Below are 110,526 nucleotides of genomic sequence, written 5' to 3' on the forward strand. Positions count from 1 at the left end.
AGGGTTTTGCATTCCCGGCCCTCAGGCGGGGTCGTGTTGGCGCGCAGCATCTCGGTGATCAATTGGGCAACCGGTTGGTTGTACGACAGCGCGATAGCCGGACGTTGCGTGACCGGGTCGAGCATGATCAGGGCCGGGTCATCTTCTTCTGCAGCGTGTACCCGCATCGAGTAAATCGTTGTCGGATCGAGGGTCGGAGCAACTTCGCCGATCAGCTCGGTGAGCGCTTTGATCAGCGTTGCCTGCGCGCTCGGCTGCTGGGCAAACAAGCCGATCTGCTCGAAGCGGTTACCCAGCATTCGCCCAATCTGTTGGCGTTGCAGTCCGCGTACGTGGCGAGCATCGACGATGCTGGCGAGCAGGCTGATCTGATCGTTATGCAGTACATAGGCGTTGTGGTTGTGCTCCAGGGCCCGGGCAAAAAAGCTGGCTCGGAACTGGCTTCGCGCTTCGCTATCCGGGAGCGAATCGGGATAAGCCGCACGGTCGGCAAAGTCCCGCCAGATGGTCGAGGCCAACTGGTACATGAACTCCAGCATCCACTCGGGACCGATGGTATCCAGGGCGCGGCCCGTGGCCCGGGCCGCGATCAACCGGGTTGCCTTGAGGTTGAGCAGCAGTGGCAGCACGCTGCCGTCGGTCCATTGGCCAATGCTGTCGGGCGCCGTGGCACTCAGGGCGCGGTGAACATCGACGCTCGTCAGGTAGCCCAGCATCTGCCGGGCTTGCATGCTTTCCAGGCTACTGATGGACGGATCACCGAGGTGGGTGAGGTAGGTGCGGATCGTGAGCGGAGTGAAGGGCTCCATAGTGGGCTCCCGTTAAGAGTGAGCTTCACTATCAAAAAAACCGAACCCGGTGATGCGGTACATAGTTATCGCTGGCTAATGTAGTTTTGCGTGGTGTTGCACAGCACTTTGCAGGAGCGAGCCTGCTCGCGATGGTCGCTAACGATGACGCGTATTGCCTGAATACACGCGTAGTCTTTTGCGCACGAACGCCGTGCGTCGCGGTCGTACCCTTCACAGGGCCCAGGCCCAGCGCAACGGGGAGACGTAATGAGCCAGGATGTACTTGCCACTGAAACCAATCGCCGGCAGTTGCAGCAAATCATCGCCGGGCTGTCCGACGGGGTGATTCTGCTGGATGCCGACAAGACCCTGCTGTGGGCCAATGACGCGGCGCTGGCCATGCACGGGGTCGAGCGGATCAGCGACCTGGGGGCCAACGCCCGCGAGTATGCCCGGCGATTCACCCTGCGCTATCGCAACAACCATCCGGTGTTGGTGAAAAACTACCCCATCAGCCGCGTTGCCAATGGTGAGACCTTCAGCGATGTGGTGGTCGAAGTCACGCCGACCGGCGACCCGGAGCGAACCTGGGTGCACCGCATCCGCAGCATGATCCTCACCGATCAGCAGGGTGCGCCGGAATCCCTGGTGTTGATCCTCAGCGATGCCACTGAATGGGCCAGCGCCGAGCAGCGCTTTGAAAAAACCTTCAACGCCAACCCGGCCCCGGCGGTGATCTGCCGCCTCAGCGACCTGCGTTACCTCAAGGTCAATCAGGGTTTCGTGGAAATGACCGGCTACTCACGCGAGCAGATCATTGGCCGTTCGTTGTACGAACTGGACGTGCTGGAGGACGCCGAGCGCCGCGACCTGGCCATCGAGCGCCTGAGCCAGGGCATTACCGTTCCGCAAATGCAGGCCGACCTGCGCCTGCCCGATGGCAGCCGCAAATTGGTAGTGGTGGCCGGGCAGCCGCTGGACCTCAACGAAGAACCGTGCATGCTGTTTTCCTTCGTTGACCTGGAATTGCGCCGCAGGGCCGAAACCGCGCTGCGCCAGAGCGAGGAACGGTTCGCCAAGTCGTTTCGCATGAGTCCGGTGCCGACCCTGATCTGCAGCGCCGAGAGTCTGCAGGTGGTAGACGTCAACGATGCCTTCCTCAACTGCATCGGGTACGCCAGTGAGACGCTGTTGGGCAAGACCATCGATGAGCTTGGCTTCTTCGCCACCCGGGATGCTGCCAGCCAATTGTTTGCTACGTTGAAGAGGCTCGGCAGCGTGGAAAGCGTCGACCTGCAAGTGCGCAAGCAGGACGCGATGCTGATCGACTGCGCGGTCTGGGCCGACACGGTGAGCATCCAGGACCATTCTTGTTATCTGCTGGTGCTGATGGACATCACGGAACGCAAACGCACCGAGCTGGAACTGGTGGCGGCGATCGAGGAGGTGATGCAGGACGCCTCCTGGTTCAGCCAGACCCTGATCGAAAAGCTGGCCAACGCCAAGAGTGCCCATCGCAGCCACCGGCCGAGCGTGGCGTTTACCGAACTTACCGCCCGTGAGCGCGACGTGCTGGGTTTGATCTGCGAAGGCCTGGCTGACAAAGAGATCGCCGCGCGGCTGCAACTGGCGCCCAATACCGTGCGTAATCACGTGGCTACGCTGTACTCCAAACTGGCCGTGCACAGCCGTAGCGAGGCTATTGTCTGGGCCCGTGAACGTGGGTTGTTTGCTGGTGAGCGGCGGCTGAAAAGCCCGAAATAAAGGTGCAAATGCACTAGTTGCGACAGTGCAAATTGAGCTTCTGCAACGGCTCGCCAGTTCATAGGCTGTCAGGGTGCGCATCGTCCATCGGACGTTTGCCGCTTCCTTTCAGCCCAGCCCAATGGACGCCTGCCGTGATGACCCAAGCGCAACTGCGCAGTTACATCGAACAAGCCCTGGCCCCGCTGGCCTGTGACTTCAGCGTGGATGCCGATGGTTGCCTGACGCTGCGAGTGTTCGAAGCGCAAGACGGTCGGGTGCACCTGGTGGTGACCGGGATCAAGCCCGGCCGGCTGACCAGCGCCAGCGACCTGGCGCAAATGCTCGAAGAGCTGCGCTATGAGCTAAGCGCTACCCGCCTGGGGCAGGCCGACAGCGCTTGAACCCGGGTTGGCGGTTGAGGAGCTATCGATCGCTGAACTATCTGAAGTCCTTGCGGCTCTACAGATCAGGCCCTCTGTGGCTTACATTGGGCTGAACTCCTCTTAACCCGACTCGCAGGCCACCTCATGCACACTTTTTTGAGATCTGCTTTTGCGCCATTGCTGTTGCCACTCTGCGCGGTTGCCATCCTCAGTGGCTGCGCCAGCCCACCACCGCCAGTGGTGGTGCAAGCCCCGCCGGTCAAGACCTGCAACACCGCGCAAGATACCCAGGTGCTGGGCCAGGCCCGGGCGGAGGGGGAAGTGACCCGGGTCACTACCACCACCCGTTGCATCACTCAGTAGCCGGCAACAAGCGCTGGCGGCAATCGAGTGTCAGGCGCGCACCGCCCCATTCGCTGACACCGACGTCCAGGCTGAAGCCGTGCAGGTGGACGATGGCGGCGACAATCGACAGGCCCAGGCCGAACCCACCGTTCTGGGCGCTGTCGTCGACCCGGTAGAAGCGCTGGAATACGGCCGTGCGTTTGTCGGCGGGAATGCCGGGGCCGCAATCGTGTACTTCGATCCGGCAACTGCCGGCATTGTCGCTGGCCCGTACCTGCACCTGACCGCCGGCCGGGGTGAACTTGATCGAGTTGCTCAGCAGGTTGGACAAGGCCTCGAACAGCAGCGCCCGGTCGCCGGTCAGCGACGGCAGGCTGGGCGGTGCCTGCAGGCTCAACGTCAACTGGCCTTCTTCGGCGAGGGGCAGGTAGAAGTCGTGCAGTTCCTGCAGCAGCGGTAGCGGGTCGAACAGCAGGAAGCCGGAACGCCGCTGTTGATCCTCCAGCTCGGAAATCCGCAGCAATCCGCGAAAACGCGCCATCAAGGTGTCGGTCTCGGCAATCACCTGATCCAGTTGCGCCGCCTCGGTCGAGCCTTCGGCTGCTTGCTGCTGGATCCGGTACAACTGGGCGCGCAGCCGGGTGAGCGGGGTGCGCAGGTCGTGGGCGATGTTGTCGCACACCCCCTTGACCTCGTTGACCAGGCGTTCGATGCGTTCGAGCATGGCGTTGACGATGGCGGCCAGCATGTCCAGTTCGTCGCGGCGGCTGGACAGCGGCAGGCGGTGGTTGAGGTTGCCGGCGACTATGGCTTCGGCGCTGGCCTGCAGGGCGTGGATGCGGCGCAGGGGGCGGCGGCGCAACAGGTACCAGCCGGCAATGCCGGGAATGATGGTCAGCGATACGCCCCAGAGCAGCGCATGCAGGATGATCCGGTTCACGGCAAACAGTGAACCGTTGTCGCGCGCCAGCACCAGCCAGCGACCATCCAGGGTCGGCGTCGCCACGGCGTCGCAGCTGTCCGGGGGGAGGCGTGGGTCATGGGGGTCGGCGCAGTTGGCGAGTTCATGCACTTTGCCGTCCAGCGGCAGACCCTCGGGGATCTGCTGGATCAGCCCGTGCAGAGGGCGGTGAAAGGCGTCGAACAGGCCGTAGGCATCAACGCCGCGTTGGTCGAAAGTGGTGCTGGCGATCAGCGCTTCATCCAGTTGCTCGCCGTGAAAGCGCGAGAACAGGTGCTGGCGTTGCATGATCGAATGCCGGGACAGGTTATCCAGGTAGCTCGACACCTCGTAGTACATCACGCCCATCAGCAGGCAGCTCCAGACCACGAACAGTGCGCTGTAGAGCGCCAGCAGGCGGCTGCTGGAGGAGCGCCAGCCTTTAGACGGGTTCAGCAATGACATAACCCGAGCCTCGCACGGTGCGGATCAGTGGCAGCAGCCCTGGTGGGTCGACTTTTTTGCGCAGGCGGCCGATGTGGACGTCGATCAGGTTGGTACCGGGGTCGAAGTGGTAACCCCAGACTTCTTCGAAGATCATCATCCGCGAGAGGATCTGCCCGCTGTTGCGCAGCAGGAATTCCAGCAGTTTGTATTCGGTGGGCAAGAGGATCAGCAGTTGCCCGGCGCGGGTGGCTTCGCGGCTGATCAGGTTGAGTTCCAGGTCGGCCACCTGCAGGGTGGTTTCCACGCTCTTGACGGTGTTTTGGCGGCGCAGCAGGACTTCGACCCGGGCGGCCATTTCATCGGTGGCGAAGGGTTTGGTCAGGTAGTCGTCGCCTCCGGCGCGCAGGCCGCGTACACGTTCGTCGACATCGGACAGGGCGCTGATCATCAGGATCGGGGTGGACACACCCATGGTGCGCAGGGTGGTGACGATGGCCAGGCCGTCGAGTTCGGGCAGCATGCGGTCCAGGGTGATCAGGTCGTAGTCGCCGCTGACCGCGCGAGCCAGGCCTTCGCGACCATTGGCTACCCAGTCTACGTCGAGGCCGTGGCTGCTCAGTTCGGCGACGATCTCCCGGGCGGTGACTGCGTCGTCTTCAATGGTCAGGATTCGGGTCATGGGGTTGCCTGAGGGTGGGTGAGTTGCCTGGCGTAGTGTGCCAAGAAATGGGGGTTGGGTTGCTAAATTAAAGTTTATGTAGGGTTGAGGGGCGGGGGGGTTATTGCCTAACGCCCACTGGCAGCAAGAGCTACAAGCGTAATTAGTGCATTAAGCCCGCTCCACTGGGGCGGTTGTTGCAAATTGCATGGGTGGAAAATCGCTGAAGTTTTCAACCGATTGAAATAGAAGAATTTATTCAAAGTTCGTAGCTGGCATGTTGACTGCAATATCAGGTCTGAAGCGTTGCAACAGTCTTCCTCATGCCTGGAGCACTACAACAATGAATAGAACCTCTGATATGTATCCGGCCGATCTGCCAGCGTCGAGTGCGCTGTCGGGGGTGTCCTGGGCGGCGATTTTTGCCGGGGCGGCGGCTGCGGCAGCGCTGTCGCTGATTCTCGTGGTGCTGGGTTTTGGCCTCGGATTTTCGGCGGTGTCGCCGTGGGCCGGGAGCGGGATCAGTGCCAAGGGCCTGGGGATTTCCACTATCGTCTGGCTGGCTTTCACCCAGATTGTTGCCTCCGGGCTCGGTGGCTATATCGCTGGGCGGTTGCGGGTGAAGTGGTCGAACATGCATGGCGATGAGGTGTATTTTCGCGACACGGCCCATGGCTTTCTGGCTTGGGCGGTGGCGACCCTGGTGACCGCGACCCTGGTGGTCGGTTCGGTCAGCAGCATCGTCAGTGGTGGGGTGCAGGCCGGTGCCAGTGTGGCAGGCGGGGCGGCCAGTGCCATGACCATGGCTGCGGGGACCGCTGCCAGCCAGGGCAGCGCGGATGATTACGGCTATTTCGTCGACACCCTGTTTCGTGATGATCGTCCGGCGGCGGTGAGCGACGATGCCGCCCATGCCACCGTGACCCGGATTTTCGTGCAGACCCTCAGCCATGACGGTCAACTGGCGGCGGAGGATCGTACCTACCTGGCCCAACTGGTGGCCCAACGGACCAACCTGACCCAGGCGGATGCCGAGCGGCGGGTCGATGAAGTGTTCGCCAAGGCGCACAAGGCGGTCGAGGATGCCAAGCTGGCGGCCAAGCAAGCAGCCGATACTGCCAGCAAAGTGGCGGCCTGGACCGCGCTGTGGATGTTTGTCGCACTGTTGTGTGGTGCTTTTTTTGCGAGCCTCGCCGCTACCTTTGGCGGTCGTCGCCGGGACGCGGTGGTGTATCTGGAACCGGCCGGCTATATCCCGGTCTCTGCGCCCACTGCCATTCGTTGATTGAGGAGAACTACCATGCGCTCACTCCTGCTGTTTTTCCTTGGCGTGCCAATCCCGATCATTATCCTGATTGCCTTGTTCATGCATTGATCCTGCTACAAGGCTGAACCAACCGCGTCTGCCCCTGGCAGGCGCGGTTTTTTGTGCGCCCGGTATTTGGCAAGGGCAGTCCTGTTTTTGGCCGATGCGGCGCCTACGGCTGGGGGCATCGGCTTGGTATAGTTCGGGCCTTCATTTCTGTGCCAGCAAGGACTACTGCCATGCCCGAATATCAAGCCTTCCGCGTCGAACTGGCGGACAACATCGCCCATGTGCAGATCAACCGTCCGGAAAAGATCAACGCGATGAACGCGGTGTTCTGGACCGAGATCATCGAGATTTTCCAGTGGATCGAAGACACCGACGAGGTGCGCGCGGTGGTGATCAGTGGTGCCGGCAAGCATTTCTCCTCGGGGATCGACCTGATGATGCTGGCCGGGGTGGCTAACGAAATGGGCAAGGACGTGGGTCGCAACGCGCGCCTGCTGCGCCGCAAGATCCTCGCCTTGCAGGCCTCGTTCAATGCGGTCGACAACTGCCGCAAGCCGGTGTTGGCGGCAATCCAGGGGTATTGCCTGGGTGGGGCGATTGACCTGATCAGCGCCTGCGACATGCGCTATGCGGCCGCCGATGCGCAATTCTCGATCAAGGAAATCGACATCGGCATGGCTGCCGACGTCGGTACCCTGCAACGCTTGCCGCGGATCATCGGTGACGGCATGCTGCGTGAACTGGCTTACACTGGACGCACCTTTGGTGCCGAGCAAGCGCGTGAGATTGGCCTGGTCAATCGGCTCTATCCGGACACCGAGAGCCTGCTGGACGGGGTCATGGGCATAGCCCGCGAGATCGCCGCCAAGTCGCCAATCGCTATCGCCGGTACCAAGGCAATGATCAGCTACATGCGTGATCACAGCATCAACGATGGCCTGGAATACATCGCCACCTGGAACGCCGCCATGCTGCAGTCCAACGATCTGCGCGTGGCCATGGCCGCCCATATGAGCAAACAGAAGCCCGAATTTCTGGATTGAGCCCACATGACTTCACGCTGGACCACGGCAGTACTCGACACCGACGTAACCGGCGGCTGGGCAGTAGCCCGCAGCCCCGAAGGCTTTTTGTTCGATGACAATGGCGCGCTGTTCCCCCGGGAATGGCTCAAGCGCCAGGATTTGTCGCTGCTCGCCGAGCATGGCATTGGCCATCTCGACGGCGAGCCGGTGTATCTGCTGGAGTTGCAGGCCGCAGGCGAGGTGCCGGGGTGTGGCTGGAAAGGCTTGCGTGGGTTCATGCTTGAAGGCGATCACACGTTGTACAAGGTACTGGGCTACGCCGCGCAGATCGGCACCTGGGCCCGCGAGCACCGTTTTTGTGGCAACTGCGGCCAGGCCATGGTCCAGGTGCCACGTGAGCGGGCGATGTATTGCCAGCCGTGTGACTTGCGCAGTTACCCGCGGATTTCACCGAGCATGATTGTGCTGATCACCCGCGGCGACGACATCCTTCTGGCGCGTTCGCCGCGGTTTGTCAGCGGGGTCTACAGCACCCTGGCCGGTTTTGCCGAGCCGGGGGAGTCGGCCGAGGACTGCCTGATTCGCGAGGTGCGCGAGGAGGTGCAGATCGAGGTCAGGAACATCCAGTACCTGGGCAGCCAGTGCTGGCCGTTCCCTCATTCGATGATGCTCGGCTTCCATGCCGAGTACGCCGCTGGCGAGATCGTCCCGCAAGCCGACGAGATTGAAGACGCCCAGTGGTTCAACATTCACGCGCTGCCGCCGTTGCCGGCGTCGCGCTCGATTGCCCGCTACCTGATCGACGTCTACGTTGCGCGGCGCTTAGGCCACGCTGAACCAGTGCTGCCAGGCTAGGCGTACGGTCAGGCCCAGCACTACCGCGATGAATACCGGGCGAATGAACTTCGCCCCACCGCTGATGGCGGTGCGCGCCCCAAAAAACGCCCCGACCATCACCGACACGCCCATGCTCAGGCCGATGATCCAGTCCACCTGCCCGGAAAAAATGAACACCGACAGCGCGGCCGCGTTGCTGACGAAGTTCATGCTGCGCGCCACGCCGCTGGCCTTGACCAGGTCGATGGGGTACAGCAGCAGGCTGCTGACAGTCCAGAACGCGCCCGTGCCGGGACCGGCCACGCCGTCGTAGAAGCCTAGGCTGAAGCCCTGGGTCGACTGCCACTTCTTCTTGATCGGCGCGTCGCTGTCCACCGGCGCCTTGGGCGTCCCGCCAAACAGCAGGTACAGGCCACAGGCAAACACGATCACCGGGAGCATTTTGTTCAGCCATTCGGCCGGCAGGTAGTGCGCCACGACCGCACCGGCCAGCGCTCCCACCAGGGTGCCGACAATCGCATGCACCCACTGCCTTGGATGGAACAGCTTGCGCCGGTAGAAGGTGACGCTGGCGATGGCCGAGCCGAAAGTCGCGCTGAGCTTGTTGGTGCCCAGCACCAGGTGCGGGGGCAGGCCGGCGGTGAGCAGGGCCGGGGTGGTCAACAGGCCGCCGCCGCCGGCAATGGCATCGATGAAACCGGCAATGAACGCGACAACGGCCAGAATGGCCAGGGTGGTGAGGTCTACGCTGAGTTCGAAAGGCATGGGGTCGACTTATTCGGTGGGGCAGTGGGATAAGGCCGGCGCCATCTTACCCATAACCTGTGGCGGCCGCGACCGCCACACCACCTGCCGCCAGGTTCAGGCGCTGTTGCGGCGCAACGTCTGGGACGGCGATTCACCGTAACTGCGCTGATAGTCCTGGGAGAAACGCCCCAGATGGAAGAAGTTCCAGTGCATGGCCGTTTCGGTCACGGTCGCCCAGCGCTGGGTCAGCAGGTCGTGTCTGGCGTTAGACAAACGCAGGGTGCGCAAGTACGCCATGGGCGTGGTGCCGAAGGTCTCGACGAAACCCTGGTGCAAGGTGCGGCCGTGGGTTCCCAGGGTTTGCGTGAGCTGCTCCATGCACAGGGCGGTGTGCGCATGGGCGTGCAGGTATTCGATGGCCTGGCTGGCGATTTGTCTGCGCAATGGCGCCTCGCGCGCCGAGTCATGGCGTGGGCTCAGGGCTTGCAGCAAGGAGCTGAGCAAGGTCGCTTCCCATTGCGCGCCGGACACGACGTCAGGTGGATGGCGCTGGTTCAACGAGACGCTGATGGCGTTGACCGCGTTCAGCACCGAGTAATGATCGTGCGCCTGATAGCGCTGGCCCTGGCGCTGCTTGAGCACATCAGTGGTGCCGTACAGTTCGCGGCACTGCTCGTAGTGCTCCAGGGTGGTGGTAACGGTGAACAGCGCTTCGTTGGGCTCGCACAGGTAATGCACCGGTTCGCCGCTGTACAGCACCACCATTTCATTGGGGTACAGCCGCTGGTGGTTCCAGGTCGGGCGGCCCGTGGTGGACTGGGACAGGGCGAAGGTGATGTGCCCGTCGGGAACACAACTGACGGCGCTGATGGAGCACTTGAAATCGAACCGGCTATGGCGCAGGCGAGGGCCGCGCATGTGCTTGAGGCGATGGATGCGCGCGTGTTTCTCGACGGAAGAAAAATCGATGTGCCATTGGTCATTGCCGGTGGACAGTTCGTCCAGGGCAACGGATTCGAGGGTCAATAAAGCAGGGGTTGGAAGGGCGGACATGCTGTACAGGAAGGGCACCTGAAAAAGACTCGGGTTGAGTGGGCCTCGCGGCGTCTGAGTGGCCAGGTCGGGCGAGCATTGCGCGCGCCCGACCGGCGAAACTCAGAACAGTATATAGGCCGACGCCGTGGTCTGGTTCAGATCTAGGTTACCGACCTGTAACACTTCATACTCGGCGCGGATGCCAATGTTGCGCAGCACATCCATCTCGACCCCGGCGCCGTAGGTCAGGTCGACCCCGGTGTCATCGTCGGCAGCGTTGCCATCGGCGTCCCAGGCGTGGGCGCCGACGATGCCGAACAGGCGAATGCGCTCGCCCAGCGGGAAGCCGACGTGGGCGGCGACCTGGGCCGAGTGGCCTTCGAAGTCGAGGTTGTCGTCCTTGAACTTGCCGAGGTCGACAATGGCGCCCTCGAATGCCAGGTAACCATTGGCGCGGTAACCGGCATAGACCTTGTAGCTGTTGTCTTCATCACTCAAGGCGCTGTCGTCGGTTTCGATGCTAGTCACACCGGCGCCCAGGTAAAAGCCCTTGTCATCGGCGAACGCTGGCAGCGCCAGCAACGACAGTAGGGAAACGAAGGCGAATTTTCGAAATGGCATGTGCAGGGTAGTCCTTGTACGGGTTTGTCAGGTGTGAAGTGTTGGGCGGGAAATTGCCCGGCCCCAATCATGGATAAAAGTCATTAATGCTTATTGCCGTCGCCGCGGCTCAGCGCCCCAGGGTCTGCGCTTCGTTGGCAATCGCGAAGTACTTGCGGGCCAGCGCGGCAATGGGCAGCGCGGCTGGCTGATTGCCAGGGGAACTGGCGCAGGCATCGAGCATGATCGCCGAGGCGGGGATGGCGTACCGCTCCAGTACGTCGGCAACAAAGTCCGGGAAATCAGGGTCGAGGATGTCCAATGGGGACAGGGGAAGGCAGATGGAGAAGTCTTTGCAGGCCCACAGGTAGGTGCTGTAGTCCTCGGCAACCTGGCGGACCACGGCGCCTGTCAGTTGCTGCGCTACCTGGGGTGCGATACTGACGCCGCCCCGGGCCCAGCGTGACAGGGCCCTGGCGCCGACCAGGCGGCCCGTGCGCCGATCAGTGATGGGCAGGTAGTTGATTTCAAGCCATCGGTTACTTACACAGCTCGACAAGTCCTGTTGTCTCGCCCACGCCAAATAGTGCGCCATCATGGTTTGACCCTGGTGTATTCAAATCGGCTGTTGCAACCCGTGGCGGTTGTTCACACGTCCACTAGCCAGGCCAGGGTGATTCCGCACAGGTAGGCGAAGGTGCACAGCAGGATCTTTTGTTTGAGTGGCAAGCGATTCAAGCGACGGCTGAGCATGCTGACCTCCTAGGGACAGGGAAATGGAGCAGGGTGGGAATGCCAGGCGCGCAATGGAAATGATTGATTGTCATTTGCCGGGATTTCAGTGGTTCATGCAGCGCAGGCGGTCCATTTCATGGAGGAAGAAACACAGGGTGTTTTCACTGGGCGTCGCCAGCAGGCTGTAGTTGAGCGTGGAGCCTTCCTGGACGACGTACTGGCGACGAAAAAACAGCTCCGGGGTTTTTTCGATGGCAAACAGTTCGCGATCATGGCTCAGTTTGGCGCGCACCACTTGTACCTGGAGGGCGTCATTGCCCGATTGGGTGATGTCGGCAGTCAAGGTGGCATGACGGAACTTGCCGTTGAGGCTTTCGATGGTCGAGTGGGTCATTCGATGCGCGTTCACCGTGAGGTATTCCTCGGTGTTCAATTGGCTCTGGTCATCCAGCCACTGCTGGCTCTGGGTGTGAAAGTTGCTGTTGTTCTCGAACGGCACCGGCGAATAGAGCCAAGCTCCGATACAGCCCAGGTTGATCAGCCCCAGCAACAGCCACTGCACAAGGGTTTTTGTCTGGCGGTTCACAGGGTCACCTCCAGGCATTGCGCAAGCATGCTGGCGAGTGGTTTTTGCTGGGGGTTGAACAGCATATTGCGGGTACTTTGATCGGCGCGAATGCAGGAGATCGAGTAGTTGGAGCGGGACTGGTTGATCCAGACCTGGCCGACCAGGTTCTTCGGCAGGTCTTGCAGTTGTTGCTCGACCGCAGTGTTGAGTGCCCGGGCCGAATCGAGGCTGCTACCCAGGGTATTGATGGTCAACTGCTCACGCTGGGAGCTGGCCACTTCGATGCTCGGCGCCTTGGTCGAGAACGTGTAGTGGGCCAGGGTTGCCAGGCACGTGAGCAGGGTCACGGCACAGGCAATCGATAGCCATCCAATGGGCTGTTTCGGTTCGACAGTAGGCGCTGTATCAGCGGTTGGGGTGGTCACACTGATGGGTTCCAGCTCGACCGGCGCAGGCGTCGGCTGAGCCTGCAAGGTGGTCCCGGCGCTGACATACGCCGGGTTGAAGCGATAGCCACGGCGCGGAATGGTCATCAGGATTTCGTGATCGCGGCTGTCGTTGAGCAAGTTGCGCAGGGAGAACACCACCTGGTTCAAGCTGCCCGAGGCGACCACCCGATCATTCCAGGTGTGCTCGATAATCTGCTCGCGGGACTTGATCACCCCAGGTTCAGCGAGCATCAGATCCAGCAAGCGTGATTCGGCTCGACCCAGGGTGCTGTGTTGAACTTCGCCCAGGGGCGTGGTGATCGATAACCTGGAGTCCTCAGGATTGAACAGGGCCTTCGAGCCGTTTTTCAAGGTGAAAGAATGGCTCATGGTTCGTCCTCTTGGGTGCTCGTGTTCGCGAAGTTCTGCTGGTCAGCCACGGTCTGGCCAACCAGGGGACTGTTGCCAGGTGTCGGATCAGTCGGTGGTGGTTTGTTTGGCGAAGGCCAGGTCAGCGCGCTCGCGCAATTGTTTGGCCCAGGCATCGAGGGCGGGGTAGGTGTCCTCGACCTTGGTGGCGTCCGATGGCGAGATTTGCTTGCCAGTGGTGGCGCTGACGGATTGAGCCAGAAGTTCGCCAGTCTGGGCGTCGCGCATTTCGCTTTCAAAGAAGATGCGCAGGCTTTCATCCCGGGTGCCAGTCAGGTACATGGCGCCGCCGATGACAAACCCGATTGGCAGGTATTCGGGAATCGACAGGTCACGCGGGGTGCGTTCGGTGCCGGTGATGGCGGTGCGCAGCATCAGCGCATGGGGTTCCGGGCGACGGGTTACTTCGTAGCCTGCCGTCAGGAACTGATGCTGCAGCGCCTGGTTCAGGTACTTGAGCATGGCGGTGGTGTCCGCCGGGCTGCGCGAGAGGTCCTTGCCGGTGAAGTAAAAGCGCGGCGGTTCCAGGTAGACCCGTTTCTGGTAGGCCTGGTTTATTTCAAGACCAGGTTTGACCCACATTTCGCTCTTGGGCCATTGCGGGTCCTTGCTCAGCCTTGCGTAGTCGTTGAGGAATCCGGAATGGCGTGTGTCAGCGTCGGGCATTGTCGTACAACCGGTCACGGCGAGGAGCAGGACCACTGGAAGCAGGCGAAAGAGGCGTATCACTGGATTACCCATGGGCTGTGGCGAATGAGCCGCGCATGGTGCAGGGCGCCCGGGGGTGGCGCTATCCGAAAACTGCGAGGCCCGAAAGCGCTACCCCAGGCGGCTCAAGATCAAGCTCTACAGGCCCAGCTCAGACAGCCCGGGATGGTCGTCCGGCCGCCGGCCCAGGGGCCAATGGAACAGACGCTGGTGCTCCTCGATCGGCAGGTCGTTGATGCAGGCATACCGCTTGGCCATCAGGCCCTGTTCATCGAACTCCCAGTTTTCATTGCCGTAGGAGCGGTACCAGTTGCCCGAGTCGTCGTGCCATTCGTAGGCATACCGCACGGCGATGCGGTTATCGCTGAACGCCCAGAGCTCCTTGATCAACCGGTAATCCAGCTCCCGGGCCCATTTGCGGGTGAGGAAAACCCTGGCTTGCTCGCGGTCGTTGATGAACTCGGCGCGGTTGCGCCATTGGGTGTCCAGGGTATAGGCCAGCGACACCCGCTGTGGGTCGCGGGAGTTCCAGCCGTCTTCGGCCAGGCGCACCTTGTGCATGGCCGACTCGCGGGTGAAAGGAGGCAAGGGCGGACGAACTTCGGCAGCAGAGGACATAAAGTGGCTCCGGGCAGTTGGGGTAAAAACAGCAGGTGTCTACGGATTGACGCATTCGAACTGCAACAGCTTGCGCACCATGTCTTGCGCAGTATCAGCGGCACTCTGATCACCCGTCACCAGGGCGACGGTAATGGCGCCATCGATCAGGATCAGCAACTGCCTGGCCAGTGCGTGCGGGTCCTGCACGGCATGGTCGAGACACAGGGTGTGCAGGTAGTCGAGCAGCTTGTCTTTATGCGCTTTGGCGACCTGGCGCACCGGGTCCTGGGGATCGCCGGTCTCGCCACTGGTGTTGATGAATGCGCAGCCGCGAAAGCCTTCGCTGGCGAACCAGGCCTTGAGCACGTCGAACAGCTTGAGCAGGCGCTCGCCAGCAGTCGGGGCCTGGTCCACCTGGCTGGTGAACCAGTGCATCCAGCGCTGATCGCGACGCTGCAGGGCGGCAACGATCAACTCGTCCTTGTTGGCGAAGTAGCGATAGATGCTCTTGCGCGAGACCCCGGCGGTTTTCACCAGCAAGTCCATGCCCGTGGCGGCAATGCCACTTCGGTAGATTAACTTTTCGGTGACGTCGAGGATAATGTCGCGGGTGTCGTTACTAGTGATTGAGTTCATGTGGCAAAGAGTAGAACGATCATTCTCCTTGGTCAATGCTAGATTGGAAATGTCTATTTTTTCGGACATGGTGTAAGCTCGTGGGTTCTTCGGATTCGACCCATTTGCGAGCCCTATGCCGTCGCTTTTCAAACGTTCCCTGCTGCCAAAACTGCGCAGTTTCCCGCTGACCGCCGATGCGGTCACCATCCTTGATGGCGCTGCCGAGTTCCGTCGTTGCCTGCTGGAGCAGATCGCCCAGGCGACCCGGCGCATCTACATTGTCGCGCTGTACCTGCAACAGGATGAGGCCGGCCAGGAGATCCTCGATGCCCTGCACGCCGCCAAAGCCGCACGTCCGGAACTCGATGTGGTGGTTGTGGTGGACTGGCTGCGGGCCCAGCGCGGCCTGATCGGTGCAGGTAAACAGCCGGGCAACTCGGCCTGGTACCAGCAGATGACCCGCGACCACGCCAGCGTAGTACCGGTGTATGGCGTCCCGGTCCAGACCCGCGAATTGTTCGGGGTGTTGCACCTCAAGGGCTTCGTGATCGATGACTGTGTGATCTACAGCGGCGCCAGCCTGAACAACGTTTACTTGCACAAGTTCGACAAGTACCGCTTTGATCGTTATCACCTGCTGCGCAACCGCGCGCTGGCCGACTCCATGCAACACCTGGTGCAACACGGGCTGATCACCTCCAAGGCGGTGCACCGCCTGGACCTGCCGAACCTGCCGAGCACCCGTAGCCTGCGCCACGACATTGGCGATCTGCGCAGCCGCCTCAAGCATGCGGCCTACGACACCGCCGCGGGTGAGGTGGTCAAGGGTGGCCTGTCGGTGAGTCCGCTGCTGGGAGTGGGCAAGAACAACCCGCTGAACCGGGTGATTTGCGAACTGATTGCCAGTGCCCAACAACAACTGACCATTTGCACGCCGTACTTCAACCTGCCCTTGCCGGTCACCCGCGAAATCAACCGGGCCCTGGCCCGTGGGGTGAAAGTCGATATCGTGGTCGGCGACAAGACCGCCAACGACTTCTATATCCCGCCAAGCGAGCCATTCCGGGTCATCGCGGCGCTGCCATACCTCTACGAGATCAGCCTGCGGCGCTTCGCCAAGCGACACCAACGGGTGATCGACAGTGGGCTGTTGAACCTGCACCTGTGGCGTGACGGTGACAACACCTATCACCTCAAGGGCATGTGGGTCGACGAGCGCTACACCCTGTTGACCGGTAACAACCTCAACCCGCGGGCATTTCGCCTGGACCTGGAAAACGCCTTGTTGATCGATGATCCCAAGGCCGAGCTGCAGGAGCCCCGTCGTCGCGAGCTGGCGCAGATTTTCCGCAATACCAGCCGTATCGAGCGTTATCAGCAACTGGAGACGCTGCTGGAGTACCCGCCGGACGTCAGCAAGTTTCTGCGTCGGGTCAGCCGGGTACGGATCGAGCGTCTGCTTTATCGCATCCTCTGAGGCTCAGCGCGGCTTGCGCGACGGCCACACCGCCACCAGCACCAACAGGGCTGCAGCGCAGAGGTAGGGCAGGCGCGGTTCCAGGGCATAGATCAGGGTCCCGGCCAAGGGCCCGATGACCACGCCAAAACCCTGGGCGGCACCGATGCTGCCGGCCGTGGCGCCTTGTTCGCCGGCCTCCACGGCATTGGCGGCCAGGGCGGCGAAGGACGGGAAGATCCAGCCCATGCCCGCCGCAGAGACAAAAAAGCACAACCACAGGCCCCAGGCCGTGTCGGCCAACATGCTGCCGGCATAGCCGCACGCTGCAATCAGCGCGCCGATGCGAATCAGGCGCTGCGGCGACCAATCCAGTTTGCGCACGATCAACTGCGCACAAATCAGCGCCAGGCCGACCATGGTCAGGGCGATGCCGGCGGTTTGCGCCGCTTCGGCCGGGCCCATGCCCAGGCGGTCGATGGCGTAGAAGCCGACAGTGATCTGGGCGATCGACACACAGAGCATGGCCACGAAGGCCACGGCCATTGGCCGGCGCAGGCGTGGGTCGTTGAGGCGTACGCTGCGCGGGGCTTGCTTGAGGTGCAGTTCCTGGCCCTTGAGCTTGAACCGCAGCACCAGGAACGCCAGCAACGGCAGCAGGGCCATGGCGTAGAACGGCAGGCTCAGGCTATAGCGCGACAGCAGGGCAGCAATCGCCGGGCCGATTACCAGGCCACAGGCGTTGGCGGCGCCCAGTGAGGCCATGGCGGGAGCGCGAAGACGGGGTTCGAGGTTGTCGGCGATCAAGGCGTTGCAACCCACCGGAATCGCCGCGTAGAACACGCCAATGATCCCGCGTCCGAGCATGATCCCGATAAACCCCACCAGGGCCGACGGCAGCCATTGCAGGGAGAGGTCGATGAACACGCAGAGCGCCCAGTAGGCGAGGGTGAAACCGCCGACGCCGAGCAACAGGATATGCCGGCGTCCACGGCGGTCGCTGTACTCGCCCCAGGGTCGGGCAAGGATCATCCACAGCACTCCGGACACCGTCACCGCAGCCCCGGCTTGCCAGGTGGCCATGCCCAGCACCCGGGAAATCGGGCCGATCAGCGAAACAAAAGCCATCATCGCCATGGTGCAGGCCATGTTGGCGACCAGTAGCGGGCGCAAGTCAAAAGTACTGTGCGTCAGTGCGGTATCGGCACTGGCGGTGGGCGTGGTCATGGGCAACATCATCCGTGAAAGTCGAGAGCGTGGGTGATGGTAGCCAAATGCTCACGATCCACATAGGTCGGAGTGAAAATCCGTTGCTGTGGTGAAGGCTGATTAGATGTGGAAGCGGGCTCGCCCGCGATGGCGGCCTCTGACTCATCCTGGATCTCGGGAGTACCCCAATCCCCCGTAGCAGCTGTCGAGGACGCAGTCCTCGCAGGTCCTTGCACTTCGGGACAAAAGAAATAAAAAAGCCCCGTCACCAGGACAGGGCTTTTACTTGTAGCGTTTCACTTGAAACTGACAGCTGACCTTAGAACACCACGCCTTGGCTGCGCAGGTAGTCGTCGTAGGTGCCGCTGAAGTCGGTCACGCCGCTTGGGCTCAGCTCGATGATGCGAGTGGCCAGGGACGATACGAATTCACGGTCGTGGCTGACGAAGATCAGCGTGCCCGGGTAGTTCTCCAGCGCCAGGTTCAGCGCTTCGATGGATTCCATGTCCAAGTGGTTGGTCGGTTCGTCCATGACCAGCACGTTTGGCTTTTGCAGGATCAGCTTGCCGAACAGCATGCGACCTTGCTCACCACCGGAGATGACCTTGACCGACTTGAGGATCTCATCGTTGGAGAACAGCATGCGGCCCAGGGTGCCGCGTACCAGTTGCTCGCCACCGGTGGTCCAGCGACCCATCCAGTCGAACAGGTTGGATTCGTCTTCGAAGTCCGACGCATGGTCCTGGGCGTAGTAGCCGATTTCCGCGGCGTCGGTCCATTTCACGCTACCGGCATCCGGGCTCAGCTCGTTGACCAGGGTGCGCAGCAGGGTGGTTTTGCCGATGCCGTTAGGGCCGATGATCGCGACGCGCTCGCCGGCTTCAACCTGGAAGCTGAAGTCCTTGAACAGCGGCTTGCCGTCGAAGCCTTTGGCCATACGCTCGACGATGACCGCCTGGCGGTGCAGCTTTTTGGTCTGCTCGAAACGGATGAACGGGCTGACCCGGCTCGAAGGCTTGACCTCGGCCAGTTGGATCTTGTCGATCGCCTTGGCACGGGAGGTGGCCTGCTTGGCTTTCGAGGCGTTGGCCGAGAAGCGGCTGACGAACGATTGCAGTTCCGAGATCTGCGCTTTCTTCTTGGCGTTGTCCGAGAGCAGTTGCTCGCGGGACTGGGTCGCCACGGTCATGTACTCGTCATAGTTGCCCGGGAACAGGCGCAGCTCGCCGTAGTCCAGGTCAGCCATGTGGGTGCAGACGCTGTTCAGGAAGTGACGGTCGTGAGAGATGATGATCATCAGGCTCGAACGCTGGGTCAGGATGTTTTCCAGCCAGCGAATGGTGTTGATGTCCAGGTGGTTGGTTGGTTCGTCGAGCAGCAGCACTTCCGGATCGGAGAACAGGGCCTGTGCCAGCAGCACGCGCAGTTTCCAGCCTGGCGAGACTTCGCTCATCGGGCCGAAGTGTTGTTCGATGCCAATACCCAGGCCCAGCAGCAGTTCACCCGCGCGGGATTCGGCGGTGTAGCCGTCCATCTCGGCGAACTCGGTTTCCAGCTCGGCAACGGCCATGCCGTCTTCTTCGGTCATTTCCGGCAGCGAGTAGATGCGATCGCGCTCGGCCTTGACCTTCCACAGCTCTTCGTGACCCATGATCACGGTGTCGATCACGCTGAATTCTTCGTAGGCGAACTGGTCCTGGCGCAATTTACCCAGACGCACGTTCGGCTCGAGCATGACCTGGCCGCCGGACGGATCGAGGTCGCCGCCGAGGATTTTCATGAAGGTCGACTTGCCGCAACCGTTGGCGCCGATCAGGCCGTAGCGGTTACCTGCACCAAATTTGACCGAGACGTTCTCGAACAACGGCTTGGCGCCGAACTGCATCGTGATATTTGCTGTGGAGATCAATTACTTTACCTTTCAATAGCTTAGGTTGCGCATTTTGCAGCCGGGAGCAATTTCTGACCCATCTGGAGTATGTTTCGCTGCACTCCAGCCTGAGCGTGAGTTGATCCATCGCGCATAAGTAGACAGCAACATCGGCAGGTGTTGGCCGAGTTGCTGGGAAATGAATGCGGGGTTCATGCCAGACATAACGCATATTGTCGCATAAGTATGACGGCAGTTGTACGGCAGCCGATGAGGCATCACCAATGCCTTCAAGGCCGGCCCCCACTGTCTGTGTCGATCAGATGGCTGCTTGATGGACTCACTGTTGCTCGACAGCGGGAACACGCAGGGAGTGGCCAACACCTTTGCAATCCCTGGTTTTCAGCCATTTGCGCAAGCGCCCGCGTGCATTGTCATAGGGCGATGCGGTGTTAAATTGGATCATTCGCCCCATCGTCCAGCGCTCATACCACGGGCACTCATAGAGGTCGGCGTTGGCGTGACTGCGGATGAAGGACACGATCCGCTGTTTCGCCATGTCGAGTCGCTCGAGCAACTGTGCAAAAGCAATGCCCTCGTAGTCGTGGTAGAACTTCTGCGCCAACTCGCCCAGCTGGTTCCACTTGAAGCCGGTTTCCGGGAAGTCGATAACTTGCCCGCGAGCATCCATTTCCAGCCACTTCAACACCAATTCGTTCCAGCCCACGAGGTAGGCGACGAGGTTGGCAACGCTCATCTGAGTCCCTTTGGCGTGTCCCTCCAGGGTGCATTCGTCGAGCCATTGCGTTGGCACACTGTTGAGGGTGCAGAGAAGTTTTTCATAGTGTGTCTCTATGGCATCCAGCAATTGCTCTTTGTTTTGCGGGACGGCCATGGCTCACCTATATCGTGAAAAAACCTGATCCTACCTCAGCACGGAGGAGGGGCTGTAACCCAATAAGCGCCATATCCGTGTTGAGCCCCGCGACGAAATACCGCAGCCCGGTACCCGCCAATGGGGGGGGACCGTAGGACCTGAACCCTTTGCTTGTACGAGCACGGTCTGACACTGCTAGAATGCGATGCATTCTCATTCATGTATCTCCTATACCGTGCAGTCCACTTCATCGGCAAACCGCCACCCTAACCAGGCCATCGATCAGCTCTACAGCCACCACCACGGCTGGCTGCAACGCTGGCTGCACAAACGCCTGGGCAATGCCGCCGATGCGGGGGACCTGGCCCAGGATACGTTCGTGCGGCTGCTCAGCAGTGCGCCTGGCGAGCCGCTGAACTTCACGACGCCGCGCGCCTATCTGGCAACCATCGCCAATCGCCTTTCCATCAATCTCTACCGCCGTCGCTCACTGGAGCAGGCCTACCTGGCCACCCTGGCGCAAACCCCGGAAGACCTGGCGCCGTCTGCGGAACATCAGGCGCTGGTGCTCGAGGCCCTCGACGAGATCGACCAGGTACTGGCCCTATTGCCTGCCAAAAGCCGGCAGGCGTTCCTGATGGCGCAGTTGGAGGGGTACACGCAGGAAGAGATCGCCAGCCGCCTCAATCTCAGTGTGCGTTCGGTGCAACGCTATCTGGCGCGGGCTTTTGAAGAGTGCATCATGCTCGCCAGCCAGGGCGCGTTGCATGAGTGATACACCCATCGACCGGCGCATTGCCCGGGAAGCGGCGGGCTGGTTCGTGCGCTTGCAGAACAGCGGTGCCGGTGCTGCCGAGCATGCCGCCGGCGCGGAGTGGCGGGCGCGGCACGCTGATCACGAACGCGCCTGGCAACTGGCCGAGCGCTTCAGCGAACGCTCCCAGCAGCTTGCCGGTGATGCCGGACGGACAGCGTTGGAACGCCCGCGCGGCCTGGATCGGCGCCAGACCCTCAAGACCCTGGCGTTGCTGATCGCCGCCGCCCCGCTCGGATTCGCAGTACAGCAACGCCTGCCGTGGCGCGAGTGGCAGGCGGACGAGCGTACCGCCACCGGGGAACAACGCACGCTGCATCTGCCGGATGGCGAACAGATTCGCCTGAACACTGGCAGCGCCGTCGATATCGCCTACGACGAGAGCATTCGTCGTGTGCGCCTGATCAGCGGAGAGATGCTCGTCGAGGTGCCTCGCGAGCATGCCAGGCGGCCATTCATTGTCGATACCGCCGAAGCACAACTCACCTTGCTCGGCAGCCGCTTTGTGGTGCGTCAGTACCCGCACAGCACTTACCTCGCCGCTCTGGAGGGCGTTGTCCTGGTGCGTCCGCGACTGTCACGGGGTGATGACGGCCTGATGCGCCTGACGGCCGGCCGGCAGACCCATGTCACCCCCCTGGCTGCGGAGCCATCACTGGCATTGGCGCAGAATCGTCTGGACTGGATCAGCGGCGTGCTGCGCGTAGAAAAAATGCGCCTCGATGCCTTCATCCGCGAGCTGGATCGCTATCGACCTGGCCTGCTGCGTTGCGATCCAGCGGTCGCCGGACTGCTGATCTCCGGCACCTTCCAGTTGCGTGATACCGACCAGATTCTTCATGCACTGAGCCAGACTCTGCCGGTGAGCGTCCACTACCGCACGCCCTACTGGGTCACTCTCACGGCCCGCGCGTAAAGTTAATAAGAATCATTGTCGTGTTTTCTTCAGGTCGCGTGTCCCTTCTGTAACCACATCAATTTTACAGGGCTGGGACGAACACATGGCGACGAAGCAGGGCATGCAACCATTGGCGCGGGCAGTACACGCTGCCGCACTGGGTCTGATCATTGCGGGCGGCAGCCTGGCCACCGCATCGCTGCAGGCCGCCGAGCAAGGCGCGCAGCATAAGCGTGCCTATCAGGTGCCAGCCGGCAACCTGAGCAGTTCGCTCGCCGAGTTCGCCAGCCAGGCGGATATCACCCTGCCCATCGAACCGGGCCTGGTGGAGGGGTTGCGCAGCCCTGGCCTGAATGCCGCCACCAGCGTGGAAGGCGGCCTGCAGCAACTGTTGCAGGGTACCGGCCTGCAAGCTTCACCGCAGGGTAGCGGGCTGTACCTGCTGACACCGCAGGACACCGGCACCAGTCTGGAACTGGGCGCTACCAGCATTACCGGACAGCACCTGGCGGCGACCACTGAGAATAGCGGTTCCTATACCACCGGGGTTATGCAGACTGCCACCAAGCTGCCCCTGACCTTGCGCGAAACACCGCAGACGGTCAGCGTGGTCACGCGCAAGCGTATGGACGACAAGGCCATGACCAGCATCAGCGATGTCGCCCAAAGCGCACCGGGGGTTTTTCTGAACAACTCCGGCGGGGCGGGGCGGCCGACATTCAGCGCTCGCGGTTTCGACATCGACAACATCATGTACGACGGTTTTCCCACCAGCTTCCTGACCTACCTGCCCAGTGGAGAGGCCAACCTGGCCATGTATGACCGGGTCGAAATCGTGCGCGGCGCCACCGGGCTGGCCCAGGGCGCCGGCAATCCTGCTGGCGCCATTAACCTGATACGCAAGCGCCCGACCCATCAATTCCAGGGCACGCTCACCGGCAGTGCCGGGAGTTGGGACGATTACGCCGGCACCCTGGATGTCGGCGGCCCGCTCAATGACAACGGTACCCTGCGTGCCCGTACCGTGATCTCGCGCGAGGATGCCAAAAGCTTCCGCGACTCGGTGGAAAGTGATGCGGATCTGTACTACGGCGTGGTCGACGCCGACCTGAGTGAAAGCACCACCCTGACATTCGGTGGCTACCGGCAGAAGAACTACACCAACTACATCTGGGGCGGGCTGCCGATGGCCCGTGGTGGCGGTCATCTCGGGCTGCCACGTGACACCTTCCTCGGTAATGACTGGGAATATTCGGACAATCGCACTACCGGCTATTTCGCCACTCTTGAGCAAGGCTTGGCCAACGACTGGACATTACGCCTGGCAGCCATGCAATCGAAGACCGACACCGACGTGCTGGCCTCCTCAGTATGGGAATACGATCGCCACTACCTATGGACCGAAGCCATGGAGCAGAAGGAAACCGGCTACGACCTGGCGCTGAGCGGCCCTTTCCAGTTGCTCGGTCAAGAACATGACCTGAGCCTGGGCGTAAGCAAGCGCAAGCTGGATTATCGTTCCGGTAAGGCCTGGAGCGATTTCATCGACGCAGGCAGCGATCTTTTCGAGTGGGACCCACGGGGTCATGACAAGCCGGATTACGTCAGGGGGCCTGATGGCCTTCCCGAGACCACCACCCAGGACAGCTTCTATGCCAGTACCCGCCTGCGTTTGAGCGAGCCACTGTCGCTGATTCTCGGTGGCCGTCTGGACTGGTACGAATTCGATGACAGCGCAAACAGTCAAAGCAACTACAAGGTCACTCGCAACCTGACCCGCTATGCCGGCCTGGTCTACGATCTCAACGCCAATCACTCGGTCTATGTCAGCTACACCGATATCTTCAAACCGCAAAGCGAAAAAGGCATAGGCGGCAACGTGATCGAGCCCGTAGTGGGTGAGAACTACGAAGTGGGCATCAAGGGCGAGTACTTTGATGGCGCGCTGAATACCAACATGGCAGTGTTCCAGATCGATCAGAAGAATCGCGCCCAGGAGTTGCCTGATATCAAAGGTTGCGGTTCAGGCGCCGCCAGTGCCTGCTATGAGGCCGCTGGCCTGGTGCGCAGCAAGGGCATTGACCTGGAAATCCAGGGTGCCCTGACCGACAACTGGCAATTGGCTGGCGGTTACACCTACACCCAGACCCAATACGTCAACGACGCCAACGCAGCCAAAGAAGGCGAAGACTTCGACCGCAAGAAACCGCGTCAGCTGTTCAAGCTGGCCACGATCTACACCCTGCCCGATGAGCTGCAGCGCTGGCGCATTGGTGGTGATGTCTATCAGCAGAGCCGCATACGCACTTCGGGGGGGACCGGTGCCAGCGCATGGAAAAACCAGCAGGGCTCCTACACCGTGGTCGGTCTGGTGGGAGGCTACCAGGCCACCGAGCAACTGGATCTGCAGCTCAACGTCAACAACCTGTTCGACCGCACCTACTACAGCAGCGTGGCCAATGGTGGCTATAGCCCGTACGACATCTACGGCGACCCACGCAATGTGAAGCTGACCGCCCGCTATAGCTTCTAAGAAGCTGTTAGAACCCCCAGATCCATCAAGCTACACGTGCTGCCCAGCGGCATACTGCTGGGCCACACATCCACCTCAAGGAACGAGCCAATGATCACCCCACCTGAGCAGTTGCCGTTTTTGCCCGGGGCCTTGCGCAACTGATAACGCACGCGCAACTGCAGGTTTTCCCCGACGCGGGTCATGACTTAGGCTTTACCCACTCACTTGCAGTGGCCGGGTTGATCGATAAGCACCTGGATTGCGCACAGCTCCATAAGCAACCGGCAAATTAAGAATCCTCCTAAAGAACTGTTCAGTGCGCAGCCCTAAGCTGTGCTCATTCGCCCGGTAAGGGTTTACAGGCTCAAGGTTGGAGCCAGGGAACGGGCGAATACCGTCAACTGAGCTGGAAGGTATTTCCATGAAGCGTCGAGTCGCCCCCGCTGCGTGTTTGCTTGCCTCGTTCCTAATGGTCAGCCTGGGTGGGTGCATGAGTGATAAAGAGGCGCTGGCTACCAGTAAAGAGTCGGCCCTCCTGACCGCGACCAAACGCGCGCAGTACGAAATCAATTGTGAAAACGTCACTTCGGCGGTGATCACCAGCAAGATCAGCTTTATTCCCTATTCCAGTCAACGCACGGAGTACACCATCGGTGTGCGCGGTTGCGGCAAACAAGTCATCTACATCACCCATTGCCTGGAGGCGGGCAGTTGCAGTGCGATCAGCGACAACGCCTCTATTTTGCAAGAGCAGGAGGGTTGAGCGGGGCGTTGCGTCGGCGTTGATCCAGCAGGTGGACCATCAGGCAGGCATAGAGGGTCACCAGGATAAACAGCCCCATGCGGATCGCGAATGCGGTGTAGACGTCCTTGCCGGCGGCGCTGTCTTGTACCGATTGACCGAGCAGGATGATCATGGTCACCAGGGTGTTTAGCCAGAAGCCCGGGCTTTGTGCGGTCGGGCGCAGGCGGTAGAGCTTGCGCGCCACCAGCAAGGTGAACAGCAGGGTCCACAGGAAAAACATCCAAAGGTGGACAAACAGGCTCAGTCCACACCAGAACAATATCGCCAGCAGGCCGCCGAGCAGGGTCGAGCCGATCAGTTCGCGCCCGGCGTGGCGGGTTCCGGTGGTGGAGCTCTGTTGCCCCAGGCTGACGGCCTTGAGGACGATCGGCAAGTAGCTGGCCGGGTCAAGCAGCACCAGGACAAAAGTCGGCAGCACGATCAACGTGGCGCGCAGCGCGACCCGGGTAATCTCTGCTGGGCTGAGGGCCGGGGCCGGCGGGGGGGAGGGCGCGTTACCAGGGTCGGGAAACAGCCAGTGGCTCACGCCTACCGACAGCATCGCGAGGAACAGGCCCTTGCCCAGTGCCTCGATCACCGTCACCGCCAGGCCGAAGTCGGCGACGCCGGCAGCGGAGATCAGGGTCAGGCCGATAATCAGAAAGGTCACCACCAGGCCATTGGCGCCACGCAAACCCATGCGAAACACCACAAACAGCGCCAACGCGATCAGCAGTACGCCGCTGGCCGGGTAGTAGCGCAGCATGGGGATCAGCAGCAGGCCGATACCGGTGGTGAACAGGGCGACCAGGATCAGGCCCAGGCCGGCCTTGAACGACAGCGGTTGGTTGAGTGACACCAGCAGCATCAGGGCCAGCACCGGTGCCATGAAGGGAATCGGCAGCGCCAGGCCGAAGCTGACCGTCAGGCACAGCGCCGTACCGCAGGCCAGGCGCAGCGCGCGCTGGGCCTGTGGCGAGCGCTCAGTAGGCATAGGACAGCCAGCTCATCAGCCCAAGGAACAAGCGGCCAAGGGGATTGAGGGGGTTGCCAGCGGTGGGGAACGCCATGACTTCCGCCTGGCCACCGGCGCGTATTCCACGGCCGTCGCGCAGGCTGGCCAGGGACTCGGCGGAAAACTCGATGATCACCGGGAAACGTTGCGCCGGGCGTAGCCAATCGCGGCTGTTCTGCACAGTAGGCAGGGCGCCGGGGGAGGTCGGTTGGCCGACGCTGACGCCGTAGCCGACGCTGCGCACGTGGCCGCTGAAAACCTCGCCGGGCAGGGCGTCGAGGACGATGGATACCTCGGTGTCGGTCTTGACCAGGCCGAGGTTGTTCTCGGTCATGTCGGCACTGATCCAGACATCGTGGATGGCGATCAGGGTCATGACCGGGGTACCGGTAGCCGCAAACTGCCCGGTGTCGGTACGCAAGTCGGTGATCAGGCCCGCCGAGCGTGCATGCACCTGGGTATTGGCCAGGTCCAGTTCGGCTTTCGACAGCGCGGTGGCGGCGCTGCGCAACAAGGCGTTGTCCTGCTCGCTGCCGCCTTCCTGCTCACGAGCGCGCTGGACTTCGGCGCGGGCGGCCGCTACCTGGCTGACCGCCTGGGCGTGGTTGGCGCGGGAGACTTCCAGCAAGCGCACGGAAATGGTCCCGCGGTCTTCCCGGTACAAACCTTCCAGGCGCTGGTTGTCCTGACGGGTCTTGAGCTCGTTGGCCTGGGCCGCGCGCAGGTTGGCTTGCGCTGCGGCAATCCCGGCGGTGCTGGCGCCGATCTGCCGGCGGGTCGACTCAAGGTCGGCACGGGCCCGGTCGACGGCGATCTGGTAGGGCTGCGGATCGACTTCGAACAGCACGTCCCCGGCCTTGACGTCCTGGTTGTTGCGCACATTGACCTTGATCACCCGACCCGCTACCTCGGACGCCACCGGGATGACAAAGGCGCCCACGCGCGCCTGCTGGGTGTAGGGCGTGAAGCGGTCCGCCAGCAGGTACCAGGCCAGGCTCAGGACGATGAGCAGCACAACCCACTTGAGGCTTTTGTTCACCGGTTCGGCGGCAGGTTCGGGGGCCTTGGCGGCGGGCGGCGGGACGTCACTCATCGTTGATCACCTTGGGGAGCGGGAGCCGGGACTGGGGCGGGTGGCGGGCTGGCGGGTTCCTGCAGCAGGTCGCCCCAGTCGGTGCGTTGTTCCATTTGCTGGCGCGTAGCTGCATCGATTTTCGCCTGGGCGCTGTACCAGCCACCTCCCAGGGCCCGGTACAGGGCAATCAGGTTGCTGACGGCGGTGCTGCGGCTGAGCAGGTAATTGTCCTGTTGCGCCAGCAGCGCGCTCTGCGCATCGAGGACCCGCTGGAAGTCCGAGTAGCCCTCGCGGTATTGGGCGTTGGCCAGCACCAGCGAACGTTCGGCGGCAAATGCCGCCTCGCGCAGGATGCGCTCGCGCTCCAGGGCCTTGGTCAATCCGGTGGCGGCATCGTCGGCTTCGCGCGCCGCCTGGCGGACCTTGTCGCGGTAGGCTTCGATCAGTTGCTGCAAGCGAGCATCCTGCACCCGCACGTTGTTGTGGATCTGCCCGTAATCGAAGATGTTCCAGCGCAAGCTGGGGCCACCGACCAGGTCCAGGTTATTGGAGGTGCCGCCCAGAGAATTGGCTGACCAGACGATGCTGCCCAGCAGGCTCAGGGACGGATACAGGTCGGATTCGGCCACACCGATCAGTGCCGACTGCGCCGCGACATTCAGCTCCGCGGCCCGCACGTCGGGGCGGCGCAGCAGCAGTTCGGCGGGCACGTCCTGCAGCACGGCGCGGTCCACCAGCGGTATCAGGCCAGTATTCAGGCTCAGTTGCGGCAGCGCCCCCGGCGGTTGCCCGATCAATACGGCCAGGGCGTTGCGGGTGCGTGCCGCCTGATCTTCCAGGCTGGGAATGTTGCTCAGGGTTCCCAGGTACTGGGTCTTGGCTTGTTGCACGTCAAGCTCGGCGGTCTGGCCGCTGTTGAAGAGCTTTTCGGTGATCTCGAAACTGCGCTTCTGCTGGGTGCTGTTTTCCCGTGCCACGCGTAGCCGTGCTTCGGTGGTGCGCAGGGCGAAGTAGGTATCGGCGACCTGGGCGCGCAGCAGCACCAGGACATCCTCATAGTTGGCCTGGGCGGCGAAGTAGCTGGCATCCGAGGACTCGATGGCGCGACTGAAACGGCCCCAGAAGTCCAACTCCCAGCCGACATCGAAGCCAGCACTGTACTGCCAGAAGTTACTGCTCTGCGGGTTTTTGCCGCCGGCCTGGCTACGGTTCACGTAGAGGCTGTCGGCGCTGGCCTGCTGCACTTGCGGATAGAGCCCGGCTTGCGCGATGCCCAGTTGCGCGCGGGCCTCCATGACCCGCAAGCCGGCGATCTGCAGGCTTGAGTTGTGGGCATCGGCAGCGGCAATCAAGCGGTCGAGCAGCGGGTCGTTGAACACCCGCCACCACTGGCGCAGGTCCGGATTGTCGCCGCGTTGGCTGGCCTGTTCGAGGGCGGCGCTGTTCCACTGCCGTGTCCAGGGCTGCGCCGGACTCTGGAAGTCGGGGCCCAGGCGCACGCAGCCGCCGAGACCGAGCAGCGCAACCAGCAACAGGTGCCCTGGATGGCAGGATTTAAGCATGCAGTGCACCCGCCCGTGTCAGGACTGCCCCAGTTTGTCGGGTCGGGAAGCGGCTGGCTGGTCCTGTACCCATTGCCAGAACAACTGGTAGGCCACGGCCAGGACCACTGGGCCAATGAACAGGCCGATGATGCCGTTGGTGACCATGCCGCCCAGGGCGCCGATCAGCACCACTGGCATGGGCACGTCGACGCCGCGCCCCAGTAGCAGGGGCTTGAGCACGTTATCCACCAGGCCGGCGATGAATACATAGATGGAGAAGATGATGGTGGCGGTCGTCGCCCCTTGGCTGGCCAGCACGAAGATGATCACCGGCAACGTGATCAGCGTGGCCGGTAGTTGCATGATGCCCAGCAGTAGCACCGCCAGGGCCAGCAGGCCGGCAGCAGGTACGCCCATCAGGACGAACCCGGCACCCACCAGCAGCATTTGAATGAAGGCAATGCCGATCACGCCCAGGGCTACCGCGCGAATGGTCGCGGTGCACAACTCGGTGATGGATGGGCCACGGTCCGGGCCGCAGATCCGCGAAACGATATGCACCGCGCTGCGGCTGCCGCTTTCACCGTAGGCCATGAAGATCCCGGCGATGATCAGGGCAAAGATGAAGATCAGGAAACCCGCACCGGCGCCGGCCAACTTGCTCAGCAGGGCGAGGCTGAAGTGCTTGATCTCGGGGATGTACTTTTGCACCAGCACCGGCAGGTCGGTGACGGCCTGCATCCACAGGCCATGGAGTTTTTCGCCCACCAGTGGCCAGGTGGCTACCGAATCAGGCGGAACCGGGATATGCACGGTGTCGGCCCGGACAATGGCCATGGCGCTTTCCACCGAGCTGACGATTGAGGTGCCCAGCAGATAGACCGGCACCAACAGGATCGCCACGGCGATCAGCACCATCACGGTCGCGGTGTGCCCGCCACTGGTGCCCAGCTTGCGGCTGAGTTTGCCGTGCAACGGGTACAGGGTGATCGCCAGAATCACCGACCACAGCATCAAGTCCAGGAACGGGCTGAAAATGCGAAAGCAGAACATCAGGAGGACCGCGAGCAGCCCCGCACGTATCAGCACATCAAGCATATCCCGGGAGAAGGATTTCTCGGTCACAGGGGTGGGTAGCATGGAGAGCCTCCGGGGGCGGACAGCAACGGCATGAGAAGGGTAAATCCAGCATAGACGCTCAATTGGAAATGATAGGGATGTCGAATCGATGATTTTCATCCACCAGCACACCGCCGGAGCAGCCGGGGGGGCGGCAGTGGAGCCCTGGCGCGCAGCTAATACCAATCAATAATGCTCATTAATCTGCTTGGGCAGCCTGACGGTGTCGGTGTGGGCACCGCCAGGACGGGTCGCCGTGCCTCAAGGCTGCTGGAGCAGATGCTGCGCGAGGGCGGCGAAGGCCGGCAGGGTCACCGGGTCATTGGCGGCATTGCCCGCCACCGGGTGCGAGGCGAAACGGGCGATGACCATCTGCGCCTGCGGATCGATGTACAGGCTTTGCCCGTGAACGCCGCGGGCCATGAAGGCGCCGTTTGGGTTGTGGCTGACCCACCACATGTTGCGGTAGCTCCAGCCCTGCAGCAGGCCATAACCGGCCTTGGCGAAGGCGGCCTTGTCGCCACCGCCACGGATCTCGTCGACGACCGCCTTGGGCACGATCTGCTCGCCGTTGGCTTGCCCGTCATTGCGCAACATTTCCGCGACCCGGGCCATGTCCCGCAACCCGGCGTTGAAACCGCCACCGGCAAAGGGCGTGCCGATGCTGTCCACGCTGAAATAGGCGTCCTGTTCCATGCCCAGGCGACTCCAGATGCGTTGCGAGAGGAGTTGGGCGACGTTTTGCCCGGTGGCCCGGGCGATCACCCAGCCCAGTACGTCGGTGTTGACAGTTTTGTAGGCAAAGGCCTCGCCGTGACGGCCCTGGGCTTGCACGCTTTGCAAAAACTCATAGTAGCTGCGTGGTCCACGGTAATCCTTGGGCTTGGGCAGGGGGTTGCCGGCATTGGCATGGGCCCAGATTTGTGCGTCGGGGTTGGCATAGTCTTCGCTGTACTCAAGGCCAGTGGTCATGTCCAGCACCTGGCGCAGCGTCGCATCGCCAAAGGCCGAGCTCGCCAGTTCCGGCACGTAGTGGTCGACGCGCTGTGCCGGGTCGAGCTTGCCTTCGGCGACCAGGGTTGCCCCCAGGATGCCGACCAGGGATTTGCTCACCGACATGGCCGCGTGCTGGCCTTGGGGCGTCAGTACGCCAAAGTAGCGTTCATACACCACCTTGCCGCGATGCAGCACGACAATCCCGTCGGTGTAGGTGGCGGCCAGCGATTGCGACCAGGTAAGAGACTGGTTGTCCGTGGTGTTGAATGACAGGGCGTCGATGGCGTTGTCGGGTGCCTGAGCCAGCACCGATGGCGCTGCCAGGCCGCGCGAGACGTTCAGTGTCGGCATCAACTGGCGGAAGTTGGAGAAGCTCCAGCGCAGCGCCGGAAATTGGTAGTAGCTGCCATCGGCGAACCGAATGATGCGCGCAGGTGGCGGTGGCGAACCGACCATCCAGCCGAGCTTTATCGGGTCGCTGGCAGCGGCATCGGGGTAATCAATGGCGTAGGCGGACGCGCTGGTCAGGGCGCTGAACACGCCGGCGAACAGCGAAAGAGCGGTCAAGCGCGCAGCTGGCTTCATTAGGTGGATCTTCCATGAACAGGGGGCAGGTAACTGGAGATTTTGCCTGAGTGGCCAGGGTGCCGGGTTGTCGGCAGTACATCCAGCCTAAAGTTTTTCACATTTGTTGGTTTTCCCTAGGTTACAAACTGTGACTAAAATGCGCGCCAATGGTCAGGTGCTGGCGTTGTGCTCAGCCCCTGCCATAGATGCCCGATGTTGCGTTAAGCCAGGTCCCGTGGCGCGCAGCGTGTATTTTTTCTGACCTGTGATTATTTTTCGTGAAGCTGATCATTGTTTCCCTCTACCTGCTCTCCATCGCGTACGTACACCTGCGCGGTCGCGTCCGGCACAAGCTGGGTCGCCAGTTAAGCGATCATTCGAGCTTCCTGGCGCCGATCAACTGCTTCCTCTACCTGTTTTCCAAACTGCCGAACCGACCGTACCTGGACCCCCGTGACTTCCCCGACCTGAGCCCGTTGCAGGCTCACTGGCAGGAAATTCGCGCAGAAGGCCAGAACCTGCTGCGGGCGGGGGAAATCAAACGCTCGGACCAGTACAACGACGTGGGTTTCAACTCGTTCTTCAAGACCGGCTGGAAGCGTTTCTACCTGAAGTGGTACGGCGAAAGCCATCCTTCGGCGACCAAGCTGTGCCCGCGCACCACCGAGCTGGTCCAGAGCATCGGCTCGATCAAGGCAGCCATGTTTGCCGAGTTGCCACCGGGTTCAAAACTGGTGCGTCACCGTGACCCCTACGCCGGCTCCTATCGTTATCACCTGGGCCTGGACACTCCCAATGACCCCGGTTGCTACATCGAGGTCGACGGCGAGCGCTATCACTGGCGCGATGGCGAGGCGGTGATGTTTGACGAGACCTATATCCACTACGCCGAAAACACCACCCAGGAGAATCGCATCATCCTGTTCTGCGACGTCGAGCGGCCGTTGAAGTACCGCTGGGCAGCTGCGTTCAATGCCTGGTTCAGTCGCACCGTGATGTCCGCCGCCGGCGCGCCCAACGATGCCGGCGATAAAACCGGCGGGATCAACCGCGCGTTCGCCAGGCTGTACAAGATCCGTCTGCGCGGCAAGGAACTGAAGAAGCGCAATCGCAAGCTCTACTACCTGGAAAAGTGGGCGATCTTCGGCGGCCTGCTGGCCGTGATCCTCTGGATCTAGGGTTTTTTCGCCCCCAGGCGTTGCCACATCTTTGCGCTCAGGCGCTGGCGATGAGTGAGGTCGGCCCAAGGGTCGGCCTTGAGTGCGCGTAAGCGCTCGCCAAGGTTGGCCACCGTCCATTGCTGGGCGCTGCGTAACCCCGGCAGTTCATCGCGGCGCACCGGCACCGACACCGGCAGGCCCTCCCGGGCCCGCACCGAGTAGGGCGCGACTGTGCTGGCCCCGCGCGCATTGCGCAGGTAGTCGATGAAGATTTTGCCGATGCGATTCTGCGGTCCCATTTTGGCGCTGAAGCGCTCCGGCAGCTCGCTCGCCATGAACTGGGCGATGGCTTTGGCGAAGGCCTTGACCCGGTCCCAGCTTTCCGTGCGGGCCAGCGGCACGATCAGGTGCATGCCCTTGCCGCCACTGGTTTTCAGGTACGCCTCCAGGCCCAGTTCATCGAGCACCGACAGGGTCAGTTGGGTGGCCTCCAGCATGCTTTTCCAGGGCAGCGCCGGGTCGGGGTCGAGGTCGAGCACGAACTGGTCCGGCGTCTCGATGTGATCGGCGGTGGCCCCCCAGGTATGCAGCTCGATCGCGCCCATCTGCACTGCGCCCACCAGGGCCTCGACACTGTCGATGGCCATCAGCCGTGCATGTCCAGGGTCCAGTCCGGGAGCCAGGTGGCGGATGTTGGGGATCGTCAATCGCTCGGCGTGTTTCTGGAAGAACTGCTCGCCGCCTACACCTTCCGGCGCCCTCAGTAACGATACCGGGCGCTGCCGTAGATGAGGCAGGATCCAGTCGCCGATACCTGCGTAGAACTGCGCCAATTGCAGCTTTTGCGTGCCGCTGGCCTTATCGATCACCCGTTCGGGATGGCTGACCCGAACCCCCGCCAACACCTCGTTTTTCTTGCTCTTTTCTGGCACCGGGGCGCTGACGGGCTGGGCTTGTTCGCGGCTGATCTGGCTGGCCGGTTTGTCGCTGCGCAAGGCGATAAAGGCGCCCTGGCGGATCAGGCCGGCGCGGGTCCACTCGGCGAACTGGACTTCGCACACCAGCTGCGGTTTGATCCAGTGCACGCCACGAGCCTGGGCGCTGCTCAGCGTATTGGCCAAGGGTGAGGTGTCGCGGGCCAGGCCCGACATCCGTTGGTGCAGGTGGTCCAGGGTCTGCTGGTCGAAACCGCTCCCCACGCGGCCGGCATAGACCAGTTCGCCAGCGTCATGCACCGCGAGCAACAAGGCACCAAAACCACTGCGCGAGCCTTGCGGTTGGGTGTAGCCGACGATGACGAATTCCTGGCGTCGCCGGCATTTGAGCTTGATCCAGTCAGCGCTGCGCCGGCTTTGATAAGGGCTGCCGAGCCGCTTGCCGATCAGTCCTTCGAGGGACAGGGCACAGGCGCTGGCGAGGATGTCCTGTTGCTTGGCGACAAACGCCTCGGAAAAACGCAGCAGCTGGCCGCGGTGGCGCGCCAGGGCCTTTTTCAAGGCGGCGCGACGCTGTTCGAGCGGCAACTGGCGTTGATCGCTACCCTGTAGAAACGGTGCATCGAACAGGAAATAGACCATCTCCAGGGTCCGCCCGAGTTCAAAAGCGTTTTGCAGCGCCTGAAAGTCCGGTAGACCCTGGTCGTCGAGCACCACCATCTCGCCATCCAGCCAACTGCCGTCGAGCTTGAGTGCGGCCAGTGCCTTGGCCTGGCGGGGCAGGCGAGCGGTCCAGTCGTGGCCGTTGCGGGTGATCAGGCGCACCTCGCCGTCGGCGATCCGCGCCAGGATGCGGTAGCCGTCGAATTTGATTTCATACTGCCAATCGCCGCTTGGGGCCTGGTCCACCAGGGTCGCCAGTTGCGGGGTGAGGTGGGCGGGCAGCGCCTGGATGGCTGGGGCGGATTTGCCGGCTTTTATCGGGTTTTTTCTCGACGGTTTTTTAACCGCGATGCGTGCCTCGCTCAGCACGCTGTCGGGCTGTTGCGTGAGCACGTCATAGTCGGCACTGGCGCGGGCCTGGGCATCGCGCTCCTTGATCAGCAACCATTGTTCCTTGTCACTGCTGCCGCGCAGGCGGGTTTTCACCAGGGTCCAGTCGCCCGCGAGCTTCTCGCCGATCAGGGTGAACTTGAGTTTGCCGGCTTGGTACGCCGCTTCCGGATCATCGTGGGGCTGCCACACGCCGTGGTCCCAGACGATCACCTCGCCAGCACCGTACTGCCCGGGGGGAATGGTGCCCTCGAAGCTGGCGTAATCCAGAGGATGGTCCTCGACATGCACCGCCAGGCGTTTCTGGCTCGGGTCCAGGCTTGGGCCCTTGGGCACTGCCCAGCTTTTCAGGGTGCCGGCCAGTTCCAGGCGAAAGTCGTAGTGAAGGTTGCGCGCGGCATGTTTCTGGATCACGAAGCGCAAGGCTGCAACGGCTTTTTTACCGGGCTTGCGCGCGGACGCTTCTGGCGGCTCGGAAGTCATCGCGAAGTTGCGTTTACGCGTGTATTCACTGACGGCCTTGGTCATTGGCACGATCCCTGGCGATCAATCGCCGGCAGCCTTACGCGGTTTTTTCGCTGGAGCGGCTTTGCGCGCGGTTTTTTTTGTGGGCGTGGCGGCAGACTTGCCACCCAGGCTGCGTTTGAGCAGCTCGGTCAAGTCGATGACGTCGGCGGACTTGCGCGGTTCGGCACCAGGCACGCTTTCGACGTCCTCGATCTTGCCGGCCCGGGCCTTTTTCTCCACCAGGGCCATGATCTTGTCCTCAAAGCTGTCGCGGTAGTCGGCCGGTTGCCAATCGCCGCTCATGTCTTCGACCAGGCGCTTGGCCATGTCCCGTTCGCCCTTGGCCAGGGTCGGGGCGGTGACGTCGCTGCCCAGGGCCAGTTCGTCCAGGCTGCGGACCTCGGCAGGCCAGCGCAGCATCACCAGCACCAGGGCCGAATCCAGCGGCATCAAGGCGGCCAGGTGCTGGCGGGTATGCAGCACCACGTGGGTCAGGGCGACCTTGCGGGTGTTGGCCAGGGTCTCGCGCAGCAGGGCGTAGACCTTGCCACCGCGTTTGTCGGGGGCCAGGAAGTACGGCGTGTCAATGTTCTGCAGGGGAATCTGCTCGGCATCGACGAAGGAAAAGATGTCGATGGTCTGGGTCGAGGTGGGGTGAGCGGAACGGATTTCTTCCTCGCTGAGCACCACATAACGACCTTTTTCGTAGAGCACGCCTTTGACGATGTGCTCCTTGGTCACCTCCTTGCCAGTGACCTTGTTGACCCGCTTGTAGCCGACCGGGTCCATGCTGCGGTTGTCCAGCCAGTCGAAATCCACCCCTTGGGAGGCCGTGGCCGAGACCAGGGACACCGGGATGTGGACCAGCCCGAAACTGATTGCGCCTTTCCAGATTGCCCGTGCCATCGCCGTTGCCTCGCGCTGTGATGATCAGGTGACCTGCGCGGGTTGGCGAAAGTTTCCGGCGGGTGCCCGGTGGAGCGCGGTAGCAGGCAGCCCTGCAACATCTTGTCTGGGAGTATTTCCTTCACAGCGGCGAACCCTGGGCGTAGCGTGGTATCGAAGACCTTATCGGCATGACAGTGGAGGACCTCCATCATGAGCAGGTATGTGTTGGCTGTAACGCTGCTGGCGTCGACCTTGCTGGGATCGATGGCGCAGGCGCAGGACGATCCGGACCGGATTGCCGCACTCGCAGGGCCAGGCCTGGTGGTTGCGCAGAATCTGCCGGGCGCCAGCAACAACAATCCCTACAACAACCCGATTCGCCGGGCCAACCCCAACAGCATGCAGGGCACCCGACCGGCAGCGCCGGTAATTCGCGCGCCCAACACCGTGCCAGTGCCACGCCCACCGACCCTGGATAACGGCGGCATTGGCAACGGTTATCCGCGCCCTAATGCCACCCCCGGAACAGTCAGGCCCTATGTCTCACCCGCCCCCCCTCCCAGAGACCCGGACACCAGCAACCGCTGAGGGCCCAGGGGGTAACGATCAGCAATAAAGGAAGTGTGCATGTCAGGTAAAACTCTTTTGGCGACCCTGTTGGGCAGCGCCCTGATGATCGCGCTGCCGGTGTCGGCGGCGTCCAGCCAACAGTTGCCGAGCGAGCTGGGCAGCCTGACGGTGACCCAGCTCACCGAAGGCCTGGAACACCCCTGGGCCCTGGCGTTTCTTCCCGACCAGCAAGGTATGCTGGTGACCGAACGGCCGGGCAACCTGCGTATCGTCGACCTCGAGGGCAAGCGCTCGGCGCCATTGAGCGGGGTGCCCAGTGTCTGGTCCAAGGGCCAGGGCGGCCTGCTTGACGTGGCGCTGTCACCGCAGTTCAAGAGTGACCGCCTGGTGTACCTGTCCTACGCTGAAGGCGGTGGTGCCGGGGATAAGGCCGGCACGGCGGTCGGTCGTGGCCGCTTGTCCAGGGACCTCAGGGCACTGGAGGATTTCCAGGTGATCTTCCGCCAGGAGCCCAAGCTGTCCACCAGCAACCATTTCGGCTCGCGCCTGGTGTTTGACCGTGACGGCTATCTATTCATCACCCTGGGCGAGAACAACGTGCGCGAAACGGCGCAGGACCTCGATAAGCTGCAAGGCAAAGTGGTGAGGATCTATCCGGACGGCCAGGTCCCCAAGGACAATCCCTTTGTCGGCCAAGCCGGGGTACGCCCGCAAATCTGGTCCTACGGCCAGCGCAATCCGCAAGGTGCAGCCCTCAACCCCTGGAGCGGTGAGCTATGGGAGAACGAGCACGGACCCAAGGGCGGCGATGAGCTGAACATCATCTCGCGCGGTAAAAACTACGGTTGGCCCTATGCGACCCACGGTATCAACTACTCCGGTCTGCCAATCCCCGAAGCTCGCGGCCAGACCGCCGAAGGGACAGTCGGTCCGCATCACGTCTGGCAGCAGTCACCGGGCATCAGCGGCATGGCGTTCTACGACAGCGACCGGTTCAAGGCTTGGCAGCACAGTGTATTCATCGGCGCGCTGGCGACCCAGGAACTGATTCGCCTGCAGCTCGATGGTGACAAGGTGGTGCATGAGGAGCGTTTATTGGGTGAGCTCAAGGCGCGGATCCGCGATGTACGCCAGGGGCCGGATGGCTACCTCTATGTGCTGACGGACGACCGGAACGGTGCGCTCTACAAGATCGGCCTGCAAACCGGGGATTGACTTGCTGGCGCCCCGAGGCTAATTTCCGGGCATGACTTTCACCGTATCGCGCCGCCAGCCAAGCATTATTATTACCGCCATTGCGAATTTGGCGGGCTAGCTGACGGCTGCACCCAACCCGCCCTTGAGGCGGGTTTTGTTTTTCTGTCTCCAGGGCCTGACGTACTCCAGGAGACATCAATGGACACTCCCACCGCCGGCCAGCCGCTACTGGCGCACTATGTGAAGAAGATCCTCGCCGCACCGGTCTATCAACTGGCGGTGCGTACGCCGCTGCAGGCAGCGCCCGCGTTGTCCCAGCGGCTGGACAACCAGATCCTGCTCAAGCGCGAAGACCTGCAGCCGACCTTTTCATTCAAGATTCGCGGCGCCTACAACAAGCTGGCCCACCTGAGTGAGGCACAGAAAGCCCGCGGCGTGATCACCGCGTCCGCCGGCAACCACGCCCAGGGTGTGGCGTTGGCCGCACGGGAGTTGGGGATCGACGCCTGTATCGTCATGCCCGAGTCGACGCCGGAGTTGAAGGTGGTCGGCGTGCGTAGCCGTGGCGCGCAGGCCCTGCTGCACGGTGCCAGTTTCCCGTTTGCCCTGGAGCATGCCTTGCAACTGGCGCGCGACAGCGCTCGCACCTTCGTCTCGCCGTTCGACGACCCGGATGTGATTGCCGGGCAGGGCACCGTGGCCATGGAAATCCTGCGCCAGCATCCGGGGCGCCTGGATGCGATCTTCGTTCCGGTCGGTGGGGGCGGGCTGATCGCGGGCATCGCCGCCTACGTCAAATACCTGCGGCCGACTATCCGTATCATCGGCGTCGAGTCCGAGCATTCGGCCTGTCTGCAGGCGGCGATGGCGGCGGGGGAACCGGTGATGTTGCCGAGCGTGGGGAGTTTCGCCGATGGGGTCGCCGTGGCACAGATCGGCGCCCACGGTTTTGCCATATGCCGCGACTACGTGGATCAGGTGCTCACCGTCAGTAACGATGAGTTGTGCGCCGCGATCAAGGATATCTACGACGATAGCCGCTCGATCACCGAGCCTTCTGGAGCCTTGGCCGTGGCGGGAATCAAGCAGTATGTGGCACGCAACGCGATCCAGGGGCAGACGTTGGTGGCCATCGACTCAGGCGCCAACATCAACTTCGACAGCTTGCGCCATGTCGCCGAGCGCGCCGCCTTGTGGAGCGCGTCGGCTTGAGCTTGGGTCGGCAGGGTTATTGCTGGACGGCTTTCTCGACCTTGTCGGACGCCGACCAGATGCGGTAGCGCACTTCGATGTCCTTGGGTACGTAGAGCACGATGGGCAGCTTGCTGTTGTAACGCAGCATGAAGCCATCTCCGACCACGGGCACGAAGGCTTCCGTGCGCTTGTCATCAGGGCACGCCATCAGGGTGCTCATGGGGCCGATGACTTTGTCCATCCGGTAGAACGGATAGCCCCAGCCTTCGAGGTTCTTTTCTTCGAGAATGCCGCCCAGGCGTGGGTTGTTGCAATCCACGGCCAGGGTCTTGCCGGCGAGGATCTCGACCTGGTAGTTGTTTTCAGCGGTCAGCGGGGCGAGGTTAATGACCTGCCGGGTAAAACCCTTGTCCGCCTTCGGAAAGGGCGCGACGTCTTCGAGTTTTGTGGCCAAGGCCTGGGTCGACAGACCGGCCAGCAGCACGGCCATGACGCTTAAGTGAGAAGAGCGCATGATGCCTCCTTGCATAGGGTGGATTCGGTGAACGGGAGCATTCTTACCGTGCCGCTCGCCTAATGCAAACCGCAATGGTGGAGCTGGCAAATTGCAGGACGATTTACCGCCAATCTTGCGTTTTGCATGAGCCCAAATGTTGATGCTTGACCTAAGCTGCTGATTGGCCTACGAACTGCTGCGAGCGGTTTTAGGCATGTTTAATGCTCCATTCTTGTGAAGGAATATGAAGAGCATCATGTAAAAATAAATCTCGGGCTGCGTCCTGGCAGAAACCGGGAACCATCGCAAAGGAAAGAACCGGCCCGGCCGGCAGTGGTTGACCAAACAAACATCACTCGGTCGATAAAAAGGAGAGCCTGCTTATGTTTCTGTCTGCCCTGGAACTGCGCAATATCATTGAAAGCAGTTTTTTGCCAAAACGCTGCCAATGCACGCTGTCACCGGACTTGTCGATGACCATCAAGATCTTCGGTGATCACCAAACTGATCAGGTCGACCTGGTGGTGACCGGGATCGACGCCAGCACCCTCAATGGTTGCCGCGAAATCAACGAGCTGATTGCCGAGTTGCGCCATGACCTGGCATACAAACCTGGCACTCATGCGATCGAGCCGAAACTGCGGGCATTCTAAGCCCACGCTCGAAAAGTTCGACCCCAGATGCCCTGGGCCTGGTCTTGCAGCCAGGCCCGGGGCATTTCAGCCCTTGGTTCAGTTCTGATAGCTACAGGCGTCCGAGAGCTTCTGGTAGCTGATGTTCTCCTGTTTGTCCTGGTTGTCGATGAACGTCATCTGCGCAGTGACCACTTTGCATTCCTCGGTGCTGGGTTCGGTCATCGAGATCACGTGTTTCACGTGCAGCTCCATGCCGTAGTGATAGGGCACGGGTAGCGCGGTGTTGGTGTTGTCGGCCAGCGCCAGGCCGGTGGCCCCGGTGCAGGCGAGGGAAGTGGCAAGCAGGAGGATTCGCAGGTTCATGGATAGTCTCCACAGCGGGCTTGAAGTCGGCGCGGCATTTCGGATGCCGGCCCTGCCGCGTGGGGCGTCAGAGAGCTCTGCGCGAACGCGGTCCAGTCACTGTTGGACCACAGGATTAACCGGAGGTTAAGTCGATTTGCGCTGATTTTTCGCCGGCGGATTTCCGACTAAAGTCGCCTGCCGAGCAAACAAGCCTTATGCCATCATTGGCGATCACCCGTTATTACTTCCCCCTGCATTCCCGAGCCTTGTCCGGCATGGGGTGCGCGTTATTTGTGTTGCTTGATTGACCCGTCGCACAGATGCACTGCTGGAGCTTTTTTCATGCGTCCCCCGTATTCCCTCATCACACCGCGCCCGGCTCTGGGCCTCGGCGTCCTGGCCCTGTGCGCAGGTTTTAGCACTGGCGCTCAGGCCAGTGGTTTCATCGACGACAGTCGCGCCAGCGTCGAGTCGCGTACGGTGTATTTCAACCGCGATTTTCGCGATGGCCACAGCAGCAACCCGCAAGGTGCTTCCAAGCGCGAAGAATCCGCCCAGGGTTTTATCCTCAACCTGCAGTCGGGTTACACCGAAGGCACCGTGGGTTTTGGCCTGGATGCGCTGGGCATGCTCGGGCTCAAGCTTGACTCCAGTGCCGACAGCAGCAACAGCGGCCTACTGCCGTCCTCCGGCAGCAACCCCCGTGGTTCGGAAGACCAATACGCCAAGCTCGGCCTGACGGCCAAGATGCGCATCTCGCGCAGTGTATTGAAGTACGGCTCCTTGTTGCCGGATCTGCCGCTGCTCAAATACAACGACGGGCGCCTGCTGCCGACCCAGTTCAATGGCGCCTTGCTGACGTCCAGGGAACTCAAGGACCTGACCTTCACCGCCGCCCGCCTGGACCAGTACACCGCCCGGGATTCCACCGACCAGCAAGACATCCGCGTGCACTGCAAGAACAAGCGCTACGCGTGCAATATCAGCGCCGATCACTTCGACCTGTATGGCCTGGACTATAAATTCAACGAGCGCTTGAGTGCGCAGTACCAGTACGCGGAGCTCGATGAGATCTACCGTCAGCACTTCGTTGGCTTGCTCGGTAACCAACCCATGGGCCCAGGGCTGCTCAAGGCTGACCTGCGTTTGCTCAGCAGCGCCGACACCGGCGCCGCGCGCGCCGGCAACATCGATAACCGCGCCTTGAGCGGGATGCTCGGCTATGCCATCAGCGGCCACACCTTCAGTGCCGGCTGGCAGCGGATGATCGGCGACACCTCGATGCCCTACCTGGATGGCAGCAATCCTTATCTGGTCAACTACGTCCAGGTCAACGACTTCGCCGCGGCCCAGGAGCGCTCCTGGCAGGTACGCTACGACTATGACTTCAAGGCGTTGGGCATCAATGGCTTGAGCTTTCTGACCCGTTACGTCAGCGGTGACCAGATCAAGGTGGCGGGCAGCGAGCAAGAGGGCAAGGAATGGGAGCGCGACAGCGAGCTCAAGTACGTGATCCAGGGCGGCACGTTCAAGGACCTGAGCCTGCGCCTGCGCAGCGCGACCTACCGTACCAACTACGAGGCGGTCGCCAGGGATGTAGATGAAACGCGGTTGATCCTCAGCTACAACTTTTCAGTGTTATAGGACCATGGGCAACACCGCCCCTGTTGGAGCGGGTACCCGCTTGCGGCTTGCTCGCGATGGACGTCAACGATAACGCGCAGATCCAGGATGAACGCAGCGTTCTTGAGACCATCGCGGGCAAGCCGCAAGATCCGACCAAGGTCAACGACTACTTTTTACGTGCCTTGTACATGTTGGCTTCCCGGCAGTACTCGACCAGCAAGGTTTCGTCGATAAAGTCGACATTGATAATGCTGCACTTGAGCAGCCATTCACCGTTGGGGGTGGGGCTGAACCATTCATTCAGTTCATCGGTGATCTTATTGACCCTTACGAAAGCGTTGTTAGCCCCGAATAACGGGTCAATAAGGGAAATGCCCGACGCATCGAACCAGATATAACTGGTTGCTGACAGCGACCACGGCAGCGAACCGTCTGGCGGATTGTCGAGTGTGCGGGCGATGTGTTGTTTCAGCTCACTGGGAGAAGTCAGGTCCTTGCCGCTCCAGCGGTGCTGGATCTTCGGCCAGAATACCCGTGCGTCGAATTCGGGGTGCCCCGAAGCGGCAATCACCACCCGCTGTGTGCGGCTAATGGCTTTCAGTTCAGCCAATGTCAGGTTGCGGTTGGCATAAGGGATCAGGCGCTCGCCCAGGCGACTGTTGATCGCATCGTTGAACTCCTTGAAAGCAAAACCGTTACCTTGGCTGCCCTCGGTTTGATGCACGTCGAGCAGGATGAATTCGTCGGGGTTTTTATCGAGGAAAAAATCCAGGGCCTTCACCAGATCGCTGAGCGGGCTGCCGGTTGCGGGGCCGTGAAAGGCCTCGAACTGATAAATATCTGTTCTTCTGGAGTTGGAGAAAACCCTCAGGTCCAGTGCCCGTGCACCGCTATTGAGCTGTTGGATATAAGGGCCGTTCTGGCACATGGTGTGGGAGGCTAGCACGCTATTGATTATGTTGTTGTCGGCGCTATACAAATCCATTCCCGAGTTGTGAGCTCCTGGCCAAACCAGTTGGTTAAGGGTCAAGCCGTCCATGCTCGGGGTCTTGCTCATCCATTCATGCCGGAATGAGATTTTTGCTGTGTGGGTGATATTCATATCTACACTTCCTTGAGTAGTCATGATTCCGTCCTGTCGCACCAGGCTATTTAAGGACGGCTGATGAAGTTGCACTGTGGGTCAACAACGTTTCCACTCTTCATATATGCACGCCGGGCCGCTTGGTGGGTGCAGTCTGTCATGTGTAATTTGCCAATGAGCGAAATGAGAAGAGGGAAGTTCCTAAACTAGGCTCAAGTTGCAGTGCTCGGTAGTTGCAGATTTCGCTAAGGGCCGTGGGAATTGGAGGAGGTCGTGCAGGAACAAGGCAGCGTGCCGAAACAACCTGCAGCCCGGCACTGCCCCTGGCCAGATTACCGCTTACGCGTTGTTGCGGTTCTTTTCTTCAATCCACTGCGACATGTACTGGGTGCTCTTGTGTTGGTGATGACGCAACATGCCGCCAATAAAGTTGGCCTGGCGTAACTCAAGCAGATGTTCGCGGCAATGTTCCAGGCGTGCGATCAGCGCCGGGCCATGCACGCTTTGCCGGTAACGGGCCTGCAGCAGCTTCACACCGGCATCCTGGGCCTGGTTCCAGAGGTGTTCATCCTGGTACAGGCGCACGGCGGCTGCGGCAATGGCCGTGGCACTTTGGCCAATCGCCCCGGCCCAGGGCATGTCCCCGGCCATGCCTTCGGCGCCGATGGGAGTGGTGACGTTGGGCGTGCCGCAGAGCATCGCGTCGACAATCTTGCCCTTGATCCCGGCTCCGAAACGCAGGGGCGCCAGGCAAATACGCGCGGCCGTCATCACCTGCAACGCATCTTCTGCCCAGTTCATGATGTGAAACCCCTGCGCCGGGTTGTGCAAGGCGCTCGCCTTGGGCGGCGTGTAGGCACCATAGATGTGCAGTTGCGCGCCAGGCAGTTGTTGGCGGATCAGCGGCCAGACGGCATTTTTCATCCAGAGCACGGCGTCCCAGTTCGGCGCGTGGCGGAAATTGCCGATGCTAAGAAAATGCGCACGGTCGGCGTACGGAGCCAGCGCCTGTGCCGTGGGTTCGAGCATCAGTGGACACCAATGCAGGGCACTGGGTGGCAGGCTGAAGTGCTCGACCAGCAAGCGGATCTCCACCTCGGAGATCATCAGGTTGAGGTCGCAGCGAAACAGTGCGGCAATTTCCCGCCGAGCCAGATCGGTGTCGGCCATCGCGGTGAACTCCTGGGCCAGCGTCTGGCCGAACAGCGCGGTGCCGTCATCGTGGTCGTCGCTGGCCTTGAGATGGTCCTTGAGCCGCTGGTGGCGAGCATGGCGCAGGCTTTGCAAATCTGAAGTCTCCAGGACCCGCAAAGCGTTAGGGCAGTGTTTTTCCACGCGCCAGCCAAACTGTTCTTCCATCATGAACTGGTCGAACAGCACGATATCCGGGGCCAGCTCACTGACGAAAGCATCAAAGCTGCTGCTGTTGAGCTCGATGCTGCACTCTGCGATACCCATGGCCGTCAGGTCGGCCTTGTGCTCGCCGGGGCCTGCCGGGCTGCTGAAGGTAATGTCCCAGCCCTGTTCCAGGAATGTCTCGAGAATCTGCATCACGTGCCCACTGGCGGCGGATGAGCGGGGTTCGGGCCAGACGTAACCAATAACCAGGACTTTGGTTGCGCGGGACTGACTCATGAGCGGTATTTCCTTGAAGCGGCAGGGGGGAGGGCGCGAACGGCGTTATTAAACCACAGGGCGGTCAGCCAGCAGGCCCTTGACCTTGTCGCGCAACTGATCGATGGAGAAGGGCTTGCCGATCACGTGCATCCCGACAGGCACTTCCAGGCTTTCGGCATAACCGCTGGCAAACAGGATCGGCAGGCTCGGGCGCAGCGCGCGCGCGCGTGCAGCCAGCTCCCGGCCATCCATTTGCGGCAGGCCCACATCGGTCATCAGCAGGTCAATGAGCGTATCGCGGTTTTCCAGCAGGACCAGGGCCGCGGTGCCGCTGTCCGCCTCCAGCACCTTGAATTGCAGTTCTTCCAGCACATCAACGATCAGCATGCGCACGATGGCGTCGTCTTCGACTACGAGGATGGTGGCAGTGGTGCTGGACATAGTGACTGTTCTCGAAAAGGGCGTGGGGTGACCGGTGTCGCAAATTGGCCGGCTTTTTCATCAGTAATCAGCCGGCCCCGACAAGTTCCCGGCGGGCTGAAAAAACCCTCAGGGTACGGGCCTCGACAGGATAACCCCGGTGCTGGGGAGATTGCAGCGCAATGCAGGAAAATGCTGGCTAAGCTGTCAGAAAAATGGATCCCAGACGCGATTTTGGGGCAAACTCCTTCATTTATGCCCGTCCACCAAGGCCCGCAAATGATCACTTCGTCGTCCGTTGATGAGCAAAGTTTCCGCAAACTCCTGAGCCGCAACATCGGCTTGCCGTTGGGGGTGGGCGTGCTCAGCGTGGTGTTTTTCGTCTCTCTGATCACCTACCTGATGTCGACCATCCAGTGGGTGGAGCATACCGATCGGGTGATCAACAACGCCAACGAAGCGGTCAAGCTCACGGTCGACCTGGAAACCGGCATGCGCGGCTACCTGCTGACCGGTGACGAACATTTTCTCGACCCTTACGAGACAGCCCGGCCGCGTATTGTAGTGGCCCTGCAAACCCTGCAGGAACTGACCGCGGACAACCCGGTCCAGGTCGACCGGTTGCACCGCCTGCAAGCCATGCAGGAAGAGTGGAACACCTACGCCCAGAGCATGATCGAGCTACAGCGCAGCAGCGGCGACTACCGTTCTGCCGTGCGCGCCGGTCGCGGCAAGCGCCTGACCGACGAGATCCGCAAACAGTACGAAGACGTCATCGAGATGGAGCAACAGTTGCGCACCACGCGCAATGAAGAGGTGCGTCGCACCACGCTCTGGAGCATTACGCTGTACGTCCTGTTCGTGGTTGGCATCAGCGCTTTGCTGGCATACATTGGGCGCCGCGACTTGCTCAGCCTCTCGCGTAGCTACAGCACCAACCTGGCGGCCCAACAAACCAGCGCCCGGCGCCTGGAACAACAGGCCTGGTTGCGCAACGGCCAGACTGAACTGGCCGAACAAGTGCTGGGCCAGCTGTCATTGAACCTGCTGGGGCGCAATATCCTGCAGTTTTGTGCGCAATACCTGGGCAGCGCAGTCGCGGCGGTCTACGTCAAGGAGGATCATGGCGGCCTCAATCGCGTGGCAACCTATGGTTTTTCCCGCGAGCAGGAAGCCGTTGACCAGCAGATCTATAACGGCGAGGGCATCGCCGGCCAGGCCGTACTGCAGGGCCGCCTGATTCGCCTGGACGAGGTGCCGGCCGACTATTTCAAAGTCAGCTCCGGGCTTGGCGACGGGGTGCCGCGCAGTGTGCTGGTGGTGCCTACCAGCGACGACGGCCGGGTCAACGGGGTGATCGAGCTGGGTTTCCTGCGGGCCCTGGACGAGCGTGACATCGAGTTGCTCGAGTTGATTGCCGGCAACATCGGCACCTCGATCGAAGCGGCCCGTTATCGCCAGCGCTTGCAGGAAGTGCTGGCCGAGACCCAGCAACTCAACGAAGAGCTGCAGGTCCAGCAGGAAGAACTCAAGACCGCCAACGAAGAGCTGGAAGAACAGTCGCGGATTCTCAAGGAGTCCCAGGCCCACCTGGAAACCCAGCAGGTGGAACTTGAGCAGACCAACGAGCAGCTCGCCGAGCAGGCCCAAACCCTGGCCGAACAGCGCGACGCCATGGACCTGAAAAACACCGAACTCAATCAGGCGCAGGTCCAGCTCGAGGACCGTGCCCAGGAGCTGCAGCGCTCCAGCAAGTACAAGTCCGAATTCCTCGCCAACATGTCCCACGAATTGCGCACGCCGCTCAACAGTTCGTTGATCCTCGCCAAGTTGCTGGCGGAAAACCCCCAGGACAACCTCAGCGCCGAACAGGTCAAGTTCGCCGAGTCGATCTACTCCGCCGGCAATGACCTGTTGAACCTGATCAACGACATCCTCGACATCTCCAAGGTCGAGGCCGGCAAGCTCGAGATACGCCCGGAGAACACCAGTGTCGCGCGCCTGGTGGACGGCCTGCGCGGCATGTTCGAGCCGCTGGCGGTGGACAAACACCTGGCGTTCAACGTCCACCTGGACTCGGACGCTCCGACGCTGCTGTTCACCGACCGCCAGCGTGTGGAGCAGGTGCTGAAGAACCTGTTGTCGAACGCGATCAAATTCACCGAGCAGGGCGAAGTCAGCCTCAATGTCAGTCTGCAGCCAGGGGGCGCAATAGCCTTTGCCGTGCGCGACTCGGGGATCGGCATCGCCAGCGATCAGCACAGCAGTATTTTCGAAGCGTTCCGCCAGGCCGATGGCACCACCAACCGGCGCTACGGTGGCACCGGGCTGGGGCTGTCGATCTCCCGCGACCTGGCAGCGTTGCTCGGCGGCTCGATCACCGTCAGCAGCGAACCGGGGCAGGGCAGCCTGTTTACCTTGCTGTTGCCCGAGCAGTACGTCGAGCGTGACGAGAACAGCGTCCAACTGCCGCCACCGGCGTCGGTCGCCTTTGTCCCGGCGGTGCCGGTGGCACGTCCGGCCGCGATCATCGAGGCGCAGATCCCGCGCTTTGCCGATGACCGCGCCAATGCGCCGTTCAGCACCCGCTGCATCCTGGTGGTGGAGGATGAGGTCAACTTTGCGCATATCCTCTACGACCTGGCGCATGAACTGGGTTATCAGTGCCTGGTGGCCCATGGTGCCGATGAAGGTTACGACCTGGCCAGCGAGTTCCTGCCCGACGCGATCCTGCTGGACATGCGCCTGCCGGACCATTCCGGGCTGACCGTGCTGCAGCGCCTCAAGGAACACGCCGAAACCCGCCACATACCGGTGCATGTGATTTCGGTCGAAGACCGGGTCGAGGCTGCGATGCACATGGGCGCCGTGGGCTATGCGGTCAAGCCGACCACGCGCGAGGAACTCAAGGACGTGTTCGCCCGCCTGGAGGCCAAGCTGACGCAGAAGGTCAAGCGCGTGCTGCTGGTGGAAGACGATGACCTGCAGCGCGACAGTATCGCCCGGCTGATCGGCGACGATGACATCGAAATTACCGCCGTGGGCTTGGCCCAGGAAGCGCTGGACCTGCTGCGCAACAACATCTATGACTGCATGATCATCGACCTCAAGCTGCCCGACATGCTCGGCAATGACCTGCTCAAGCGCATGTCCACCGAAGACATCTGCTCGTTCCCGCCGGTGATCGTCTACACCGGGCGCAACCTGACCCGCGATGAAGAGGCAGACCTGCGCAAGTATTCGCGGTCGATCATCATCAAGGGCGCGCGCTCGCCGGAGCGGCTGCTGGATGAAGTGACATTATTTCTGCACAAAGTCGAATCGCGGTTGTCCCATGAGCGGCAAACGATGCTCAAGACCGCGCGCAGTCGCGACAAGGTCTTCGAAGGGCGCAAGGTGCTGTTGGTGGACGACGACGTGCGCAACATCTTCGCCCTCACCAGCGCCCTGGAGCACAAAGGCGCAATCGTGGTCATTGGCCGTAATGGCCGTGAAGCGATCGACAAACTCAATGAAGTCGAGGACATCGACCTGGTACTGATGGACGTGATGATGCCGGAAATGGACGGCTTCCAGGCCACCGTGGAAATTCGCAAGGATCCGCGCTGGCGCAAGCTGCCGATCATCGCCGTCACGGCCAAGGCCATGAAGGACGATCAGGAGCGCTGCCTGCAGGCGGGCGCCAACGATTACCTGGCCAAGCCCATCGACCTGGATCGCCTGTTCTCGTTGATTCGCGTGTGGTTACCGAAGATGGAAAGAATTTAGTGGAGCGCAATACTGAAATCGAACTGCGGCTGCTGATCGAAGCGATCTACCTCAAGTACAGCTACGATTTTCGTGACTACTCGGGCGCCTCGATCAAGCGCCGGGTCAATCACGCCCTGCACCAGTTCGAATGCAAGACCATTTCGGCGTTGCAGGAGCGAGTCCTGCACGATCCGGCGGCGTTCATGCAATTGCTGCAGTTGCTGACCATTCCGGTCAGCGAGATGTTTCGCGACCCGGCGCACTTCCTGGCGATTCGTCAGGAAGTGGTGCCCCTGCTGCGCACCTATCCGTCGATCAAGATCTGGATTGCCGGCTGCAGCACGGGCGAGGAGGTCTACTCGATGGCGATCCTGCTGCGCGAAGAAGGCCTGCTGGAGCGCACGATCATCTACGCCACCGACATCAATCCGCGCTCCCTGGAAAAGGCCAAGCAGGGGATCTTTTCCCTGGAGAACATCCGCGCCTATACCCGCAACTACCAGCAGGCCGGCGGGCAGAGTTCATTCGCTGACTACTACACTGCTGCCTACGATTACGCGATTTTCGACAAGAGCCTGCGTGACAACGTGACCTTTGCCGATCACAGCCTGGCAACCGATAGCGTGTTCTCAGAAACTCAATTAATTTCGTGTCGTAACGTATTGATTTACTTTAATAAAAAGTTGCAGGATCGCGCCTTCGGATTGTTTCATGAGTCGCTCTGTCACCGCGGTTTCCTGGTGCTGGGCAGTAAGGAAACCCTCGACTTTTCGAGCTACAGCAAACAGTTCGAGCCCCTGGTCAAACAAGAACGGATCTACCGTAAAACATGAAAACCGGCTTGTTGAGCAACGCTCCAGCCTCGCGGGTCGAGGCCATCGTCATTGGCGCTTCCGCCGGTGGCGTGGAGGCGTTGTTGAGTATTTTCGGCAAGCTGGGGTCGGGTTTTGCCTTGCCGATCATTGTCGTCCTGCACCTGCCGGAGCAACGGCGCAGCCAGTTGGTTGAGGTCATTGCGCGGCGGGTGGCGATGCCGGTGGTCGAGGCGCTCGACAAGGCCGTGATCGAGGCCGGCACCCTGTACCTGGCTGCACCCGGTTATCACCTGTCGGTGGAGCAGGATCGCAGCTTGTCCCTGAGCCTGGAGGAGCGCCTGCACTATTCGCGGCCAGCGATCGACTACCTGTTCGAATCCGCTGCCGACGCCTATGGCCCGGCCTTGCTGGCGGTGCTGTTGACCGGCGCCAACCAGGATGGCGCGCGGGGCCTGGCGCACGTCAAGCGCCTGGGCGGGTTGACCGTGGTCCAGGACCCGGCCGAAGCCCAGGTGGCGACCATGCCCGACGCGGCGCTGGCCCTGCAGCAACCCGATCACATACTCACCTTGCACGGCATCGGCCGTCTGCTTGTCGAGCTGGAAGGAACCTCATGCTAAGTACTATCCAGGCCAAATTGCTGATCGTCGACGATCTGCCGGAGAACCTGCTGGCCCTTGAAGCGCTGATCAAGCGCGAAGATCGCGCGGTGTACAAGGCACTGTCGGCCGATGAAGCGCTGTCGCTGCTGCTGCAGCACGAGTTCGCTCTGGCCATTCTCGACGTGCAGATGCCGGGCATGAATGGCTTCGAGCTGGCAGAACTGATGCGCGGTACGGAAAAGACCAAGAACATTCCGATCGTGTTTGTCAGCGCCGCCGGGCGCGAAATGAACTATGCCTTCAAGGGCTACGAAAGCGGCGCGGTGGACTTCCTGCATAAACCCCTGGATATCCACGCGGTGAAGAGCAAGGTCAACGTGTTCGTCGACCTGTTCCGGCAACGCAAGGCAATGAAGCTGCAGGTCGAAGCCCTGGAGCAAAGCCGCCGCGAGCAGGAAGCCTTGCTCAAGCAGTTGCAGACCACCCAGGGCGAACTGGAGCAGGCAGTACGCATGCGCGACGACTTCATGTCGATCGTCGCGCATGAGGTGCGCACGCCGTTGAACGGGCTGATCCTGGAAACCCAGTTGCGCAAGATGCACCTGGCCCGCGACAACGCCGCAGCCTTTACCCTGGACAAGATGCACGCGATGGTCGACCGCGATGAGCGGCAGATCAAAAGCCTGATTCGGCTGATCGAAGACATGCTCGATGTGTCGCGGATTCGCACGGGCAAGCTCTCCATCCGGCCCAGCCACTTCGACCTGTCACAACGGGTGGCTAACCTGCTGCAGAACTTTGCGCCGCAGGTGGAGGCCGCCGAGTGTTCCATCAGCTTCATTGCCGAGCATCCGGTAGAGGGGCACTGGGACGAATTCCGCATTGAGCAGGTGATTTCCAACCTGCTGACCAACGCCTTGCGGTATGGCGGCAAAGGCCTGATCGAAGTCCGTGTGTACAGCCAGGACGGCCAGGCCCGGGTTGAAGTACGCGACCGAGGAATCGGCATCAGTGAAGAGAACCAGCAGCGGATATTCCAGCAGTTCGAACGGGTTTCGGCCAAGACCGTAGTGGCGGGCCTGGGCCTTGGGCTGTTCATTTCCGAGCAGATAATCGCCGCCCATGGAGGTTCGATCAGCGTCGAGAGCCGGATCAACGAGGGCGCAATGTTCCGGGTTTGCCTGCCGCTCTAGTAAAACAGGCAAAATAAACGCAACCTCTGCAGCGATGCAGGGTCGTAATAGCAGCTATTGACCGAACAAAGGCTTCCCATGAGTGAAGATGCACAAGACGTCGTATTGATCGTCGAAGATGATCCTTCGATCCTGATGGTGCTTGCCGCCTACCTGTCAGGCGAGGGCTATCGGGTGTTGCAGGCGGTGGACGGCGAGGAAGCGTTCGCGATCCTGGCCAGCAAACCCCACCTGGACATGATGATCACCGACTTTCGCCTGCCCGGAGGCATTTCCGGAGTGCAGATTGCCGAGCCGGCAGTCAAGTTGCGCCCTGAGCTCAAGGTGATTTTCATCAGCGGCTACCCGCAGGAAATCCGCGAGTCCGGCAGCCCCATCGCGCAAAAGGCGCCGATCCTGGCCAAGCCGTTCGACCTCGACGTGCTGCAGGAACTGATGCAGGAAATGCTTTCCTGATCCACCCGCAACCCCCGCATTCCAAAACCAGATGAGCGTCCTGCGGCCGCTGACGCAGCCTCGCGGGCTCGGCAGCTGCCTCAGGTGCGGATCATCTCGCGGACTTTGGCGGTCAGCAGGTCGAAGGTGAATGGCTTGGTGATCATTTGCATGCCCGGGTCGAGAAAGCCGCCGCGCACCGCGGCATGCTCGGCGTAGCCGGTAATGAATAGCACCTTGAGGTCGGGCCGGTATTGCCGGCCGATTTCCGCCAGTTGCCGGCCGTTCATGCCAGGTAGCCCGACGTCGCTGATCAGCAGGTCGATGCGCTGTTCGGAATCGAGGATCGGCACCGCGCTGTCGGCGTCCCCGGCTTCGACGAAGGCATACCCCAACTCGCTCAATACCGCACTGACCAGCACCCGCACCGCCGGATCGTCCTCGACAATCAGCACGGTTTCCCCGGCCTTTGCCCCCGGTGCGTGGGGCACCTGGGGCGGTTGACTTTGCGTGAGGTCGCCACGAAAGCGCGGCAGGTAGAGGTTCACCGTGGTCCCGCTGCCCACTGCACTCTGGATGGTCACGTGGCCACGGGACTGCTTGCTGAAGCCATAGATCATCGACAGCCCCAGGCCAGTGCCCTGGCCGATCGGCTTGGTGGTGAAAAACGGGTCGAAAGCCCGGCTGATGGTGGCCTGGGGCATGCCACAGCCACTGTCGATCACACTCAACACCACATAATCGCCGGCTTGCAGGTTGCCATGGGCTTGGGTGAACTCGGTGTCCAGATGCTGATTGAAGGTCTTGACCGCCAGGGTGCCGCCGTCGGGCATGGCGTCGCGCGCATTCAGGACCAGGTTGAGCAGGGCGCTTTCCAGCTGATTGGGGTCGGCCTCGGCCACCCACAGCGGATCCTGCAGTTGCATGTTCAACTGAATGCTTTCATTGATGCTGCGCTGCAGCAGCTCTCCCATCGAGCGCACCAGGGTGTTCATTTCCACCGGCTTGGAATCCAGCGACTGGCGTCGGGAAAACGCCAGCAGGCGATGGGTCAGGCCAGCGGCACGGTTGGCGGAGGTCACGCCCAGGTCGATCAGCCCGTCCAGGTCATCGGTGCAACCGCGCGCCAGGCGCCGGCGCAGCAATTCCAGGCTGCCAATGATGCCGGTCAGCATGTTGTTGAAGTCATGGGCGATACCGCCCGTGAGCTGGCCGACCGCTTCCATTTTCTGCGATTGACGCAGGGCCTCTTCATTGTGCCGCAGTTGGGTGGTGCGTTCCTCGACCTGTTGCTCGAGGGTTTCCAGGGTGTTCTTCAGTCGCAGCTCGCTCTGGTACAAATCCACCAGGCGGTCGCGGGCTTCATACTGCCGGCGGCGCCCGCGCAGCGCCGTGGATACCAGGCTGATCAGGGTCACCGGGTGAAACGGGCGCTCGAGGAAGGTCACGTTGCCCAACTGGGCGCCAAAGCGCGACGCTGGATTCTGCTCGGCGCCGCCATGGTGGGTGAGGAGCACGATGGGCAAGTCCGACCAGGCCGGTTGTTGCTCGATAAACCGCAGCAACGGCTCCAGGTCCGCGCCCAGCAGGGCCTCGGAGGAAATCAGCAGCAGGCCCGCACCGTGTTCCAACTGCTCGCACAGCACGCCCAGCCCCTGGGTGATCACGCCGGCGTAACCGGCCTCGTTAAGCAGGGTCAGGGCGATCTGGCTATCGCGTCCCAACGGCGCAAGAATCAATGCGCGCTCGGACACTGCCTTGAGCGCGATCAATGGTTTTCGTCCACAAGTAACGGTGTGTTGGCGCCCAGGTAAGTGGGCACACCGCGCAACACGCCTTGAAAGGCGTCCAGAGGCTCACCAATAGTCATGCCGGTGCTGCCGATACGGTATTCGCGAATGGTCGATTCATGGCTGCCCGTGCGTTTCTTGATGATCGAAATGGCCCGGCGCACTTTGCCCAGGGCCTCGAAGTAACGCAGCAGAATCACCGTGTCGGCCAGGTAAGTAATATCCACCGGCGCCTGCATGTCACCCACCAGCCCGTGTTGGGCCACGGTCATGAAGGTCGCGGCGCCCTGGCGATTGAGGTACAGCAGCAACTCGTGCATGTGCAGCACCAGGGCGTTTTCCTCGGGCATGGCGGCCTGGTAGCCGTTGATGCTGTCGATCACCACGGTCTTGATCCCGCGTTCGTCGACGCAACGGCGCACCCGGTGCGAGAACTCGCCTGGGGACAGTTCGGCCGCGTCCACCTGTTCGATCAGCAGGTTGCCGGAGTCTTGCAGGGCTTGCAGGTCGATGCCCATGTTCTTCATGCGTTCGAACAGCAGGCCCAGCTCTTCATCGAAGATGAACAGCGCGGCCTTTTCGCCCCGTGCCACGGCTGCGGCGGCGAAGATCATCGAGATCAGCGATTTGCCGGTACCGGCCGGACCGAGGATCAGGGTGCTGGACCCGGTCTCGATGCCACCGCCGAGCAGGGCGTCCATTTCCTTGATGCCGCTGGTCAACTGCTGGCGGATATACCGCCCGCGATGTTCGGCAGCCACCAGCCGGGGGAACACGTGCACGCCATCGGCCATGATGGTGAAGTCATGAAAGCCGCCGCGATACTTCTGGCCCCGGTACTTGACCACCCGGATGCGCCGGCGTTCGGCGCCATAGTTGGGGGTCAGTTCTTCCAGGCGAATCACCCCGTGGGCCACGCTGTGCACGGTTTTGTCGAGGGATTCGGTGGTCAGGTCGTCGAGCAGCAGCACGGTGGCGTCGTAGCGCACGAAGTAGTGCTTGATCGCCAGGATCTGCCGCCGATAGCGCAGCGAACTCTGGGCCAGCAGGCGGATTTCCGAAAGACTGTCGAGCACCACCCGGGTCGGCTTGACCCGTTCTACCACCTCGAAAATCTGCTTGGTGGCTTCGCCCAACTCCAGGTCCGAGGAATACAGCAGGCTCTGCTGGTGCTCGCCATTGAGCAGGCTCTCTGGCGGCGTCAGCTCGAAGATGTGGATGTTCTCATCCAGTTCCCAGCCGTGGGACTTGGCGCCTTGGCGCAATTCGCGTTCGGTTTCCGACAGGGTGATGTACAGCGAGCGTTCACCGGCGCGGGCGCCGGCCATCAGAAAATGCAGGGCCACCGTAGTCTTGCCTGTGCCGGGTTCTCCTTCCAGCAGAAACACATGACCGCGGGACAGGCCACCGGCGAGGATGTCATCCAGGCCTTCAATGCCGGTGGCGGCTTTTTCACTGTTCAACTCGTTGGATGTAGACAAAAAATGCCCTCTCATGACTAGGGGAAGCGAGGCAGCGGCCGATACTGGCGAAATGGCTGCCTGTTCACTGGACCCCGGGACGAGCCAAACGGTTCAACGCAATCTGATCATAGACCCTGCTGCAGCGCCGGATCGTCCGGATTCATCTGCTCCAACTGCGCCAGCAGCACCTGGACATTCTGCAACTGGCCGCTTTCCTTCCAGTAGTTGATCAGCAGTACCCGCGCCTTGCGATCGGCCGGGTGGCGCTGGACGATTTCCTGCAACTGCTTCTGCGCCGCTTCCAGCTCGTGCTCGCTGTGCAGGGTGGTCGCCAGGTCATAGCGGTAGTGCTTGTTGTTCGGCTCCAGCTCCACCGCCCTGGACAACCCCAGCAGGGCGAACTCGCTTTGCCCGTGGTGCAACAGCCACAAACCCAGGGCGTGTTGCAGGTACGCCGAGTCAGGTTGCGCCTTGAGCTGGCGGGCCAGCAGTTGCTGGGCCGCTTCGCTCTGGCCTTGTTTGTCGAGGACCTCGATCTGCATCACCAGCGCAGGCAGGTTGCCCGGGTCCAGGGCCAGGGTCTGCTCCAAGGCTTGCTGCGCCTGCTTGAGTTCGGCGTTGTGCAGGTGCAGGCGCGCCAGTTGGTACTGGGTGTGGGCGGTAACTGGCTGGCTTTGCAGTGCCTGCTCGTACTCATCGATGACTTGCTGCAGCGGACCGAAGTACAGCCCCAGGTCATCGGGCGACAAACCGAGCAACGCCTCGGCGGCGGCAAATCGCACCGCTTGCTCGCTGTCCTCCAGCAGTGGCCCGAGCAACAAGCTGCGCTGGCCGCTGGGCACCAGCCCGACGATGCTGTCGATCGCCGCCTCGCGCACCGCCACCGAAGGGTGGTGCAGGTCGGCATCGGCCAGCTTCAGGGCTTGGGGGCTGGGGTAGTTGGGCAGTTCGGCATGCAGCCACAGGCGGCGCTTGTCGGAGATGTCCGGGCGGGCCAATTGCTGGTACAGCACACGCGCCGCGCCGGGCTTGCCATTGCGCGCCTGGTCCAGGGCTTCGCTGTAGCCGCGCTTGATCGCCTCCGGCACCTGCGGCGTGACACTGCGCAGGGACAGCCAGGTGATGGCGATGGCAACGACAACCAGTAGGCTGATGATCAGGTAGCGACGAGGCTTGGACATGCGCGGATCCGGAAGCTGACAACGAGTGCAGGGGTGCCAGCTTCGGTCAGCGCAGGCCCTGAGTCAAACCCGCGCCTAGTTTAAAACGTAGTCGACCGGCTCCAGGGCCGGGGGCAGTTCGTCGTGGCCGAGGGCGGCCAGGACTTCACGCTCGATCAGGCGCAGCAGGGCATTGCACGGCAGATCGTTCTCATCGAAGCCGAACGGATCTTCGAGGTCGTCGCCGATTTCGTCCAGGCCAAAAAAGGTGTAGCTGACGATGGCCGTGAACACCGGCGTCAGCCAGCCCAGCGGTTCGGCCATGGCGAAGGGCAGGAGGATGCAGAACAGGTAGATGGTCCGATGCAGCAGCAGGGTATAGGGGAAGGGCAGGGGCGTGCTTTTGATCCGCTCGCAAGCGGCCTGTACCTGGCTCAGGCTGACCAGCCGGGTTTCCAACTGGGTATAGCGCCATTCGCTGATCCGGCCCAGCTCGGCCAGGCGTGAGCAACGGGCGCCGACGTGTTGCAGCAGGCGATCGCTTAGATTCGGATGGCGCAGGTCGGCCTCGACATCGGCCCATGGCCTGATTGCCGCAGCCTCGTCTTCGACCCGCAGCCGGGCAATCAGGCCATGGGCGAAACCGCAGAGTTCGCGCAGCAGCGGTTCCCGTTCACCTGGGTCCTTGAGCACCTGGGTTTCGCGGATCAGCGAACGCAGCTCGATGATCAACTGGCCCAATTGCTTGCGGCCTTCCCACCAGCGGTCATAACAGGCGTTGTTGCGAAAGCTCATGAAAATCGACAGCGACAGCCCTAGCAGGGTGAAAGGCGTGGCATTGACCTTGGAGAAGTACGTGGGGTGCCAGGTTTCCACCAGCACAATGACCGATGCCAGCAGCGTCACCAGCAGGCTGCGCAAGGCGATGCGCTTGGCAATCGAACCCTTGAGGGAGAACAGGATGCCGATCAGGTTGGGTTTGGGACGGACAATCATCAGTGGGGTCTTCAGCCGTTTTCGTGCTGTGGCAGCGGTTGAAGGCTAGAGGCCTGGAGGCAGCCTGTCCAATTGCTCTGGCTGACGGGGTGATCGATGCTGTCTATGGCTTTGACTTGGCTGATCGATCTACGCCATGTGCCGCGTCCAGATCCTTGTGGGAGCGGGCTTGCCCGCGATGGACGCCAACGATGACGCGCGGCTCCTGCATAAACGCGGCGCTCTCAGGTTTTTCGCGCGTAGGCTCGCTTCCACAGGACGGCGTTCGGCCTGTGGGAGCGGGCGCCCGCTTGCGGCTTGTCCGCGATGGGCATAGGTTTCTACACAGCTGTGGTGCGATGTTGCACCAGGGTTTTGGATTAGACCGAGTACATATCCATTTCTTCGGTAACGGCCTCCTATGGTTCCGCCTGACGGCGGCTCACTTTTGAACAGCCCAAAAGTAAGCAAAAGGCTCTTACCCCACCACTTGGCACCTCGCTTAGGCTCGGTGTGCCCTCACTCCGGCTTGAATCCGTGGGCCGCCGCCACGCGCCATCCATGGCGCGGGGCGGCTAAACCGGCGTCCTGCCGGGTTACCCACGGCTTCAAGCCTGCGTTCGGCCAGCGTGGTTAACGGGGCTCCCAGGATCAAAAGCAAAGCGAGGCGGCCTAAAAGCCGACCTGATCGCTAGGGCACGCGCGGTGTAGCTTCTACTTCCCAAGAGGCTGACGAAGTCAGCCATCTTTTGATCTGGCTCTGGCTCTGGCTCTGGCTCTGGCTCTGGCTCTGGCTCTGGCTCTGGCTCTGGCTCTGGCTTTTGATCCTGGGTGCCCCGTTAACCACGCTGGCCGGAGTCCGATATTGATTTGGGGGGTAAACCGGCAGGACGCCGGTTTAGCCGCACTGGGCCAGGGAGGGCCCATTGCGGCGGCCCCCCAAATCAATGTCGGAGTACGGGCATGCCGAGCCTAAGCGAGGCACCGAGTGGTGGGGAAAGAGCCTTTTGCTTACTTTTGGGCTGTTCAAAAGTGAGCCGCCGTCAGGCGGAACCATAGGACGCCGTTACCGAAGAAATGGATATGTACTCCGCCTAATCCAACCCCCCAGAGGCCGCCACAAAGTTGTGTAGATACCTATGCCGCGATGAGGCCGGCCCAGTCCCACAGGTTTGGTGGCCATACGCAAAATTTGCCGGCAGCCAGATTCACTGTGGGAGATAGCCCGCTCACGAAAACGGCCCAAAGCCTCGCGCAGTGTTTGATTCAACCAATCCCCAGGCCAAAAAAAGCCCCGCGACCGAATGAGACGCGGGGCTAAAAATTGGTTGGTTGCGGCCAACCAAAGGAGCACGTTTAAGCTTAGTTGCTGGCGACGGTTTGTGGTTGCCAACCGCCACCCAGGGCTTTGTAAATCGCCACGATGCCACGGTACAGGTCGACTTCGGCCTGGGCCTGGGTGTCTTCGGCAGCCAGGCGTTCGCGTTGGGCGTCCAGCAGCACCAGGAAATCGACGGTGCCTTCGCGGTAGCGAATTTCTGCAAGGTCAGCGGCGGCCCGGCTCGATTCGCTCTGGCGAATCAGCGAAATCAGCCGCTGCTGGCGTTTGCCATAGTCAGAGAAGGCGTTTTCCGACTCTTCCAGGGCCAGCAACACTTGCTGCTCGTAGCTGGCCAGGGCGCCGTCGGCATTGGCATCGGCGGCACGCAAACGCGCGCGCACGCTGCCCAGGTCAAAGGCCGCCCAGGTGATGCTGGGGCCTAACGCCCAGGCATTGGCGGCCGATGAGCCGATCTGCGAGCCGCGTCCGGCGGTAAAGCCCAGGAAGCCACTGAGGCTGACCCGCGGGAACAGGTCGGCCTTGGCCACGCCGATGCGCGCGGTGGCGGCCGCCAGCTTGCGTTCGGCGCTCTGGATGTCCGGCCGGCGTTGCAACAGTTCGCCCGGATCGCCTATCGGCAAGGCCTTGGCAATGGCCGGCAGGCTGGCCGGGCTGAGGTCGACGCTGAGTTTGTCCGGGCGCTCGCCGAGCAAGGTCGCGATGCGGTTGCGCTGACGGATCTGCACTTCCTGCAATTGCGGCACGCTGGCTTCCACGGACGCGAGGCGGGCATCGGCGCGCACCACGTCCAATTGATCACCGACACCGGCATCACGCAGGGTCACGGTGATCTTGCTCGACTCCTGCTGGTTCGCCAGGTTGGCCAGGGCAATTTTCTCGCGCAGTTGAGCACCCCGTAGCTGGCCGTAGGCATCCACCAACTCGGCAATCAGGGTGACTTGCAGTTGGTACAGGTCGGCCGCGGCTACCTGGGTGTCGGCGTCGGCCGCTTCCAGATTGCGCTGGATACGTCCGAACAGGTCGATTTCCCAGGCCATGTCCAGGCCCAGGTCATAACGCTCGCTGCTGACCCGGTCGGTGGTCTGGCCGGGGATCTGCCCCTTGGCCAGGTCACTGCTGACGCGGCTGGTCACGACTGGCATGGCGTCATTGCTGACGTCATCGCGAAACGCCCGGGCGGCCCGCAGGCGGTCGAACGCCACCCGCAGATCGCGGTTGCCCTGCAGCGAGGTGTTGACCAACTGGTTGAGGATCGGGTCCTCGAACTGCTGCCACCAGATGCCTTCGAAGCGGGCCCGGTCGAAGTTCTTCTGACCCTTTGCGCCATCGGTGGCGGCCGTGATGTTGGCCGCCTCCGTCGCCGGGGTCTTATAGTCCGGGCCGACGGCGCAGGCACTCAGGGCCAGCACCAGCAAGCTCGGCAGGAAGACTTTCAGGCTCATGGTTGTGCCTCCAGTGGCAGGGCCTTGGCCGCTTTGCGAGCTTCGCCGCGCTCGACATAGCGGCGGATCAATACGTAGAACACCGGCGTCAGCAACAGGCCGAAGAAGGTCACCCCGAGCATCCCGGAGAACACCGCGACGCCCATGGCGTGACGCATTTCGGCACCGGCACCGCTGGAGAAGACCAGGGGCACCACGCCCATGATGAAGGCGAAGGAGGTCATGAGGATCGGCCGCAGACGCAGGCGGCAGGCTTCGAGCACCGCGCTGAGTGCGTCCATGCCTTCCTCTTGCTTGTCCTTGGCGAACTCGACGATCAGGATCGCGTTCTTACATGCCAGGCCCACCAGTACGATCAAACCGATCTGGGTGAAGATGTTGTTGTCGCCACCGGACAGGATCACCCCGGTAATGGCCGACAGCAGGGTCATCGGCACGATCAGGATCACCGCCAGGGGTAGGCTCCAGCTCTCGTATTGCGCCGCCAGCACCAGGAACGCCAGCAGCACACACAGCGGGAACACGAACAACGCAGTGTTGCCAGAAAGAATCTGCTGGTAGGTCAGGTCGGTCCACTCGTAGGTCATGCCGTTGGGCAGTTCTTCCTTGAGCAGTTTTTCGATCGCTTGTTCGGCCTGGCCGGAGCTGTAGCCGGGGGCTGCGGCACCGTTGATTTCAGCGGTGATGAAGCCGTTGTAGTGCATCACACGGTCCGGCCCCGAGGTGTCGCTGACCTTGATGAAGGTCGCCAGCGGGATCATCTCGCCTTTGTTGTTGCGCACTTTCAGCTGGCCGATCTGGTCCGGTTCGAGGCGGAACTGTTGCTCGGCCTGGACGTTGACTTGATAGGTGCGACCGAAGCGGTTGAAGTCGTTGGCATACAGCGAACCCAGGTAGATCTGCAGGGTGTCGAAGATGTCACTGACGGCCACGCCATGGGTCTTGGCTTTTTCCCGGTCGATGGCGGCATCGACCTGGGGCACGTTCACTGTGTAGCTGGTGAACAGGCCAGCCAGTTCCGGCACGTTATGGCTCTTGTTGATGATGTTCATGGTTTCTTTGTACAGCTCGTCGTAACCCAGGTTGCCGCGGTCCTCGATCTGCAGGCGGAACCCGCCGATGGTGCCCAGGCCCTGTACCGGCGGCGGTGGGAAGATCGCCATGTAGGCTTCCTGGATGTCGGCGTATTGGCCATTCAACGCGCCGGCAATCGCCCCGGCCGACTGGCTCGGGTCCTTGCGTTCATCGAAGGGCTTGAGGGTGACGAACACGATCCCGGCGTTGGGGCTGTTGGTGAAACCGTTGATCGACAGGCCCGGGAAGGCCACCGCGGCTTCCACGCCCGGCTGCTTGAGCGCCATGTCGGACATGCGCTTGATCACTTCTTCGGTGCGGTCCAGGCTCGCCGCATCCGGCAACTGGGCGAAGGCCACCAGGTACTGCTTGTCCTGGGCCGGGACAAAACCGGTAGGGGTGTTGGAGAAGCCGAAGAAGGTCAGCACCATCAGCCCGGCGTACAGGACCAGGGCAATCCCGCTGCTGCGGATAACCCGGGTCACGGTGCCGACATAACCATGACTGGCGCGGTCGAAGAAGCGGTTGAACGGACGGAACAACCAGCCACCAAACAACCTGTCCAGGACCCGTGAGAAGCGGTCCTTCGGCGCGTCATGACTCTTGAGCAGCACGGCAGCCAGCGCTGGCGACAGGGTCAGCGAGTTGAACGCCGAGATCACGGTCGAGATGGCAATGGTCAGGGCGAACTGTTTATAGAACTGCCCAGTCAAGCCGGAGATGAACGCGGCCGGGATAAACACCGCACACAGCACCAGCGCCGTGGCAATGATCGGGCCGGTCACTTCGCGCATGGCGCGCTTGGTGGCTTCCACCGGTGTCAGCCCCAGGCCAATGTTACGTTCGACGTTTTCCACCACCACGATGGCGTCGTCGACCACGATACCGATGGCCAGCACCAGGCCGAACAGCGACAGCGCGTTGAGGGAGAAGCCGAACAGGTGCATCACGGCAAATGTGCCGATCAGCGAGACCGGTACTGCCACCAGCGGAATGATCGAGGCGCGCCAGGTCTGCAGGAACAGGATCACCACCAGTACTACCAGGATCAGTGCTTCGAACAGGGTGTGCACCACCGCTTCGATGGAGCCACGGACGAAGATCGTCGGGTCATAGACGATGCTGAAGTCCATGCCTTCAGGGAAGTTCTTCTTCAGCTCCGCCATTTTCTCGCGAACCTGGTTGGAGATTTCGATGGCGTTGGAGCCCGGACGCTGGAAGATCGGGATCGCCACCGCCGGGTCGTTGTTCAGCAGCGAGCGCAGGGCGTATTGGCTGGACCCCAGCTCGATTCGGGCGATGTCCTTCAGACGGGTGATTTCACCGTCGTCGCCAGCGCGAATGATGATGTTCTCGAACTCTTCCTCGCTGACCAGGCGGCCCTGGGTATTGACCGAGAGCTGGAACGCGGTGGCATTCGGTGCGGGCGGCGCACCCAGGGCACCGGCGGCCACCTGGCGGTTCTGTTCGCGAATCGCGGTGACCACGTCGGTCGCGGTCAGGTTGCGCGAAGCGGTCTTGTTCGGATCAAGCCAGACCCGCAGCGAGTAGTCGCCCATGCCGAACAGCTGCACGTCACCGACACCGCCCAGGCGCGCCAGCTCATCCTTGATGTTGAGCAGGGCGTAGTTGGACAGGTAGAGCATGTCGTAGCGTTTGTCCGGCGAGGTCAGGTGCACGACCATGGTCAGGTCGGGCGAGGCCTTGTCCACCGTGATGCCGATCCGGGTCACTTCTTCCGGCAGCTTGGGCTCGGTACGGGTGACGCGGTTCTGCACCTGCACCTGGGCGTTGTCCAGGTCGGTGCCCAGGGCAAAGGTGATGGTCAGGGTGATCTTGCCGTCGGCGGTGGACTGCGAGGACATGTACAGCATGTTCTCGACGCCAGTGATGGCTTGTTCCAGCGGGGCTGCGACGGTTTCACCGATGACCTTGGGGTTGGCGCCGGGGAAGTTGGCGCGCACCACCACGGTCGGCGGTACCACTTCCGGGTATTCGCTGATCGGCAACTGGAACAGCGAGATGCTGCCGGCGATCAGGATCAGCAGCGACAGCACGGCGGCGAAGATCGGCCGTGAAATGAAGAACTGGGAAAAATTCATTGGAGTCTGTATCCCTTAACCGCGTGGAGTCGCAGCAGCGAGCTTCACAGCCGTACCCGGCGCACCCTTGGCAGGCGCGACTTGGGGCAGGTTGCTGGCTTCAAGCGCCTGGCGTTGTTGGGCGAGGGCGGCGAGGGTTGCCTGGCTGGCCATCTGCACCACTTCAGGGGTGACCGGCGAGCCTGGGCGCACCCGTTGCAAACCCTTGACGATGATCGTGTCGTCCTTGTTCAGGCCACTGCGCACGATGCGCAGGCCTTCGATCTTCGGCCCCAGCTCGACGGCGCGGTACACCGACTTGTCGCCGTCCATCACCAGTACGAACTTCTTGCCCAGGTCGGTTCCCACCGCTTCGTCGGTGATCAGCACCGCCGAGTAGGTGCCACTGCCCACCAGCTTCAGGCGTGCGTAGAGGCCGGGGGTGTATTCGCCCTTGCTGTTGTCGAACACCGCACGACCACGAATGGTGCCGGTCTTGGGGTTGACCTGGTTGTCCATGAAGTTCATCTGGCCCTGGTGCGGGTTGCCGTCTTCGTTGGACAGGCCCAGGTACACCGGAGTGGTCTGGCCACGCTGACCCTGGCGAGCCAGCTGGCTGTACTTGAGGAACACTCGCTCGTCGGCGTCGAAGTAGGCGTAGACCTTGTCGGTGGAAACCACGCTGGTCAGCGGCGTGACATCGGCGGTCACCAGGTTGCCGGCGGTGATTTCGGCACGGCTGACGCGGCCACTGATGGGCGCGGTAACACGGGTGAAGCTCAGGTTCAGTCGGGCCAGGTCCAGTTGCGCCTGGATCGCGCCCACTGCGGCGCGGGCTTCCTGGGCGGCACTGGTGCGCGAGTCGGCGAGCTCCGCCGAGATCGCGTTGCTGGTGCGCAGGCGCTCGCCGCGCTGGGCTTCGTTTTCGCTGCGGGTGGCATTGGCACGGCCTTGGGCAACCAAGGCTTCGAGGCGGCGGACCTCAGCCTGGAACGGACGCGGATCGATCTGGAACAGCAGGTCGCCTTTTTTCACCAGGGCGCCTTCGGTGAAAGCCACTTCATCGATCTGGCCAGATACGCGCGGGCGGATTTCCACGGTTTCCGGCGCTTCCAGGCGCCCGGTGAATTCGTCCCACTCGTTGACCGGTTGTTCCAGCACCTTGGCCACGCTGACTTTGGCGGCGGGCATGGTGGCGGCCGAGTCCGGGGTCTTGCCGCAGGCGCTCATCACCAGCACGGCGAGGGCGGCCAGGGGCAAGCGCAAATGTTTAAGAGACTGTTCCATGGATAGATCCGCCAATGTATTGAGATGGGCGGATGATGCTCGGCGAGTCTCTATCTCACGAATCGAATGAAGCAAAGGTAACTATCATTCGGAATGATATAAGCCTCGGGGCAGCCCTCTAGCCTAAGGCTTTTGTTAGGTTGCTATCAATATCATTGATGGCGCCACAGCCCTCAAACCCCGCCCCTGGCCAGCCCCCTGAAAGCAGTAAACGCTCTAATCCGGGCATCTTAGACCAATGAATAAGCTCTCATGAGTGTTATTCCGAACACCATGTGTGATATTTTGCGCGCCGTTCAAGGTTTTACTGCATGCAGTGCTTTGATGACGAACGCTGCGTGGATTCTGCAATAACTATAAATAGCGAGAATTGTTCATGAGCAAGACCCCTTACGCCGTGGCCGACGAGCCACACGAGGCGAGCCATGCCGAGTCTTCCGGGCTGGAAGTCAAACGCCTGACCTTCGTCGAGGCGGTGGCAATGATTGTCGGCACCAACATCGGCGCCGGCGTGCTGTCGATGGCCTACGCCAGCCGCAAGGCCGGCTACATGCCGTTGCTGTTCTGGCTGGCGGTCGCCGGCATCTTCACCACCATCTCCATGCTGTATGTCTCGGAAACCGCCTTGCGCACCCGCCGTCACCACCAATTGAGTGGCCTGGCCCAGCGCTACGTCGGCTCCTTCGGGGCCTGGGCGATTTTCCTCTCGGTAGCGGTCAACAGCATCGGCGCGCTCGTGGCCTACATGAGCGGCAGCGGCAAGGTGCTCAGCGAGTTTTTCGGGATCAGCCCGGCACTCGGCAGCCTGCTGTTCTTCCTGCCTGCAGCGCTGGTGCTGTACCTGGGCCTGAAGGCCATCGGCAAGGGTGAGAAGTTCATCAGCATCGGCATGCTCAGCATGACCCTGGTGCTGGTCATTGCCACGCTGGTCCACGACAACACCCGGTTTGCCAACCTGCTGGAAGGCGATTGGGTCTACATGATCCCGGTGTTCAACATTGCCGTGTTCTGTTTCTCGGCCCAGTACGTGGTCCCGGAAATGGCGCGTGGTTTCAGCCACGCACCCAAGCGCCTGCCGCTGGCGGTGATCACCGGGATGCTGATTACCTTTATTTTGCTGGCGATGGTGCCGATGTCGGTGATCGCCCTGACCGGTCTGGAAAACCAGAGTGAAGTCGCGACCCTGGCCTGGGGCCAGGCGCTGGGGCAGTGGGCGTTCTACACCGCCAACACCTTTGCCCTGTGCGCGATGATGACGTCCTACTGGGGCCTGGGTGGCAGCTTCCTGACCAACATCTTCGACAAGTTCCAGAGCCTGGGTTCGGAGAGCAACCCCAAGACCCGCCTGATGGTCTTGGCCATTGTCTGCGTGCCGCCGTTTATCCTGGCCTACAGCGGCATGGTCGGCTTCGTCAGCGCCTTGTACTTTGCCGGGGTTTTCAGCGGGGTGATCCTGTCGATCATGCCGATCCTGATGCTACGCTCGGCACGCAAGAACGGCGACATCGTCCCGGCCTGGCAATGCGGCTGGATTGCCCATCCGCTGATCCAGGTCACGGTGGTGGTGCTGTACCTGATCAGCATGGCCTACGCCATCTGCGCGGCACTGGGTTGGTTGCCTGCCAGCTGGTAGGGTTTTGCGGCTACGCCAGTTGAGATAAAAAACGCCCCGACCTGTCGGGGCGTTGTTGTTTTTGCGCGAGACACATCAGTAGCCGCTGTCGAGCAGCGCGAGGCTGCGTCAACGGCCGCAGGACGTTCATTGGAATTGGCAATACCGCTAGAGGGCTTTTTCCCGGCAATGCAGCAGGGCTTCGCGGATCATTGCGCTGACCAGGGGCGCGGACACGCCGAGGTCCCTGGCGATGTCCTTCTGCTTCATGCCATGGATCCGGCACATCTCGAATACGTAGCGGGTGCGCTCGGGAAGGTCGGCCAGTGCGCCGCATACCCGCTCCAGCAGTTGCTGGTCGGAAACCAGGGCTTCCGGAGTCTCGGCGTGGTGCGCAGGCGCCTCGTTGCTATCGCTGTCCTGGCATATCAGGCGTTCCTCGAACTGGCGGCGACGGTAATGGTCGATCGACAGGTTGCGCACGACGCGGGTGAGGTAGGACGCCTGGGACCGGATCTGCTCGTTGTCACCCGCATCGTCGACCTTCATGAAGGCTTCATGAACGATGTCTTCGGCGTGACTGCGGCACCCGGTGATCCGGGCTGCGAGACCGATCAGGCGTGAACGCTGGTCATAAAACACCTCAAGCAAGGGGGAACCATTTCTGGCTGCATCGATTTTTTGCATGAGGCACCTGATGAATTCTTGGTAGTACGCCAGCGAGGGTGAAAAATCTAATACTATTAAGAACTATTTGCAACAACTCCCTAAATCAATCTCCACCTGGTTATGATCCAAGGCCGCAAAAGCACCGTCTGAAGTTATTTCTCTGTCATTCGTCGATCTAGGAAACCGCGAGACAGGGCGTCATGCCCCTCGCATTGACTCCACAGATCGAGGAATTGCAAATGGCTTTCGACCGCGAAGATGCAACGTTCAAAGTACTGGTCAACGCAGAGGAGCAGTATTCGCTGTGGCCCGACTACAAGGCAGTGCCTGCGGGCTGGCGTGAGGCGGGGAAAAGCGGTCTGAAGCAAGACTGCCTGGACTACATCGAGTCGGTCTGGACCGACATGCGCCCCCTCAGCCTGCGTCAGCACATGGACGGGCAGGCCGGCCGGTGAGCGTTTTGCTGACCCTGTTCTGCCTGCCCTATGCGGGCGCCAGTGCTATGAGCTATGCACGCTGGCGTCGTAGCGCACCGGCCTGGCTGGACATTCGTCCGCTCGAGCTGCCGGGGCGGGGCAGTCGTGCCGGCGAGCCGCTGGCGAGCGACCTGGTCGACCTGGCCGCGCAACTGGCCCGCGAGCTGCGCGGTGAAACCTATCGGCATTACGCGCTGTTCGGCCACAGCATGGGCTCGCTGCTGGCGTTCGAACTGGCCTGTGCCCTGCGTGCGCAGGGCTTGCCGGCGCCTCGTGCATTGCTGGTGTCTGGCGGCTCGGCCCCCGCGCACCGCGACTACCTGCGCTTTCGCCAACCCCTGGGCGATGAGCAACTGATGGCCGAGTTGGCCTCCCTGCAAGGCACGCCTATCGAGGCCCTGCAAGACCCCGAACTGATGCGTCTGGCGCTGCCTGTGCTGCGTGCCGACTTCCTGCTGTGCGGCCGCTATCGCTATCAGCCGACGGCGCCCCTGCAGTGTCCGGTGCATGTGCTGGCCGGCACTGAGGATCGTGCCAGCCAGGCGCAACTGCTGGCCTGGCGCGAGCATGCCGGTGCAGGTTTCAGTCTCGAACTGTTCGCCGGTGGTCACTTCTTCATCCAGGAGCAGGAGCGGGCGGTGCTCGACCACCTGATTGCCTGCCTGGCGGCCACGTTGCCTGGCGCTGCCGCTGTGCGCCCTGACTCTCACTTTCTTTGCAAAGGTGCGACATGACAGTCCTCCATACGTCTCTGGTTGACGCGCTGAGCGCGCACGCGGTGCGGCGCGGTGACAAGCCGGCGGTGCATTTTCTCCTCGACGGCGAAGCGCAGCGCCTGACGCTGACCTATGCCGAGCTCGACCGCCGGGCCCGTGAGCTGGCGGCAGTGCTGTCACGCCATGCCGGCGTCGGTGAGCGGGCGCTGTTGCTGATGCAGAGCGGTCCGAGCTATGTGGTGTCGTTCTACGCCTGCCTGTACGCAGGCATCATCGCCGTGCCGGCATTGCCGCCCGAGTCGTTGCGCCAGTACGAACTGAGCCGGGTGCGCTCGATCCTCGACGATGCCCAGCCAAGCCTGGTGCTGACCGAGGAGCATCTGCGCGAGTCGCTGGTACAGGCCTTCGCCCAGAGGTTGCCGACCACCCTGTCGGTCGACGCGCTGGATGCATCGACACTGCAGGGCAGCGCCAACTGGCCGGTGCGGCAACCGGCCAACGAGGACATTGCCTTCCTGCAATACACCTCCGGCTCCACCGCGACCCCCAAGGGCGTGGAAGTCAGCCACGGCAACCTGGTCGCGAACGAACAGATGATGCTCGGTTGCTTCGACCTGCGTGAAGACGACACCTTCGTCAGTTGGCTGCCGCTGTACCACGACATGGGGCTGATCGGCTGTCTGTTGCTCTCGGTCTATCGGGGCGCGAGCCTGGTCCTGATGTCGCCGCGGCACTTCGTCGAGCGGCCTGCGCGTTGGCTCGAAGCGATCAGTGACTATCGCGCGAGCCACAGCGGTGCCCCGGACTTTGCCTTCCGCCTGGCCGCCGAGCGGGTCAATCAAAGCGTGCTGGCCAAGCTCGACCTGAGCTGCCTGCGCGTGCTGTTTTCCGGTTCCGAGCCGGTGCGCCAGGACAGCCTGCAAGCCTTCGCCCAGCACTTCGCGCCTTGCGGGTTCAAGCCGGCGGCGTTCTTGCCGTGCTATGGGCTGGCCGAGGCCACCCTGTTCGTCGCCGGTACCACCGCTGCGGAGCACTTCGTCAGTGCCAGTTTCGACAGCCATGCGCTGGGCGAACACCGCGCCGAACCGGGGCAGGGCAGCTTGCTGGTCAGCAGCGGCATCCTGCACGAAGGGCTGCAGGTGATGCTGGTGGATCCGCACACCGGCGACATCCAGCCGGACAGCCATATCGGCGAGATCTGGACCAGTGGCGACAGCGTCGCTCGTGGCTACTGGCGCAACCCGCAGGCGAGCGCGCGGACATTTGTCAGCCGCGAAGGGCGCACGTGGCTGCGGACCGGCGACCTGGGTTTCCTGCGCGGCAACCGCTTGTTCATCACCGGGCGCCTCAAGGACATGATCATTGTCCGTGGCCAGAATATTTACCCGCAGGACCTTGAGCGCGCCGTCGAATACAACGTCGAAGGCGCGCGCAAGGGCCGGGTCACGGCATTCGTGGTCGAGCAGGCTGACGGCGAGGGTATCGGGATCGCGGTCGAGATCGGTCGCACCACCCAACGCAAGATCAGCGCTGCACAACTGTGTGCGCAGATCGACCGAGTCGTGGCGGAGGTTTGTCAGCAGACGCCGGTATGGATTGCCTTGCTCAACCCCGGCGAACTGCCCAAGACCTCCAGCGGCAAACTGCAACGCTCCGCCTGCCGGCAGATGCTCGAACGCGCGGAGCTGGACTGCTTCCACCTGCGGCGCAACGACCAGCCGCTGGTGCGCGAGGGCCAGGCCTTGGTTGACGATCAGCAGCGACTGGTCGCGGCGGTCTGGGCCGAGGTGCTGGGACAAGATGAGATTTTTTGCGACGACAACTTCTTTGCCCTGGGCGGCAACTCCATTGCTGCCGCGCAGATTGTCGGACGCCTGCGTGAGCGCCTGGGGGTGAACCTGGCGCTGGCGAGCGTGTTCGACCACCCCGAGCTGGCTGGCTTTGCAACATCTCTGGCCGAGGCCGTTGCCGGCCACACCCAGCCTGTCCTGAGCCCCAGCGTGACTGACGAACTGCTGCCGTCCTTTGCCCAGGAGCGCTTGTGGTTCGCCTGGCAGTTGGACCCCCGCAGCTCGGTGTACAACGTGCCGCTGGCGCTGCACCTGCGTGGCCCGCTGGACGTCGATGCGCTACGTGCTGCGTTCGGCGCGCTGCAGCAGCGCCATGGGGTGTTGCGCACCACCTTTGCTGCGCAGGGCGAGGGTGTGCGCCTGCTGCTGCAGGAGACCCTGGCGCTGGAATTTGCCATTGAGGATCTGTCCGAGCTGTCGCCCGAGCAGCGTCTGGCCCAAGCTCGCCAGCGCGCCGCCGCGCATGCCCGGCAACCGTTCGACCTGAGCACCGGGCCCCTGCAGCGGGTGTGCGTGCTGCGTCTGGATCAGCGCGAGCACGTGCTGTTGCTGACCACCCATCACATCGCGGTGGATGGCTGGTCAATGCGCAACCTGGTGGATGAACTGGAAGTGCTCTACACCGCCCGGTTGGCCGGCATCGACGCGCAACTGCCAGCGTTGACCGTGGGCTATGGCGACTTTGCCCGCTGGCAGCGCCAGCTGTTGGCCGGTCCCGAGCATGCCCGGCAGTTGGCTTACTGGCATCAAGCGTTGGCCGGCGAGCATAGCTGGCTGGAGCTGCACGGGCAGCGGCCCCGCAACAAGCAGGCGATGGCCGTCGGCGAACACTTCACCTTCAGTGCCGTGCAGACCAGCGCCTTGCGTGACTTCGCCAGGGCACGCGCAGTCACGCCGTTCATGCTGCTGCTGGGGGCGTTCGCGGTCAGCCTGCGCGAGCAGAGCGGCCAGTTGCGTATCCGCCTGGGCAGCGACATCGCCAACCGCAGTCATCCGGCCACAGAGCCGTTGGTAGGGTTTTTCATCAATCAGTTGGTGCTGCAGGTTGATCTGGACCTGGCCGCCAGCACCGATGCCCTGCTGGAGCAGTGCCGGGGCGTAGTGCTGGGCGCCGCAGGGCACCAGGATTTGCCCTTCGAGCAACTGGTGGAAGCGCTGCGCCCGCCGCGTCGGGCCGGTCGCTCGCCGTTCTTCAGCATCAAGCTCAATTACCAGGAAGGCGAGCCACCGCTGCCGCGTCTGCGCGATGTGCGCGTGCAAGGGTTCGACGCCGGCCAACAGGCTGCCGAGCTGGACCTGATCCTCGGTTTCTACAGCAGTGCCAGCCGCCTCGAAGCGCGTTTCGAAATGCCCGAAGGGCTGTTCCAGCCTGGTGAAATTTCCCAGCTGTTCGCGCAGATCCGAGCCGTACTGCACTGCTGGCTGGGCAAGGCTGCGTTGACCCAGGCCGACCTGCTGGAAGCGGCCGCCCAGGTGCGGCGCGAAGCACGGGCGGTGGATAGCCAGCAGCGCCAGACCCTGCTCGCCAGCCAGCGCCCGATGCGCCGGCGCGCAGCGCAGCCGTCCACTCAACCGCACAGTGTCCAGGAGCAATGATGAGCGAGGTTAAAGTCACCGCACTGCCGACCATGGGTCGGGCACGCAGAAGCATCACCGCCAGCCAGGAGGAGCGGGTGGTGTTCACGCCCCTGCTCGAAGGGCACACGCTGCCACTGCTGTGTCGGCCACGGTTCGCCGGCACCGACCTGGGGGAATGGCTGGGGCAGCACCGCGAGCTGATCGAGGCGCGACTGCTGGAACACGGCGCGATCCTCCTGCGCGGATTTGATGTGGATGGCATCGATGGCTTCGACCGCTGCGTCCAGGCGATCTCCGGCGGGGCGCTCGAGTACCTGTTCCGGGCCTCGCCACGGACCCAGGTGACCCGCCAGTTCAATATCTACAGCTCCACCGATTATCCGAGCAATGAACGGATTTTCCCCCACAACGAGCATTCCTATTCGCCGGTGTTTCCGCTGCACCTGTACTTCTATTGCGACCTGCCGTCGCTGACCGGTGGCGAAACCCCCTTGGGCGATACCCGCGCATTGTTACAACGCATCGACCCGGCCGTGCGCGAGGAATTCCGCCAGCGCCGGATCATGTACGTGCGCAACTACGGCGACGGTATGGGCCTGCCCTGGCAGACCGTGTTCCAGAGCGAGGACCGGGCGGAAGTCGAGGCGTATTGCGCGCGCATCGGTATCGAACCGCAGTGGAAGAGCGGCAACCGCCTGCGCACCCGCCAGGTGGGGCCAGCCATCGTCCGCCACCCGCGCAGCGGCGAAGAGCTGTGGTTCAACCATGGCACGTTCTTCAACGCCCTGACCCTGCCGGAAACCCTGCGCGCGGCATTGATCACCGAGTTCGCCCCCGACGATCTGCCGCAGAACACCTTCTTTGGCGACGGCGCAGTGATCCCCGACGCAACCATCCGCCACCTGCAACAGGCTTACCGCGACGTGATGGTCGAATTCCCCTGGCACCAAGGCGACGTGGTCCTGCTGGACAACATGCTGTCGCTGCACGCCCGTAATGCATTCACTGGCCCGCGCAAGATTCTCACCGCGATGGCAATTGCGCAGAAAAGCGCCGACCTGGCACTCGATTGAGGTTCCCCTACATGCAACTGCCTGCTCACCCAGAAGCTTTCCCTCTTTGCGCACAGCAAGGCGCCGTGCTCAGCCGCCAGGACCGTCTCGGTCGGCCGTTGAACGCCTTGGTCCGCGTGTCTATCGCCGGCGTTTGCCAGCCGTCACGGCTGCAGGCCGTGCTCGATGAGCTGCAACAGCGCCACGAAGTCCTGCGGACTCGCTACCTGCGCATCGACGGCTTGCGCCGCCCGGTGCAGGCGGTGGCGCAGGAGGTTCGGTCGCCGTTGTATCCGGCGCTGGCGGGGGAAGCCGGCGAGGTGGTGCGCCGTGCCCTGGAGCAGGTGGCGTTCGCCGCCGTGGTGCAAGAGGCCAGTGATGCCAATGGCTTCGTGGTGGTGCTTGGCGCGTCCCTGGCCAGCGTCGATGCCCAGGCCTTGCAGCAATTGGCCGAGGAGCTGCGACAAGGCTACAGCAGCCACTTGCCGGCCGCCGATGAGGAGGCCCTGCAGTACATTGACTACGCCACCTGGCAAGGTGAACTGGTGGCTGCCGACCTCGGTGCGCAAGGCGCGAGCTATTGGCGCGGGGTGCAACAGACAGCGTTGCCACGCGGGCCGTTGCCGTTCGAACGAGACGTGCAGGCCAGCCGGGTCGAGCAGTTGCGGGTGCCTGCAGACGAATTGCTGCAGGCCTTGGACCAGCGCGCCGCAGCGCTGGGGATGCCGGCCGACGACCTGCTGTTGTGCCTCTGGGGTGGTTTCCTGTGTCGCTTGACCGAGCAGCCACAGGTAAACCTGACGGTGACCCTGGAGGGGCGCAACGAGCAGGTGCAAGGAATCCTCGGCCGCTTCGAGCGTCGCCTGCCAATCAACCTGGTATATGCCGCCGATGCCAGCCTGGCGCGTACGCTGGAGGATCTGCGTGGGCGCCTGGACGAGGCCCGCTCGTGGCTGGAATGCCTGGATGAAGGTGCCGTGGCCGGGCTCGACAGCGACGGCGGCTTTGGCTTCAGCGCTGAGTGTCGGCAGGTGGCGGGTGTCGAGGTCGAGCTCGATGCCTATGAATTGCCATTGCTGAGCCTGGGCCGGGAAGGCCGGATGCTGCGCCTGGAACATGCCGCCGAGCGCTTCGAACCCGCAGTGGCGGCGCTGTGGCTGGAGCAGTTCGGAGTCTTTGCCGGTTATGCGCTGACCGATCTCGAGCAGCGCCTGGCCCAGGTCAGCCTGCTGGGCGCCGCGGAGCGGGCGCGCATCGCCGCCTTCGAACTGGGCCCGGACATGCCCCTGGCATCGCCGGGGCTGTTGCATCGACTGTTCGAGGCGCAAGTTGTCCGCAAGCACAACCAACTGGCGGTGCGCCAAGGCGAGCAGACACTCGATTACGCCACGCTGGAGCAGCGTGCCAACCAACTCGCCCATGCCTTGCAGGCCGTGGGCGTGGGGCGTGAGCGGATCGTCGGGGTCTACGCACGGCGTTCGCTGTCCGCCCTGGTGGCGATGCTGGGGATTCTCAAGGCCGGTGGCACCTATCTGCCGCTGGACCCGGACTACCCGGCCGAGCGCCTGAGTTTCATGCTCGCCGATGCCGGCGCGTCGTGCCTGCTGAGCCTGGACCCCCTCGACAGCGAACTGCGCCTGCCAGCCGGGCTGGCGGTGCTGTCCCTGGCATCGGACTCGGCCATCTGGCAGGGGCCGGATGCACCTGTGGCGGTGACGGTGAGCGGTGATGACCTGGCTTATGTCATCTATACCTCTGGCTCCACCGGCACGCCCAAGGGCGTTGCCGTCAGCCATGCCAACGCCCTGGCCTCGACCCTGGCGCGGTTCGTCCACTACCAGGCTGCGGTGGAGTCGTTCCTCTTGCTCTCGTCGTTGTCGTTCGACAGTTCCGTCGCTGGGCTTTTCTGGACCCTGGGCCAGGGTGGCTGCCTGCACCTGCCCACACCCGCGCAAGCCAAGGACCCCCGCGCCATAGCGCAACTGCTGGGTGAACAGCGGATTTCCCACTACCTGGCATTGCCCGGCCTGCACGGCGAAGTGCTGGAACACCTCGGCGAGCAGCGCCTGCGCGTGGTGGTGGTCGCCGGCGAGGCGTGCACGCCGGCCTTGGTCGCGCGGCATTACCAGCGACTGCCCGACACCCTGTTGAGCAACGAGTACGGGCCGACCGAAGGCAGCGTCTGGTGCAGCGCCTGGAACGCCGACCTGGGGCCGGTGACCATCGGCCGCCCGGCACCGGGAATGCGCATGCTGCTGCTGGACGCCCAGCTGGAGCCGGTGCCGATCGGCCAGATTGGCCAGCTGTATGTCGCAGGGCCGGGGGTCACCCGTGGCTACCTGGATCGCCCGGCACTGACCGCTGAACGCTACCCGACGCTCGCCGATGGCAGTCGGGGCTACTGCACCGGCGACCTGGCGCGCTGGCGCACCGACGGCCAGTTGGAGTTCCTCGGGCGAATCGACGCCCAGGTGAAGATTCGCGGGTTCCGCATCGAGCCCGGCGAAGTGGAAGCCGTGTTGGCGGGTTGTGCAGGGGTCAGCGAGGCGGCGGTGGTGGTTCGTGAAACGGCCAGTGGCGCGCAATTGCTGGCGTTTGTCGTGGCCCGCGCACAGGGCGCCGAGGAACCGCTTGCCGAGCGCCTGTTGGCCCAACTGGCACAGCGGCTGCCGGCGCACCTGATTCCGAGCGCTGTGCACCAACTGGAACGCCTGCCGTTGATGCCCAACGGCAAGGTAGACCGCCGCGCGCTGTCGGCCGAAGCGGTCGTCGAGCAGGCCTACCAGGCACCGCAGACTGAACTGCAACGCATCCTCGCCGGTGTCTGGCAGGACGCGCTGGGGGTTGAGCGGGTCGGCCTGCAAGACAACTTCTTCGCCCTCGGCGGTCACTCGCTGCTGGCCACCCGCTTGCGCGCGCGCCTGGCGGAACAACTGGGCATCGAACTGCCGTTACGGCTGTTCTTCGAGGGCGAAACCCTCGAGCGTTTCAGCGCCAAGGTCGCCCAATTGCAACAAGCCCCCGGCAATGACCTGGATGCGCTGGAAAATCTGTTTGCCGAAGTGGAGGCACCATGACTGTCGCCGATCGTTTGCTCGCCCTGGCCCGGCGCTTCGCCGAACTCGACCCGGCCGCGCGTCGCCAGCTGGGTGAGAAGCTCAAGTCCCAGGGCATGAGCATTGAAAGCCTGCCGATTCCACCGCGCCCGGACAATGCTTCAGCACTGGCGGCGTCCTATGCGCAGCGTCGCTTGTGGACTCTTTGGCAACTGGACCGGGAGTCGGCCGCCTATAACCAGGCAGGCGTGCTGCACCTGCAAGGTGAGCTGGACGAGGCGGCATTGCAGGCGGCGCTCCACAGCCTGGTCGCCCGCCATGAAATCCTGCGTACCCGCTTTGCCGAGGTCGACGGCCAGCTGTCGCAAGTGATCCAGGCCCCCGTAGCGCAGGCCTGGCCAGTCCTCGATCTGCGCGCCATGGCCGATCCTGATGCGGCCCTGGCCACGGCTTTGCAAGACGCTGCCGGGCAAGCGTTTGACCTCTATCAAGGGCCGTTGCTGCAGTTCACCCTGGTACGTTTGGGCGAGCAGCGTCACGCCTTGTTGCTGGCGTTGCACCACATCATTTCCGATGGCTGGTCGATGCAGATCCTGCTCGGCGAACTCGCGCAGGGCTATGCCGCCTACCTGCAGGGGCAGGCCCCGCAGTTGGCGGATTTGCCAGTGCAATATGCCGACTACGCGCTGTGGCAACGCAATTGGCTGGAAGCCGGCGAGGGCGAGCGCCAACTGGCCTATTGGCGCCAGACCCTGGGCGAGCGTCCGCCGATCCTCGAACTGCCGGCCGATCATGCGCGACCGGCGCAAATGAGCTTTCGCGGCGCGAGCCTGGGCTTTGAACTGGAACCGGCACTGAGCACGCGCCTCAAGGCGCTGGCCGCTGCCAGTGGTTGCAGCGTGTTCATGCTGTTGCTGGCCGCCTTCAAGGTCCTGCTGCACCGTTATACGGCGCAACAGGAACTGCTGGTGGGGGTACCGGTGGCCAACCGTCAGCGCCAGGAAGTCCAGGGGCTGATCGGCTTTTTCGTCAATACCCAGGTGTTGCGCAGCGAACTGCAGCCGCGCCTGGCGTTCCGCTCCGTGCTCGACGCGGTCCGGCAGACGGTCATCGCCGCCCAGGACTGCCAGGACCTGCCGTTCGAGGAACTGGTGGACGCCCTCGGTGTAGAGCGCAGCCTGAGCCGCAACCCGCTGTTCCAGGTGATGTTCAATCACGAGCAGCGCAGCACTGCCGAACTCTCCGGCATGCCCGGCTTGCACGCCCGTCTGCAGGTGGCTACGCCGCAGATGGCCAAGTTCGACCTCAGCCTCGATACCGAGGAAGACGCCAATGGCGTGCTCAGTGGTGCCTTCACCTATGCCACCGACCTGTTCGATGCCGCGCGGATCGAGCGCATGCGCGGGCATTTCCTGCGTCTGTTGCACGACTGCGCCGAGCGTCCTGACGCGGCGATCGGCGACCTGACGCTGCTTGACGCCGATGAGCGCCAGCAGGTGCTGGATGGCTGGAACGCCACCGCGGTCGATTACGCTCAGCCGCAATGCCTGCAGGTGTTGCTGCAGGCGCAGGCGCTCGCTACACCCGAGGCTACGGCGCTGATCGTCGGCGATCGGCAACTTAGCTACGGCGAACTCAACGCTGCCGCCAACCGCCTGGCGCATTACCTGCGCTCGCGCGGCGTCGGCCCGGAGCATTTGGTCGGGGTGTTCGCCGAGCGTTCGCTGGAGATGGTGGTCGGCCTGCTCGCCGTGCTCAAGGCCGGCGCTGCCTACTTGCCGCTGGAGCCGGACCAGCCTGACCAGCGCCTCGCCTACATGCTTGAGGACAGCGGCGCCACACTGCTGCTGACCCAGGAGCATCTGCTGGCGCGCCTGCCAGCCAGCGATCGCCAGGTGCTGTGTCTGGACCGCGATGCTGCGCTATTTTCCGAGTACCCGGTGGATGACCCGGACCTGCTCAATCACCCCGACCAGATCGCCTATAGCATCTACACCTCCGGCACCACCGGCCGGCCAAAAGGGGCGGGCAACAGTCACGCCGCGCTGTGCAACCGCCTGCAATGGATGCAGGCCACTTTTGCCCTCGATCAGCACGACCGGGTGCTGCAAAAGACGCCGTTTGGTTTCGACGTATCGGTGTGGGAGTTCTTCTGGCCGCTGATGACCGGCGCGACCCTGGTCATGGCCGCTCCCGGCGCCCATCGCGATCCGGCCGAGCTCAAGGCGATCATCGCCGGGCAGGGCATCAGCGTCCTGCACTTCGTGCCGTCCATGCTGCAAGCCTACCTGGCCTCTGAGTCCCTGGCCGACTGTCCGCGCTTGCGCCTGGTGATGTGCAGCGGCGAAGCCTTGCCCGTGGATCTGCAGCAGCGCTTCCTGGCGCAGAGCAGCGCCGGCCTGCACAACCTTTATGGCCCCACCGAGGCGGCCATCGACGTCAGCCATTGGGCTTGCCATGACACCCCGGGCCTGCACAGCGTGCCTATTGGCCGGCCGATCGCCAACCTGCGCCTGTACGTGCTCGATGGGCAATTGTTGCCGGTGGCCAAAGGTGTGCCGGGCGAGCTGTACATCGGCGGTGTTGGCCTGGCTCGGGGTTACCTGGGACGTCCCGGGCTGACTGCCGAGCGTTTTATCGCCGATCCGTTCGGCCAGGGCAGCCGGCTGTACCGTACCGGTGACCTGGCGCGCTGGCGTGACGATGGGGCGATCGAATACCTGGGACGTATCGACCACCAGGTAAAAATCCGTGGCTTGCGCATCGAGTTGGGGGAGATCCAGGCGCGGCTGCTGGAACACCCAGCGGTCAGCGAAGCGGTGGTGGTAGTGGCGCAAGCGACAGCCGGCAGCAAGCAATTGCTCGGCTATGTGGTCGCGGCTGCCGACGACGGCCTGGCAGACGCCCTGCGTCTGCGCTTGGGTGAAGCACTGCCGGAGTACATGGTGCCGGCGCAGATCATCGTGTTGGCGCAGATGCCCTTGAGCGCCAACGGCAAGCTCGACCGCAAGGCCTTGCCGGAGCCGGTGCGCAAGGTCCGCACCCTGGACGCGCCACAAGGGCCGGTGGAGCAGGCGCTGGCGACGATCTGGAGCCAGTTGCTGGGTGTCGATGAGATCGACGCCCAGGATAATTTTTTCGAACTCGGTGGCGACTCCATCATCGCCATCCAGGTCGCCAGCCGCGCCCGGTTGGCCGGCTGGCAGGTCGGTCCGCGGGATCTGTTTCGCCACCAGACCCTGCGCCAACTGGCACAGGTGGCCACGGCCCTGGGCCAGCAACGCGAAGGGGCTGCACGCCCGGAGCCGGGCGTTATCGCCCTGACGCCAGTACAGCAAAGGTTCTTCGCCACGCCCATGGTCCAGCGTCAGCATTGGAACCAGTCGTTGTTGCTGACCGTGGCAACGCCGCTGGCGGTGGCGCAACTGGAACAGGCGCTCACTACCCTGGTTGCTCATCACGATGCCTTGAACCTGCGTTGGCATCAGGAGCCCGCGGGCACCTGGCATGGCGCCTACGCGGCGCCCACCGGGGTCGAGGTCTGGAGCCGCGAGGCGGCGGATGCCGACGCCCTGGCGCTGCTCGTCAACCAGGCGCAACGCAGCCTGGACCTGGCGCACGGCCCACTGTTGCGGGCCGTGTTGATCGACCTGCAAGGCGCTGGCCAACGCCTGTTCCTGGCGATTCATCACCTGGTCGTGGACGGCGTTTCCTGGCGCATCCTGCTCGAAGACCTGCAGCAATTGCTGGCCGATAGCACTGCGGCGTTGCCGCGGCGCAGCCATGCCTTCGGTGAGTGGACGGGTTTTCTGGCGCAGCGCGCGCAGCACAGCGAGGTGCTGGCGCAAATGCCCTGGTGGCTGGCGCAACTGGGCGAAGTTCCGGCCAGCTTCCCGGGGGCGCGCCACGCTGGCCCGGCCGCGGTCAGTGAGGCCGTGACGCTGGCCTTGGAGTTGGACCAGACCCAGACCCGCCAACTGCTGCGCGATGCCCCGGCGGCCTATCGCACCCAGGTCAACGACCTGCTGCTGTGTGCCCTGGCCCGGGCCTGGTGGCGCTGGAGCGAACAGGGCGAACTGTTGGTAGAGCTGGAAAGCCATGGCCGCGAGGAACATCTGGCTAACCTGGACCTGAGTCGGACCGTCGGCTGGTTCACTTCTACCTATCCTGTGCGGCTCCAGGCCGGCGCTGACCTGGGCCAATCGCTCAAGGCCACCAAGGAACAACTGCGTCGGGTGCCGGACGGCGGCCTGGGCTTCGGCCTGCTGCAACAGTTGGCACCCGCGCAGGTGCGGGCGCAGTTGGCGGCGCGGCCGGTGCCGCGTATCACCTTCAACTATCTGGGCCAGTTCGATACCAGCTTTGACGCTGGCCTGCTGCGCCGTGCGACGGAGCCTTGCGCAGACAGCCTGGACCCGGCGGCGCCGTTGTCCAATTGGCTGTCGATCGACGGCGGGGTGAACGACGGTCGCCTGCAGTTGGCCTGGACCTTCAGCCCACAGCAACTCGACGCGCCGCGGCTGGCCGAACTGGTGGCACTGTATGAGGCCGAACTGTTGGCGCTGGTCGCCCATTGCCTGACGCCCGGCGTCGGCGGTGCGACGCCGTCGGACTTCCCCTTGGCGACCCTTGACCAAGCGCAACTGGATGCCCTGGAGCTGCCGCTGAGCCAGGTTGAAGACCTCTACCCGCTGTCGCCGATGCAGCACGGCATGCTGTTCCACAGCCTGTATCAACCGGGCGATGGCAGCTACATCAACCAGGTGCGCATGGATGCCGAAGGCCTCGATCCCGAGCGTCTGCGTGCCGCCTGGCAAGCGTCCCTGGACAGCCATGGCGTGCTGCGCAGTGGATTTGTCAGTCCGGCGGGCGGGGTGCCGTTGCAGGTCATCATGGGTGCTGTCGCGCTGGACTGGAGCGAAGCCGAGGCGGGCGATATCGAAGCCCTCGCCGAGGCCGAACGCCGTCCCTTCGACCTGCTGCGTCCACCCTTGATGCGGCTGCTGCTGGTGCAGACCGGCACCGACCGGCATCACTTGATCTGGACCTGCCATCACTTGCTGCTCGACGGTTGGAGCCAGGCCCAGTTGTTCGCCGAGGTGATGCAGCGCTATGCCGGGCAAGCGCTGCCGCCCCCTGTGGGGCGCTATCGTGACTATATTGCCTGGTTGGCCGGCAACCCTGCGGCCGCCAGCGAGCGCTTCTGGCGCGAGCAGTTGGCGCCGCTGCAGTCGCCCACCTCGCTGGCGGCGGCTATTGCCCTGGAAAATCCCGGGCAAGGCACCGCCGAGCATCGCTCGCAGCTGTCCAGCGCGACCAGCGAGCGGCTGCGCCAATTCGCCCGCCAGCGCAAGGTCACCCTCAGCAGTCTGCTGCAGGCTGCCTGGCTGTTGCTGCTGCAGCGCTACACCGGCCAGGCGTGCGTGGCCTTCGGCGCCACCGTCGCCGGGCGTCCGGCCGAGTTGCCGGGGATCGAGCAGCAACTGGGGCTGTTCATCAATACCTTGCCGGTGGTTGCCAGCCCGCACCCACAGCTCACCGTCGGCCAATGGCTGGACCAGGTCCAGGCTCTGGGCCTGGCGGTGCGCGAGCATGAACACTCGGCGCTGTATGACATTCAACGCTGGGCCGGGCAGGGCGGGCAGAGCCTGTTCGAGCAGATCCTGGTGTTCGAGAACTATCCGCTCGACAGCGCGTTGTTGAGTGGCCAGGGCGATGGCCCGCGGTTCTCCAATCTGCTCAGCCGCGAGCAGGGCAATTACCCACTGATGCTGCTGGTCAACCAGGGCGACTCGTTGGCGTTCTGCTACAGCTATGACCGTGCCCGCTTCGATAGCGCGGCGATCGAGCGCCTCGACGGCCATCTGCAGCAGCTGTTGCTGGCGATCAGCGAGGACGCCAGCCTGCGTTTGGGGCAACTGCCGTTGTTGGGCACCAGCGAACGGGCAGCGGTATTGGCTGCCGGCGCTGCCCACGACCACGGGGTAACCTATTTTGACCTGGTGCAACAATTCGAGCGCCAGGCCGCCCGTGTGCCGCAGGCGATTGCGCTGCGCCAGGCGCAACTGTGCCTGAGCTACGCCGAACTGAATCGCCAGGCCAACCGCTTGGCCCATCGCCTGCAAGCTGCGGGGGTGGGGCCGGATGTGTTGGTGGGCGTGTGCCTGGAACGCGGGCCACAGCTCCTGGTGGCCTTGCTGGCCGTGCTCAAGGCCGGCGGCGCCTACGTGCCGCTGGACCCTGAGTTCCCGGCCGAACGGCTGCGGCACATGCTCGATGACAGCGGCGCTGCGCTGTTGCTCAGCGAGACCGCGTTGCAGCCCGCGCTGCAGGCGCTGGGCACGGTCGCCGAGTGCTGGTGGCTGGACCAACTGGACGAGCCAGGCCGCGACAGCAACCCAACGCCGTTGGCCGGCGGCGAGCATTTGGCCTATGTGATCTACACCTCCGGTTCCACCGGCAAACCCAAGGGCGTGGCCGTGCGCCGTGCCGGGCTGGGCAACTTCCTGGCGAGCATGGCCCAGGCGCCGGGGCTGGAGCAGAACGGTCGATTGCTGGCCCTGACCTCGCTGTCGTTCGACATCGCGGTCCTGGAGCTGTATTTGCCGCTGGTCAGTGGCGCCGGCGTGGTGTTGGTGGATCGCGACACCGCCCGTGATCCTGAGCGCCTGTGGGCGCAGATCGAACAACAGCAAGTGACCGCGATCCAGGCCACGCCTTCGACCTGGCGCATGCTCGCCGAGCATCCGAGCCTGCCGGCCCTGGCCGGCCGCCAGGTGCTGTGCGGTGGCGAAGCCTTGCCGGCCGATCTGGCGCGCAGCCTGAGCGCGGTCGCCGGTGGTTTGTGGAACCTGTATGGCCCGACCGAGACCACGGTGTGGTCGGCGCGTTACCGGCTGGACGCCGAACACCCGCAAGTGTTGCTCGGCGAAGCCCTGGCCAACACCGCGCTGCACGTCCTCGATGATGACCTTGAGCCGTTGCCGCCAGGCGTGGCCGGCGAGCTGTACATCGGCGGCGAAGGCCTGGCGCGGGGTTACCACGCCCGGCCGGCACTCACGGCCGAGCGTTTTGTCGCCGACCCGTTTGGCGACGGCGCGCGGCTGTACCGCACTGGTGACCTGGTGCGCCGCCGTGCCGATGGTGCGCTGGAATACCTGGGCCGGATCGACCAGCAGGTGAAGATCCGTGGGTTCCGCATCGAGCTGGGCGAAATCGAAGCCTGCCTGCTGGCCGAGCCGGGGGTGCGCGAAGCGGCGGTAGTCGCGCGGCACAACCAGTTGATCGGTTACGTGGTGGCCGAACCCGACGACGCGCTGTTGGGTCGCTTGCGTGAACGCCTGCAAGCACAACTCCCGGACTATATGGTGCCGGCGCGGTTGATGCGTCTGGAGCGTATGCCGCAGACACCGAACCGCAAGCTCGATCGCAAGGCCTTGCCGGAGCCGGAGCTGGAAACCCGCGTGCATGTACCGCCGCAAGGCCCGGTAGAAACCCTGCTGGCCGCGATCTGGCAAAGCGTGCTGAACGTGCCTCAGGTCAGTGCCGAGGACAACTTCTTCGAACTGGGCGGCGACTCGATCGTCTCGGTGCAAGTGGTGGCGCGGGCCCGTGAAGCCGGCCTGACGCTGACCCCGCGTGACCTGTTCGAGCAACAGACGGTACGCCGCCTGGCCTTGGTCGCCGGGCATCTGCTACCGCAGGCGGCACCACCGCTCGCCGGTGGCACTGGTCTGGGTTGGCTGGATGACGCCGCCTGGGCGCGGTTGCCGGTCAGCCGCGCGGCACTGGCAGATGCCTACCCCCTGTCGCCGATGCAGCAAGGCTTGCTGTTCCATGGCCTGAGCGACACCACCGCCGGCGTCTACGTCAACCAACTGGCATTCGACGTCGATGACCTCGATCCCCAGCGCTTGCGCCAGGCCTGGCAACAACTGATCGCGCGCCATCCGATCCTGCGCACCGCCTTTGCCTGGGATGGCCTGGATCAGCCCCTGCAACTGGTTTACCAGCAGGTCCCAGAGGCCTGGGAAGAGCACGACTGGCGTGGCCGCGATGTTAGCCCAGAGGCCCTGGCGGAGTTCGCCGAGCAGCAGCGTGGCGTGGCATTCAGCTTTGACGTGCCCGTGTTGCAGCGGGTCCAGGTATTGCGCCTGGACGCCAACCGGTCCCGCCTGGTGTGGACGTACCACCATCTGCTGCTCGATGGCTGGAGCAGTGCGCGAATGATCGAGCAATGGCTGGGTCTGTATGTCGGTGAAGACACTGGCGCCCAGGCCGGCCGTTATGGCGACTACATCGACTGGCTGCAGCGCCAGGATCCGCTGCGTGGCGAAGCATTCTGGAAGGCCCGCACCGCGACACTCGATGCGCCGACCTTGCTCGCCGGGACCGCGCCCTTGTCGTCGGCAACGGCCTCGCAACACCTGCTGGAGTTCAATCTGGAGGTCCAGGCGACCGACCGCCTGAAGGATTTTGCCCGCCGCCAGCGGGTCACCCTCAATACCCTGGTGCAAGCGGCCTGGCTGCTGCTCCTGCAACGCCACAGTGGCCAGCGCGTGGTGTGCTGCGGGGTCACGCTGTCGGGGCGTCCGGCCGATCTGGCCGGCAGTGCCGAGATGCTTGGGCTGTTTATCAATACCTTGCCGCTGATCGCCGAGCCGCTGGTCCAGCAGCCGTTGGCTGACTGGCTCTTGCAGTTGCAGGGCGAGACTTTGCAGTTGCAAGAGCAGGCACAGGTGCCGTTGTACGAGGTGCAGCGCTGGGCGGGCAGTGCCGGCCAGTCACTGTTCGACAGCTTGCTGGTGTTCGAGAACTACCCGGTGGACGCAGCCCTGCGCAGTCGTGCAATCCAGCGGCTAGGCATCGCTGGGGTGCACCAGCGCGAGTCCAGCCACTATCCGCTGACCCTCACGGTCAACCCGGGTGAGCAACTGCAAGTGGCCTTCGCGGCCCGTAGCGAGGCATTCAGCGAGGAATTCCTGGCACAACTGGCGGGGCACCTGGGTGAGTTGCTGCGCGCGTTGCCGGGGGATCCACAGCGCTGCCTCGGCGAGCTGGCGATGCTTACGGCACAAGCCCGTGAGCGGGCCATCGACCGCGCTCGGCAAACCCCGGCGCTGGCGCTGGGGCTGAGCCTGCCGACGCTGTTCGCCGAGCAAGCGCGGCGCACGCCGTCTTTGCCGGCGGTCAGCGACGCCGCGGAAACGCTCGACTATGCCAGCCTCGATCAGGCCTCCACGCGCCTGGCCCAGCACCTGCTGGCCCATGGTGTGGGGCCGGCGACGTTGGTCGGGGTGTGCCTGGAGCGTCGGGCCCAGTTGCTGGTGACCTTGCTCGCCGTGCTCAAGGCCGGCGCTGCCTACGTGCCGCTGGACCCGGAGTTCCCGGCTGAGCGCCTGCGCCACATGCTCGATGACAGTCAGGCGCGCTGGGTGTTGACCGACAGTGCGTTGCTCGACCAACTGCCGCCAGCCACCCCCGGCCAGCAGCGCTGGTGCCTCGACCAACTGGACTTGCCGGCTGCCGAGCCGACCTCACAAGGTCTGCCGAGCATCGACCCGCAGCAACTGGCCTACATCATCTATACCTCGGGCTCCACCGGGCTGCCCAAGGGTGTCGCCGTACACCACGGGGCACTGGCCAACTTCCTGTCGAGCATGGCCCAGGCACCGGGCCTGGCAATCGGCGAAAAGGTCCTGGCGCTGACTTCACTGTCCTTTGATATCGCGGCGCTGGAGCTTTACCTGCCACTGGTGTCGGGCGCTAGCGTGGTGATGGCCGATCGGCTGCTGGCCCGCGACGCCGGCCGCTTGCTGCAGTACATCGCCGACCAGGGCGTCGGCTGCGTGCAAGCCACGCCGTCGACTTGGCGGATGCTCAGTGAGCATCCGCAGTTCAGCGCCCTCAATGGGGTGCGCGCGTTGTGCGGCGGCGAGGCCTTGGCCAGCGATCTGGCGGCACGCCTGCAGACTGTGGTCGGTGAGTTGTGGAACCTCTATGGCCCGACCGAGACCACCATCTGGTCGGCGCGCATGCGCCTGGACCGTGATGCACCGCAAGTGCTGCTCGGTGAAGCCATCGCCGGCACCGCCTTGCATGTTCTCGACGAAAGCCTGGAGCCGGCGGCCGAAGGCGTGGCCGGTGAGCTGTACATCGGTGGCGTCGGCCTGGCCCGTGGGTATCACCGCCGTCCGGGCCTGACGGCCGAGCGTTTCATCGCCGCGCCCTTCGGCGCTGCTGGCGAGCGTTTGTACCGCACGGGCGACCTGGTGCGCTGGCGCGGCGCGGCGCTGGAGTACCTCGGGCGGATCGACCAGCAGGTGAAGATCCGCGGCTACCGCATCGAACTCGGTGAGATCGAAGCCTGCCTGCGCCGCTTCCAGGGCGTGCGCGAAGCCGCTGTGGTGGCGCGTCCCGGACCTGCCGGGAGCGTGCTGGTGGGCTACGTCGAAGCGGATGCGGCGCCTGGGCTGGCGGCACTGCTCAAGCAGCAACTGCAAGCGGCACTGCCGGATTACATGGTGCCGGCGCAGATCGTGGTGCTGGCGCGGATGCCGCATACCCCCAATGGCAAGCTCGATCGCAAAGCGTTGCCGGCGCCTGACTGGCAGGCACGCCAGCATGTCGAGCCGCGCACGGCGCAGGAGCGTCAGTTGGCGGCGATCTGGTGTGAGCTGCTGGGCCTGGAGCGCGTGGGCATCGACGACGATTTCTTCGAACTCGGCGGGCATTCGTTGCTCTTGACCCGCCTGGTGTCGCGGATCCGCGAGACCTTTGGCCTCGATCTACCGATTCATACGCTGTTCGACTACCCCAGCGTCGGCGCCCTTGCCGCACAGCTGGAACATGCACCTGCCGTCGCTGACGACGGGTTGCAGCTGGATTTCATGAATGATTTGCTGGAAGAACTGGAGCAGGCCGAATGAGTAGTGTCCTAGACCCCAAGGTAGCGGCGCAGGACCGTGAGTTTCAGGCCATCAGTGCGCGCCTGGCACAACTGCCGCAGGACAAGCAGCAACTGTTTCTCGCCAAACTGGCCGCCGCGGGCGTCAACCTGCGGCGTCTGCCGGTACCGGGCCTGGCGCGTGACGGCGCCCTGGCTCTGTCTGCCGCGCAGAGCCGGCAATGGTTCATCTGGAAACTCGATCCCCAGGCGCCGACCTACAACCTGCACCGCGCCGTGCGCCTGACCGGCAAGGTCAACCAGGAAGCTATCGGCAATGCATTGCGCGAGATCCTCGCGCGGCATGAAAACCTGCGCAGCCGTTTCCATGAGGTGGACGGCCAGCCGCACCTGTTGATCGAACCCAAGGTCGAACTGGACGTGGTTTACCAGGACCTCGCCGAGCTTGCAGCGCCAGCGCGTCAGGCGCGGGTCGACGAGCTGCACATGGCTTGCGCCATTACCCCTTATGACCTGGCCAACGGACCGTTGCTGCGCGTGACCTTGCTGCGCCTGGCGGCCGATGAGCATCTGCTGTTGCTGGGGGTGCACCACATCGTCGCCGATGGCTGGTCGATGAACCTGCTGGTGGACGAGTTCACCCGTGGCTACAACGCCCATAACCGTGGCGTGGCCACTGAGTTGCCGGTGCTGACGGCACAGTACGCCGACTGCGCCGCATGGCAACGCAAGTTGCTGGCAGCGGGCGAGGGCGAGCGCCAGCTGGAATATTGGCTGCAACGCCTGGCCGGTGAGGCGCCGTCCCTGGAGCTGCCGTTCGACCACCAGCGTCCGGCGCGGCCCAGCGGCCAGGGCGCAGTGCTGTGCTTCGAGATCGAGCCGGCACTGGCCGGGCGCCTGCGCAAGGTGGCCCAGGCCCGTGGGGCGACGCTGTTCATGTTGCTGCTGGCGGCGTTCAAGGTGCAGTTGTATCGCTACAGCGGGCAGGGCGACCTGCGCGTCGGCGTGCCGATTGCGGGCCGGGGCAACAGTGAAAGCGAGCGCCTGATCGGCTTCTTCGTCAACACCCTGGTGATGCGCACCGCGCTGGATGGGCGTGAGTCCTTTGAAACCCTGTTGGCGCGTGTGCGCCAGGGCGCGCTGGCCGATCAGGCCAATCAGGACCTGCCATTCGAGCAATTGGTCGAGGCGCTGGCGCCGCAGCGCAGCCTCAGTCACAACCCGCTGTTCCAGGTGATCTATAACCACCAGTGGTACGACAGTGCGGCCCTGCAGACCCTGGACGGGGTGGTCATGCAATCGTTGCCGCCGGTCATGCGCGCGGTGGATTGCGATCTGGCGCTGGACACTGCCGAGGACTCCAACGGCCGCCTGTTGTGTGAACTGAGTTACGCCACCGATCTGTTCAGCGCGCCGCGTATCGAGCGCTGGCGCCGGCACTTCGAGGCGCTGCTGGAGCAGATTGCCGACCACCCGCAAGCGCGCCTGTGCGATTTCGATTTGCACGAGCCGGCGGCCTGGCAGCAGTTGTTAGCCTGGAACGCGCTGCCTGCCAGCATCCAGGACGAGCAACGGGTAGACCTGCGGATCGCCGAATGGGCGATGCGTACCCCAGACGCCCCCGCCGTGCGTTGCGGCGAGCAGGTCCTGAGCTTTGCCGAGCTTGAGCGCGAGGCCAATCAACTGGCCTGCTACCTGCACGCCCGTGGTGTCGGGCCCGAGTGCCGGGTCGGTGTCGGCCTGCCACGTTCGCCACGGTTGCTGGTGGCGCTGCTGGCGGTGCTCAAGACCGGGGCGGCCTATGTGCCGCTCGACCTGGACTACCCGCAGGAGCGCCTGGTGTACCAGATCCGCGACGCCGGCCTGGCCTGGTTGCTGGGCGACAGCCGCGACCCACGCCGGGCGCCGCTGCCCGAAGGGGTCGAGCGCCTGGACCTGGACCTGTTGGACCTGACGCGCGAGCCTGACCTGGCGCCGCCGGTCACTACCCATGGGCACAACCTGGCGTATCTGATCTACACCTCCGGTTCCACCGGTTTGCCCAAGGGGGTAGCGGTGGCCCATGGTCCGTTGGCCATGCATTGCCGGACCATCGGCGCGCGCTACGAAATGACCCCGGCCGACCGTGAATTACACTTCATGTCGTTCGCCTTCGACGGTGCCCACGAGCGCTGGCTGACGGCCCTGACCCACGGTGCCAGCCTGGTGCTGCGCGACGATAGCCTGTGGACGCCGGAGCAGACCTACCAGGCCATGGGCCGTTACGGGGTGACCGTCGCGGCCTTCCCGCCAGCCTACCTGCAGCAGATTGCCGAACACGCCGAGGGCCGCGATGACGTGCCTGCGGTACGGGTCTACTGCTTTGGCGGGGACGCGGTCCCCCACGCCAGTTTCGAGCAAGTGCGCCAGGCCTTGCGCCCGGCGTGGATCATCAACGGCTACGGGCCGACCGAGACCGTGGTCACGCCTCTGATCTGGAAGGCCGGCCCGGCCGATCACTGCCAGGCCGGTTACGCGCCGATCGGCGACCGCGTCGGCGCACGCAGTGCCTGGGTCCTGGACGCTGACCTGAACCCAGTGTCGACAGGCGTGTGTGGCGAGCTTTACCTGGGTGGCGAAGGCCTGGCCCGGGGCTATTTCCAGCGTCCGGGGCTGACTGCCGAACGCTTCGTCGCCGACCCGTTCGGCGCGCCGGGCGCACGCCTGTATCGCACCGGCGACCTGGTGCGCCAGCGTGCCGACGGGATCCTCGATTACCTGGGCCGGGTCGACCATCAGATCAAGGTCCGTGGCTTTCGCATTGAGCCGGGGGAGATTGAAGCGCGCCTGCGTGCCGACGCCCGGGTGCGCGAGGCGCTGGTGGTGGCGCGCGAAACCCTCACCGGCAAGCAACTGGTGGCTTATGTAGCGGCTGACGATGAGCAGTTGGGCGCTGAACTGCGAGCGTCGCTGCGTGAACAACTGCCGGACTACATGGTGCCGGCGCGGATCATGGTGATGCCGCAGTTGCCGCGCAACGCCAACGGCAAGCTGGACCGCAATCAACTGCCCGAGCCGGTGTGGCAGGCAGACAGCGAAGGCTACCAGGCCCCGGAGGGCGAACACGAGCAACTGCTGGCGCAGATCTGGAGCGAAGTGCTCGGCCTGCCGCAAGTCGGCGCGCTCGATCATTTCTTCGAGCTAGGCGGCCATTCGCTGCTGGCGGTGCAAGTGGTGGCGCGCCTGAAGAAACGCCTGGGCCTGGAAGTGCCGGTGCGCCAGCTATTCGATACGCCGCGCTTGCGCGACCTGGCGGTGACCTTGGCCCAGCCCGCCAACGCCAGCGCCGCGCCGTCGTTGCACGCGTTGACGCATACCGACGGCGCACCGCTGTCGTTCAATCAGCAGCGCCTGTGGTTCCTGTGGAAACTGGCCCCCGAGAGTGCGGCCTACAACATTGCGGGTGGCCTGCGTTTACGCGGCACGCTGCGGGTGACCGCGCTGCAGGTGGCATTCGAGCAACTGCAGGCGCGCCATTCGGCGCTGCGCACGGTGTTCGAGGACGATGGCGAGCGGGTGTGCCAGCGGGTCATCGACGACCTGCCAGTGGCGTTCAGCGAAGTCAGCCTGCAACACCTGGCGGCCGATGAGCGCGAAAGCCAGTTGGCCCTGCGCATGGCCGAGGAGGCGAGCTACGGCTTCGACCTGGCCGCTGGCCCGTTGATGCGGGTGTGCCTGGTGCGCCTGGCGGCAGAGGAACACGTGTTGCTGCTGACCCTGCACCACATCATTGCCGACGGTGCCTCGGTGAAACTGCTGCTGGAAGAATTTGCCAGCTGTTACCGCGCCCAGTGCGCCGGCGCGGTCCCACAGTTGCCAGGGTTGACCATCCAGTACGCCGACTTCGCCGTGTGGCAGCGGCAATGGCTGGACAGCGGCGAGTGCGCGCGACAGTTGGCGCACTGGTCGCGGCACCTGGGCCGCGAGCATCCGCTGCTTGAACTGCCCCTGGACCACCCACGTCCGGCGCAGCAGAGCTTTCGCGGCGACAGCTGCGAATTCGCCGTGCCGGCGGCACTGGCGCAGCAACTGCAGCGCCTGGCGCTGGAGCAGGGCAGTTCGCTGTTCATGCTGTTGCTGGCAGCTTTCGGCGTGTTGCTGATGCGCTACAGCGGTCAGCGCGACCTGCGGATCGGCGTGCCGATTGGCGGCCGTCAGCAAGAGGAAACCGAGGGCCTGGTGGGCTTCTTCGTCAACACCCAGGTATTGCGCCTGCAGATCGACGGCCAAGCCTCGTTCAGCCGTCTGCTGAGCCAGACCCGCGACGACGTGCTGGACGCCCAGGCCCACCAGGACCTGCCGTTCGAACAACTGGTCGAGGCCTTGCAGCCGCAACGCAGCCTCAGCCACAACCCGCTGTTCCAGGTGCTGTTCAACCACGACCGGGTCGACAGCCTGGCCAGCCTGGCGCTGCCGGGGCTGACGGTCGAGGCGCTGGCCGGCGCCCGACGCAGCACCCAGTTCGACCTGGTGCTGGACACCCGCGAGTGCGCCGACGGTCAATTGCTCGGTAGCTTCGGCTATGCCAGCGACTTGTTCGAGCGTGCCACGGTGACACGCCTTGGCGGGCACTTCCTGCGCTTGCTGCAGGCGATCGCCCAGGCGCCAGAAGAGGCGGTGGAGCGCCTGCCGTTGCTCGCCTTCGAGGAGCGCGAGCAACTGCTGCAAGGCTGGAACGCCACCGAGCGCGACTACCGCCAGGTGCCGATGCTGCCGCAACTGATTAGTCACCAGGCCGAAAAAACTCCCCACGCCTGTGCGCTGGTCTACGGCGAGCGCCAGTTCACTTATGCCGAGCTTGAGACACGGGCCAACCGCCTGGCCCACTGGCTGCGCAGCCAAGGGGTGGGTTGTGATGTGCGGGTCGGGGTGTTCGCCGAGCGCTCGGCAGAACTGGCCATCGCTTTGCTGGCGATCGTCAAGGCGGGCGGCGCCTATCTGCCGCTCGATCCGGACTACCCGGCCGATCGCCTGGCCTTCATGCTCGAGGACAGCCACGTGCCGTTGTTGCTCACCCAGCAGGCGCTGCTCGAGCGCTTGCCGGCGTGCAACGCGCCGGTGTGGTGCCTGGACCGCGACTGGGCCCAGACCGACGACCAGCCCGAGCACGCGCCCGTCATCGAGTACCCGCCGCAAAGCCTGGCCTACTGCATCTACACCTCCGGCTCCACGGGCCGGCCGAAAGGCGTGGGCAACCATCACGCGGGCCTGCTCAATCGCCTGCAATGGATGCAGGACGAATATCGCCTGGATGGCGATGATCGGGTCCTGCAAAAAACCCCTTTCAGTTTCGACGTGTCGGTGTGGGAGTTCTTCTGGCCGTGGCTGGCCGGCGCCACACTGGTGCTCGCCGAGCCTGGCGCGCACCGTGATCCGGCGCGCCTGCGCGAGGTGATCGTCGAACAGCGCATCAGCACGCTGCACTTCGTGCCGTCGATGCTCCAGGCGTTCGTTGCCGCCGGCGAGCTGGCGGCCTGTAGCGGGTTGCGCCAGGTGATGTGCAGTGGCGAGGCGCTGCCCCATGAGTTGCAGCAGCAATTCCAGGCGCAGCATCAGGCGGCGCTGCACAACCTTTATGGGCCGACCGAAGCGGCCATCGATGTCAGCTACTGGCATTGCGTCGACGAGCCGGGCCGGCACAGCGTGCCCATCGGCCGGCCGATCGCCAACACCCGCTTGATGATTCTCGACAGCCAGTTGCAGCCGGTGCCGGTGGGTGTCGCGGGCGAGCTGTACATCGCCGGCGCCAACCTGGCGCGGGGTTACCTGGGCCGGGCGGGGCTGACGGCTGAGCGGTTTGTCGCCGATCCGTTTGGCTCTGGGGGCGAGCGCATGTACCGCACCGGCGACCTGGCGCGTTGGCGACCGGACGGGGTGATCGACTATGTCGGCCGGATCGACCATCAGGTCAAGCTGCGCGGCCTGCGTATCGAGCTGGGCGAGATCGAGGCGCGACTGCTCGAGCATGGCGTGGTGCGCGAGGCGGTCGTGGTGGCCTGGCAGGGCGACGCGGGGGCGCAGTTGGTCGGTTATGTCACGCCTGACAGCCCGCAAGCCGACCCCCAAGGGTTGCTGGACGCGTTGCGCGAGCATCTGCGTGAGCACCTGCCGGACTACATGGTGCCGGCCCAGTTGCTGTACCTGGAGGTCATGCCGCTGAGCCCCAATGGCAAGCTTGACCGCAAGGCGCTGCCCGCGCCGCAATGGCAAGCACGCAGCTACCAGGCCCCGCAAGGTGAGCGCGAAACGCTGCTGGCGGCGATCTGGCAAGCGGTGCTGGGGGTGCAGCAGGTTGGCCGCGACGACGATTTCTTCGAGATCGGCGGTCATTCGCTGCTGGCGGTGCGGATCATTTCGAAAATCCGTGAAGTGTTCGCCATCGAGTTGCCCCTGCGTTCGCTGTTCGATACGCCGAACGTCGCAGGGCTGGCCTTGGCCCTTGAGCGGAGCCGCAGCACCTCGGCCGATGGCCCGCGGCGTCGGCAACGCCCGGACCGTGCGCCGTTGTCGTTTGCCCAGCAACGCATGTGGTTCCTCTGGCAACTGGACCCCGCCAGCGACGCCTACAACATGCCGGTAGCCCTGGAACTGGTGGGCGCGCTGGACCGGTTGGCCCTGGAACGCGCCTTCAGTGGCTTGCTCGAGCGCCACGAAGCGCTGCGCACCTGCTTCCCGAGCGAGGGCGGCGAGGTCTACCAGCAGGTGCTGCCGGCAAGCGGCTTCAGCCTGTCGTTCAGCGACCTGCGTGCCGCCGCCGATCCCCAGGCTGAGGCGGCAGCCTTGCGCGCGCAGCAGGCCCACGCCGGGTTCGACCTGGTCCAAGGCCCCTTGCTGCGCGGCCAGTTGCTGCGTTTGGGCGAGCAGCAGCACCACGTGCTGTTGACCTTGCACCATATGGTGGGTGATGGCTGGTCGATGGAGATCCTGGTCCGCGAACTGGGCCAGCTGTATGCCGCCGAGTGTGCGGGGGCTGACGCGGCGTTGGCAGTCTTGCCGATCCAGTACATCGACTATGCCCTGTGGCAGCGCGACTGGCTGGCCGGCGGGGAGGGCAAGCGTCAGCTCGACTACTGGCAGGCGCAGTTGCAGGACGCGCCGCGCATCCTCGAGTTGCCGGCCGATCACCCGCGTCCGGCGCAGCAGAGCAATCGTGGCGCGAGTGTCAGCGTCAGCCTGCCGGAGACGCTGGCGGCCAATCTGCTGCGTCAGGCGCAGGCCCATCACGTGACGCCATTCATGCTGTTGCTGGCAGCCTTCAATGTGCTGCTGCAACGCTTGAGCCGCCAGGATGACCTGTGTGTCGGGGTGCCGGTGGCCAACCGCTTGCGCGGCGAGTGCGAAGGCCTGATCGGCCTGTTCGTCAACACCCAGGTGCTGCGCACCCGCATCGATAGCGCGCAGCCGTTCAGCGCCCTGGTGCTGCAGGTACGCGACAGCGTGCTGGCGGCCCAGGCGCATCAGGACTTGCCATTCGAGCAACTGGTGGAAGCGCTGCAACCGCAACGCAGCCTCAGCCACAACCCGCTGTTCCAGGTGCTGTTCAGCCTGCAGCGGCACGACGTGGCGCTGCGCGATCAGTTGCCCGGGCTGCAGTTGTCGAGCCTGCCGGGCGAACGACGCACTGCGCAGGTTGATCTGGGGCTGTTTGTCGATCAGCGTGGCGAACAGCAGTTTGATTGCACCTTCAATTACGCCAGCGATCTGTTCGAGCGCGCCAGCATCGAGCGCCTGGCCGGGCATTTCCTGCAACTGCTTGAAGCCCTGCTGGCCGAGCCTGCCCGGGCACTGGGGCGGGCGCCACTGCTGGCTGCCAGCGAACGCTCGGCGGTACTCGCCGCCGGTGCTGCCCACGACCACGGGGTAACCGATTTTGACCTGGTGCAACAATTCCAGCGCCAGGCCGCCCGTGTGCCGCAGGCGATTGCGCTGCGCCAGGCAGATCTGTGCCTGAGCTACGCCGAACTGAATCGCCAGGCCAACCGCTTGGCTCACCGCCTGCAAGCCGCGGGGGTGGGGCCGGATGTGTTGGTGGGCGTGTGCCTGGAACGCGGGCCACAGCTCCTGGTGGCCTTGCTGGCCGTGCTCAAGGCCGGCGGCGCCTACGTGCCGCTGGACCCTGAGTTCCCGGCCGAACGGCTGCGGCACATGCTCGATGACAGCGGCGCTGCGCTGTTGCTCAGCGAGACCTCGTTGCAGCCCGCGCTGCAGGCGCTGGGCACGGTCGCCGAGTGCTGGTGGCTGGATCAACTGGAGGAGCAAAGCCGCGACAGCAACCCAGCACCATTGGCCGGCGGCGAGCATTTGGCCTATGTGATCTACACCTCCGGTTCCACCGGCAAACCCAAGGGCGTGGCCGTGCGCCGTGCCGGGCTGGGCAACTTCCTGGCGAGCATGGCCCAGGCGCCGGGGCTGGAGCAGAACGGTCGATTGCTGGCCCTGACCTCGCTGTCGTTCGACATCGCGGTACTGGAGCTGTATTTGCCGCTGGTCAGTGGCGCCAGCGTAGTGCTGGTGGACCGCGACACCGCCCGTGATCCTGAGCGCCTGTGGGCGCAGATCGAACAACAGCAAGTGACCGCGATCCAGGCCACGCCTTCGACCTGGCGCATGCTCGCCGAACACCCAAGCCTGCCGGCCCTGGCCGGCCGCCAGGTGCTGTGCGGTGGCGAAGCCTTGCCGGCCGATCTGGCGCGCAGCCTGAGCGCGGTCGCCGGTGGTTTGTGGAACCTGTATGGCCCGACCGAGACCACGGTGTGGTCGGCGCGTTACCGGCTGGACGCCGAACACCCGCAAGTGTTGCTCGGCGAAGCCCTGGCCAACACCGCGCTGCACGTCCTCGATGATGACCTTGAGCCGTTGCCGCCAGGCGTGGCCGGCGAGTTGTACATCGGCGGCGAAGGCCTGGCACGGGGTTACCACGCCCGGCCGGCACTCACGGCCGAGCGTTTTGTCGCCGACCCGTTTGGCGACGGCGCGCGGCTGTATCGCACTGGCGACCTGGTGCGCCGCCGCGCCGATGGTGCGCTGGAATACCTGGGCCGGATCGACCAGCAGGTGAAGATCCGTGGGTTCCGCATCGAGCTGGGCGAAATCGAAGCCTGCCTGCTGGCAGAGCCCGGAGTGCGCGAAGCGGCGGTAGTCGCGCGGCACAACCAGTTGATTGGTTATGTGGTGGCCGAGCCCGACGACGCGCTGTTGGGCCGCTTGCGCGAACGCCTGCAAGCACAACTGCCGGACTATATGGTGCCGGCGCGGTTGATGCGCCTGGAGCGCATGCCGCAGACGCCGAACCGCAAGCTCGATCGCAAGGCCTTGCCGGAGCCGGAGCTGGAAACCCGCGCGCATGTGCCGACGCAAGGCGCGGTAGAAACCCTGCTGGCCGCGATCTGGCAAAGCGTGCTGAACGTGCCTCAGGTCAGTGCCGAGGACAACTTCTTCGAACTGGGCGGCGACTCGATCGTCTCGGTGCAAGTGGTGGCGCGGGCCCGTGAAGCCGGCCTGGCGCTGACCCCGCGTGACCTGTTCCTGCACCAGAGCGTGCGGGCGCTCGCCGCCCAGGCGCGGCCATTGGAGGAGGTCGCGTCGCGCGCTGTGGTACGCATCGATCTCAGTGCTCTCAGCGCGCAAGCCCTGGACGCGCTGCCGGTGGGGCTGGAGGCGATTGAAGACATCGTGCCGCTGTCGCCGATGCAGCAGGGCATGTTGTTCCATGCCCTGGACACCGGCAGCGAGCTGTATGTGAACCAGCTCGACGTGGTGATCGACGGCCTGGATGCACCGCGCTTCATTGCCGCCTGGGACGAGGTCAGCGGGCGTCATGACAGCCTGCGTGGCAGCTTTGTCTGGCAGGGTTTTACCGATGCCATGCAAGTGATCCATCACGCCGTGACGTTGCCGGTGGAGCAATTGGACTGGCGTGCATTCACGCCCACCGAGGAACAGGCCCAGGCCGTGGCCCGTGAGCAGCGCGAACGGCCGTTCGACCTGAGCCAGGCGCCACTGCAACGGCTGTTGCTGGTGCAACTGGGGCCACGGCGCTATCGCCTGGTCTGGACCTATCACCACCTGCTGCTCGATGGTTGGAGCCTGTCGCTGCTGATCGGCCAGGTCCTGCGTCGCTATCTCGGCCAGCCACTGCCGGAACCGGGCCGCTACCGCGACTACATCGACTGGTTGCAAACCCGCGACCCGCTGGTCAGCGAGCGCTTCTGGCGCGAGCGCCTGCAGCCGCTGGAAGAACCGACCTTCCTCGCCCAGGCACTGACCGGCAAACGCAGCGAACGTGGTCACCAGGCGATCTACAGCCACCTGGACAGCGTGCGCACCGGGCGCCTGAAGGATTTTGCCCGCAGCCAGCGGGTCACCCTCAATACCCTGGTGCAAGCCGCCTGGCTCCTGCTTCTGCAGCGTTATACCGGCCAGCGTTGCGTGGCATTCGGTGCCACAGTCTCGGGCCGGCCTGCGCAATTGCCCGGTTCCCAAGACACCCTGGGGCTGTTCATCAATACCCTGCCGATCGTCCAGGCGCCGCTGCCCGAGCAGCGCTTGGGCGACTGGTTGCAGGAGCTGCAGGCCTACAACCTGGCGGCGCGCGAACACGAGCACACACCCTTGAGCCAGGTTCAGCGCTGGGCCGGGCGCGGTGGCCAGGCGCTGTTCGACAGCATCGTGGTGTTCGAGAATCAGCCGGTCGACCGTCTGCTCAGTGAATGGGACGATGGCGAGCTGCAGTTCGAGACGGTGCGCGGCCATGGCGTGACCAACTTCGCCATGGACCTGATGGTCACCCTCGGCGACGCGCTCGAGATCGAGTACATGTTCCTGCGCGAGCACTTCGACCTGAGCCAGGTGGAGGGCATTCGCGGTCACCTCGAGCAACTGCTCGAGGGCTTCTGCGCCAGTGCCGACACAGCGCTCGGTGAGCTGGGCATGCTCGGCGAAGTCGAGTTGCGCGCCCGGGCCCAGGCCAACCACCTGGCGCAGCGGCGCAGCTTGCCGTCGGTCACCCAGGGCATCACGGAATGGGCGCGGCGCAGCCCGCACTGGGATGCGGTGCTCTGCGGTGAACAACGCCTGACGTTCGCTGAACTGGAGTCGCGCTCCAATCGCCTGGCGCAGTTCCTGCGGGCCCAGGGGGCAGGGCCGGAAACCGTGGTCGGCGTGGCCTTGCCACGCTCGGTGGACTGGCCGGTGGCGCTGCTGGCAGTGCTCAAGTGCGGCGCCGCCTACCTGCCGCTGGACACCGCTCATCCGGCCAAGCGCCTGGCCTTCATCATGGGCGATTCGGGCATGCGCCTGTTGGTCACTCATTCCAGCCTCGCCGGGCAACTGCCGGTACAGCAGGGTGTGATTCCCTTCGCACTGGACCGCCTGGCGCTGGAAGGGCTGGACGATCAAGCGCCGGTAGTGGACCTGCATCCCGACAGCCTGGCCTACCTGATCTACACCTCCGGTTCCACCGGACAGCCGAAGGCGGTGGCGGTGGCCCACGGGCCGCTGGCCATGCACTGCGAAGCGATCGGTGAGCGCTATGGCATGAGCCCGGCGGACCGTGAGCTGCACTTCATGTCATTTGCTTTCGACGGTGCCCATGAGCGCTGGCTGGTGCCGCTGCTGTTCGGCGCCAGCCTGCTGGTGCGTGACGATGAGCTGTGGACCCCGGAACAGACCCTGGCGGCCATGACCGCACACGGCGTCACGGTGGCCGCGTTCCCGCCGGTTTACCTGCAAGCGCTGGCCAGCCAGGCCGAGGCCGCAGGCAAGGCACCACCCGTGCGGGTGTATTGCTTTGGTGGCGATGCGGTGCCTGAGGCCGCGTTCGAACGTGCCCGCGCGGCACTACGCCCGCAAGCGATCATCAATGGCTACGGACCGACCGAGACCGTCATCACGCCGCTGTTGTGGAAGGCCGAAGGGTCGACCACCTGTGGTGCGGCCTATGCGCCGATTGGCCAGCGGGTCGGCGCGCGCACCTTGCATGTACTGGATGCCGACCTCAACCCGGTTCCCGAAGGGGTGGCCGGCGAGTTGTACATCGGCGGCGAAGGCCTGGCGCGTGGTTACCACCAGCGCTCGGGGCTGACGGCCGATCGCTTTGTGGCCGATCCGTTCAGCGTCGGCGGCCGCCTGTATCGCTCTGGCGACCTGGTGCGCCGCCGTGCTGACGGCACCTTCGATTACCTGGGACGGCTCGACCATCAGGTCAAGGTTCGCGGTTTCCGTATCGAGCTGGGTGAGATCGAAGCGCGCTTGCGTGAGCAGCCGGATGTGCACAGCGCAGTGGTGGTCGCCCGCGACAGCCAGACCGGCAAGCAACTGGTCGCCTACGTGGCGGCGGTGGCTGCCGAGGGCCTGGGCGAATCATTGCGCCAGCGCCTGTGCGAGCGGCTGCCGGACTACATGGTGCCGGCTCACGTGGTGGTGCTCGAGGCGTTGCCACTCAACCCTAACGGCAAGGTCGATCGCCTGGCCTTGCCGGCGCCGCAGATCAGCCTGGATAGCCGCTTCGTCGCCCCGCAGACCGCTGAGCAACGAGCCCTGGCGCAGATTTGGCAAGAGGTGTTGGGTGTGGAACGGGTGGGGCTCGCCGATAACTTCTTCGAGCTCGGTGGCGACTCGATCCTCAGCCTGCAGGTGGTGTCGCGGGCTCGCAACCATCCGCAGTTGCAACGGGAGATCCGCCTGCGCGACCTGATGCGCAAGCCGACCATCGCCGAACTGCTGGCGGTCGTCGACGCGCCGACGGCGGGCGCGATCACCGCGGAGCTGGCCTTGCCCGAGGGTGAACTGTTCAACCTGCTGCCGATCCAGCAGTGGTTGTTCGACGTGCCGATGGATCAGCGCCAGCACTTTAACCAGGCGCTGCTGTTGGACGTGCTGCAACCGCTGCAGACCGAGGCCCTCAAGCAGGCGGTGCAACAGCTGCTGGTGCGTCACGAGGCGCTGCGGTTGCGCTTCGTCCAGGGGCCGGGTGGCTGGGCGCAACGTTACGCCAGCCTTGAGGAGGTCGAGCAAGTTCCGGTGCTCTGGCAACAAGACCTCGCCGACAGCCAAGCCATGGCAGCGGCGATCCAACTGGCCCAGCGCAGCCTCGACTTGACCAACGGCCCGCTGCTGCGGGTGCTGCATGCACGGCTGGCAGAGGGCGGCGAGCGCCTGCTGCTGGTGGTTCATCACTTGGCAGTGGACGGGGTGTCCTGGCCAGTCCTGCTCGAGGACCTGCTGGCGACGTACCAGGCCGCATGCGCCGGGTGCGCGCCTGAGTTGGCGTTGCCTGGCAGTCGCTACCGTGACTGGGCGCAGCGCATGCAGGCGCGGGCGCGCAGCCCTGAAGGCGAGGCTGAGCTGGATTACTGGAAGCACCAGTTGGGCGCGGATACGCCGCCGAGCCTGCCGGTCGATAACCCGCGTGGGCGCAATCTGGTGGGCACTTCGGCCGAGGTCCGGTTCACGCTTGATCAGCCGCGTAGCCAATTGCTGCTCAAGGCTGTGCCGGCGGCCCTGCAGGCACAGATCAATGATCTGTTGCTGAGCGCGCTGTCGCGTGCCGTGTGCCGCTGGAGTCAGCACGATTCGGCGTTGATCCAGCTCGAAGGTCACGGCCGCGAGGACCTGTTCGATGAACTCGACCTCAGCCGCACCGTGGGCTGGTTCACCAGCATGTTCCCGGTGCACCTGCACCCGGGCAACGGCGAGGTGGCCGAGTCGGTCCGGGCGGTGCGCGAGCAATTGGCGCAACTGCCGGAGCGCGGCCTGGGCTTTGGTGTCCTGCGTTACCTGGGGCGTACCGAAGTGCGCGAGGCCCTGGCGCAACTGCCGCAGCCGCGCATCACCTTCAACTACCTCGGGCAACTCGACCAGGCGAGCAGCCCACAGTCGTTGTTCGGCGCCGCGCCAGAAAGCCTGGGCGACTTCCACAGCCCGTCGGCGCCGTTGGCCAACTGGCTGGAAATCATTGGCCAGGTGCATGACGGCCGCTTGGGAATGCGCTGCATCTATAGCGCCAAGCGCTACCGCCCGCAAACCGTGCAACGGCTGCTGGACACTTTCCAGGCCGAGCTGCACAGCCTGATCGATCAATGCGCGGGGCTCGAATGAGCCGCGCGACCCCCTTTCAAGGATATTCATCCATGTCATTGCATCCTGAACTGAGCGCTTTCCTCGACCTGGTGGAGGAGGGGCGGCTGGCCGGCCGTCCACCGCTGCATGCCTTGTCGGCGGAATTGGCCCGCGACACCTTCGAGCAGGCTTCCGCTGGGCTGGTTTGGGCTTGGCCCCAGACCCAGCAAGTGGCACGCCGCGAGTTGACGGTTCGTACCCGCGACGGCGCCAGCCTGGCGCTGCGCCTTTATCTGCCCGAGGTCGCTGGCGCGCAGCCGTGGCCGGTGCTGTTGTACTTGCACGGTGGCGGTTATGTGGTGGGCAGCCTGGATTCCCATGAGGGTATCTGCGCAGAGCTTGCCTGGCGCACGCCTTGTGCGGTGCTCGCGGTGGATTATCGGCGGGCCCCGGAGCACCGTTTCCCCACCGCGCTGTTCGATGCCGAGGATGCCTTGTTGTGGCTGGTGGCCGAGGGCGCCGAGCATGGCCTGGACGTGACCCGGCTGGCGGTTGGCGGTGACAGCGCCGGCGCGACTCTGGCCACCGTGCTGGCAATCCAGGCGGCGCAGGCACCGCAGCAATGGCCGCCGATTCGCCTGCAGCTGCTGTGCTATCCCACTACCGATGCTTCGCGCCGTACGGTGTCCAGCGAGCTGTTCGACGAAGGTTACTTGCTGGAGAGCGCGACGCTGGAGTGGTTCTACAGCCACTACCAGCGCACCCCGGCCGATCGCTTGGACTGGCGCTTTTCGCCACTCCTGTGTGAGCACTTGCAGGGCGCGGCCCCGGCGTTCGTCGGGCTGGCCCAGTACGACCCGTTGCACGATGAAGGCCAGGCCTACGCCGAACGCTTGCAACAGGCGGGGGTGACGGTGACCTGCCGCTCCTACGCCGCGACCCACGACCTGCTGCGGATGGGCGCGGTCATGCCGGGTGTGGATCAGGTCTACGCAGAGTTGGCGAGCCATCTGGCCCAGGCATTGGCGAACTGAGGACAAGACGGCCGGGCGCCAAGCGCCCGGCAGGGGAGGGTCAGCCCGCGAGCAGCGGGCCGAAGTCGTCGCGCTCAAGCACCATCAGTGCCGCGCGTTTGTGTGGGAAGTCGAACTCCTTGTGCTTGCGAAAGCCGACCGAGGTCATGTAGCCGATCATCTTGTCGTTGTCGGCCCGAGGCTCGGCCACCACGCGCTGGGTGCGCGATTCGTCGAGCAGCAGCCAACTGACCAGCGAGCGCAGCCAGCAATCGACCTTGGCCGGGCCGCGATGATGCTCCTCGCCCACCAGCATATGGATGCCGCGGTCGAATTCAGCTGCCGGGTAGAACGGCGCGATGCGGTCATGGGCAGCCCAGTAGACCTCGTAATAGGCAAAGGGCTGGTCATTCAGGCAGCCGATGACGCTGAAGATGTGCGGGGTGTCGCTGATCTTCTGCAGGTATTCACGGTGCTCGTCGAGCGTGCCTTGCTCCTGCCAGAAGTGCGCGACGCGCGGGTTGTTCTGCCAGCGGTTGAACAGCGTCAGGTCCTGCTCGATGTCCAACGTGCGCAAGGACATCCACAGCCCCAGTTGCTCGTCGTAGCGACGGTAGAGCTCGCCTTGGGGTTTGCTGGCGATAGCGGCGGTCAGCGCTCCGGTGGTCATGTTCATCCAGGCAGCTCCATTCAGGCGGACGCCGACAGGGCAGTGTCGAGCAATTGCAGGTGCTCGTGCTCGCAAGACTCGGCCATCTCCAGCAACGCCTCGGAGATCTCCCAGGCGCGTGCCGGCAGGACCGACAGCAGGGTATCGCTGAGGCCATGGTTGGCCTCCGAGAAACCCTGGACGAATACGCCGGCCTTGAGGTTCGGCGTGGCGCGCACGCGGTAGCTGCGCTCGACGTCGAAGTCGCCCAGGTAGTCGGCCAGCGGTGCCAGCAGGGTCTTGTGCGAGGTGCGTTCGTAACCGGTAGCGAGGATCACGGCATCGTAGTGCTGGACTTCTTCCTGGCCCGTGGCGACATCGCGCAGGTGCAGGCGCACTCCGTGTTCGCCGGACGTGGCGCTCTGCACCTGTGTCCGGCAGCGGAAGGCATGGCGCTCACGCTTGGAGACTTTCTGGCGATAGAGAATGGCGTAGATCTGTTCGATCAAGTTCAGGTCCACCACCGAATAGTTGGTGTTGTGGAATTCGCTGATCAGCCGCTCGCGCTCGGACTCGGGCTGGTCGAAGAACAGGTGGGTGTTTTCCGGGGCGAAGATCTGGTTGACGAAGGGGCTGTCGTCGGCCGGCTTGAGCACTTCGCTGCGCAGGATCAGGTCAACCTTGACGTTCGGGTAGCTGTCGTTGAGGTCGATGAACGCCTCGGCCGCGCTCTGCCCGCCGCCGACCACGGCAATGCGCATTGGCTCACCACGGGCGCAGCGTTGCTGGGTGATGCGGCTCAGATACCGCGAGTGGTGGAACACCCGGTCGTCGTCGCGCAGGTCCCGGAACACCGCCGGAATGCGTGGCGTGCCACCGGTGCCGACCACTACCGAGCGGGTGCGTCGGCGATGTTCGCGGCCCTGGCTGTCGACCGAGACCACGTCCAGCAGTTCGACGCTGCCATCCATGCCAATCACCGGCTCGACCCGGTCGACGCGGTTGCCGTAGGCACACTGCTCGCGGAAATGCCCGGCGACCCAACGCAGGTAGTCGCTGTATTCCATGCGGCAAGGATAGAACGTGCCCAGGTTGATGAAGTCGATCAGGCGGCCGTGCTGTTGCAGGTAATTGACGAAGCTGTGGCGGCTGGTGGGGTTGCGCAGGGTCACCAGGTCCTTGAGGAAGGAGATCTGCAATTCGCTCTGGCTGACCAGGGTATCGCCGTGCCAGTGATAGTCAGTCTGCCGGTCGAGGAACAGGCTGTTGGCTCGGCGACCCGCCGTTTCGGCCTGTTCCTCGAGGGCGATGGCCAAGGCCAGGTTGGAAGGGCCGAAGCCGACGCCGATGACGTCGAAGGGCTTGTTGCTGGACTGTCGCTGGGACATTCGCGAATCCTCCTTTGAAGTGGTGCCCTGAGCGAGCGGCCATGTGCAGGCCGTGTCAGAGGCGTTCATGAGAGTTGACGAATGAACCGACAGCTTCTTCAGAAGTGGTCGAAGGAGCGCGTAGGCAAATGAACGATTTAGAGTGAAACCAACCAAAAACCAAGTGGATGGAGTAAGCTTGGCGAAATTCTTCCGCTGTCTACCACCATGCCCAACCCCTCTGTTCCCCAGCAATCCCCGAGCGAAATGGCCGCCGACTGGTGCGTGCGTTTGCATTTCGAGGATTGCACCGACGCGGACCGTGCCGAGTTCCTGCGTTGGTACGATGCCGACCCGGAACACGCTGCGGAGTACCTGAAGATGTGCCGGGTGTGGCAGGTCAGCGAGCAGTTGCCACCGCGGGCGCAAGCGCCGCTTGAGGCTCGTTCGCGGCGCCGCCGCGCGCCGTTGCTGGCCCGCGCCGCGGTGCTGGCGTTGGCCGTGGGAGCTGCATGGGCGGGCGGTTGGTCGGGTGGCATGTTGCCGGGCAGTGTGCGCTACTTCATGGCCGAGCAAGCGCGACGCCAGGTTCAGCTCCCCGATAACAGTCAGGTGGAACTCAATCAGCGCACCGGCATGCTGTACCTGGGCTTTCGTGATCGGCGCCAGGTGTTGCTGCGTGACGGCGAGGCCTATTTCGATGTGCAACGCGACGTCGACAAGCCGTTCTTGATCAGTACCGACAACGCCAGCGTGCGGGTCACCGGAACGCACTTCAATATCTGGACCGCACCGGCGCAGACCACCGTCAGCGTGAGCGAAGGCACGGTACTGGTGTCGCGTGGCGAGGACGGCGACGGCCGCAACCAGGGCACCGAACTGACTGCCGGTTTGCAGGCCGTGGTGAGCCAGGGGCGCATGCTCCAGCTCAAGCGCATCGACCCCGCGCGCTCGATGGCCTGGCGCAACGGCAAGCTGATGTTGGACGACATCAGCCTGCGCGACGCCATCGTACAGATCAACCGTTACCTCAAGGTGCCCCTGCAACTGGAAGGCAACGAAGTCGGCGAGCTGCGTTTCGGCGGCATCTACGACACCAGCGACCTGGGCCAGTTGATCAGCGCGCTGCCACGGGTGCTTCCGGTAAAACTGCGTCGTGGCGATGACGTGATCCTGATTTCGTCCCGCTGACCTGCGTCTCGGCAGTTATTTACAGCTAATTTGCTGAACAAACCCCACTCTCATTCGTCGATCAGGCATGCCCCTTAACACGCCCTCATTCCGGCCGTCTGCGGACGGGACGATGACGGGCGTCAAGCCTGGAAGCCGAGACAATGAGTGCACCTGCACGAAGTACCTTGCATGAATTGACGCAGGTTTTGCGTCCCTTCTGGCCGTTGCTGCTGGTTTCGACCGTGCTGGGCATTCTCGGCGGCTTGAGCATCACTGGCCTGCTGGCGACCATCAACCACGCCCTGCACGCCGAAGGCGGCGCCAGTCGCGGGGTGTTGCTGGGTTTCGCCGGGCTGTGCCTGATGGCGCTACTCGGCTCGGTGATCTCGGACATCGGCACCAACTACGTTGGCCAGCATGTGATCGCGCGGCTGCGCAAGACCTTGGGCCTGAAGATCCTCAGCGCGCCGATCGATCAACTGGAACGCTACCGCAGCCACCGGCTGATTCCGGTGCTGACCCACGATGTCGACACCATCAGTGACTTTGCTTTCGCCTTCGCGCCGCTCGCGGTGTCGTTCAGCGTCACCCTTGGCTGCCTGGTGTACCTGGTGCAGTTGTCGCCAGGGATGTTCCTCACCACCACCCTGGCGATTCTGCTGGGCTCGGTTGCCCAGTATTACGCCCGGGCTCGTGGCATCAAGGGCTTCTTCGAGGCCCGTGACCTGGAAGACGATCTGCAAAAGCACTACCGCTCCATCGCCGAGGGCGCCAAGGAACTGCGCATCAACCGTCCGCGCCGCCAGCGCCTGCTCAAGGACAGCATCGAAGGCACTGCCGACAGTATCTGCCGCAAGCAAGTCAACGCGATCAACCAGTTTGTGGTGGCCAAGGGGGTCGGCTCCACGCTGTTCTTCATCGTGATTGGCGTGGCCCTGGGGTTCCAGGCCATGTGGCCGAGTACCAGCACCGCGACCCTGAGCGGCTTCATCCTGGTGCTGCTGTACATGAAAGGGCCGCTGGAGCATCTGCTCGGTACGCTGCCCAATATCAGCCGTGCGCAAGTGGCGTTCCGCCGGGTGGCCGAACTTTCCGAGCAGTTCGCCTCACCCGAGCCGCACTTGCAGGAGGCAAACGACAAACCGCTGCCTGAGCAAATCCACAGCATCGAACTGCGTGACGTGCATTACCGTTATCCGAGCGAAGAGGGCGCCAGCGGTTTTGCCATCGGCCCGGTCAACCTGTCGATCCGCAAGGGCGAGATTGTGTTCATCGTCGGCGAGAACGGTGGTGGCAAGACCACCCTGATCAAGCTGTTGCTGGGCTTGTACGTACCCCAGAGCGGCAGCCTGCTGCTCGACGGCAAACCGGTCGACGCCACCCAGCTCGACGATTACCGCCAACTGTTCACCACCGTGCTGTCGGACTTCTTCCTGTTCGAGGACCTCGTCCAGCAGGGCGCCGATGTGCCGCCAGAGGCGATGGTGTACCTGGAACGCCTGGAGATCGCCCACAAGGTACGCATCGAAGACGGGCGTTTTTCCACCCTCGATCTGTCGACCGGCCAACGCAAGCGCCTGGCGCTGCTGCAAGCGTGGACCGAGCATCGCCCGGTGCTGGTGTTCGACGAGTGGGCAGCGGACCAGGACCCGACCTTCCGCCGCATCTTCTACACCGAGTTGCTGCCAGACCTGCAGCGCCTGGGCAAGACCATCGTGGTGATCTCCCACGACGACCGCTATTTCGATGCCGCCGACAGCCTGTTGCGCATCGACAACGGCCGTCTGGTGCAGCACCACGCCAGCGCTGTCGAGGCCGGCTGAGGTGAACCTGACCCTGGCCCAGCGCTTGCCGCCGGACCTGCAGCCGCTCGCGGCGCGGATGCGTGTGGTGCCCGGCAGTGAGGCGCCCGCGCTGAGCCGCTGGTTGCAACCGGACATGCTGGCGCCGGTGTTGGCGCGTTATGCCCGGCATTGGCCACAGGCCGATCCGCGAGCAGTTGCATCGCAATGGCACCAGCAGCTCTGCGCGCTGATCCTGCCACCGCTGCTGCTGGCGCGCCTGCTGTATGCCGAGCCTGTAAGCCTGGACCCGCAGCAGTTGCGTATCTGCGTGAATGAACAGGGCGAACCTGACGAACTGCATGTCCCGGCGTCAGGGCCGGCGCTACTCCACGAGGGCAATGGCGCACGCCAGCTGGACGCGTTCGATGAGCAACTGCTGCAGCCTTTCGTCAACCGTTTTGCCGCCCATACCGGGCTGTCGCCGCGCCTGCTGTGGGGCAACGTGGCGCTGTGTATCGACTGGGTCATGGAGGTGGCCCAGGGCTGTGTGCCAACCCGCGCGCTAGGGGAAGCGCGGGCGCATTTTTGCAGCAGCCACCAGGGGCAGGGCAGCCAGGCCTTGCGCAGTGCCTTGCGTCGCGACGCCGCTGGAGCGGTCAAGCGCCGGGTCTGCTGTCTGCGTGAGCGCCTGGGGTTCGAGCGGTGTGCGGCCTGCCCCCTGGCCACACGCCAAGCCCCATCCAATATGCCAACAAAACTATAAATCCATAGGGAACATCATGAGCGTTCATCCACTGAATCAACCGGCACAGCGCCTGCGTCGCTGCATCGCCGCCGCTACTCTCGGGCTTGCCATGGCGGTGGCGGTCCCGGCGCTGGCCGAGCCTGTGCAGATCAACATCCCGGCCAAGTCGCTGTCCTCGGCCTTGTACGAGCTGGGCAACCAGGCGAAATTGCAAATCATCTACAATCAGGACACCGTCTCCGGCCTGCGCAGCCGCAGTGTATCCGGGCAGATGGAACCTGAAGAGGCGCTGCGCCAGTTGATCCAGGGGACCGGCATCGCCTATCGGATCGAAGGCAATCATGTGACCTTGCAAGGCAGCTCCGACGATGCGGCGCTGACCCTGCCGGTCAGCAGTGTGGTCGGCCAGGCGTACAGCTCGGTGAGCGCCGATGACGGCTATGTGGCCAAGCGCGCTTCGGCGGGGACCAAGACTGACACGCCGATCATCGAGACGCCGTACTCGGTGTCGGTGGTGACCCGTGAGCAGATCGAAGCTCAGCAACCCAAGACGGTCTCCCAGGCCCTGCGCTACACGCCGGGGATCAACGCCGAACTGGCCGGCCCGCAGTTCGTCACCGACCAGTTGACCATCCGTGGCTTCCAGCAAGGCACCGGGCGCATGCTGCGCGATGGCACCCGCACCTTCCTGCCCGACTTCCTTGGCTGGGACGCCCCCGAACCCTATGGCCTGGAGCGGATCGAAGTCCTGCGCGGTGCCAGCTCGGTGCTCTACGGTGCTTCCGACCCCGGTGGCCAGATCAATCTGGTGAGCAAACGCCCGACCACCGAACCGTTGCGACAAGTGCAGTTGCAGATGGGCAACCACGACTACCAACAGACCGCCTTCGACCTCGGCGATGCGCTGGATGAGGAGGGGGTGTGGAGCTATCGCCTGACCGGCCTGTTCCGCGAAGCCGATGCCCAGGCCGACCACATCACCAACCGTCGCGAGTACCTGGCACCGGCCATCAGCTTTCGTCCCAACGACGATACCGAGCTGACCGTGCTGGGCGAGTACCAGAAGCAGACGGGCAACTTCGCCAACCCATTGCCCGCCCAGGGCACGGTGTTTCGCGACCCGCGTGGCCGCCTGGATCGCGATACCTACGTCGGCGACAGCGCCTACGATTACATGACCAACGAGAAGACGTCGTTGGGCTACGTGTTCGAACACGACCTGAACGAGATCTGGACCCTGCGCCAGAACGTGCGTTACAGCGACTACCGCCAGTCCAGCTCCGAGATTGCCTTGTACGGCCCGGCGGGCGACGTCTACTCGCGCTACAACGACCAGCGCAAGGGCGACGGCCGGCTGTTCACCATGGACAACCAGGTCCAGGCCAACTTTGCCACGGGGCCGGTGGAGCACACCTTGCTCACCGGGGTCGACTACAACAACGGCAAGTTCAACCAGGACCAGTCGCTGGACTTCATCCTGCAGCCGTTCGACGTGTTTAATCCGGTCTATGGTAAACCGCTGACCCTGGTCCCGTTCAGTGCCTCCAGCTATGAGCAGAAACTGTCGCAGACCGGCGTGTACCTGCAGGATCAGTTGAAGATCGACAAGTGGGTGTTCCTGCTCGGTGGTCGCTACGACTGGGCCAGCAACCAGAAGGACGACCGCGCTCCGCAGACCCAGAAGGATGAGAAGTTCAGTGGTCGTGCGGGCCTGGTCTACCTGTTCGACAATGGCTTTGCACCGTACGCCAGCTACAGCGAGTCGTTCTTGCCAGTAATGGGCATGACGCTGGACAACTCGCAGCTCGACCCGGAAATCGGCAAGCAGTACGAAGTCGGCCTGAAGTATGAGCCGCCAGGCAGCAACAGCCTGTACACCGTCGCGGTGTTCGACCTGACCAAGCAGAATGCCACCGAGTACGTCAGCGGCTTCGCACGCCAGGAAGGCGAAGTTCGCTCCCAGGGTGTCGAGTTGGAAGCCAAGACCGAGATTACCCAAGGCTTCAATCTGATCGGCAGCTACACCTGGAACGATGTCGAGGTCACCAAGTCCGACGTCGGCAATAAAGGCAATACACCGTTCCGGGTGCCGGAGCACATGGCGTCGATCTGGGGCGACTATATCGTCCAGGGCGGCACGTTCGAAGGGCTGCGCCTGGGCGGCGGTGCCCGCTACGTGGGCAGCACCTTCGGCGACTCGGCGAACAGCTTCAAGGTCGACAGCTACACCGTGGTCGACGCCTTGGTCGCCTACCAACTGGGCAAGGTCGATGCCTCGCTCGACGGTATGGAAGTCTCGCTCAACGCCTCGAACCTGTTCGATAAAGAATACGTGGCAGGCTGCTACAGCAACGTTGGCTGCCAGTACGGCCAGCAGCGGACCGTGTATGGCACGATGAGCTACAACTGGTAAGTCTCTTGGGACTGGGCCGTGCTTGATTGCACGGCCGTAACTTGTTACTTGAGCCCAAGGCAAAAACGCTAACGTCTCAAAGCCCCCCTTGGACATTCGCCGTGGCGGCCTCTGGGCCTCTGGGGTGTTGGATTAGACCGAGTACATATCCATTTCTTCCGTAACGGCCTCCTATGGTTCCGCTTTTACAGCGGCTCACTTTTGGACAGCGCAAAAGTAAGCAAAACGCTCTTACCCCACCACTCGGTGCCTCGCTTAGGCTCGGCATGCCCGTACTCCGACATTGATTTGGGGTGCCGCCGCAATGGGCCATCCCTGGCCCAGTGCGGCTAAACCGGCGTCCTGCCGGTTTACCCCCCAAATCAATATCGAAGTACGGCCAGCGTGGTTAACGGGGCGCCCAGGATCAAAAGCCAGAGCCAGAGCCAGAGCCAGAGCCAGATCAAAAGATGGCCGACTTCGTCAGCGTCTTAGGAAGTAGAAGCGACACCGCGCATGCCCCAACGATCAGGTCGGCTTTTAGGCCGCCTCGCTTTGTTT

General features: G+C 63.4%; 69 protein-coding genes and 4 pseudogenes (1 of these 73 cut by a window edge). 36 read left to right on the top strand and 37 right to left on the bottom strand.

The window, feature by feature from the left end; genetic code table 11:
- Positions 1–809 carry the 5' portion of a hypothetical protein gene (locus ACM6IP_RS25665; protein ID WP_414862580.1) on the bottom strand. It extends 3,832 nt beyond the left edge of the window, so 809 of the gene's 4,641 nt are visible here — the first part of the coding sequence; the start codon lies at positions 807–809; the stop codon falls past the left edge of the window.
- A 249-nt stretch (positions 810–1,058) separates the two neighbouring features.
- Between ACM6IP_RS25665 and ACM6IP_RS25670 the strand changes: the two genes are divergently transcribed.
- The 3 genes from ACM6IP_RS25670 to ACM6IP_RS25680 all read left to right on the top strand — a co-directional run bounded on the left by ACM6IP_RS25670 (position 1,059) and on the right by ACM6IP_RS25680 (position 3,283).
- On the top strand, positions 1,059–2,555 hold the full coding sequence (locus ACM6IP_RS25670) for a PAS domain S-box protein (protein ID WP_414862581.1): 1,497 nt from the start codon (positions 1,059–1,061) through the stop codon (positions 2,553–2,555).
- 137 nt (positions 2,556–2,692) lie between these two features.
- Positions 2,693–2,938 (top strand): DUF1652 domain-containing protein, encoded by a 246-nt coding sequence (locus ACM6IP_RS25675; RefSeq protein WP_095168388.1) that lies wholly within the window; start codon positions 2,693–2,695, stop codon positions 2,936–2,938.
- A gap of 126 nt (positions 2,939–3,064) precedes the next feature.
- Complete coding sequence (locus tag ACM6IP_RS25680; RefSeq protein ID WP_143501188.1) at positions 3,065–3,283, top strand: hypothetical protein; 219 nt, start codon at positions 3,065–3,067, stop codon at positions 3,281–3,283.
- Here the strand turns inward: ACM6IP_RS25680 and ACM6IP_RS25685 are convergent.
- Entirely contained in the window at positions 3,273–4,670 is a 1,398-nt protein-coding gene (locus ACM6IP_RS25685; RefSeq protein ID WP_095168385.1) for a sensor histidine kinase, read from the bottom strand. The genes ACM6IP_RS25680 and ACM6IP_RS25685 overlap by 11 nt on opposite strands.
- Positions 4,648–5,331 (bottom strand): response regulator transcription factor, encoded by a 684-nt coding sequence (locus ACM6IP_RS25690; RefSeq protein ID WP_095168383.1) that lies wholly within the window; start codon positions 5,329–5,331, stop codon positions 4,648–4,650. The genes ACM6IP_RS25685 and ACM6IP_RS25690 overlap by 23 nt, the downstream gene beginning before the upstream one ends.
- Positions 5,332–5,653: 322 nt before the next feature.
- Between ACM6IP_RS25690 and ACM6IP_RS25695 the strand changes: the two genes are divergently transcribed.
- The 3 genes from ACM6IP_RS25695 (at position 5,654) to nudC (ending at position 8,505) form a co-directional block, all read left to right on the top strand.
- The gene (locus ACM6IP_RS25695; RefSeq protein ID WP_414862582.1) at positions 5,654–6,595 is read left to right on the top strand and encodes a hypothetical protein; all 942 of its coding nucleotides are present in this window, start codon (positions 5,654–5,656) and stop codon (positions 6,593–6,595) included.
- Between the two features lie 260 nt (positions 6,596–6,855).
- Complete coding sequence (locus tag ACM6IP_RS25700; protein ID WP_095168379.1) at positions 6,856–7,668, top strand: crotonase/enoyl-CoA hydratase family protein; 813 nt, start codon at positions 6,856–6,858, stop codon at positions 7,666–7,668.
- Positions 7,669–7,674: 6 nt separating this feature from the next.
- Positions 7,675–8,505, top strand: coding sequence for an NAD(+) diphosphatase (nudC, locus tag ACM6IP_RS25705; RefSeq protein WP_095168377.1), 831 nt, complete (start codon positions 7,675–7,677; stop codon positions 8,503–8,505).
- Here the strand turns inward: nudC and ACM6IP_RS25710 are convergent.
- The 9 genes from ACM6IP_RS25710 to ACM6IP_RS25750 all read right to left on the bottom strand — a co-directional run bounded on the left by ACM6IP_RS25710 (position 8,473) and on the right by ACM6IP_RS25750 (position 14,973).
- Positions 8,473–9,252 carry a TSUP family transporter gene (locus ACM6IP_RS25710; RefSeq protein WP_095168375.1) on the bottom strand — a complete coding sequence of 260 codons (780 nt, stop codon included), beginning with the start codon at positions 9,250–9,252 and terminating at the stop codon, positions 8,473–8,475. The two genes, nudC and ACM6IP_RS25710, sit on opposite strands and share 33 nt — an antisense overlap.
- A 96-nt stretch (positions 9,253–9,348) precedes the next feature.
- Positions 9,349–10,287 (bottom strand): helix-turn-helix transcriptional regulator, encoded by a 939-nt coding sequence (locus ACM6IP_RS25715; RefSeq protein ID WP_159995590.1) that lies wholly within the window; start codon positions 10,285–10,287, stop codon positions 9,349–9,351.
- Positions 10,288–10,389: 102 nt separating this feature from the next.
- Positions 10,390–10,890 carry an outer membrane beta-barrel protein gene (locus ACM6IP_RS25720; protein ID WP_095168372.1) on the bottom strand — a complete coding sequence of 167 codons (501 nt, stop codon included), beginning with the start codon at positions 10,888–10,890 and terminating at the stop codon, positions 10,390–10,392.
- A gap of 109 nt (positions 10,891–10,999) precedes the next feature.
- The gene (locus tag ACM6IP_RS25725) at positions 11,000–11,467 is read right to left on the bottom strand and encodes an EAL domain-containing protein (protein ID WP_320334402.1); all 468 of its coding nucleotides are present in this window, start codon (positions 11,465–11,467) and stop codon (positions 11,000–11,002) included.
- A gap of 240 nt (positions 11,468–11,707) precedes the next feature.
- Positions 11,708–12,190: a hypothetical protein gene (locus tag ACM6IP_RS25730; RefSeq protein WP_237234990.1), complete on the bottom strand. Its 483-nt coding sequence runs from the start codon at positions 12,188–12,190 to the stop codon at positions 11,708–11,710.
- Positions 12,187–12,990, bottom strand: a complete 804-nt coding sequence (locus ACM6IP_RS25735) for a transcriptional regulator (protein ID WP_320334404.1) — start codon at positions 12,988–12,990, stop codon at positions 12,187–12,189. The genes ACM6IP_RS25730 and ACM6IP_RS25735 overlap by 4 nt, the downstream gene beginning before the upstream one ends.
- An 87-nt stretch (positions 12,991–13,077) precedes the next feature.
- Positions 13,078–13,695: a DUF3313 domain-containing protein gene (locus ACM6IP_RS25740; protein WP_159987292.1), complete on the bottom strand. Its 618-nt coding sequence runs from the start codon at positions 13,693–13,695 to the stop codon at positions 13,078–13,080.
- A gap of 180 nt (positions 13,696–13,875) precedes the next feature.
- A complete protein-coding gene (locus tag ACM6IP_RS25745) occupies positions 13,876–14,355 on the bottom strand; it encodes a DUF1348 family protein (protein WP_095168362.1) in 480 nt (159 codons plus the stop codon).
- Positions 14,356–14,394: 39 nt separating this feature from the next.
- Complete coding sequence (locus ACM6IP_RS25750) at positions 14,395–14,973, bottom strand: TetR/AcrR family transcriptional regulator (RefSeq protein WP_414862605.1); 579 nt, start codon at positions 14,971–14,973, stop codon at positions 14,395–14,397.
- 115 nt (positions 14,974–15,088) lie between these two features.
- Here ACM6IP_RS25750 and pssA point away from each other — a divergent pair, with 115 nt between their 5' ends.
- The gene (pssA, locus tag ACM6IP_RS25755) at positions 15,089–16,432 is read left to right on the top strand and encodes a CDP-diacylglycerol--serine O-phosphatidyltransferase (protein ID WP_414862583.1); all 1,344 of its coding nucleotides are present in this window, start codon (positions 15,089–15,091) and stop codon (positions 16,430–16,432) included.
- A 3-nt stretch (positions 16,433–16,435) separates the two neighbouring features.
- On the opposite strand, the gene ACM6IP_RS25760 is transcribed toward pssA, so the two are convergent.
- The 3 genes from ACM6IP_RS25760 to ACM6IP_RS25770 form a co-directional block, all read right to left on the bottom strand.
- Positions 16,436–17,638, bottom strand: coding sequence for an MFS transporter (locus ACM6IP_RS25760; protein ID WP_095168357.1), 1,203 nt, complete (start codon positions 17,636–17,638; stop codon positions 16,436–16,438).
- Between the two features lie 301 nt (positions 17,639–17,939).
- A complete protein-coding gene (locus ACM6IP_RS25765; protein ID WP_095168355.1) occupies positions 17,940–19,529 on the bottom strand; it encodes an ABC-F family ATPase in 1,590 nt (529 codons plus the stop codon).
- A 301-nt stretch (positions 19,530–19,830) separates the two neighbouring features.
- Complete coding sequence (locus tag ACM6IP_RS25770) at positions 19,831–20,385, bottom strand: ClbS/DfsB family four-helix bundle protein (RefSeq protein WP_401129212.1); 555 nt, start codon at positions 20,383–20,385, stop codon at positions 19,831–19,833.
- 187 nt (positions 20,386–20,572) lie between these two features.
- On the opposite strand from ACM6IP_RS25770, the gene ACM6IP_RS25775 reads away from it, so the two are divergent.
- From ACM6IP_RS25775 to ACM6IP_RS25790, 4 genes are all read left to right on the top strand, one after another.
- Positions 20,573–21,142 (top strand): sigma-70 family RNA polymerase sigma factor, encoded by a 570-nt coding sequence (locus ACM6IP_RS25775; protein WP_414862584.1) that lies wholly within the window; start codon positions 20,573–20,575, stop codon positions 21,140–21,142.
- Positions 21,135–22,097 carry a FecR domain-containing protein gene (locus ACM6IP_RS25780; protein WP_414862585.1) on the top strand — a complete coding sequence of 321 codons (963 nt, stop codon included), beginning with the start codon at positions 21,135–21,137 and terminating at the stop codon, positions 22,095–22,097. The genes ACM6IP_RS25775 and ACM6IP_RS25780 overlap by 8 nt, the downstream gene beginning before the upstream one ends.
- Before the next feature lie 85 nt (positions 22,098–22,182).
- On the top strand, positions 22,183–24,612 hold the full coding sequence (locus ACM6IP_RS25785) for a TonB-dependent siderophore receptor (RefSeq protein WP_414862586.1): 2,430 nt from the start codon (positions 22,183–22,185) through the stop codon (positions 24,610–24,612).
- Between the two features lie 472 nt (positions 24,613–25,084).
- Positions 25,085–25,357, top strand: coding sequence for a hypothetical protein (locus ACM6IP_RS25790; protein ID WP_143501186.1), 273 nt, complete (start codon positions 25,085–25,087; stop codon positions 25,355–25,357).
- On the opposite strand, the gene ACM6IP_RS25795 is transcribed toward ACM6IP_RS25790, so the two are convergent.
- From ACM6IP_RS25795 to ACM6IP_RS25815, 5 genes are all read right to left on the bottom strand, one after another.
- Positions 25,332–26,372, bottom strand: a complete 1,041-nt coding sequence (locus tag ACM6IP_RS25795; protein ID WP_095168347.1) for a DUF2955 domain-containing protein — start codon at positions 26,370–26,372, stop codon at positions 25,332–25,334. The two genes, ACM6IP_RS25790 and ACM6IP_RS25795, sit on opposite strands and share 26 nt — an antisense overlap.
- Positions 26,362–27,486, bottom strand: coding sequence for an HlyD family secretion protein (locus ACM6IP_RS25800; RefSeq protein WP_095168346.1), 1,125 nt, complete (start codon positions 27,484–27,486; stop codon positions 26,362–26,364). Before ACM6IP_RS25800 ends, ACM6IP_RS25795 begins: the two co-directional genes overlap by 11 nt.
- Positions 27,483–29,030 carry an efflux transporter outer membrane subunit gene (locus ACM6IP_RS25805; protein WP_095168344.1) on the bottom strand — a complete coding sequence of 516 codons (1,548 nt, stop codon included), beginning with the start codon at positions 29,028–29,030 and terminating at the stop codon, positions 27,483–27,485. Before ACM6IP_RS25805 ends, ACM6IP_RS25800 begins: the two co-directional genes overlap by 4 nt.
- Before the next feature lie 18 nt (positions 29,031–29,048).
- Entirely contained in the window at positions 29,049–30,152 is a 1,104-nt protein-coding gene (locus ACM6IP_RS25810) for an AI-2E family transporter (RefSeq protein WP_414862587.1), read from the bottom strand.
- A 240-nt stretch (positions 30,153–30,392) separates the two neighbouring features.
- Positions 30,393–31,712 (bottom strand): serine hydrolase domain-containing protein, encoded by a 1,320-nt coding sequence (locus ACM6IP_RS25815; protein ID WP_414862588.1) that lies wholly within the window; start codon positions 31,710–31,712, stop codon positions 30,393–30,395.
- A gap of 260 nt (positions 31,713–31,972) precedes the next feature.
- On the opposite strand from ACM6IP_RS25815, the gene lpxO reads away from it, so the two are divergent.
- Complete coding sequence (gene lpxO / locus ACM6IP_RS25820; protein WP_095168337.1) at positions 31,973–32,872, top strand: lipid A hydroxylase LpxO; 900 nt, start codon at positions 31,973–31,975, stop codon at positions 32,870–32,872.
- Here lpxO and ligD read toward each other — a convergent pair.
- On the bottom strand, positions 32,869–35,370 hold the full coding sequence (gene ligD / locus ACM6IP_RS25825; protein ID WP_414862589.1) for a DNA ligase D: 2,502 nt from the start codon (positions 35,368–35,370) through the stop codon (positions 32,869–32,871). The genes lpxO and ligD overlap by 4 nt on opposite strands.
- Before the next feature lie 18 nt (positions 35,371–35,388).
- The gene (locus tag ACM6IP_RS25830) at positions 35,389–36,255 is read right to left on the bottom strand and encodes a Ku protein (protein WP_414862590.1); all 867 of its coding nucleotides are present in this window, start codon (positions 36,253–36,255) and stop codon (positions 35,389–35,391) included.
- A 192-nt stretch (positions 36,256–36,447) separates the two neighbouring features.
- On the opposite strand from ACM6IP_RS25830, the gene ACM6IP_RS25835 reads away from it, so the two are divergent.
- From ACM6IP_RS25835 to ilvA, 3 genes and pseudogenes are all read left to right on the top strand, one after another.
- Positions 36,448–36,825 carry a hypothetical protein gene (locus tag ACM6IP_RS25835; RefSeq protein WP_095168331.1) on the top strand — a complete coding sequence of 126 codons (378 nt, stop codon included), beginning with the start codon at positions 36,448–36,450 and terminating at the stop codon, positions 36,823–36,825.
- Between the two features lie 39 nt (positions 36,826–36,864).
- Entirely contained in the window at positions 36,865–38,022 is a 1,158-nt protein-coding gene (locus ACM6IP_RS25840) for a PQQ-dependent sugar dehydrogenase (protein ID WP_095168329.1), read from the top strand.
- A gap of 180 nt (positions 38,023–38,202) precedes the next feature.
- Positions 38,203–39,198: pseudogene (ilvA, locus tag ACM6IP_RS25845) on the top strand (threonine ammonia-lyase, biosynthetic); the annotation flags it as partial.
- A gap of 34 nt (positions 39,199–39,232) precedes the next feature.
- On the opposite strand, the gene eco reads toward ilvA, so the two are convergent.
- Positions 39,233–39,712: a serine protease inhibitor ecotin gene (gene eco, locus ACM6IP_RS25850; protein ID WP_414862591.1), complete on the bottom strand. Its 480-nt coding sequence runs from the start codon at positions 39,710–39,712 to the stop codon at positions 39,233–39,235.
- A gap of 365 nt (positions 39,713–40,077) precedes the next feature.
- On the opposite strand from eco, the gene ACM6IP_RS25855 reads away from it, so the two are divergent.
- On the top strand, positions 40,078–40,347 hold the full coding sequence (locus tag ACM6IP_RS25855) for a DUF1652 domain-containing protein (protein ID WP_095168323.1): 270 nt from the start codon (positions 40,078–40,080) through the stop codon (positions 40,345–40,347).
- A gap of 78 nt (positions 40,348–40,425) precedes the next feature.
- On the opposite strand, the gene ACM6IP_RS25860 is transcribed toward ACM6IP_RS25855, so the two are convergent.
- The gene (locus tag ACM6IP_RS25860) at positions 40,426–40,692 is read right to left on the bottom strand and encodes a DUF2790 domain-containing protein (RefSeq protein WP_414862592.1); all 267 of its coding nucleotides are present in this window, start codon (positions 40,690–40,692) and stop codon (positions 40,426–40,428) included.
- Between the two features lie 324 nt (positions 40,693–41,016).
- On the opposite strand from ACM6IP_RS25860, the gene ACM6IP_RS25865 reads away from it, so the two are divergent.
- Positions 41,017–42,318 (top strand): OprD family porin, encoded by a 1,302-nt coding sequence (locus ACM6IP_RS25865; protein ID WP_095168319.1) that lies wholly within the window; start codon positions 41,017–41,019, stop codon positions 42,316–42,318.
- Between the two features lie 148 nt (positions 42,319–42,466).
- Here ACM6IP_RS25865 and ACM6IP_RS25870 read toward each other — a convergent pair whose 3' ends face one another.
- The 3 genes from ACM6IP_RS25870 to ACM6IP_RS25880 form a co-directional block, all read right to left on the bottom strand.
- Positions 42,467–43,402, bottom strand: a complete 936-nt coding sequence (locus ACM6IP_RS25870) for a phospholipase (RefSeq protein WP_414862593.1) — start codon at positions 43,400–43,402, stop codon at positions 42,467–42,469.
- 321 nt (positions 43,403–43,723) lie between these two features.
- Positions 43,724–45,019 (bottom strand): glycosyltransferase, encoded by a 1,296-nt coding sequence (locus ACM6IP_RS25875; protein WP_095168315.1) that lies wholly within the window; start codon positions 45,017–45,019, stop codon positions 43,724–43,726.
- A 48-nt stretch (positions 45,020–45,067) separates the two neighbouring features.
- The gene (locus ACM6IP_RS25880) at positions 45,068–45,442 is read right to left on the bottom strand and encodes a response regulator (protein WP_095168313.1); all 375 of its coding nucleotides are present in this window, start codon (positions 45,440–45,442) and stop codon (positions 45,068–45,070) included.
- 258 nt (positions 45,443–45,700) lie between these two features.
- On the opposite strand from ACM6IP_RS25880, the pseudogene ACM6IP_RS25885 reads away from it, so the two are divergent.
- From ACM6IP_RS25885 to ACM6IP_RS25910, 6 genes and pseudogenes are all read left to right on the top strand, one after another.
- Positions 45,701–47,870: pseudogene (locus ACM6IP_RS25885) on the top strand (CHASE3 domain-containing protein); the annotation flags it as partial.
- A gap of 89 nt (positions 47,871–47,959) precedes the next feature.
- Positions 47,960–49,189, top strand: a pseudogene (locus ACM6IP_RS25890) (response regulator); the annotation flags it as partial.
- Entirely contained in the window at positions 49,189–50,004 is an 816-nt protein-coding gene (locus ACM6IP_RS25895; RefSeq protein ID WP_095168311.1) for a CheR family methyltransferase, read from the top strand. The pseudogene ACM6IP_RS25890 and the gene ACM6IP_RS25895, both read left to right, overlap by 1 nt.
- Positions 50,001–50,606, top strand: coding sequence for a chemotaxis protein CheB (locus ACM6IP_RS25900; RefSeq protein ID WP_095168310.1), 606 nt, complete (start codon positions 50,001–50,003; stop codon positions 50,604–50,606). The genes ACM6IP_RS25895 and ACM6IP_RS25900 overlap by 4 nt, the downstream gene beginning before the upstream one ends.
- Entirely contained in the window at positions 50,600–51,781 is a 1,182-nt protein-coding gene (locus ACM6IP_RS25905; RefSeq protein WP_095168308.1) for a hybrid sensor histidine kinase/response regulator, read from the top strand. The genes ACM6IP_RS25900 and ACM6IP_RS25905 overlap by 7 nt, the downstream gene beginning before the upstream one ends.
- 78 nt (positions 51,782–51,859) lie before the next feature.
- Positions 51,860–52,237, top strand: a complete 378-nt coding sequence (locus tag ACM6IP_RS25910) for a response regulator (RefSeq protein WP_095168307.1) — start codon at positions 51,860–51,862, stop codon at positions 52,235–52,237.
- Between the two features lie 80 nt (positions 52,238–52,317).
- On the opposite strand, the gene ACM6IP_RS25915 is transcribed toward ACM6IP_RS25910, so the two are convergent.
- From ACM6IP_RS25915 to mexE, 7 genes are all read right to left on the bottom strand, one after another.
- Complete coding sequence (locus ACM6IP_RS25915; protein ID WP_095168305.1) at positions 52,318–53,988, bottom strand: response regulator; 1,671 nt, start codon at positions 53,986–53,988, stop codon at positions 52,318–52,320.
- Positions 53,985–55,487, bottom strand: a complete 1,503-nt coding sequence (locus tag ACM6IP_RS25920) for an ATPase domain-containing protein (protein WP_095168304.1) — start codon at positions 55,485–55,487, stop codon at positions 53,985–53,987. The genes ACM6IP_RS25915 and ACM6IP_RS25920 overlap by 4 nt, the downstream gene beginning before the upstream one ends.
- 107 nt (positions 55,488–55,594) lie before the next feature.
- Positions 55,595–56,650, bottom strand: coding sequence for a tetratricopeptide repeat protein (locus ACM6IP_RS25925; protein WP_414862594.1), 1,056 nt, complete (start codon positions 56,648–56,650; stop codon positions 55,595–55,597).
- A 75-nt stretch (positions 56,651–56,725) separates the two neighbouring features.
- Positions 56,726–57,625: a bestrophin family protein gene (locus ACM6IP_RS25930; RefSeq protein ID WP_414862595.1), complete on the bottom strand. Its 900-nt coding sequence runs from the start codon at positions 57,623–57,625 to the stop codon at positions 56,726–56,728.
- A gap of 1,341 nt (positions 57,626–58,966) precedes the next feature.
- Entirely contained in the window at positions 58,967–60,388 is a 1,422-nt protein-coding gene (locus ACM6IP_RS25935) for an efflux transporter outer membrane subunit (protein ID WP_095168296.1), read from the bottom strand.
- Positions 60,385–63,564 carry an efflux RND transporter permease subunit gene (locus tag ACM6IP_RS25940; RefSeq protein WP_095168295.1) on the bottom strand — a complete coding sequence of 1,060 codons (3,180 nt, stop codon included), beginning with the start codon at positions 63,562–63,564 and terminating at the stop codon, positions 60,385–60,387. The genes ACM6IP_RS25935 and ACM6IP_RS25940 overlap by 4 nt, the downstream gene beginning before the upstream one ends.
- Before the next feature lie 15 nt (positions 63,565–63,579).
- Positions 63,580–64,830, bottom strand: a complete 1,251-nt coding sequence (gene mexE / locus ACM6IP_RS25945) for a multidrug efflux RND transporter periplasmic adaptor subunit MexE (RefSeq protein ID WP_095168293.1) — start codon at positions 64,828–64,830, stop codon at positions 63,580–63,582.
- A 376-nt stretch (positions 64,831–65,206) separates the two neighbouring features.
- Between mexE and ACM6IP_RS25950 the strand changes: the two genes are divergently transcribed.
- Positions 65,207–66,463, top strand: coding sequence for an amino acid permease (locus ACM6IP_RS25950; protein WP_095168291.1), 1,257 nt, complete (start codon positions 65,207–65,209; stop codon positions 66,461–66,463).
- A 147-nt stretch (positions 66,464–66,610) separates the two neighbouring features.
- Here the strand turns inward: ACM6IP_RS25950 and ACM6IP_RS25955 are convergent, their stop codons facing one another.
- Entirely contained in the window at positions 66,611–67,129 is a 519-nt protein-coding gene (locus ACM6IP_RS25955) for an RNA polymerase factor sigma-70 (protein ID WP_095168290.1), read from the bottom strand.
- A 215-nt stretch (positions 67,130–67,344) separates the two neighbouring features.
- Here ACM6IP_RS25955 and ACM6IP_RS25960 point away from each other — a divergent pair, with 215 nt between their 5' ends.
- From ACM6IP_RS25960 to ACM6IP_RS25995, 8 genes are read left to right on the top strand one after another with little or no spacing between them, the layout of a single operon-like run.
- Positions 67,345–67,566, top strand: a complete 222-nt coding sequence (locus tag ACM6IP_RS25960) for an MbtH family protein (protein ID WP_269467581.1) — start codon at positions 67,345–67,347, stop codon at positions 67,564–67,566.
- Positions 67,563–68,321 carry a thioesterase II family protein gene (locus tag ACM6IP_RS25965; protein ID WP_257792324.1) on the top strand — a complete coding sequence of 253 codons (759 nt, stop codon included), beginning with the start codon at positions 67,563–67,565 and terminating at the stop codon, positions 68,319–68,321. Before ACM6IP_RS25960 ends, ACM6IP_RS25965 begins: the two co-directional genes overlap by 4 nt.
- Positions 68,318–71,749 carry a condensation domain-containing protein gene (locus ACM6IP_RS25970; protein WP_414862596.1) on the top strand — a complete coding sequence of 1,144 codons (3,432 nt, stop codon included), beginning with the start codon at positions 68,318–68,320 and terminating at the stop codon, positions 71,747–71,749. Before ACM6IP_RS25965 ends, ACM6IP_RS25970 begins: the two co-directional genes overlap by 4 nt.
- Complete coding sequence (locus ACM6IP_RS25975; RefSeq protein ID WP_414862597.1) at positions 71,749–72,804, top strand: TauD/TfdA family dioxygenase; 1,056 nt, start codon at positions 71,749–71,751, stop codon at positions 72,802–72,804. The genes ACM6IP_RS25970 and ACM6IP_RS25975 overlap by 1 nt, the downstream gene beginning before the upstream one ends.
- A gap of 11 nt (positions 72,805–72,815) precedes the next feature.
- Positions 72,816–75,860 (top strand): non-ribosomal peptide synthetase, encoded by a 3,045-nt coding sequence (locus ACM6IP_RS25980; RefSeq protein WP_414862598.1) that lies wholly within the window; start codon positions 72,816–72,818, stop codon positions 75,858–75,860.
- Positions 75,857–86,767, top strand: coding sequence for an amino acid adenylation domain-containing protein (locus ACM6IP_RS25985; RefSeq protein WP_414862599.1), 10,911 nt, complete (start codon positions 75,857–75,859; stop codon positions 86,765–86,767). The genes ACM6IP_RS25980 and ACM6IP_RS25985 overlap by 4 nt, the downstream gene beginning before the upstream one ends.
- Positions 86,764–100,881: a non-ribosomal peptide synthase/polyketide synthase gene (locus ACM6IP_RS25990; protein ID WP_414862600.1), complete on the top strand. Its 14,118-nt coding sequence runs from the start codon at positions 86,764–86,766 to the stop codon at positions 100,879–100,881. Before ACM6IP_RS25985 ends, ACM6IP_RS25990 begins: the two co-directional genes overlap by 4 nt.
- 32 nt (positions 100,882–100,913) lie before the next feature.
- Positions 100,914–101,876, top strand: coding sequence for an alpha/beta hydrolase fold domain-containing protein (locus tag ACM6IP_RS25995; RefSeq protein WP_414862601.1), 963 nt, complete (start codon positions 100,914–100,916; stop codon positions 101,874–101,876).
- Between the two features lie 40 nt (positions 101,877–101,916).
- On the opposite strand, the pseudogene ACM6IP_RS26000 reads toward ACM6IP_RS25995, so the two are convergent.
- Together ACM6IP_RS26000 and ACM6IP_RS26005 are read right to left on the bottom strand one after the other, a co-directional pair.
- Positions 101,917–102,495 (bottom strand): annotated as a pseudogene (locus ACM6IP_RS26000) (GNAT family N-acetyltransferase); the annotation flags it as partial.
- Between the two features lie 50 nt (positions 102,496–102,545).
- Positions 102,546–103,892 (bottom strand): lysine N(6)-hydroxylase/L-ornithine N(5)-oxygenase family protein, encoded by a 1,347-nt coding sequence (locus tag ACM6IP_RS26005; protein WP_414862602.1) that lies wholly within the window; start codon positions 103,890–103,892, stop codon positions 102,546–102,548.
- Between the two features lie 207 nt (positions 103,893–104,099).
- Between ACM6IP_RS26005 and ACM6IP_RS26010 the strand changes: the two genes are divergently transcribed.
- The 4 genes from ACM6IP_RS26010 (at position 104,100) to ACM6IP_RS26025 (ending at position 109,986) form a co-directional block, all read left to right on the top strand.
- Positions 104,100–105,062: a FecR family protein gene (locus ACM6IP_RS26010; RefSeq protein ID WP_401130818.1), complete on the top strand. Its 963-nt coding sequence runs from the start codon at positions 104,100–104,102 to the stop codon at positions 105,060–105,062.
- Positions 105,063–105,205: 143 nt separating this feature from the next.
- A complete protein-coding gene (locus tag ACM6IP_RS26015; protein ID WP_159995673.1) occupies positions 105,206–106,867 on the top strand; it encodes a cyclic peptide export ABC transporter in 1,662 nt (553 codons plus the stop codon).
- 1 nt (position 106,868) lies between these two features.
- The gene (gene fhuF / locus ACM6IP_RS26020) at positions 106,869–107,591 is read left to right on the top strand and encodes a siderophore-iron reductase FhuF (protein ID WP_414862603.1); all 723 of its coding nucleotides are present in this window, start codon (positions 106,869–106,871) and stop codon (positions 107,589–107,591) included.
- 16 nt (positions 107,592–107,607) lie between these two features.
- Positions 107,608–109,986, top strand: coding sequence for a TonB-dependent siderophore receptor (locus ACM6IP_RS26025; RefSeq protein WP_414862604.1), 2,379 nt, complete (start codon positions 107,608–107,610; stop codon positions 109,984–109,986).
- Positions 109,987–110,526: the final 540 nt, after the last annotated feature.

The organism is Pseudomonas sp. IT-P176, assembly GCF_949767245.1.
In the GTDB taxonomy this organism is placed as follows: Bacteria; Pseudomonadota; Gammaproteobacteria; order Pseudomonadales; family Pseudomonadaceae; genus Aquipseudomonas.

Excerpts from the sequence above, each read along its gene's own strand:
- ACM6IP_RS25880 (WP_095168313.1), bottom strand. The coding sequence starts at position 45,442 with ATGTCCAGCACCACTGCCACCATCCTCGTAGTCGAAGACGACGCCATC.
- ACM6IP_RS25790 (WP_143501186.1), top strand. The coding sequence starts at position 25,085 with ATGAGTGATAAAGAGGCGCTGGCTACCAGTAAAGAGTCGGCCCTCCTG.
- ACM6IP_RS25900 (WP_095168310.1), top strand. The coding sequence starts at position 50,001 with ATGAAAACCGGCTTGTTGAGCAACGCTCCAGCCTCGCGGGTCGAGGCC.
- ACM6IP_RS25675 (WP_095168388.1), top strand. The coding sequence starts at position 2,693 with ATGACCCAAGCGCAACTGCGCAGTTACATCGAACAAGCCCTGGCCCCG.
- ACM6IP_RS25770 (WP_401129212.1), bottom strand. The coding sequence starts at position 20,385 with ATGGCCGTCCCGCAAAACAAAGAGCAATTGCTGGATGCCATAGAGACA.
- ACM6IP_RS25785 (WP_414862586.1), top strand. The coding sequence starts at position 22,183 with ATGGCGACGAAGCAGGGCATGCAACCATTGGCGCGGGCAGTACACGCT.
- ACM6IP_RS25725 (WP_320334402.1), bottom strand. The coding sequence starts at position 11,467 with ATGATGGCGCACTATTTGGCGTGGGCGAGACAACAGGACTTGTCGAGC.
- ACM6IP_RS25995 (WP_414862601.1), top strand. The coding sequence starts at position 100,914 with ATGTCATTGCATCCTGAACTGAGCGCTTTCCTCGACCTGGTGGAGGAG.
- ACM6IP_RS25680 (WP_143501188.1), top strand. The coding sequence starts at position 3,065 with ATGCACACTTTTTTGAGATCTGCTTTTGCGCCATTGCTGTTGCCACTC.
- ACM6IP_RS25760 (WP_095168357.1), bottom strand. The coding sequence starts at position 17,638 with ATGACCACGCCCACCGCCAGTGCCGATACCGCACTGACGCACAGTACT.
- ACM6IP_RS25700 (WP_095168379.1), top strand. The coding sequence starts at position 6,856 with ATGCCCGAATATCAAGCCTTCCGCGTCGAACTGGCGGACAACATCGCC.
- ACM6IP_RS25670 (WP_414862581.1), top strand. The coding sequence starts at position 1,059 with ATGAGCCAGGATGTACTTGCCACTGAAACCAATCGCCGGCAGTTGCAG.
- eco (WP_414862591.1), bottom strand. The coding sequence starts at position 39,712 with ATGCGCTCTTCTCACTTAAGCGTCATGGCCGTGCTGCTGGCCGGTCTG.
- ACM6IP_RS25955 (WP_095168290.1), bottom strand. The coding sequence starts at position 67,129 with ATGCAAAAAATCGATGCAGCCAGAAATGGTTCCCCCTTGCTTGAGGTG.
- ACM6IP_RS26005 (WP_414862602.1), bottom strand. The coding sequence starts at position 103,892 with ATGTCCCAGCGACAGTCCAGCAACAAGCCCTTCGACGTCATCGGCGTC.
- ACM6IP_RS25990 (WP_414862600.1), top strand. The coding sequence starts at position 86,764 with ATGAGTAGTGTCCTAGACCCCAAGGTAGCGGCGCAGGACCGTGAGTTT.
- ACM6IP_RS25745 (WP_095168362.1), bottom strand. The coding sequence starts at position 14,355 with ATGTCCTCTGCTGCCGAAGTTCGTCCGCCCTTGCCTCCTTTCACCCGC.
- ACM6IP_RS25865 (WP_095168319.1), top strand. The coding sequence starts at position 41,017 with ATGCGTCCCCCGTATTCCCTCATCACACCGCGCCCGGCTCTGGGCCTC.
- ACM6IP_RS25815 (WP_414862588.1), bottom strand. The coding sequence starts at position 31,712 with ATGAAGCCAGCTGCGCGCTTGACCGCTCTTTCGCTGTTCGCCGGCGTG.
- ACM6IP_RS26025 (WP_414862604.1), top strand. The coding sequence starts at position 107,608 with ATGAGCGTTCATCCACTGAATCAACCGGCACAGCGCCTGCGTCGCTGC.
- ACM6IP_RS25685 (WP_095168385.1), bottom strand. The coding sequence starts at position 4,670 with ATGTCATTGCTGAACCCGTCTAAAGGCTGGCGCTCCTCCAGCAGCCGC.
- pssA (WP_414862583.1), top strand. The coding sequence starts at position 15,089 with ATGCCGTCGCTTTTCAAACGTTCCCTGCTGCCAAAACTGCGCAGTTTC.
- ACM6IP_RS25795 (WP_095168347.1), bottom strand. The coding sequence starts at position 26,372 with ATGCCTACTGAGCGCTCGCCACAGGCCCAGCGCGCGCTGCGCCTGGCC.
- ACM6IP_RS25935 (WP_095168296.1), bottom strand. The coding sequence starts at position 60,388 with ATGAGCCTGAAAGTCTTCCTGCCGAGCTTGCTGGTGCTGGCCCTGAGT.
- ACM6IP_RS25985 (WP_414862599.1), top strand. The coding sequence starts at position 75,857 with ATGACTGTCGCCGATCGTTTGCTCGCCCTGGCCCGGCGCTTCGCCGAA.
- ACM6IP_RS25780 (WP_414862585.1), top strand. The coding sequence starts at position 21,135 with ATGAGTGATACACCCATCGACCGGCGCATTGCCCGGGAAGCGGCGGGC.
- ACM6IP_RS25800 (WP_095168346.1), bottom strand. The coding sequence starts at position 27,486 with ATGAGTGACGTCCCGCCGCCCGCCGCCAAGGCCCCCGAACCTGCCGCC.
- ACM6IP_RS25905 (WP_095168308.1), top strand. The coding sequence starts at position 50,600 with ATGCTAAGTACTATCCAGGCCAAATTGCTGATCGTCGACGATCTGCCG.
- ACM6IP_RS25950 (WP_095168291.1), top strand. The coding sequence starts at position 65,207 with ATGAGCAAGACCCCTTACGCCGTGGCCGACGAGCCACACGAGGCGAGC.
- ACM6IP_RS25910 (WP_095168307.1), top strand. The coding sequence starts at position 51,860 with ATGAGTGAAGATGCACAAGACGTCGTATTGATCGTCGAAGATGATCCT.
- ACM6IP_RS26010 (WP_401130818.1), top strand. The coding sequence starts at position 104,100 with ATGCCCAACCCCTCTGTTCCCCAGCAATCCCCGAGCGAAATGGCCGCC.
- ACM6IP_RS25805 (WP_095168344.1), bottom strand. The coding sequence starts at position 29,030 with ATGCTTAAATCCTGCCATCCAGGGCACCTGTTGCTGGTTGCGCTGCTC.
- mexE (WP_095168293.1), bottom strand. The coding sequence starts at position 64,830 with ATGGAACAGTCTCTTAAACATTTGCGCTTGCCCCTGGCCGCCCTCGCC.
- ACM6IP_RS25835 (WP_095168331.1), top strand. The coding sequence starts at position 36,448 with ATGAGCAGGTATGTGTTGGCTGTAACGCTGCTGGCGTCGACCTTGCTG.
- ACM6IP_RS25775 (WP_414862584.1), top strand. The coding sequence starts at position 20,573 with ATGCATTCTCATTCATGTATCTCCTATACCGTGCAGTCCACTTCATCG.
- ACM6IP_RS25720 (WP_095168372.1), bottom strand. The coding sequence starts at position 10,890 with ATGCCATTTCGAAAATTCGCCTTCGTTTCCCTACTGTCGTTGCTGGCG.
- ACM6IP_RS25695 (WP_414862582.1), top strand. The coding sequence starts at position 5,654 with ATGAATAGAACCTCTGATATGTATCCGGCCGATCTGCCAGCGTCGAGT.
- ACM6IP_RS25710 (WP_095168375.1), bottom strand. The coding sequence starts at position 9,252 with ATGCCTTTCGAACTCAGCGTAGACCTCACCACCCTGGCCATTCTGGCC.
- ACM6IP_RS25715 (WP_159995590.1), bottom strand. The coding sequence starts at position 10,287 with ATGTCCGCCCTTCCAACCCCTGCTTTATTGACCCTCGAATCCGTTGCC.
- ACM6IP_RS25940 (WP_095168295.1), bottom strand. The coding sequence starts at position 63,564 with ATGAATTTTTCCCAGTTCTTCATTTCACGGCCGATCTTCGCCGCCGTG.
- ACM6IP_RS25975 (WP_414862597.1), top strand. The coding sequence starts at position 71,749 with ATGAGCGAGGTTAAAGTCACCGCACTGCCGACCATGGGTCGGGCACGC.
- ACM6IP_RS25840 (WP_095168329.1), top strand. The coding sequence starts at position 36,865 with ATGTCAGGTAAAACTCTTTTGGCGACCCTGTTGGGCAGCGCCCTGATG.
- ACM6IP_RS25860 (WP_414862592.1), bottom strand. The coding sequence starts at position 40,692 with ATGAACCTGCGAATCCTCCTGCTTGCCACTTCCCTCGCCTGCACCGGG.
- ACM6IP_RS25740 (WP_159987292.1), bottom strand. The coding sequence starts at position 13,695 with ATGCCCGACGCTGACACACGCCATTCCGGATTCCTCAACGACTACGCA.
- ACM6IP_RS25735 (WP_320334404.1), bottom strand. The coding sequence starts at position 12,990 with ATGAGCCATTCTTTCACCTTGAAAAACGGCTCGAAGGCCCTGTTCAAT.
- ACM6IP_RS25930 (WP_414862595.1), bottom strand. The coding sequence starts at position 57,625 with ATGATTGTCCGTCCCAAACCCAACCTGATCGGCATCCTGTTCTCCCTC.
- nudC (WP_095168377.1), top strand. The coding sequence starts at position 7,675 with ATGACTTCACGCTGGACCACGGCAGTACTCGACACCGACGTAACCGGC.
- ACM6IP_RS25980 (WP_414862598.1), top strand. The coding sequence starts at position 72,816 with ATGCAACTGCCTGCTCACCCAGAAGCTTTCCCTCTTTGCGCACAGCAA.
- ACM6IP_RS25925 (WP_414862594.1), bottom strand. The coding sequence starts at position 56,650 with ATGTCCAAGCCTCGTCGCTACCTGATCATCAGCCTACTGGTTGTCGTT.
- ACM6IP_RS25855 (WP_095168323.1), top strand. The coding sequence starts at position 40,078 with ATGTTTCTGTCTGCCCTGGAACTGCGCAATATCATTGAAAGCAGTTTT.
- ACM6IP_RS25690 (WP_095168383.1), bottom strand. The coding sequence starts at position 5,331 with ATGACCCGAATCCTGACCATTGAAGACGACGCAGTCACCGCCCGGGAG.
- ACM6IP_RS25870 (WP_414862593.1), bottom strand. The coding sequence starts at position 43,402 with ATGAATATCACCCACACAGCAAAAATCTCATTCCGGCATGAATGGATG.
- ACM6IP_RS25970 (WP_414862596.1), top strand. The coding sequence starts at position 68,318 with ATGACAGTCCTCCATACGTCTCTGGTTGACGCGCTGAGCGCGCACGCG.
- ACM6IP_RS26015 (WP_159995673.1), top strand. The coding sequence starts at position 105,206 with ATGAGTGCACCTGCACGAAGTACCTTGCATGAATTGACGCAGGTTTTG.
- ACM6IP_RS25830 (WP_414862590.1), bottom strand. The coding sequence starts at position 36,255 with ATGGCACGGGCAATCTGGAAAGGCGCAATCAGTTTCGGGCTGGTCCAC.
- ligD (WP_414862589.1), bottom strand. The coding sequence starts at position 35,370 with ATGACCAAGGCCGTCAGTGAATACACGCGTAAACGCAACTTCGCGATG.
- ACM6IP_RS25875 (WP_095168315.1), bottom strand. The coding sequence starts at position 45,019 with ATGAGTCAGTCCCGCGCAACCAAAGTCCTGGTTATTGGTTACGTCTGG.
- ACM6IP_RS25750 (WP_414862605.1), bottom strand. The coding sequence starts at position 14,973 with ATGAACTCAATCACTAGTAACGACACCCGCGACATTATCCTCGACGTC.
- ACM6IP_RS25810 (WP_414862587.1), bottom strand. The coding sequence starts at position 30,152 with ATGCTACCCACCCCTGTGACCGAGAAATCCTTCTCCCGGGATATGCTT.